This is a genomic window from Lederbergia panacisoli (assembly GCF_024626525.1).
Lineage (GTDB): Bacteria > Bacillota > Bacilli > Bacillales > Bacillaceae_C > Lederbergia > Lederbergia panacisoli.
Genome location: NZ_JANJGU010000001.1, coordinates 403700 through 519042, shown reverse-complemented (window position 1 = coordinate 519042; position 115343 = coordinate 403700). Strand labels below are relative to the sequence as shown.

119 protein-coding genes, 1 other RNA gene, 1 pseudogene and 2 other annotated features (2 of these 123 running past the window's edge) are annotated in these 115343 nt (G+C 37.5%); of the genes and pseudogenes, 106 read left to right on the top strand and 15 right to left on the bottom strand.

Annotated elements, in window-relative coordinates; translation table 11 throughout:
• From mreD to thrR, 12 genes are all read left to right on the top strand, one after another.
• A protein-coding gene (mreD, locus tag NQ185_RS02595) for a rod shape-determining protein MreD (RefSeq protein WP_257579956.1) crosses the window boundary here: on the top strand, positions 1-346 show its 3' portion. 173 nt of this gene lie to the left of the window's left edge; the window shows 346 of its 519 coding nt (coding positions 174-519); its start codon lies off the left edge, out of view; the stop codon is at positions 344-346.
• A gap of 157 nt (positions 347-503) precedes the next feature.
• Positions 504-1193 carry a septum site-determining protein MinC gene (gene minC / locus NQ185_RS02590; RefSeq protein WP_257579955.1) on the top strand — a complete coding sequence of 230 codons (690 nt, stop codon included), beginning with the start codon at positions 504-506 and terminating at the stop codon, positions 1191-1193.
• Positions 1186-1995: a septum site-determining protein MinD gene (gene minD, locus NQ185_RS02585; RefSeq protein ID WP_257579954.1), complete on the top strand. Its 810-nt coding sequence runs from the start codon at positions 1186-1188 to the stop codon at positions 1993-1995. The genes minC and minD overlap by 8 nt, the downstream gene beginning before the upstream one ends.
• A 127-nt stretch (positions 1996-2122) precedes the next feature.
• On the top strand, positions 2123-2881 hold the full coding sequence (locus NQ185_RS02580; protein ID WP_257579953.1) for a M23 family metallopeptidase: 759 nt from the start codon (positions 2123-2125) through the stop codon (positions 2879-2881).
• Positions 2874-3740, top strand: a complete 867-nt coding sequence (locus NQ185_RS02575; RefSeq protein WP_257579952.1) for a M50 family metallopeptidase — start codon at positions 2874-2876, stop codon at positions 3738-3740. The genes NQ185_RS02580 and NQ185_RS02575 overlap by 8 nt, the downstream gene beginning before the upstream one ends.
• A gap of 87 nt (positions 3741-3827) precedes the next feature.
• Positions 3828-5321 (top strand): Rne/Rng family ribonuclease, encoded by a 1494-nt coding sequence (locus NQ185_RS02570; RefSeq protein ID WP_257579951.1) that lies wholly within the window; start codon positions 3828-3830, stop codon positions 5319-5321.
• A gap of 26 nt (positions 5322-5347) precedes the next feature.
• Positions 5348-5453 (top strand) — a sequence feature (ribosomal protein L21 leader region).
• A gap of 14 nt (positions 5454-5467) precedes the next feature.
• A complete protein-coding gene (gene rplU, locus NQ185_RS02565; protein WP_257579950.1) occupies positions 5468-5776 on the top strand; it encodes a 50S ribosomal protein L21 in 309 nt (102 codons plus the stop codon).
• A 12-nt stretch (positions 5777-5788) separates the two neighbouring features.
• Entirely contained in the window at positions 5789-6100 is a 312-nt protein-coding gene (locus NQ185_RS02560; RefSeq protein WP_257579949.1) for a ribosomal-processing cysteine protease Prp, read from the top strand.
• Between the two features lie 18 nt (positions 6101-6118).
• The gene (gene rpmA / locus NQ185_RS02555; RefSeq protein WP_213110444.1) at positions 6119-6403 is read left to right on the top strand and encodes a 50S ribosomal protein L27; all 285 of its coding nucleotides are present in this window, start codon (positions 6119-6121) and stop codon (positions 6401-6403) included.
• Positions 6404-6542: 139 nt separating this feature from the next.
• Positions 6543-7073, top strand: coding sequence for a Spo0B C-terminal domain-containing protein (locus tag NQ185_RS02550; protein WP_257579948.1), 531 nt, complete (start codon positions 6543-6545; stop codon positions 7071-7073).
• A 26-nt stretch (positions 7074-7099) separates the two neighbouring features.
• Positions 7100-8392, top strand: a complete 1293-nt coding sequence (gene obgE, locus NQ185_RS02545) for a GTPase ObgE (RefSeq protein ID WP_257579947.1) — start codon at positions 7100-7102, stop codon at positions 8390-8392.
• Between the two features lie 25 nt (positions 8393-8417).
• A complete protein-coding gene (thrR, locus tag NQ185_RS02540; protein ID WP_257579946.1) occupies positions 8418-8873 on the top strand; it encodes a transcriptional regulator ThrR in 456 nt (151 codons plus the stop codon).
• A 24-nt stretch (positions 8874-8897) separates the two neighbouring features.
• Here the strand turns inward: thrR and NQ185_RS02535 are convergent, their stop codons facing one another.
• On the bottom strand, positions 8898-9449 hold the full coding sequence (locus tag NQ185_RS02535; RefSeq protein WP_373370763.1) for a transcription repressor NadR: 552 nt from the start codon (positions 9447-9449) through the stop codon (positions 8898-8900).
• Positions 9450-9642: 193 nt separating this feature from the next.
• On the opposite strand from NQ185_RS02535, the pseudogene safA reads away from it, so the two are divergent.
• From safA to NQ185_RS02520, 3 genes and pseudogenes are all read left to right on the top strand, one after another.
• Positions 9643-9796 (top strand): annotated as a pseudogene (gene safA / locus NQ185_RS20395) (SafA/ExsA family spore coat assembly protein); the annotation flags it as partial.
• A gap of 852 nt (positions 9797-10648) precedes the next feature.
• Positions 10649-11626, top strand: a complete 978-nt coding sequence (locus NQ185_RS02525; RefSeq protein WP_257579943.1) for a phosphotransferase — start codon at positions 10649-10651, stop codon at positions 11624-11626.
• A gap of 93 nt (positions 11627-11719) precedes the next feature.
• Positions 11720-12295 (top strand): intercompartmental signaling factor BofC, encoded by a 576-nt coding sequence (locus tag NQ185_RS02520; RefSeq protein ID WP_257579942.1) that lies wholly within the window; start codon positions 11720-11722, stop codon positions 12293-12295.
• A gap of 31 nt (positions 12296-12326) precedes the next feature.
• On the opposite strand, the gene NQ185_RS02515 is transcribed toward NQ185_RS02520, so the two are convergent.
• On the bottom strand, positions 12327-12908 hold the full coding sequence (locus NQ185_RS02515; RefSeq protein WP_257579941.1) for a YflT domain-containing protein: 582 nt from the start codon (positions 12906-12908) through the stop codon (positions 12327-12329).
• 195 nt (positions 12909-13103) lie between these two features.
• Here NQ185_RS02515 and ruvA point away from each other — a divergent pair, with 195 nt between their 5' ends.
• The 6 genes from ruvA (at position 13104) to yajC (ending at position 17621) form a co-directional block, all read left to right on the top strand.
• Entirely contained in the window at positions 13104-13721 is a 618-nt protein-coding gene (ruvA, locus tag NQ185_RS02510; protein ID WP_257579940.1) for a Holliday junction branch migration protein RuvA, read from the top strand.
• A gap of 19 nt (positions 13722-13740) precedes the next feature.
• A complete protein-coding gene (ruvB, locus tag NQ185_RS02505) occupies positions 13741-14742 on the top strand; it encodes a Holliday junction branch migration DNA helicase RuvB (protein ID WP_257579938.1) in 1002 nt (333 codons plus the stop codon).
• On the top strand, positions 14739-14948 hold the full coding sequence (locus NQ185_RS02500; protein ID WP_257579937.1) for a DUF2905 domain-containing protein: 210 nt from the start codon (positions 14739-14741) through the stop codon (positions 14946-14948). Before ruvB ends, NQ185_RS02500 begins: the two co-directional genes overlap by 4 nt.
• A complete protein-coding gene (queA, locus tag NQ185_RS02495; protein WP_257579936.1) occupies positions 14948-15973 on the top strand; it encodes a tRNA preQ1(34) S-adenosylmethionine ribosyltransferase-isomerase QueA in 1026 nt (341 codons plus the stop codon). Before NQ185_RS02500 ends, queA begins: the two co-directional genes overlap by 1 nt.
• A gap of 204 nt (positions 15974-16177) precedes the next feature.
• Positions 16178-17317 carry a tRNA guanosine(34) transglycosylase Tgt gene (gene tgt, locus NQ185_RS02490; RefSeq protein ID WP_257579935.1) on the top strand — a complete coding sequence of 380 codons (1140 nt, stop codon included), beginning with the start codon at positions 16178-16180 and terminating at the stop codon, positions 17315-17317.
• A gap of 31 nt (positions 17318-17348) precedes the next feature.
• Entirely contained in the window at positions 17349-17621 is a 273-nt protein-coding gene (gene yajC, locus NQ185_RS02485) for a preprotein translocase subunit YajC (protein WP_257579934.1), read from the top strand.
• A 221-nt stretch (positions 17622-17842) separates the two neighbouring features.
• Here yajC and NQ185_RS02480 read toward each other — a convergent pair whose 3' ends face one another.
• Entirely contained in the window at positions 17843-18202 is a 360-nt protein-coding gene (locus NQ185_RS02480) for a TIGR04086 family membrane protein (protein ID WP_308784463.1), read from the bottom strand.
• A gap of 172 nt (positions 18203-18374) precedes the next feature.
• Between NQ185_RS02480 and NQ185_RS02475 the strand changes: the two genes are divergently transcribed.
• A complete protein-coding gene (locus NQ185_RS02475; RefSeq protein WP_257579933.1) occupies positions 18375-19025 on the top strand; it encodes a DUF421 domain-containing protein in 651 nt (216 codons plus the stop codon).
• On the opposite strand, the gene spoVB is transcribed toward NQ185_RS02475, so the two are convergent.
• Positions 19026-20573, bottom strand: a complete 1548-nt coding sequence (gene spoVB / locus NQ185_RS02470) for a stage V sporulation protein B (protein WP_257579932.1) — start codon at positions 20571-20573, stop codon at positions 19026-19028.
• Between the two features lie 121 nt (positions 20574-20694).
• On the opposite strand from spoVB, the gene NQ185_RS02465 reads away from it, so the two are divergent.
• The 9 genes from NQ185_RS02465 (at position 20695) to NQ185_RS02425 (ending at position 32179) form a co-directional block, all read left to right on the top strand.
• Positions 20695-21003, top strand: coding sequence for a post-transcriptional regulator (locus NQ185_RS02465; protein ID WP_257579931.1), 309 nt, complete (start codon positions 20695-20697; stop codon positions 21001-21003).
• Positions 21004-21115: 112 nt separating this feature from the next.
• Complete coding sequence (gene secDF, locus NQ185_RS02460; RefSeq protein WP_257579930.1) at positions 21116-23383, top strand: protein translocase subunit SecDF; 2268 nt, start codon at positions 21116-21118, stop codon at positions 23381-23383.
• A 359-nt stretch (positions 23384-23742) separates the two neighbouring features.
• Entirely contained in the window at positions 23743-24645 is a 903-nt protein-coding gene (locus NQ185_RS02455) for a cation diffusion facilitator family transporter (protein ID WP_257579929.1), read from the top strand.
• A 46-nt stretch (positions 24646-24691) separates the two neighbouring features.
• Positions 24692-27037, top strand: a complete 2346-nt coding sequence (gene recJ, locus NQ185_RS02450; protein WP_257579928.1) for a single-stranded-DNA-specific exonuclease RecJ — start codon at positions 24692-24694, stop codon at positions 27035-27037.
• Positions 27028-27540, top strand: coding sequence for an adenine phosphoribosyltransferase (locus NQ185_RS02445; RefSeq protein WP_257579927.1), 513 nt, complete (start codon positions 27028-27030; stop codon positions 27538-27540). The genes recJ and NQ185_RS02445 overlap by 10 nt, the downstream gene beginning before the upstream one ends.
• 159 nt (positions 27541-27699) lie before the next feature.
• A complete protein-coding gene (locus NQ185_RS02440) occupies positions 27700-29889 on the top strand; it encodes a RelA/SpoT family protein (protein ID WP_257579926.1) in 2190 nt (729 codons plus the stop codon).
• Between the two features lie 16 nt (positions 29890-29905).
• Positions 29906-30343: a D-aminoacyl-tRNA deacylase gene (dtd, locus tag NQ185_RS02435; RefSeq protein ID WP_257579925.1), complete on the top strand. Its 438-nt coding sequence runs from the start codon at positions 29906-29908 to the stop codon at positions 30341-30343.
• 425 nt (positions 30344-30768) lie between these two features.
• Complete coding sequence (locus NQ185_RS02430; RefSeq protein ID WP_257579924.1) at positions 30769-31311, top strand: RNA polymerase sigma factor; 543 nt, start codon at positions 30769-30771, stop codon at positions 31309-31311.
• Positions 31304-32179: a hypothetical protein gene (locus NQ185_RS02425; RefSeq protein ID WP_257579923.1), complete on the top strand. Its 876-nt coding sequence runs from the start codon at positions 31304-31306 to the stop codon at positions 32177-32179. Before NQ185_RS02430 ends, NQ185_RS02425 begins: the two co-directional genes overlap by 8 nt.
• A gap of 320 nt (positions 32180-32499) precedes the next feature.
• On the opposite strand, the gene NQ185_RS02420 is transcribed toward NQ185_RS02425, so the two are convergent.
• Positions 32500-33771, bottom strand: a complete 1272-nt coding sequence (locus NQ185_RS02420) for an N-acetylmuramoyl-L-alanine amidase family protein (RefSeq protein ID WP_257579922.1) — start codon at positions 33769-33771, stop codon at positions 32500-32502.
• Between the two features lie 678 nt (positions 33772-34449).
• Here NQ185_RS02420 and NQ185_RS02415 point away from each other — a divergent pair.
• The 5 genes from NQ185_RS02415 (at position 34450) to NQ185_RS02395 (ending at position 39237) form a co-directional block, all read left to right on the top strand.
• Positions 34450-34626, top strand: a complete 177-nt coding sequence (locus tag NQ185_RS02415) for a hypothetical protein (RefSeq protein ID WP_257579921.1) — start codon at positions 34450-34452, stop codon at positions 34624-34626.
• An 88-nt stretch (positions 34627-34714) separates the two neighbouring features.
• Positions 34715-34945 (top strand) — a binding site (T-box leader).
• Between the two features lie 63 nt (positions 34946-35008).
• A complete protein-coding gene (gene hisS / locus NQ185_RS02410) occupies positions 35009-36280 on the top strand; it encodes a histidine--tRNA ligase (protein ID WP_257579920.1) in 1272 nt (423 codons plus the stop codon).
• A 12-nt stretch (positions 36281-36292) separates the two neighbouring features.
• Positions 36293-38074, top strand: coding sequence for an aspartate--tRNA ligase (gene aspS / locus NQ185_RS02405; protein ID WP_257579919.1), 1782 nt, complete (start codon positions 36293-36295; stop codon positions 38072-38074).
• A gap of 89 nt (positions 38075-38163) precedes the next feature.
• A non-coding RNA gene (gene ssrS, locus NQ185_RS02400) (6S RNA) lies at positions 38164-38352 on the top strand.
• Positions 38353-38472: 120 nt separating this feature from the next.
• Positions 38473-39237: a tRNA threonylcarbamoyladenosine dehydratase gene (locus tag NQ185_RS02395; protein WP_257579918.1), complete on the top strand. Its 765-nt coding sequence runs from the start codon at positions 38473-38475 to the stop codon at positions 39235-39237.
• Positions 39238-39282: 45 nt separating this feature from the next.
• On the opposite strand, the gene NQ185_RS02390 is transcribed toward NQ185_RS02395, so the two are convergent.
• Positions 39283-40551, bottom strand: coding sequence for a replication-associated recombination protein A (locus NQ185_RS02390; protein ID WP_257579917.1), 1269 nt, complete (start codon positions 40549-40551; stop codon positions 39283-39285).
• Between the two features lie 118 nt (positions 40552-40669).
• Between NQ185_RS02390 and NQ185_RS02385 the strand changes: the two genes are divergently transcribed.
• The 20 genes from NQ185_RS02385 to mtnN all read left to right on the top strand — a co-directional run bounded on the left by NQ185_RS02385 (position 40670) and on the right by mtnN (position 59774).
• Positions 40670-41335: a YczE/YyaS/YitT family protein gene (locus tag NQ185_RS02385; protein ID WP_257579916.1), complete on the top strand. Its 666-nt coding sequence runs from the start codon at positions 40670-40672 to the stop codon at positions 41333-41335.
• Positions 41335-41754 carry a cysteine metabolism transcriptional regulator CymR gene (cymR, locus tag NQ185_RS02380; RefSeq protein ID WP_257579915.1) on the top strand — a complete coding sequence of 140 codons (420 nt, stop codon included), beginning with the start codon at positions 41335-41337 and terminating at the stop codon, positions 41752-41754. Before NQ185_RS02385 ends, cymR begins: the two co-directional genes overlap by 1 nt.
• A gap of 22 nt (positions 41755-41776) precedes the next feature.
• Positions 41777-42919 (top strand): cysteine desulfurase family protein, encoded by a 1143-nt coding sequence (locus tag NQ185_RS02375; RefSeq protein WP_257579914.1) that lies wholly within the window; start codon positions 41777-41779, stop codon positions 42917-42919.
• 14 nt (positions 42920-42933) lie between these two features.
• Positions 42934-44049 carry a tRNA 2-thiouridine(34) synthase MnmA gene (gene mnmA / locus NQ185_RS02370; RefSeq protein WP_257579913.1) on the top strand — a complete coding sequence of 372 codons (1116 nt, stop codon included), beginning with the start codon at positions 42934-42936 and terminating at the stop codon, positions 44047-44049.
• A 74-nt stretch (positions 44050-44123) separates the two neighbouring features.
• Positions 44124-44795 carry a tetratricopeptide repeat protein gene (locus NQ185_RS02365; RefSeq protein WP_257579912.1) on the top strand — a complete coding sequence of 224 codons (672 nt, stop codon included), beginning with the start codon at positions 44124-44126 and terminating at the stop codon, positions 44793-44795.
• A 24-nt stretch (positions 44796-44819) separates the two neighbouring features.
• Entirely contained in the window at positions 44820-47204 is a 2385-nt protein-coding gene (recD2, locus tag NQ185_RS02360) for an SF1B family DNA helicase RecD2 (protein ID WP_257579911.1), read from the top strand.
• Between the two features lie 14 nt (positions 47205-47218).
• Entirely contained in the window at positions 47219-47761 is a 543-nt protein-coding gene (locus NQ185_RS02355) for a PRC-barrel domain-containing protein (protein WP_257579910.1), read from the top strand.
• The gene (locus NQ185_RS02350) at positions 47733-47921 is read left to right on the top strand and encodes a YrzR-like zinc ribbon domain (RefSeq protein WP_244680478.1); all 189 of its coding nucleotides are present in this window, start codon (positions 47733-47735) and stop codon (positions 47919-47921) included. The genes NQ185_RS02355 and NQ185_RS02350 overlap by 29 nt, the downstream gene beginning before the upstream one ends.
• Before the next feature lie 97 nt (positions 47922-48018).
• On the top strand, positions 48019-49089 hold the full coding sequence (locus NQ185_RS02345) for an AI-2E family transporter (RefSeq protein ID WP_257579909.1): 1071 nt from the start codon (positions 48019-48021) through the stop codon (positions 49087-49089).
• A gap of 298 nt (positions 49090-49387) precedes the next feature.
• A complete protein-coding gene (alaS, locus tag NQ185_RS02340) occupies positions 49388-52021 on the top strand; it encodes an alanine--tRNA ligase (RefSeq protein WP_257579908.1) in 2634 nt (877 codons plus the stop codon).
• A gap of 86 nt (positions 52022-52107) precedes the next feature.
• Positions 52108-52374 carry an IreB family regulatory phosphoprotein gene (locus tag NQ185_RS02335; RefSeq protein ID WP_213127601.1) on the top strand — a complete coding sequence of 89 codons (267 nt, stop codon included), beginning with the start codon at positions 52108-52110 and terminating at the stop codon, positions 52372-52374.
• A gap of 3 nt (positions 52375-52377) precedes the next feature.
• Positions 52378-52794 (top strand): Holliday junction resolvase RuvX, encoded by a 417-nt coding sequence (ruvX, locus tag NQ185_RS02330; RefSeq protein WP_257579905.1) that lies wholly within the window; start codon positions 52378-52380, stop codon positions 52792-52794.
• 13 nt (positions 52795-52807) lie between these two features.
• The gene (locus NQ185_RS02325; RefSeq protein WP_257579904.1) at positions 52808-53098 is read left to right on the top strand and encodes a DUF1292 domain-containing protein; all 291 of its coding nucleotides are present in this window, start codon (positions 52808-52810) and stop codon (positions 53096-53098) included.
• A 318-nt stretch (positions 53099-53416) separates the two neighbouring features.
• Positions 53417-54523 (top strand): endolytic transglycosylase MltG, encoded by a 1107-nt coding sequence (mltG, locus tag NQ185_RS02320; RefSeq protein ID WP_257580048.1) that lies wholly within the window; start codon positions 53417-53419, stop codon positions 54521-54523.
• Between the two features lie 19 nt (positions 54524-54542).
• On the top strand, positions 54543-55196 hold the full coding sequence (locus tag NQ185_RS02315; RefSeq protein ID WP_257579903.1) for an O-methyltransferase: 654 nt from the start codon (positions 54543-54545) through the stop codon (positions 55194-55196).
• Position 55197: 1 nt separating this feature from the next.
• A complete protein-coding gene (gene udk / locus NQ185_RS02310) occupies positions 55198-55833 on the top strand; it encodes a uridine kinase (RefSeq protein WP_257579901.1) in 636 nt (211 codons plus the stop codon).
• Positions 55834-55941: 108 nt separating this feature from the next.
• Positions 55942-56418 (top strand): transcription elongation factor GreA, encoded by a 477-nt coding sequence (greA, locus tag NQ185_RS02305; protein ID WP_257579900.1) that lies wholly within the window; start codon positions 55942-55944, stop codon positions 56416-56418.
• Between the two features lie 175 nt (positions 56419-56593).
• On the top strand, positions 56594-58348 hold the full coding sequence (locus NQ185_RS02300; RefSeq protein ID WP_257579899.1) for a peptidoglycan D,D-transpeptidase FtsI family protein: 1755 nt from the start codon (positions 56594-56596) through the stop codon (positions 58346-58348).
• Between the two features lie 64 nt (positions 58349-58412).
• Complete coding sequence (locus NQ185_RS02295; RefSeq protein ID WP_257579898.1) at positions 58413-59054, top strand: YrrS family protein; 642 nt, start codon at positions 58413-58415, stop codon at positions 59052-59054.
• A gap of 27 nt (positions 59055-59081) precedes the next feature.
• Positions 59082-59774: a 5'-methylthioadenosine/S-adenosylhomocysteine nucleosidase gene (gene mtnN, locus NQ185_RS02290; protein ID WP_257579897.1), complete on the top strand. Its 693-nt coding sequence runs from the start codon at positions 59082-59084 to the stop codon at positions 59772-59774.
• Positions 59775-59816: 42 nt separating this feature from the next.
• Here mtnN and NQ185_RS02285 read toward each other — a convergent pair whose 3' ends face one another.
• The gene (locus tag NQ185_RS02285) at positions 59817-61613 is read right to left on the bottom strand and encodes a M3 family oligoendopeptidase (protein WP_257579896.1); all 1797 of its coding nucleotides are present in this window, start codon (positions 61611-61613) and stop codon (positions 59817-59819) included.
• Between the two features lie 462 nt (positions 61614-62075).
• On the opposite strand from NQ185_RS02285, the gene NQ185_RS02280 reads away from it, so the two are divergent.
• Both NQ185_RS02280 and sigK read left to right on the top strand, forming a co-directional pair.
• Positions 62076-62306, top strand: coding sequence for a hypothetical protein (locus NQ185_RS02280; RefSeq protein WP_257579895.1), 231 nt, complete (start codon positions 62076-62078; stop codon positions 62304-62306).
• Between the two features lie 212 nt (positions 62307-62518).
• Positions 62519-63241, top strand: a complete 723-nt coding sequence (sigK, locus tag NQ185_RS02275) for an RNA polymerase sporulation sigma factor SigK (protein ID WP_257579894.1) — start codon at positions 62519-62521, stop codon at positions 63239-63241.
• Between the two features lie 47 nt (positions 63242-63288).
• On the opposite strand, the gene pssA is transcribed toward sigK, so the two are convergent.
• Complete coding sequence (gene pssA, locus NQ185_RS02270; protein WP_257579893.1) at positions 63289-63828, bottom strand: CDP-diacylglycerol--serine O-phosphatidyltransferase; 540 nt, start codon at positions 63826-63828, stop codon at positions 63289-63291.
• Between the two features lie 97 nt (positions 63829-63925).
• On the opposite strand from pssA, the gene NQ185_RS02265 reads away from it, so the two are divergent.
• The gene (locus NQ185_RS02265; protein ID WP_257579892.1) at positions 63926-64708 is read left to right on the top strand and encodes a phosphatidylserine decarboxylase; all 783 of its coding nucleotides are present in this window, start codon (positions 63926-63928) and stop codon (positions 64706-64708) included.
• A 59-nt stretch (positions 64709-64767) separates the two neighbouring features.
• Here the strand turns inward: NQ185_RS02265 and NQ185_RS02260 are convergent, their stop codons facing one another.
• Positions 64768-64899, bottom strand: coding sequence for a sporulation histidine kinase inhibitor Sda (locus NQ185_RS02260; RefSeq protein WP_257579891.1), 132 nt, complete (start codon positions 64897-64899; stop codon positions 64768-64770).
• A gap of 360 nt (positions 64900-65259) precedes the next feature.
• On the opposite strand from NQ185_RS02260, the gene NQ185_RS02255 reads away from it, so the two are divergent.
• From NQ185_RS02255 to NQ185_RS02220, 8 genes are all read left to right on the top strand, one after another.
• The gene (locus tag NQ185_RS02255) at positions 65260-65799 is read left to right on the top strand and encodes a YqeG family HAD IIIA-type phosphatase (RefSeq protein WP_257579890.1); all 540 of its coding nucleotides are present in this window, start codon (positions 65260-65262) and stop codon (positions 65797-65799) included.
• Positions 65796-66902: a ribosome biogenesis GTPase YqeH gene (yqeH, locus tag NQ185_RS02250; RefSeq protein ID WP_257579889.1), complete on the top strand. Its 1107-nt coding sequence runs from the start codon at positions 65796-65798 to the stop codon at positions 66900-66902. Before NQ185_RS02255 ends, yqeH begins: the two co-directional genes overlap by 4 nt.
• A 108-nt stretch (positions 66903-67010) precedes the next feature.
• Positions 67011-67853: a shikimate dehydrogenase gene (gene aroE, locus NQ185_RS02245; protein ID WP_257579888.1), complete on the top strand. Its 843-nt coding sequence runs from the start codon at positions 67011-67013 to the stop codon at positions 67851-67853.
• Positions 67847-68140, top strand: coding sequence for a ribosome assembly RNA-binding protein YhbY (yhbY, locus tag NQ185_RS02240; protein ID WP_257579887.1), 294 nt, complete (start codon positions 67847-67849; stop codon positions 68138-68140). Before aroE ends, yhbY begins: the two co-directional genes overlap by 7 nt.
• An 11-nt stretch (positions 68141-68151) precedes the next feature.
• Positions 68152-68724, top strand: a complete 573-nt coding sequence (locus NQ185_RS02235; protein WP_257579886.1) for a nicotinate-nucleotide adenylyltransferase — start codon at positions 68152-68154, stop codon at positions 68722-68724.
• On the top strand, positions 68714-69289 hold the full coding sequence (gene yqeK / locus NQ185_RS02230; RefSeq protein WP_257579885.1) for a bis(5'-nucleosyl)-tetraphosphatase (symmetrical) YqeK: 576 nt from the start codon (positions 68714-68716) through the stop codon (positions 69287-69289). Before NQ185_RS02235 ends, yqeK begins: the two co-directional genes overlap by 11 nt.
• On the top strand, positions 69286-69642 hold the full coding sequence (gene rsfS, locus NQ185_RS02225; protein WP_257579884.1) for a ribosome silencing factor: 357 nt from the start codon (positions 69286-69288) through the stop codon (positions 69640-69642). The genes yqeK and rsfS overlap by 4 nt, the downstream gene beginning before the upstream one ends.
• Positions 69639-70394 (top strand): class I SAM-dependent DNA methyltransferase, encoded by a 756-nt coding sequence (locus NQ185_RS02220; protein ID WP_257579883.1) that lies wholly within the window; start codon positions 69639-69641, stop codon positions 70392-70394. Before rsfS ends, NQ185_RS02220 begins: the two co-directional genes overlap by 4 nt.
• 78 nt (positions 70395-70472) lie before the next feature.
• Here NQ185_RS02220 and comER read toward each other — a convergent pair whose 3' ends face one another.
• The gene (gene comER / locus NQ185_RS02215) at positions 70473-71294 is read right to left on the bottom strand and encodes a late competence protein ComER (protein ID WP_257579882.1); all 822 of its coding nucleotides are present in this window, start codon (positions 71292-71294) and stop codon (positions 70473-70475) included.
• Positions 71295-71377: 83 nt separating this feature from the next.
• Here comER and NQ185_RS02210 point away from each other — a divergent pair, with 83 nt between their 5' ends.
• The 3 genes from NQ185_RS02210 to NQ185_RS02200 all read left to right on the top strand — a co-directional run bounded on the left by NQ185_RS02210 (position 71378) and on the right by NQ185_RS02200 (position 74890).
• Complete coding sequence (locus NQ185_RS02210) at positions 71378-71986, top strand: helix-hairpin-helix domain-containing protein (protein ID WP_257579881.1); 609 nt, start codon at positions 71378-71380, stop codon at positions 71984-71986.
• Positions 71987-72050: 64 nt separating this feature from the next.
• The gene (locus NQ185_RS02205; RefSeq protein WP_257579880.1) at positions 72051-72506 is read left to right on the top strand and encodes a ComE operon protein 2; all 456 of its coding nucleotides are present in this window, start codon (positions 72051-72053) and stop codon (positions 72504-72506) included.
• A gap of 83 nt (positions 72507-72589) precedes the next feature.
• On the top strand, positions 72590-74890 hold the full coding sequence (locus NQ185_RS02200) for a DNA internalization-related competence protein ComEC/Rec2 (protein WP_257579879.1): 2301 nt from the start codon (positions 72590-72592) through the stop codon (positions 74888-74890).
• Positions 74891-74975: 85 nt separating this feature from the next.
• Here NQ185_RS02200 and NQ185_RS02195 read toward each other — a convergent pair whose 3' ends face one another.
• Complete coding sequence (locus NQ185_RS02195) at positions 74976-75110, bottom strand: YqzM family protein (RefSeq protein ID WP_257579878.1); 135 nt, start codon at positions 75108-75110, stop codon at positions 74976-74978.
• A 329-nt stretch (positions 75111-75439) separates the two neighbouring features.
• Between NQ185_RS02195 and holA the strand changes: the two genes are divergently transcribed.
• Positions 75440-76462, top strand: coding sequence for a DNA polymerase III subunit delta (holA, locus tag NQ185_RS02190; protein ID WP_257579877.1), 1023 nt, complete (start codon positions 75440-75442; stop codon positions 76460-76462).
• Between the two features lie 55 nt (positions 76463-76517).
• Here holA and rpsT read toward each other — a convergent pair whose 3' ends face one another.
• Positions 76518-76778, bottom strand: a complete 261-nt coding sequence (gene rpsT, locus NQ185_RS02185; protein ID WP_257579876.1) for a 30S ribosomal protein S20 — start codon at positions 76776-76778, stop codon at positions 76518-76520.
• Positions 76779-76966: 188 nt separating this feature from the next.
• Between rpsT and gpr the strand changes: the two genes are divergently transcribed.
• The 12 genes from gpr to deoC all read left to right on the top strand — a co-directional run bounded on the left by gpr (position 76967) and on the right by deoC (position 91649).
• Positions 76967-78094: a GPR endopeptidase gene (gpr, locus tag NQ185_RS02180; RefSeq protein WP_257579875.1), complete on the top strand. Its 1128-nt coding sequence runs from the start codon at positions 76967-76969 to the stop codon at positions 78092-78094.
• Between the two features lie 68 nt (positions 78095-78162).
• Entirely contained in the window at positions 78163-78501 is a 339-nt protein-coding gene (locus NQ185_RS02175; protein ID WP_257579873.1) for a DUF3679 domain-containing protein, read from the top strand.
• A gap of 333 nt (positions 78502-78834) precedes the next feature.
• The gene (lepA, locus tag NQ185_RS02170) at positions 78835-80664 is read left to right on the top strand and encodes a translation elongation factor 4 (RefSeq protein ID WP_257579872.1); all 1830 of its coding nucleotides are present in this window, start codon (positions 78835-78837) and stop codon (positions 80662-80664) included.
• 77 nt (positions 80665-80741) lie between these two features.
• Complete coding sequence (gene hemW / locus NQ185_RS02165) at positions 80742-81869, top strand: radical SAM family heme chaperone HemW (RefSeq protein WP_257579871.1); 1128 nt, start codon at positions 80742-80744, stop codon at positions 81867-81869.
• A 113-nt stretch (positions 81870-81982) separates the two neighbouring features.
• Positions 81983-83011, top strand: coding sequence for a heat-inducible transcriptional repressor HrcA (hrcA, locus tag NQ185_RS02160; protein ID WP_257579870.1), 1029 nt, complete (start codon positions 81983-81985; stop codon positions 83009-83011).
• A 29-nt stretch (positions 83012-83040) separates the two neighbouring features.
• Positions 83041-83676 (top strand): nucleotide exchange factor GrpE, encoded by a 636-nt coding sequence (gene grpE, locus NQ185_RS02155; protein ID WP_257579868.1) that lies wholly within the window; start codon positions 83041-83043, stop codon positions 83674-83676.
• A 27-nt stretch (positions 83677-83703) separates the two neighbouring features.
• Positions 83704-85542 (top strand): molecular chaperone DnaK, encoded by a 1839-nt coding sequence (gene dnaK / locus NQ185_RS02150; protein WP_257579867.1) that lies wholly within the window; start codon positions 83704-83706, stop codon positions 85540-85542.
• 144 nt (positions 85543-85686) lie between these two features.
• Complete coding sequence (dnaJ, locus tag NQ185_RS02145; protein ID WP_257579866.1) at positions 85687-86808, top strand: molecular chaperone DnaJ; 1122 nt, start codon at positions 85687-85689, stop codon at positions 86806-86808.
• A 29-nt stretch (positions 86809-86837) separates the two neighbouring features.
• Positions 86838-87776 (top strand): 50S ribosomal protein L11 methyltransferase, encoded by a 939-nt coding sequence (prmA, locus tag NQ185_RS02140; RefSeq protein ID WP_257579865.1) that lies wholly within the window; start codon positions 86838-86840, stop codon positions 87774-87776.
• Positions 87777-87788: 12 nt separating this feature from the next.
• The gene (locus NQ185_RS02135; protein ID WP_257579864.1) at positions 87789-88541 is read left to right on the top strand and encodes a 16S rRNA (uracil(1498)-N(3))-methyltransferase; all 753 of its coding nucleotides are present in this window, start codon (positions 87789-87791) and stop codon (positions 88539-88541) included.
• Between the two features lie 4 nt (positions 88542-88545).
• Entirely contained in the window at positions 88546-89898 is a 1353-nt protein-coding gene (gene mtaB, locus NQ185_RS02130; protein WP_257579863.1) for a tRNA (N(6)-L-threonylcarbamoyladenosine(37)-C(2))-methylthiotransferase MtaB, read from the top strand.
• A 1079-nt stretch (positions 89899-90977) separates the two neighbouring features.
• The gene (deoC, locus tag NQ185_RS02125) at positions 90978-91649 is read left to right on the top strand and encodes a deoxyribose-phosphate aldolase (protein ID WP_257579862.1); all 672 of its coding nucleotides are present in this window, start codon (positions 90978-90980) and stop codon (positions 91647-91649) included.
• On the opposite strand, the gene NQ185_RS02120 is transcribed toward deoC, so the two are convergent.
• Entirely contained in the window at positions 91646-92581 is a 936-nt protein-coding gene (locus tag NQ185_RS02120) for a Na/Pi symporter (protein WP_257579861.1), read from the bottom strand. The two genes, deoC and NQ185_RS02120, sit on opposite strands and share 4 nt — an antisense overlap.
• Before the next feature lie 178 nt (positions 92582-92759).
• On the opposite strand from NQ185_RS02120, the gene rpsU reads away from it, so the two are divergent.
• The 8 genes from rpsU (at position 92760) to NQ185_RS02080 (ending at position 98900) form a co-directional block, all read left to right on the top strand.
• Positions 92760-92933 (top strand): 30S ribosomal protein S21, encoded by a 174-nt coding sequence (rpsU, locus tag NQ185_RS02115; RefSeq protein WP_039238310.1) that lies wholly within the window; start codon positions 92760-92762, stop codon positions 92931-92933.
• A gap of 13 nt (positions 92934-92946) precedes the next feature.
• Entirely contained in the window at positions 92947-93393 is a 447-nt protein-coding gene (locus tag NQ185_RS02110) for a GatB/YqeY domain-containing protein (protein WP_257579860.1), read from the top strand.
• Between the two features lie 147 nt (positions 93394-93540).
• Positions 93541-94842, top strand: coding sequence for an NfeD family protein (locus tag NQ185_RS02105; protein ID WP_257579859.1), 1302 nt, complete (start codon positions 93541-93543; stop codon positions 94840-94842).
• A gap of 33 nt (positions 94843-94875) precedes the next feature.
• Positions 94876-95874, top strand: a complete 999-nt coding sequence (gene floA, locus NQ185_RS02100; protein WP_257579858.1) for a flotillin-like protein FloA — start codon at positions 94876-94878, stop codon at positions 95872-95874.
• 32 nt (positions 95875-95906) lie between these two features.
• Positions 95907-96380, top strand: a complete 474-nt coding sequence (locus NQ185_RS02095; RefSeq protein ID WP_257579857.1) for a YqfB family membrane protein — start codon at positions 95907-95909, stop codon at positions 96378-96380.
• 61 nt (positions 96381-96441) lie between these two features.
• On the top strand, positions 96442-96726 hold the full coding sequence (gene yqfC / locus NQ185_RS02090; protein WP_257579856.1) for a sporulation protein YqfC: 285 nt from the start codon (positions 96442-96444) through the stop codon (positions 96724-96726).
• Positions 96727-96728: 2 nt separating this feature from the next.
• On the top strand, positions 96729-97925 hold the full coding sequence (yqfD, locus tag NQ185_RS02085) for a sporulation protein YqfD (RefSeq protein ID WP_308784458.1): 1197 nt from the start codon (positions 96729-96731) through the stop codon (positions 97923-97925).
• A gap of 3 nt (positions 97926-97928) precedes the next feature.
• Positions 97929-98900, top strand: coding sequence for a PhoH family protein (locus NQ185_RS02080; protein ID WP_257579854.1), 972 nt, complete (start codon positions 97929-97931; stop codon positions 98898-98900).
• Between the two features lie 81 nt (positions 98901-98981).
• On the opposite strand, the gene NQ185_RS02075 is transcribed toward NQ185_RS02080, so the two are convergent.
• Both NQ185_RS02075 and NQ185_RS02070 read right to left on the bottom strand, forming a co-directional pair.
• On the bottom strand, positions 98982-99113 hold the full coding sequence (locus NQ185_RS02075) for a hypothetical protein (RefSeq protein WP_257579853.1): 132 nt from the start codon (positions 99111-99113) through the stop codon (positions 98982-98984).
• 289 nt (positions 99114-99402) lie between these two features.
• Positions 99403-99585, bottom strand: coding sequence for a hypothetical protein (locus NQ185_RS02070; RefSeq protein WP_257579852.1), 183 nt, complete (start codon positions 99583-99585; stop codon positions 99403-99405).
• A gap of 822 nt (positions 99586-100407) precedes the next feature.
• Between NQ185_RS02070 and NQ185_RS02065 the strand changes: the two genes are divergently transcribed.
• The 15 genes from NQ185_RS02065 to NQ185_RS01995 all read left to right on the top strand — a co-directional run.
• Positions 100408-102597, top strand: coding sequence for an HD family phosphohydrolase (locus tag NQ185_RS02065; protein ID WP_257579851.1), 2190 nt, complete (start codon positions 100408-100410; stop codon positions 102595-102597).
• A complete protein-coding gene (ybeY, locus tag NQ185_RS02060; protein WP_257579850.1) occupies positions 102581-103051 on the top strand; it encodes an rRNA maturation RNase YbeY in 471 nt (156 codons plus the stop codon). The genes NQ185_RS02065 and ybeY overlap by 17 nt, the downstream gene beginning before the upstream one ends.
• Positions 103035-103421 (top strand): diacylglycerol kinase family protein, encoded by a 387-nt coding sequence (locus NQ185_RS02055; protein ID WP_257579849.1) that lies wholly within the window; start codon positions 103035-103037, stop codon positions 103419-103421. The genes ybeY and NQ185_RS02055 overlap by 17 nt, the downstream gene beginning before the upstream one ends.
• 200 nt (positions 103422-103621) lie before the next feature.
• Positions 103622-104020 (top strand): cytidine deaminase, encoded by a 399-nt coding sequence (locus NQ185_RS02050; protein WP_257579848.1) that lies wholly within the window; start codon positions 103622-103624, stop codon positions 104018-104020.
• Positions 104013-104936: a GTPase Era gene (era, locus tag NQ185_RS02045; RefSeq protein WP_257579847.1), complete on the top strand. Its 924-nt coding sequence runs from the start codon at positions 104013-104015 to the stop codon at positions 104934-104936. The genes NQ185_RS02050 and era overlap by 8 nt, the downstream gene beginning before the upstream one ends.
• Positions 104937-105041: 105 nt before the next feature.
• Complete coding sequence (locus NQ185_RS02040) at positions 105042-105185, top strand: YqzL family protein (protein WP_257579846.1); 144 nt, start codon at positions 105042-105044, stop codon at positions 105183-105185.
• A 43-nt stretch (positions 105186-105228) separates the two neighbouring features.
• The gene (gene recO / locus NQ185_RS02035) at positions 105229-105981 is read left to right on the top strand and encodes a DNA repair protein RecO (RefSeq protein WP_257579845.1); all 753 of its coding nucleotides are present in this window, start codon (positions 105229-105231) and stop codon (positions 105979-105981) included.
• Positions 105982-106537: 556 nt separating this feature from the next.
• On the top strand, positions 106538-107437 hold the full coding sequence (gene glyQ, locus NQ185_RS02030; RefSeq protein WP_257579844.1) for a glycine--tRNA ligase subunit alpha: 900 nt from the start codon (positions 106538-106540) through the stop codon (positions 107435-107437).
• Positions 107430-109487: a glycine--tRNA ligase subunit beta gene (glyS, locus tag NQ185_RS02025; protein ID WP_257579843.1), complete on the top strand. Its 2058-nt coding sequence runs from the start codon at positions 107430-107432 to the stop codon at positions 109485-109487. Before glyQ ends, glyS begins: the two co-directional genes overlap by 8 nt.
• 50 nt (positions 109488-109537) lie before the next feature.
• On the top strand, positions 109538-110173 hold the full coding sequence (ccpN, locus tag NQ185_RS02020; protein WP_257580047.1) for a transcriptional regulator CcpN: 636 nt from the start codon (positions 109538-109540) through the stop codon (positions 110171-110173).
• A 20-nt stretch (positions 110174-110193) separates the two neighbouring features.
• Complete coding sequence (locus tag NQ185_RS02015) at positions 110194-111000, top strand: pyruvate, water dikinase regulatory protein (RefSeq protein WP_257579842.1); 807 nt, start codon at positions 110194-110196, stop codon at positions 110998-111000.
• Between the two features lie 248 nt (positions 111001-111248).
• Positions 111249-111695 (top strand): YaiI/YqxD family protein, encoded by a 447-nt coding sequence (locus NQ185_RS02010; protein WP_257579841.1) that lies wholly within the window; start codon positions 111249-111251, stop codon positions 111693-111695.
• 53 nt (positions 111696-111748) lie between these two features.
• Positions 111749-113563, top strand: a complete 1815-nt coding sequence (gene dnaG, locus NQ185_RS02005; RefSeq protein ID WP_257579840.1) for a DNA primase — start codon at positions 111749-111751, stop codon at positions 113561-113563.
• Positions 113564-113621: 58 nt separating this feature from the next.
• Complete coding sequence (rpoD, locus tag NQ185_RS02000; RefSeq protein WP_257579839.1) at positions 113622-114755, top strand: RNA polymerase sigma factor RpoD; 1134 nt, start codon at positions 113622-113624, stop codon at positions 114753-114755.
• A gap of 110 nt (positions 114756-114865) precedes the next feature.
• Positions 114866-115343, top strand: the 5' portion of a protein-coding gene (locus NQ185_RS01995; RefSeq protein WP_257579838.1) for a hypothetical protein. 59 nt of this gene lie beyond the right edge of the window; the window shows 478 of its 537 coding nt (coding positions 1-478); its start codon is at positions 114866-114868; its stop codon lies beyond the right edge, outside the window.

The following is a 115343-nucleotide window of genomic DNA, read 5'->3' as shown; positions in this document are numbered from 1 at the left end:
TTATGCCGCAGTCTTCGGATTATTATTTGATATTTATTTTACCGAGATTATCGGTATTTATATGGTTTTGTTTCCGATCGCCGTATATATTTCGGCAAAATTGGCTAAAACCCTTTTTTCAAATGTTTTTACTGCTCTATTTACATCCATATTATGTGTATCCCTAGTTGAAACAATTGTATACGGAATGAATATCCTCGTTTTGCGGAATAGTATGGAGATAAATGAATTTGCTATGATTCGTTTGGTCCCAACTCTCATTCTAAATGCCGTATTTTTCTTAATCGTATATTTTCCATTCAACAGATTTTTACTAAATAGAAAAAAAGAAGAGTTAAGTGAATAATTTTTTTTGGAATAAGAGGAAAATCGATGTAGTTTGTCGAATTCAGCAAGGGATGACGAAATATAAATAATGAGATAAACTAAAGATAAATCGATGCAGTAGTGAAAGGAGATATGAGGGCACTATTCTGCAAGTTGAGTCTCCTTGCCCGTATCACATGAAAAACAGACAAAATGTTATGATTAAAGGAACAAAGAACGGTCTTTCTTTGCAATTGAATGATCGCTGCTCATATGAGGATTTACTTATAGAGCTGGAAGAAAAACTTGCTGATTTACATGGGGTGGACATGGATAGCCCCCTTATTTCGGTGCGTATTCTTTCAGGTAATCGATATCTCAATATAGATCAACAAGAACAATTAAAAGAAATGATTCGTAAAAAGCAAAATTTAATAGTTGAAGAGATTGAAAGTAATATTATCACAAAGACCGAGGCCCAACGTATAATTGATGAACAGGAAGTGACATCCGTCGCTACTGTCGTTAGATCCGGGCAAATATTAGAAGTTCCTGGTGATTTATTGCTCGTTGGAGATGTAAATCCGGGGGGGACAGTTAGAGCGGCTGGCAATATATTTATTATGGGTGCCTTAAAAGGGATCGCTCATGCAGGGTTTACGGGAAGGAACGAAGCGGTTATCGTTGCTTCATTTATGACCCCGTCGCAACTAAGAATTTCAGATTGTATTAGTCGCGCTCCAGATCATTATGATCAAGAGGATCGTCACCATATGGAATGTGCTTACATTGACGGAAGGCATCAAATCGTTATAGATCGATTGCAAGTTTTAAAACATATACGACCAAATATTACTAGATTAAAAGGGGGACAATACAATGGGTGAGGCGATTGTAATAACTTCGGGTAAAGGAGGAGTCGGAAAAACTACAACTTCGGCTAACCTGGGGACGGCTCTTGCCCTTCAGGGGAAAAAGGTATGTCTCATAGATACGGATATTGGTCTAAGAAATCTGGATGTAGTACTTGGTCTCGAAAATCGGATTATATACGATCTAGTAGATGTTGTTCAAGGGAGATGTAAGCTGCACCAGGCGATTGTCAAAGATAAAAGGTTTGAAGATAAGTTGTTTTTACTTCCAGCTGCACAAACAAGTGATAAAACAGCCGTATCTCCAGAGCAAATGAAAAAACTCGTTAATGAAATGAAACACGAGTATGATTACATATTAATTGATTGCCCAGCTGGCATCGAACAAGGATATAAAAATGCCGTAGCAGGGGCTGATAAGGCTATTGTTGTGACAACTCCGGAAATTTCTGCCGTTCGTGATGCAGATCGTATTATTGGATTATTGGAAAAAGAAGAAAATGTAGAGCCGCCGAAATTAATCATCAATCGTATTCGCAGTCAAATGATGAAAGATGGCGATGTGCTGGATGTCGATGAAATTGCCCAGCATTTATCGATAGATTTGATTGGCATCGTCCAAGATGATGTGGATGTGATTAGATCTTCTAACCAAGGCGAGCCCATTGCCCTTGACCCGAACAGCAAGGCGTCTATTGCTTATCGGAATATTGCTAGAAGAATTTTGGGTGAGTCTGTCCCGCTTCAATCTTTGGAAGATGAAAAATCAGGAGTGTTTGCAAGATTGAAAAAGCTATTTGGTGTTGGAGCAAAATAATCCTTTAGTAGTCATGCGTTCATATTAATTGAACGTATGGCTCTTTTTTTTTCTCTTAGTAATAAGAGCATATTTTATTAGGACGAGACATAGTGTAGTAGAAAATAATTAAGGGAGATGGGGGAGAATGAGCAGAAGAGCCGATGAAATTCGGAAACGAATAAGTAAACGGAGAAAGCAATATAGTCCTAACAAGGAGAGATTTGGACCAACTCCTTTTATTGATAATGAATTTGAATCCCCCGTATTTGAATCCGAACCTAAAGATTCTTTTCATCCACTTTGGAATCGTGACCTTTTTTTGTTTAAAATCCTTGCATCCGCTGCACTAGTTCTTGTCCTTGCCATTATGTTTCAATCCACCTCACCTAAACTAGATCAGATAAAATTAGGTGTAAAGAAAACGATGGAAAAAGAATTTCAGTTTGCGGCAGTTGCCAATTGGTATGAGAAGCAATTTGGAAAACCATTGGCACTACTTCCACCATTTGAAAAAGTTGAGGAAGTAGATAAACCCAAGAAGGAATTGTCTTATGCTCAGCCAGTGACGGGAAAAATATTAGAAGACTTTTCGGTGGATGGAAGAGGCATTATTATGGAAACTGGCACAAATGCAGAGGTAGAAGCAATGACTGGCGGTGTAGTTATCTTTGCAGGAAAAAAAGAAGATATCGGTCAAACTGTAATCATTCAACACGCGGATCATTCTGAGACATGGTATGGGATGTTGGATAAAATTACCGTAAAACCTCGGGAAAATGTAGAAGCAGGTAAACATGTTGGTGTTGTGTCACTAAGTAAAGAAGGAGAAACCGGGGAATTTTACTTTGCAATTAAACAAAATGATATGTTTATTGATCCTATCCAGGTGATAAACTTTGAATAAATATGGACTTCTAATTAAAAAAATGCAAATTCATCCGCTTTTTTGGGGGGTAGCTGGAATTGCAATCATCACGGGTTATTTTTGGCAATTGCTTTACTTGTTTGCAATTGTATTTATTCACGAAATCGGACATGCTGCAGCAGCTGCACATTTTGGTTGGAAAATTAAACGGATAATGATTTTGCCTTTCGGTGGTACGTGTGAAGTAGATGAACATGGAAATCGTCGACTTAAAGAGGATCTGATTGTAATCATCGCTGGGCCTTTACAAAATGTTCTGATCGCTGCTTTAATTCCAGTGTTTGTCATGCTTTCGTTTTTGCCGGCTGACGTCGCGAAAGAAATATCCCAATATAATTTAATGATTCTTTTATTTAACCTTATTCCTATCTGGCCATTAGATGGAGGAAAACTCGTTCAACTTTACCTTTCCACACAGCATGCCTATAAAAAAGCTTGTCGATTATCATTGATGAGTTCCTTTATTGTATTGCTCGTATTGCATGTAATGATTCTTCTTTTTAGTCCATTAAATATAAATGTATGGCTTGTATTACTATATTTGGACATTATTTTATGGACTGAATGGAAACAACAACGATATGTTTTTATGAGATTTTTACTGGAAAGACATTATGGCAAAAACTTGAGCTTTTCCCAATTGCAAGCGATTGATGCGAAGGGGGAAGAATATTTGCATGAAGTGTTGGATAAGTTCAAACGTGGTTGTAAACATTTAATCTATGTTGGAGGTAAGAATAATAGTCTCGGAAAGCTTGATGAAAATGAAATTCTCCATGCTTATTTTACAGAGAAGCGAGTCAGTGCACAGTTAAAAGACCTAGTATACAATGATTGACTCCAAATAATTACACCGCTAAAGTAAGAGGTAATAAAACTACTGGCCAATAAGCCAGTTTATTTTTTTCCTAGCGGGTGAGCGAAATTGAATGAGATCTATGTCGATACTAAAACTGCAGAAAAAAGGTTTGCTGTAAAAGAAGCTGGACTTGTTACAAGGCTCTTTGTTGAACAACCGAGTGATGTTTCAGAAGTCGGAAATATTTATTTAGGGAAAGTAGAAAGTGTGAAAAAAGGAATGAACGCTATTTTTGTTGATATCGGTAAAGACAAAAATGGCTTTTTACAAAAGGATCAACTTCTCAGCTATATCCACTCTACTGATCCGCGAAAAAAAGAATTGCCTATTTCCAAATTTGTTACTGAAGGTGAAAAGCTTCTTGTCCAAGTTAAAAAAGATGAAACTGGAATGAAGGGTGTTTTGCTAACTGGGATTATTGAAATTTCTGGTGAAAAATCAATCTATATGCCTGAAGGTAAATATATTGCCGTCTCAAAAAAAGGCGATGAAAGTTTAAGGGATATGTGGAGAGACATTGCGTTAAAGTTTAAAGAAGATAAGGAAGGTTTTATCATACGAACAGAAGCACTTTCGGGGAATAAGGAGGAATGGGAGGAAGAAGCAAATCAGCTTAGACATACTTATAGATCCATTCAGAAAATGATAAATCAAGTGAAAGTGCCGGCAATATTGATGAGAAAGTCATTATTTTTTGAGGAAATCGTGAGGGAAATCATTCGTCATAAATGTGGTGAACTTTATTACAATGACAGGGCAACGTTGGACAAACTAAAGCAATTGCTTCCAAGCTTAGATGAAATGGATTGGGATTTTTATTTTCATCGAGAGAAGTCTGGTTTTTTTTCAATATATGGCCTTGAAAATGAAATGGAAAAAGCATTAAGACCGGTAGTTTGGCTCAATAACGGGGCGTATATTGTCATCAATGAAACAGAGGCTGCAGTTGTAATTGATGTAAATACGGGCAAGTTCACAGGAAAACAAGCTGTTTCTGAGACAGTCGTTCAAACGAATTTAGCTGCTGCGAAAGAAATAGCGAGACAGCTGCGTCTACGAGATTATAGCGGCATGATTTTAATTGACTTCATTGATATGGAGGCTAATGCCGATAAAAGAAAAGTTCAGCAATTGTTAGAAGAGTTGTTTAAGAAGGATCCGAAGCAAACACGTGCTGTTGGCTTCACTCCACTCGGAATATTTGAAGTAACCAGAAAACGGACAAAACAACCTCTTTCTAAAACGATCCAGACTAAATGTCCTGCCTGCCATGGAACAGGAGTAGTAGAAAGTCCCGAAACCATCGCATTTCGCTTGGAGAGAGAATTGTTTGAAACTCCTATGCAGGAGTACGATGCTGTTTTGATTGAAATTGACCATGAAACGATGGAGACTTTTAAAGGAATAGGAAATCGCCATCTTTTAAGAATAGAAAAACTTTTACACATGAAAATCTTTTTTAAAGTAATACATTCAACAAATTTTAAATATCATATACGCCAATTTGGAGCAGTAGACGAGATTAAAGAGAAAGCCGTTGACATACATAACGGCATATGATAGTATTTTGATGTTAGTTTGTAGCACCCGTGCTACAACCGCACAGCTCAGGTACATAAGATTTTGATGTTCTCAAAACGCCTAGTGTTTTGTCATTCAAAACGCCTGAATCTGGCGAGTCTTAGTCTATTAAGGAGGTGCAGTTCATGTACGCAATCATTGAAACTGGTGGAAAGCAATTGAAAGTTGAAGAAGGTCAAGCAATCTACGTTGAAAAATTAGATGTAGTTGAAGGTGAATCTTTCACGTTTGACAAGGTTCTTTTCGTTGGCGGTGAAAATGTAAAAGTAGGAAGTCCTTTTGTTGAAGGAGCTACTGTTACGGCTAAAGTTGAAAAACAAGGCCGCGCTAAGAAAATTGTTGTATTCAAATACAAATCAAAGAAAAACTACCATAAGAAACAAGGTCATCGTCAGCCATATACTAAAGTCGTTGTTGAAAAAATCAACGCTTAAGGCGGCAGTCTTATGATTTTTGTTAACGTTGAAAAAACGCAGGATGGTAAAATCAGCTCCTTTACTATGAAAGGTCATGCTGATTTCGCTGAAAAAGGGCAGGATATCGTTTGTGCCGGTGCATCTGCTGTTGCATTTGGCAGTGTAAATGCCATCATTGCTTTAACTGAAGTTGAACCAGAGATTGAACAATCGGAGAGTGGTTTTTTGAAATGTACATTTCCGACTCATGTCCCTGAAGTCCAACTATTACTGGAAAGCATGATTATTTCACTGCAAACGATTGAAAGAGACTATAAAGATTATATAAAAATTATTCTTTAATAACAGGAGGTGGAACAAATGCTAAGATTAGATCTTCAGTTTTTCGCATCCAAAAAAGGGGTAGGTTCTACTAAAAACGGACGTGACTCAGAAGCTAAACGTCTAGGTGCTAAGCGTGCAGATGGTCAATTTGTTTCTGGCGGATCTATTTTATACCGTCAACGCGGAACAAAAATTCACCCAGGTGAGAACGTTGGCCGCGGCAACGACGACACTCTTTTTGCTAAAATTGACGGAGTTGTACGTTTTGAACGTCTAGGCCGTGACAAGAAAAAAGTAAGTGTTTATCCGAAGGCTCAATAATATAGCTTGACCATGTAAAAAGCTCTAACCTAAATTGGTTAGGGCTTTTTCTAATCCCGCGGATTAAAAATTACTACTTCACTTGGCAATTTCTGTTATACTATAATAACGATTGAAGTTGGACAGAGAGGATATAATGATGAGTGAACAGTTGAATGTTATTGATGTTATTCAAAATACACGGCATGATTGGTTGAACAGAATTCAGTTAATCAAAGCATATATTTCGCTTGGAAAGCTTGATCAAGCAGATCGAGTAATAAACGAAATTATATTGGATACACAAAACGAAGCAAGACTAACAAATATGAAACTTCCTCAATTTTCCGTTTTGCTCCTAACTCATAATTGGGGGAAACATGCATTTCGGATTGAATATGAAATTTTGGATAACTTTCAGTCTGGTTTACTGGACGATACGTTATTGTCAAATTGGACCCGTGACTTTTTTGATGAGCTCGATCGTTGTGCAAACCCTCTTCATGAAAACCAGTTGTATATTACTTTGGAGAAGTTTGAAGATCATATCCATTTTTTGTTTCATTATAATGGATTGCTTGAGAGTCCATCCAAAATTATCGGCTGGTTAACTAATGAAAAAAAATACCCATATGCCACTAACATACAAGAAATAACTGATTCGGAAATGGTTGTAGATGTTTTTTTCTGATGCAAATAGATTGGAGTGTAGGATTTATGTTTGTTGATCAAGTGAAGATATTCGTTAAAGGTGGAGATGGCGGAAATGGGATGGTTGCATTCCGCCGAGAAAAATACGTACCAATGGGAGGGCCTGCAGGGGGAGATGGCGGAAAAGGTGCAAGTGTCATCTTTCAAGTTGACGAGGGCTTGAGAACATTGATGGATTTTAGATACCAACGTCATTTTAAAGCTCCGCGCGGGGAGCATGGGATGTCCAAAAGCCAGCATGGAAAAGGTGCCTCAGATATGATTGTTAAAGTACCCCCTGGAACGGTCGTAACAGATGAAGATACGAAAGAAGTTATCGCTGACTTAGTAAGCCATGGCCAGCAAGCGATTATAGCTAATGGTGGTAGAGGTGGAAGAGGGAATATTCGTTTTGCGACTCCGGCAAATCCGGCACCTGAAGTTGCCGAGAACGGGGAACCGGGACAAGAAAGAAATGTTATCCTTGAATTAAAAGTTTTGGCCGATGTAGGTCTTGTCGGTTTTCCAAGCGTTGGAAAGTCAACTCTCCTTTCAGTTGTTTCAGCTGCAAAACCGAAAATTGCCGAGTATCATTTTACAACAATCGTTCCAAACCTTGGGGTTGTGGAAACAGGTGATGGCAGAAGCTTTGTTATGGCCGATCTGCCGGGTTTGATTGAAGGCGCGCATGAGGGAGTAGGGCTTGGGCATCAATTTTTACGGCATATTGAAAGGACAAGGGTCATTGTTCACGTTATTGACATGTCGGGAATGGAAGGAAGAGACCCTTATGAAGATTATTCTACAATCAATCAAGAGCTTCAAGAATACAATCTTCGTTTATTGGAGAGACCGCAGATCATTGTTGCTAATAAAATGGATATGCCCGAAGCTGAAGCTAATTTAGAAGAATTTAAGCGGAAGCTTAAAGATGATTATCCTGTTTTTCCGATATCAGCCGTTACTAGGGAAGGGCTTAAAGAGTTATTATATGAAATAGCAAATCAACTTGAACATACTCCTGAATTTCCGCTTCATGAAGTAGTGGAGGAAGAAGAAACAATCAACCGAGTTATGTACAAACACGAAAAACCCAAAGAAGAATTTACAATTACACGTGAGCCTGACGGTAGTTTTGTCGTTAGTGGAGGAAAAGTAGAACGTTTATTCAAAATGACTGATTTTTCTCGAGACGAATCAGTTCGACGCTTTGCACGTCAATTAAGAACCATGGGGATAGATGATGCTCTAAGAGAAAGAGGAGCAAAAGATGGTGACACGATTCGTCTGCTAGAATTCGAATTTGAATTTGTCGATTAGATTCACTTGAATAGGGGGGAGTCTATTGGGGAAAAAAGAATACGATCAAAAGTTTTATTTAGTCAGGGAAGATGTACTTCCAGAGGCAATGAAAAAAACGCTGGAAGCAAAAGAACTAATTGAACGGGGAAAATCGGAATCTGTTTGGGACGCTGTCCAACAAGTTGATCTGAGCCGCAGTGCTTTTTATAAGTATAGAGATACGGTTTTTCCTTTTCATTTAGTTGTGAAAGAAAAAATTATTTCATTATTTTTTTTCCTAGAGGATAAACCTGGAGCACTTTCTAAGTTGCTCGGAACTGTAGCGACTAATTCTTGCAATGTACTAACAATCCATCAAACGATTCCTTTGCAAGGGCGTGCTAATGTGACATTATCATTAGATATTACAAATATGTCTGGAGATATAGATGAGTTGCTTGTAAAACTTAGAAGATTAGAATTTGTTGATAAGGTAGATGTTCTAAGTTCCGGAGGATAAAACTGAGAACCCAAAATATGGGCCTCAGTTTTTTTCATTTAGCAAAATCCCCGCCGCCCTTAAAGCATCTTCCGCTTTTTTAATTGCTGCTTCACTCGAAGCTGTCAACGTATGTAGATGAATGCCAGATGTAAGATCCGCCAATAAGGCAGCGTTCGTCTTTTTGATTTTATCAAGGAATGCTTGAACCTCTTGTCTATTCGATACCATAATAGATGCCGTTAGGTCCCCATAAACTGGATGTTCCACTGTCACATCCTTTACTGTTACTCCGTGGTCTACAATAATATTCAATTCTTCTTTCGCTTGTTCGCGAGTATGGATGCAAGCAATTGTTTTTTTCATCATTTGATTGACAGGGCTTATATTCATATACATGTACCCTTGACTAGTAGCAATGATTGGTTCGTTGCGAGCTTTTAATAAAGTAATATCCCCGACAATAACTTGTCTGCTTACATTCGTTATTTCCGCTAGCTTACTTCCGGTTATAGGTGCTGTACTATTTTTCAAAAGGGAAAGCAACATCTCCCTTCTTTCATTCCCATAAATCTTTTTGGATCCTTCCTCCATCATTCTTCCTCCGTTCCGTAATCTATATATTGAATCATAACATATTTTGAAAAAGCATAAGGAAGTGTATTCAGCTTTTTTGAGTGGTGCTTGAGCATAAAATTGAATTAGTTATCATAAGTTTTTGTGAAGATTAATAGCAATTTGCCTATATATTCATACACTATATGGACTTATGCCTGAGGAGGGGAAATGTGTGAAAATCCATATTGCGCAAAAAGGAGAAACTCTTTGGAAAATCGCAAAAAAATATGGCGTGGATTTTGAAGAATTAAAAAAGATGAATGCCCAATTGTCAAACCCAGATATGATAATGCCTGGCATGAAAATAAAGGTGCCAGGAGGCAGTGCAGGAAAAGAGCACCATATGCCACATCATGCACCGAAAGAACACCATATACCGAAACATGTGCCAAAGGAAATGCCTAAAGTAGAACATATAAAGAAGGAGGTTCCGGTTCCCATCGTGCAGCCAAAAGAGATTATTAAAGAGGTTGTGAAAGAGAAACCTTATCCCATTTATCAACCTGTGATGCCCCAGCCACTGCCCGAAATCGATATTAGTAATTACTATATGATGAATATGCAACAATCGCAAACTCAAGTACAATCGCAAAAAGAAGAAGTGGTAGAGGAAGTTCCGGTTCAAATGCCAGTTATGCCTGTCCAGCCCGTCCAGCAGCCAGTGTATAACTATTGCTATCCGGTCATGCCGATTTGTGATCCTTGCTACAACCCATACTCTTACGGATATCAACCACAAATGATGCCCCAGGTCCAAGGGGCAATGATGCAGCCAATGCCAATGGCTATGCAGCCTCAAGCAATGCCAGGAGTACCAGCAACAGGGTATGAAGCTGGAGTCCCTGGGTGGCATGACGAATCGTCAAGTCATCCAGAAATGTATTGGGGTCAGGCGCCTAGTGGGATGCAGCCTTCTGCTCAACAGGCAATGCCTTACCAAGGATATCAAATGCCTTACACTCAAGCCCCAATGATGGAAGCATATCCTGCAATGCCAGGTACAGCTCCTGCCGCGATGCCTTGTGGCTGCGGGGGAAATGCATATGCACCATATCCGTATGCTAGGCAAGCAGTTGCACAGTCAGTTCCATTTAATCCATATCCATTTGGTTCAATTTTGCCGACAAACCATGCAAATGCATATGCAATGCCAGCTCGAAATGATGATGGATTTGAAGATGAATAATCAATTTTACAAGGATCGAGACGGATTGAATGACCGTCTCCTTCTTTTTATGAAAAAAAAATCTGGACTTCCATTTACTCAAATAAAGCAAATTAAACACGGTGTCTGGCTATTACCTTCAATTAATGAGAATTGGGTGCTAAAAGAATATCTTTCTACATTTAAATTATCTGTTCAGATTGATTTTACGAAAGAGTTAAAAAATAGCGGGTTTATGAAAACCTATTCATTTTTTCCTCACATATTTCAAATGGATGGTCGCATTTTCGGGCTAATGCAGTATATTGATTCTGGGAATTTCGGTTCTTTTCATTATGATCATGACGAAAATATCCAATCCGCGCTTGAGCTATTAACGAATTTTCATCAATCAACGGGAATGTTCGTAGATGCATTCAAAGAGCAATTACCATACTTTCAGCAACGATCTAAATGGGAGAAGAGGCTTATCGACTATTATACTTTTATTAATTTACATAAATTTAAACCATTGTACTCACATTTAAACAGGCTCGCGCAATATGGTGTATGGGCATTGCAACAAATGAATGAACATGTTTCATATTTTGTGAAGAAACCACATTGTATTATTCACGGGGATGTAGCAAGTCATAATTTCATTAAAAGTAAAGATGGAATATTGTGTATGATTGATTTTGATTTAATCAGCATCGCGCCATCTCATATAGATTTACTGCAATTTTGCAATAGGATTTTACCTTCTTTGGATTGGGATGCAGATCGATTATTTAGTTACAAGCTTCTAAACAATTTAAAAAGCGTAAGACCGTTTTTAGCAGCACTTGTGTACCCTACTGATATTTTTAGAGAATGGATTTTTTTTTCAACTTCTGATGTTGAACAACAATCTAAAAAATGGAGTTATGTTCAAAGACTTACCTTCCATAAATACAAAGAAAGGTTAGCATTTTATGAAAAAATAAAAGAAAAAGTAGAAAATTGGAAATGAGTCGATTGAATCAAAAATTTTCGGATATCCATGTTAAATTATGGGTACTCTAAGCATTGAAGAAACAATATTCTATGCTTAGAGGTGATCCGGATGAAGTTTATTGCCATGTTAATTATGTTAAGTACAATATTATTTAACGGAGTTGTCCCGTTAAAGAGTACCTTGGGGCAAGTAGTAAAAACAGAAGACGGGTCAAAAACAGAAAATCATGTAAATGAAGTTCGAAGTAACGATGCAGACCCACTAATATTAGATGTGGTATTAAAAAGAAAATATCTGGATGGTGAAGTTAGCGAGGAAACAGTAAAAGAGACCATTTGGGCACTTGAAGATTTTTGGGCTAAATACGAAACATGGCAGCTAGTAGATATGGATGAAGAAAAATTAGTATTTGAAACAAAGGTTGATGATATCTCTCCGATCTTAAAGCTAAACGGATTTTTCGGCCTTACGGAAGATGGAACTTTATCAATTTTTAATGGTTATCCTGATCATGCCGACATTATCCAGTCTTTTTTTCAAATTGACATAAAAAAGTTAGAAGGAAAAAAGCATTTGCAGTTAAAGAAAGGAATTCCAGTAAAAACAAAGGAAATATATACAGAAGTAATAGAAACAATGAAGCAGTATTCTTTGCAAAAGCAAAATGAGAAAAGGCCGAAATAATGGCTTTTTCTCATTTTTATATTACTAACTATTATTGATTATAAAACGGATTTTCTTCTTCTTCATATTCTTTCTTGCGAATCTCTTTGTTTTCTGATGTTAATAGTGAATGACGAAGCGCCTCTTTATCTAAGTCAGTATTTTCTTGGATTGTGTTTCCGGAATCTTGTAAAAGATCATCCTCAGTTGCCATATGGCGTTCTACAGCATGTGTTCTTTCAGAGATATTCTCAGATGTTAAAACACCTGTTCTCCCTTCATCATATTCACTATCTACAAGGACTAGAATTTTTCCACTTTCCACTTCTTTTGCATATTGCTCTACATCATATTGTGTCATTCCTAAACCAAGCAGGTAATCAGAGTAAGCGGAGTATTCACTAGAGTTTCCAGTAAAGAAGGATTTTAATTCATTCCAAAATCCACGATTTTCTTCGTCTGCAATTGATTGGTCTACCGCCACTCCAGCTTTTTCTTCAATCATTCTAGTTTCATAATCATCATGGGCTATGACGTAAATATGGCTTTTGTCAATTCCGTCATCTTTCATCGAATTTATTGTACGTAATGCTTCAAAGCTAGATACAAAGACACCGACAACATTTTTTTTCATGACTGAATTCCTCCTATTAAGAAGTATAGGCCAATATTTGCAGTAAATACGGAACAATTCATAAAGCAATATTCAATGTTGAATTAACAATACCCATACATACATCAAACTAAACACGAATCATGAGTTTTTTAATATAAACGGCAATGAATTTTATGATACAATGATGGATAGCATGAAAGAGGAGAGAAGACATTGTACGAATACATAAAAGGCTCAATAGAGCATACGGGCCCTGAATATATCGTCATTGAAAATAATGGTATTGGTTATCAAGTTTTAACGCCAAATCCATATGTGTTTTCTAACAAACAAGGAATTCAAACAATTATTTATACATATCAACATGTCAGGGAAGATATTATCGCTCTATATGGTTTTGCAACGATGGAAGAGAAGTTGATGTTTAGGAAATTAATCGGAGTGTCTGGAATAGGGCCAAAGGGTGCTTTAGCTATCCTTGCGTATGGCGAACCAACTCAAGTAATCCGTGCCATTGAAAATGAAGATGAGAAATTTTTAGTAAAATTCCCTGGTGTCGGCAAAAAAACGGCTAGACAAATGATCCTTGATCTTAAGGGGAAGTTGCAGGATATAGTATATGACGAGACTCCTAATCTTTTTACAGAAGAAAAAACGAACTCAATATCTGTTAAAAATGAAATGAATGAAGCGCTTGAGGAAGCATTGCTCGCACTTTCTGCCCTCGGATATTCAGATCGTGAATTAAAGAAAATTGCTCCGAAACTAGAAGATAAAGAAATGACAACAGATCAATATATTAAACAAGCATTACAAATGCTAATGACGTAATAGAAGGGATGTAGAAGGAATGGAAGAAAGAGTGCTATCGAGCGAAGCAATGGGTAATGATCTTTCATTCGAGCAAAGTCTCCGCCCGCAAAGGTTATCTCAATATATTGGCCAGGATAAAATTAAAAGCAACTTGGCTGTATTTATTAAAGCAGCGAAGATGAGAAAGGAAACCTTGGATCACGTTCTTTTATACGGACCTCCAGGTCTTGGGAAAACAACTTTAGCTGTTGTCATCGCCAATGAAATGGGTGTAAATGTAAGAACAACTTCGGGACCAGCAATTGAACGTCCTGGCGATCTCGCGGCAATATTAACTTCTTTAGAGCCAGGTGAAGTATTATTTATTGATGAAATTCATCGATTGCCAAGAGCGATTGAAGAAGTGTTATATCCAGCAATGGAGGATTACTGCTTAGATATAGTTATTGGAAAAGGGCCAGAATCAAGATCAGTAAGACTTGATCTTCCCCCATTTACTCTAGTCGGGGCTACTACTCGTGCAGGAGCAGTATCTGCGCCTCTTAGAGATCGTTTTGGTGTGTTGAGCAGGCTTGAATATTATAATGAAGAGCAGCTAACAGATATTGTTGTAAGAACTGCACAAATATTAGAAACAGATATTGATTGGAATGCCGCGGTTGAAATTGCACGCCGTTCGCGGGGAACCCCTAGAATCGCCAATAGACTACTAAGAAGGGTAAGGGATTTTGCACAAGTTAGAGGGGATGGAATTATTACCTTTACTCTAGCAGATGAGGCGCTCGAACTGTTGCAAGTGGATAGGCTCGGTTTGGATAATATTGACCATAAACTTTTGATTGGAATGATTGAAAGATTTAGAGGTGGTCCAGTTGGCATTGACACGATAGCTGCTAGTATAGGAGAAGAAGCGACTACTATTGAGGACGTATATGAACCATATTTATTACAAATAGGTTTTCTGCAAAGGACACCACGAGGCAGAATCGTTACTACTCTTGTATATGAACATTTTAAAATGGAGGTACCTGGTAAATGAGCGGTATGTCCAAGCTGTTGATGGTAATCGGAGCGGCTATTTTTTTAGTGGGCTTTTTCATACAGTTTGTGAAAATCGGAAAATTACCAGGTGATATTATTGTTAAAAAAGGCAATACAACCTTTTACTTTCCAATGATGACTTCCATCATTATTAGTATTATTTTAACAGCAGTTTTGTATGTTGTTGGGAGGCTTGGGAAATAGTGAAAGTTGAAATGTTTAATTTTGAGCTGCCTGAGGAATTAATCGCTCAAGTACCACTCAAAAACCGTGCATCTAGCAGGTTGATGGTACTTGATAAAGAGACAGGTAAAATAAAGCATGATACATTTAATCATATTTTAAATTATTTACAAAAAGGCGATTGTCTTGTATTAAATGATACAAAAGTTTTGCCGGCTAGATTACTCGGCTCAAAGCTTGAAACAGGTGCAAAAATTGAGGTGCTCTTACTTAAGCAAGTGGAAGGTGATAAGTGGGAAACCCTCGTTAAACCGGCAAAAAGAGTGAAAAAGGGAACAACGATTTCATTTGGAGATGGAAAGCTGAATGCAATTTGTATAGAGGAAAAGGAGCATGGAGGAAGGATTCTAGAGTTTCAATACGAGGGTATATTTTATGAAATTCTTGATTCTCTAGGAAAAATGCCTTTACCGCCATATATTAAGGAGCAATTAGAGGATCAGGACAGATATCAAACTGTTTATGCAAAAGAGCGCGGTTCTGCTGCAGCGCCTACAGCGGGGCTTCATTTTACAGAAGAACTTCTGGAGGAAATTCAAGAACAAGGTATTAAAATCGCCTTTATTACGCTCCATGTTGGACTCGGGACTTTTAGACCGGTCAGTGTCGAAAATATCGATGAACACGACATGCACTCGGAATATTATAGTATTTCAGAGGAGACAGCTTCTTTGTTAAACGAGGTAAAGAAACAAGGTGGCCGCATCATTTCAGTTGGGACTACTTCGACAAGAACGTTAGAAACGATTGCAGATCGTGATGGTTATTTTAATCCGGGCAGTGGTTGGACGGATATATTCATTTATCCAGGCTATACCTTTAAGGCAATTAACGGAATGATTACAAATTTTCATTTGCCGATGTCCACATTAATAATGCTTGTCAGTGCTCTAGCTGGACGTGAGCCTGTACTCCATGCATATAACGAAGCTGTTGAAGAGCGATATCGTTTCTTTAGTTTTGGAGATGCAATGTTAATTATATAGTCTGGTCAAAAAGGACCAAGTCGGCTAAAAGCGCTGACGTCCTGTCAGCAACACCGACACTAGCACGTCTTGTACGTCGGAATTTCGAGGCAACGCAGTTTTGACCAGCGGAGAAACAAGCCAACGAAGAAATTCGTAGTGTCATTTTTACCGGACTTTTTGAACATCCTCTTTTATAAGATATGTAGAAAGGAAATGAATTGCTTGACTGCTATTAAATACGAATTGATTAAGACGTGTAAGCAAACAGGGGCACGTCTTGGAATGATTCATACACCACATGGTTCATATGAAACACCGATGTTTATGCCTGTAGGGACATTGGCAACTGTTAAAACGATGGCACCTGAAGAATTAAAGGAAATGGGTGCGGGTATCATCCTTAGCAATACTTATCATCTCTGGCTCCGGCCGGGGGAGCAAATCGTGAAAGATGCAGGTGGCCTCCATTCGTTTATGAATTGGGATCAAGCTATTCTTACCGATTCGGGCGGTTTTCAAGTTTTTTCATTAAGTGAGTTTAGGAAAATAGAAGAAGAGGGTGTCCATTTTCGCAATCACTTAAATGGTGATAAATTATTTTTATCACCGGAAAAAGCAATGGAAATTCAAAATGCGCTTGGTTCAGATATTATGATGGCATTTGATGAATGTCCACCTTTTCCTGCAACTCATGAATATATGAAAAAATCAGTGGAGCGTACTTCCCGGTGGGCGGAAAGATGCTTGAAGGCACATAAACGACCGGAAGATCAAGGGTTGTTTGGGATTGTACAAGGCGGGGAATATGAGGATTTAAGAACACAAAGTGCGAAGGACCTCGTTTCATTAGATTTTCCGGGCTATGCTATTGGTGGATTATCAGTAGGTGAACCAAAAGATGTAATGAATAAAGTGTTGGAATTTACTACCCCGCTCTTACCAAGTGATAAACCAAGATATTTAATGGGGGTCGGTTCTCCGGATTCATTAGTTGATGGTGCGATCCGCGGTGTGGATATGTTTGATTGTGTGTTGCCAACAAGAATTGCGAGAAACGGAACATGTATGACGAGTAACGGTAGATTAGTTATCAAAAATGCTGCCTATGCAAGAGATTTTGGGCCTCTTGATGAAAATTGTGATTGTTATACATGCAGGAATTATTCCCGTGCTTATATTAGACATTTAATAAAATGTGACGAAACGTTCGGAATTAGACTTACGACTTACCATAATTTATATTTTCTGTTAAAATTGATGAAGCAAGTCAGAAATGCGATTAAAGAGGATCGCCTGGGTGACTTCAGAGAAGAATTTTTTGAGCGATATGGATTCAATCTTCCGGACGCGAAAAATTTCTAATAACTTATCGTTTAAAGGAGGGAAACTTAAAATGGAAACTTTATTAGGCTTATCACCGTTTATTTTAATGTTTGTATTGTTTTATTTCTTACTAATAAGACCAAACCAAAAGCGGCAAAAAGCGGTTCAAAACATGCAAAGCAGTTTGCAAAAAGGGGACAAGATCGTCACAATTGGCGGCCTTCATGGTATTGTTGATGCGATTGACGAAGGAAAAATCGTCATTAAATGTGGGGATGGAAGCAGGCTTACATATGATCGTGCTGCTGTTCGCGATGTAACCGAGTCCGTTAGTGGGAATTAAAACGAAAAGCGAAAGCGACTTGCCAATCGACGTATGGATTTCGTATTCCCTGACGAGATAAAGGAAACACAATGAGTCCGAAAGGACAAATTGATGTTGACTTATCGTAGGAAGGGAAGTAGAAATCCACCAGTCGATAGGCGCTGTAGCTAGACAATGATAAAAAACGAAAAGAAGCGAGTCAATGAAATTGACAGCTTCTTTCTTTTTATGGATCTTTTTTAGTTATGAACGGGTCCGGATAATATATTTACGCCTAAAACTCCTCCCATCATAGCTGTTAAAATATAACAAATATGGTATACCAGTTGTTCGAGAGAAAATAATGAGCTATGACCTAAAAACTGGTACATCAATATTAGTAGACTATAAACGAGTCCAGTAGCTCCTCCTATTAACCAGCCTTTTTGTTTTCCTTTTCCCCCACATATAAACCCACCTGCAAACACTGAGAGAAAGGAAATGATTGTGATCAGCAAGTTGATAGACTTTTCCTGGGTCTCAGTAAATTGTAAGATAAGGGAAAATATCAAGCTTGTAACAACACCTAAAAGTAAAATAGCAATGACTCCATAAAGAATAGAAACTCCAAATTTTTTTGCTTCTATATTTATGCACTCCTTCCTTGTTTCCTGACTGACTCATCTCTGTACATGCTTATTCACTTACTTTGTTTTTAGAATGATTTTTCCTCAATTTTTCTCATTTAATAGGGCATACTAAAATGTGCTATGAAGAGGAGGAAAAAAGGATATGGAAAATTTCTTAATCATCATTTTACGTACAATTCTTTTGTATGCAGTAATTCTTGTGATTTTCAGGGTTATGGGTAAACGAGAAATAGGAGAGTTAAGTGTACTGGATCTTGTTGTATTTATTATGCTGGGTGAAATGGCGGTTATCGCTATTGAACAACATAAAGATCCCATTCTTCATACGATAATTCCGATGGCTGTGCTTATGTTAATTCAAATGCTTATGGCTTTTTTATCATTAAAGAGTAGAAAGTTTAGAAAAATCCTTGACGGGAAACCATCATTAATAATAAAAAACGGCAAAATAGATGAGAATATGATGAAAAAGCTACGGTATAATTTTGACGATTTACTGATGCAGCTTAGAACAAAAGATATAACGAATATTGCCGATGTCGAATTCGCCATCCTAGAAACTTCCGGAGAGCTATCAATTATTAAAAAATCAAATAATAAGAAAACGGCAACGTACACCCTTCCAATCATTTTAAATGGAAAAATTCAGCAAGATCATTTGGATGAATTGCAAAAAGATGAAACTTGGCTTAGAAAAGAACTAGATGAACGTGGTCATAATGAAATAGATCAAATATCTTTTTGTAGTTTTCAAGATGGAAAGTTCTTTGTAGATTATATCGATCCAAAATAATTAACGAATGAATCGGTTGATGATAGGAATTCTTAATAAATCGTTTTTGGTTAATAACTTAAACAAAATGGAAAGTAGAATATATGAAAAAGTAATAACCCCGATGCCTATAAGAAGGCGAACTAACTCATGGCTTTCAATTAATGTATTTTTGTAATAAATTGTCCCAGCGATACCGGACAGAACTGTAGCGACTATGAATTTTCCATAGTCCAATAAATAAATCGAAAATTGAATTTTTTTCAAAACCGTGGCAAAATGGAGCATCGTAACTAATACAGTTCCAGCGGCTATTCCAAGGGCAGCACCATTAATTCCGAATTGTGGCTGAGATGCGAGAACGAAAATAACTGCAATTTTAAGAACAGCCCCTATTAGGCTATTAATCATAGCTGCACTGGCCAAATCCAACGCTTGGAGAATAGCCTGCAATGGCCCCTGGTAGTAATAAAAAATAAAGAAAGGGGCAATTAATCTAATAAATTCAAAACCAGTTGGTGCTCCATACATTAAAGTCATGAGTGGTTTGGCAAATACATATAAAACGACAACGGCTAGTCCACCCGTAAGGAGAGCGAATCTTAATGCCTGCTGCAGTCTATGCTCAACTAGTTTATAATTTCGATTTGCATTTGCTTCACTAATGGCCGGAACAAGCGATGTTGAAAGCGAATGGGTAATAAAGGATGGGAGCATAAGTAAAGGCAATGCAAATCCGGTTAACAACCCATATTGCTTCGTTGCAACCCCGGCTGCAATGCCCGCAAGTAGTAAACTATGGGAAACGACAATTGGTTCAAAAAACCAGGCGAGCGATCCAATCATTCTACTTCCTGTCGTAGGTAGAGCTACATCCATTAACTCCTTTAACGTTTTTCCGCCTGCTTTAACTGATTTGAAAAAGTTTTTTCTAATCGGGAACTTCTTCTTTACTTTAAACATCATAAATAAATAGCCTAAAGAGGCTAGTTCACCAAGGACGGAAGCGACCATTGCAGCAGCTGCCGCATATTCGATTCCCAGTGGTAAAAATCTCTTAGCAAAAATTGCGATTAGAGCAATTCGGACAATTTGCTCAATCACTTGAGAAATTGCAGCAGGTTTCATATTTTGCTTGCCTTGGAAGTATCCCCTAATAACAGAAGAGATGGCGACGATCGGAATAATTGGAGCTATTGCAACTAAGGGGTAATATGTTCTTGGGTCCGTAAAAAGTGCTTTTGATAAAAATGGTGCTGCAAAAATTAAGGCTGGTGTAAAAATGAGTGATAAGGTTCCAGTAACAGCCAGTGAGACAGCAAGGATTTTTTTGATTTTCTTTCTATCTCCCCTAGCTTCTGCCTCTGCGACCGCTTTAGAAATCGCTACAGGTAATCCCATTTGCGTTAAGGTAATAACTAGGATAAGTGTCGGGAAGGACATCATAAATAAACCTACGCCCTCAGCCCCAATCATTCTTGCGATGACAATTCTATTGATAAATCCAAGAAGTCTCGTGATTAATCCTGCAGCCATTAATATGATTGTTCCTCTTAGAAACTTAGTCATTTTATTCCCTGCCTTCTCAAATCTCTATCAATCGATTACAATGAAGTATATGCAATGAAGTGGACAAAGCATGACAAGTTGTCGATAACGAAGGATAAAATATTTGGAAGGCGGTTAAATCATGGAGACTTCTCATCATCCTTATGATTCATATTTACATATGTTAGAACCTGCACTTACTAGTAAAGCCGAAGAATTTGCTGTATTAGGGTATGGCAAAGTAAAAACGGAAGACCTTTGGAGTTTTTTAACGAAAAAAAAGTGGAAAAAACATAAGGAAGGAATTCGGATTTACGAATTAGTTTCCGATATTCTATCGATGAAGGTTGGAGAATTTATGAATTTTGCCACAGTTGAGGCTTTTAAATCTCCAGATTGGTTTTCTGATATTGAAAGTGATGAACTTCAGGAACTTTTGCAAGTAAAATAAAAAGAATGTGAAATTGACACTGTAATCTTTATTAGCTTATACTTGTTATGTTTTTAAAATGTACTTGCTGCATACGTTCTATGCTCATCAACGCAAGGGGGAACTATATTTAATGGTTAAACGAGGCAGAATTATCGCATTTTTTCTTATTATCATTTTAATGGCAAGTTTAATTGGTACTACATCAAATCCTATCGTGAAAAAAATTAAGTTAGGGCTTGATCTTCAAGGTGGTTTTGAAGTTTTATATGATGTTACAGCGGTTGACAAGAATCAAAAAATTGATAAGGAAACTCTTGTACATACAACGCAGGCACTTAATAATCGAATCAACGTCATTGGTGTAAGTGAACCAAATATTCAAATTGAAGGTACAGATCGCATAAGGGTGCAGTTGCCTGGTGTAGAGGATCAAAACCAAGCTCGTGAAACATTAGGTACGACAGCAACGCTATCCTTCCGTGATGTCAATGACAACATCATGCTCTCAGGAACAGATCTAAAAGAAGGCGGCGCTAAAGCAACAATTTCATCAAGAAATAATCAACCGATTGTTTCAGTTGAATTAAAAGAAAGAAAAAAATTCAGAGATGTTACAAAGAAAATTGTTGACATGGCACCGAATAACCAGCTTGTCATCTGGCTTGATTTCGAAGAAGGGGTCGATTCTTACAAGGATGCCTTAGTAAATGGCAACCCCAAAATGTTATCAAATCCAAATGTAAATGAAGTATTCAATACAACTGAAGTTACAATAGAGGGAAATTTTACACAGCAAGAAGCTGAAAATTTGGCCAATCTTTTAAATGCCGGAGCTTTACCTGTTAAGTTAACAGAAGTTTATTCTACTTCTGTAGGTGCACAGTTCGGGGAACAGGCACTAAATAAAACAGTAGAGGCAGGAATTTTGGGGATTGCGATTATTTTCCTCTTTATGATAGCTTATTATCGTTTTCCAGGGGTTATTGCAACAATTACCCTTTCGATTTACATCTACTTAATTCTGCTAATTTTTGATTTAATGAATGGTGTATTGACATTGCCAGGTATTGCCGCTTTAATTCTCGGGGTTGGTATGGCAGTCGATGCAAATATATTAACATATGAGCGAATAAAGGAAGAAATAAAAGTAGGAAGATCGATTAAGTCTGCTTTCGACGCGGGGAATAAATCATCGTTCGTTGCCATATTTGATGCAAACATTACCACATTGCTTGCGGGTGCTGTTTTATTCTATTTTGGGACAAGCTCTGTTAAAGGGTTTGCTACAATGCTCATCATCAGTATATTAATGAGCTTTTTGACTGCTGTTTATGGTTCTAGACTTTTGCTCGGATTATGGGTGAACAGTCGTTTCTTAAAGGATAAACCAGGCTGGTTCGGAATAAAGCAATCTCAAATCTATGCCCTTTCAGACAACAAGACGACCCATGATATACCGACACGCTTTGATAAGTTTGATTTTGTAAAGCATCGTAAAAAATTCTATGTATTTTCAACTATTTTAATTGTTAGTGGAATTATTATACTAGGGATTTTTAGATTAAATCTTGGAATTGACTTTTCAAGTGGTACAATGGTTGAAATTAGTACAGGAAAATCATTAACAACTGAAGAAGTCAAAACGGAGTTAACTGAAATCGGATTTCCAACAGAAAATATTGTACTAAAGGGGTCTAACAACGAGATCGGAGTCGCACGATATAAAGATCCTTTGAATAAAGCAGAAATTGCTAAGATGAAAACACATTTCTCGGACAAATATGGTACCGAACCGAATGTAAGTACTGTTTCGCCAACTGTTGGTAAGGAACTAGTGAAGAATGCATTTAAAGCACTAATCATTGCAGCAATTGGGATTATTATTTATGTTTCTCTTAGATTTGAATATGCAATGGGGCTTACATCTGTACTTGGTCTCCTACATGATGCCTTTTTTATCCTTGCTTTCTTTAGTTTAACAAGGCTTGAAGTAGATTTAACGTTTATTGCCGCAGTATTGACGATTGTTGGTTATTCTATAAATGACACAATTGTGACGTTTGACAGGATTCGTGAAAACATGACTGCAAAAAAACGTTTGAAAACAGAACAAGATATTGCTGATGTTGTCAATCAGGGCTTGCGCCAAACCTTGACACGCTCCATCAATACTGTACTTACAGTTATTATTACTGTCGTTGCCTTACTTATACTTGGAAGTGAATCAATCCGCGGTTTTTCACTTGCCCTGCTTGTCGGACTACTAGCAGGAACATATTCTTCCATCTTCATATCCGCCCAGTTGTGGTATGATATGAAAGTGAGAGAATTAAGGAAAAATGGTCCGATCAACACTGTTAAAGAGAAAAAGAAATGGTCTGATGAACCACAAGTCTAAAGAAAAGCGAAAGCGCCTGTCCATCGACGTACAGGCCCACAGGATGTGGGTTCGTCGACGTCGCCACAGGACGTGGCGGTTTTAGTCGACGTTCCTTTTTCGGCCTCTGACTGAGATAAAGGAAACACGGCGAGGGACGAGCTAGTGAAATTGGCACTTCAAATTTCACCTGATGTTGACTTATCGTAGGGAAGAGGACAAGAAGTTTGCTAGTCGATAGGCGCTGTAGCTGGACAAAGAAAAGCAAAAGCGCCGGAACTGGATAATAAAAAAACCCGCAGAAGATTCTGCGGTTTTTTTTGCCAAAAAAGTAGAATACTACATTTATGAATATACAGAACAGAAAAAAGGAGTAAGCAATGAATCAGGATGATCGTTTTAAACAAGCAGCATTTGCCGCATGGTTAGGGATTATTGTTAATATCATCTTAACGATTATAAAAGGTTTCATAGGTTTGAAAGCAAATAGTAAGGCTTTAATCGCTGACGCTGCTCATTCTGCGTCTGATATAGCTGGTTCACTAGCTGTTTATATTGGCCTTAGGGCAGCAAAGAGACCACCCGATGAAGATCATCCGTACGGGCATGGAAAAGCTGAATCCATCGCGGCCATCATCGTTGCTGTTATTCTATTCCTAGCTGGGCTGCAAATTGGAAAATCCTCCATTACCGCCTTATTTACTACAGTTTCAGTACCCGGGAGCATTGCCATATACGCTGTTATTTTTTCCATTATTGTTAAAGAGGCACTTTTTCAATATAAATATCGATTAGGGAAAAAATTAAAAAGCGACGCCTTAATTGTAAATGCATATGAGCATAGGTCGGATGTCTATTCTTCGATTGCTGCCCTTATAGGAATTGGAGCATCAATATTAGGAAGAAAATTCAATATTCATTGGCTAGAGTATGGAGATCCGGTAGCAGGTGTGGCTGTGTCAATACTTGTGTTAAAAATGGCTTGGAAGCTTGGAGCTGATTCTATTCATAATACATTGGATCATGTTCTCCATGAGGAAGATACAACTGTTTTTAGAAAAATAGTAGCTTCTGTACAAGAGGTAAGAGAAATTGGAGAACTTCATGCTAGAGAACATGGATATTATGTTATTATTGATTTGAAAATATCAGTTGATCCCAACATTACCGTAATAGAAGGGCATGAAATTGGTAAAAAGGTGAAATCAAAGCTAATGGAACATCCGGACGTCCATAATGTTTTCGTTCATATTAATCCTGATCATCCAGATGAAAAAAAGTGATATAAAACTTATACTTTATGTTATGTTAGTTTAGAGAGGTGGACCAATGTTATATCCTAAAACGAGGTGGGTTGTTCAAACTACGAATGATCAAACCGTAAAAGCACTCGCAGAACAATTAAATATTTCTCCACTTTTGGCCTCTATGCTTATTAATCGAGGAATAAATGATGTTATCGAAGCAAGAGAATTTATACATTCAGAAAGCGGAGAATTTCATGATCCTTTTTTATTTCCCGATATGGATAGGAGTATAGATAGAATTAAAAGGGCAATTGAAACGTACGAACCAATTTTAATTTTCGGTGATTATGATGCTGATGGTGTAACAAGCACAACTGTAATGATGGACATTCTAACAAAAATGAATGCAAATGTTACATATTATATCCCGAATCGTTTTACAGAAGGATATGGGCCAAATGAAAATGCATTCAGAGAGGCTCATAAACAAGGGATAACATTAATTATTACGGTGGATACAGGAATTTCAGCCATTAATGAAGTAAAACTGGCAAATGAACTTGGCATCGACGTGATTATCACAGATCACCATGAGCCTGGAAACATTCTACCAGAAGCATTTGCAATTATTCATCCAAAACTGCCTCATTCAAATTACCCATTTTCAGAGCTTGCAGGTGTGGGAGTTGCGTTTAAACTTGCACACGCTATAAATGGAGAACTTCCTGAAGAATTGCTTGATTTAGTTGCCATTGGCACTATTGCTGACCTTGTACCATTGCACGGGGAAAATCGTCTTCTTGTAAAGGCAGGTTTGAAGAAATTAACCTATACAACACGTAAAGGTCTTCAAGCTTTATGTAAAATATCCGGAGCTAAGTTATCTGAAATTAATGAGGAAACGGTTGGATTTGTCATTGGGCCAAGGTTGAATGCAGCGGGTCGAATGAATCATGCGGCTCCAGCAGTAGAATTATTAAGAACAAATGATATTGAAGCTGCCGAGCAGCTTGCTGAAGAAATAGATTTTATGAATAAAGAGCGGCAGCAAAATGTTACAGAAATAACAAATGAAGCAGTCGCTATGGTCGAAAATGATTTTCCGCCCAATGAAAATAACATTATTGTTATTGGAAAAGAAGGTTGGAGCGCGGGTGTAATTGGTATCGTAGCCTCTAGATTGGTGGATCGCTTTTATAGGCCAGCTATCGTTTTAAGCTACGACAAAACAACGGGACTTGCTAAAGGATCTGCTCGAAGTATTCACGGTTTTAACTTATATAAAAATCTCTCAGCTCTATCCCATTTACTTCCTCATTTTGGCGGTCATCCAATGGCGGCTGGAATGACCTTAAAGATTGAAGATGTTGATCTTTTACGCCGGAATCTGGACGAAGCTTGTGGAAATCAACTTACAGCTGAAGACTTTATCCCTGTAACAGAATTAGATGCGGCACTTTCCATTGATGAGGTAAATGTTGAAGCGATTGGACAATTAGAGTTGCTTGCACCTTTTGGAATGGGAAACCCCAAACCTAAAGTAATGATCCAAAGTACAATGGCAACCGAAGTAAGAAAAATAGGAGCAAATAAGACGCATTTAAAAATGACTTTAGAAAAGCCAGGGTTTACACTTGATGGAGTTGGTTTTAATATTGGTCATTTAGCGGATGATATATCGGCAAATTCAAAAATATCCGTTATTGGTGAACTTTCAATCAATGAGTGGAATAATATGAGAAAACCACAAATCGTTATGAAGGATTTGGCTATTCGTGAATGGCAGCTTTTTGACGTACGGGGTAATAAGCAAATAGATCTAGATGATCCGACGAAAATGTTGATTATTTTTGCTGAGAAGTATATGAAACAATTTGAGTATAGAAATAATCTCATATTGGTAAAAAATAAGGAAGATGCAAGCGAAATTAATATAAATGAAAAACAAATCATCCTATATGATTTGCCAGAAGATATTGAAATACTAGAAATGCTTATTAAAGGTAAGACCCCAGAGCGCATATATGCGCATTTTTATCATGCTCAGACACAATTTTTTTCTATCATTCCCACAAGGGACCATTTCAAGTGGTATTATGCCTTCCTTTTAAAAAGGCAACGTTTTGATTTGAAGAAATTTGGAGAAGACCTTGCGAAATATAGAGGCTGGTCAGTAGAAACAGTTAAGTTTATGTCGCAAGTGTTTTTTGAATTAAATTTTGTTACAATAAAGGATGGATTCATTACAGTTAATCCAGCTAAGCAGAAAAAAGATCTAGCAGATTCGCAGACGTATCAAAAAAAACAAGAGCAAATTAGTATGGAAAAATTATTGTTATTTTCATCGAATACGGAATTGAAAACATGGTTCGATGAAAGGTTGGCACATAATGTGTCTTATGAGGAGGAAACAAAAGCATGGATTTGAAACAATTTATTACGATTGTCCCTGACTGGCCGAAGGAAGGGATCATTTTTAAGGATATTACAACGTTGATGGATCATGGCGAGGCATACCACTACGCTACTGATCAAATAGTGGATTACGCAAAGGAAAAGAAAATCGACATCGTTGTGGGTCCAGAAGCAAGAGGGTTTATCATCGGATGTCCGGTGGCTTATGCATTAGGTCTTGGGTTTGCTCCTGTGCGTAAAGAAGGAAAGCTTCCTCGTGAAACAATAAAAGCAGATTACGGAAAAGAGTACGGGAAAGATGCACTTACGATACATAAGGATGCAATCAAACCTGGGCAAAGAGTACTTATAACCGATGATTTATTGGCAACTGGTGGCACTATTCAAGCTACAATTGAATTAGTTGAAAAACTCGGTGGTGTCGTTGCGGGAATTGCATTTCTTATTGAACTGTCATACTTAAATGGTAGGGAAAGTTTGGATGGCTATGACATCCTTTCATTAATGACATTCTAATTTTCAATGGCTGTCCCAAAAATTCGCGGATGATTTTTGCGAAGGGGCAGCCTTACTATTTTATTATTTTGTTGAAATTATTGTCAAAACCTTTACAACTGTGTCTCTTTTCTCGATAATAGATATCATATATTCAATTTTCATAAAAAGGTGATCCTCATGGCTAAAGATGAAAAAATACTAGCGGAAGAAGTGATAAATCAAACAAGTAAATACTTGAATGCTGAAAATGTTGCATTAGTGCAAAAAGCGTATGAGTTTGCAAGTGCTGCACATAAAGAACAATTTCGTAAATCAGGGGAGCCTTACATTATCCACCCTATTCAAGTAGCAGGCATACTTGCAGATTTAGAGATGGATCCGGCAACATTAATAGGTGGCTTTCTCCACGATGTCGTTGAAGATACGTCTGTCACTATTGCTGAGATAAAAGAAGCATTTGGCAACGAAGTAGCGATGCTTGTCGATGGGGTTACGAAGTTAGGTAAAATTAAGTATAAATCACATCAAGAACAACAAGCGGAGAATCATCGGAAAATGTTTATCGCTATGGCACAAGATATTAGGGTCATTTTGATAAAATTAGCGGATAGACTTCACAATATGCGCACACTTAAACATTTACCTCCGGAAAAGCAAAGAAGGATTGCAAATGAAACACTAGAAATTTTCGCCCCATTAGCACATCGGCTCGGGATTTCAAAAATCAAATGGGAACTTGAAGATACTGCTCTCCGTTATTTAAATCCTCAGCAGTATTACCGGATTGTCAATTTAATGAAAAGAAAAAGGGAAGAGCGGGAGCAATATCTTGAAGATGTCATGTCCGAAGTGAAGGATCGCCTTGATGAAATGGAAATAAAAGCGGAAGTTTACGGAAGACCGAAGCATATTTATTCCATTTATCGAAAAATGGTTCTCCAGCATAAGCAGTTTAATGAAATATATGATTTGCTTGCGGTTCGGATTATTGTTAATAGTATAAAAGATTGTTATGCAGTATTGGGAATTATTCATACGTGTTGGAAACCTATGCCGGGACGCTTCAAGGATTATATCGCGATGCCGAAGCCAAATATGTACCAATCCCTGCATACCACTGTTATTGGACCGAAAGGCGACCCTCTTGAAGTCCAAATTAGGACAATGGAAATGCATCGTATCTCAGAATTTGGGGTTGCCGCCCATTGGGCATATAAAGAAGGAAAAACAATTACTCCTCAAGCATCTTTCGAGAAAAAACTTTCTTGGTTCAGGGAGATACTAGAGTTCCAAAATGAATCTGAAAATGCAGAAGAATTTATGGAGTCATTAAAAATTGATCTCTTTTCTGATATGGTGTTTGTGTTTACTCCTAAAGGGGATGTTATTGAGCTTCCTGCGGGATCTGTTCCAATTGATTTCGCATATCGAATTCACTCCGAAATAGGAAATAAGACAATTGGAGCAAAAATTAACGGTAAAATCGTTACATTAGACTATAAATTAAAAACTGGGGATATTATTGAAATCCTCACTTCCAAGCATTCATATGGACCTAGCCAGGACTGGTTGAAGCTGGCACAAACTTCGCAAGCAAAAAATAAAATTCGACAATTTTTTAAGAGGCAGCGTAAAGAGGAAAATATCCTTAAAGGTAGAGAATTGGTTGAAAAAGAAATTAAAGAAATGGATTTTGACCTGAAGAAGGTAATGACTGCTGAAAATCTTAAAAAAGTCGCAGACAAATTCAATTTTGGAAATGAAGACGATATGTTTGCAAGCGTCGGATATAACGGCATTTCAGCATTACAAGTGGCAAATCGTCTCACAGAAAAGTTAAGAAAACAACGGGATCAGGAAGAAGCGGAGAGGGAGATTACGGCAGAAGTAAAAACCGATCCCGCTCCAAAACGTCATGATGCCGGAGTAACGGTAAAAGGTGCTGATAATTTACTCATCCGTTTATCAAGGTGCTGCAATCCTGTGCCGGGGGATGAGATCATCGGATTTGTTACGAAAGGGCGAGGTGTTTCAGTTCACCGAGCAGATTGCCCAAATATTGATGCTAGTGAAATGGAAAACCGATTAATTCCAGTAGAATGGGAATCAGATTCAGCGAATCGCAAGGAATATAATGTGGAAATTGAAATATCAGGCTTTGACCGCCGGGGTTTATTAAATGAAGTTCTTCAAACCGTCAGTGGAACAAAAACAAACATTACAGCGGTAACTGGAAGATCGGACCGTAATAAAATGGCAACGATTATGATGTCGATATCCATCCAAAATATCGGTCATCTTCATAAGGTTGTAGATAAAATTAAACAAATTCCAGATATATATGCCGTTAGAAGAATAATGAACTAAGGAGTTTTAATCATTAATGAGAGTAGTATTGCAAAGATGTAAAGAGGCAAGTGTAACAGTAGAAGGTAATATTACAGGTTCGATAGACCAAGGTTTTGTTTTATTAGTAGGAATTACCCATGAAGATTCTGAGCAAGAATGTGAATGGCTAGCAGATAAAATTGTCAATTTACGAATCTTTGAAGATGATGCAGGAAAAATGAACCGCTCTTTGATTGATACGGAAGGAGCAATTTTATCCATTTCACAATTTACTCTTTACGGGGATTGCACTAAAGGAAGAAGGCCAAACTTCATGAATGCCGCAAAACCTGAACATGCCGAAATATTATATCATCGTTTTAATCAGCTATTAAAAGAAAAAGGCATTCAAGTAGAGACGGGTATTTTTGGCGCAATGATGGATGTAAAATTAATTAATGATGGACCGGTTACACTTGTTTTGGAAAGGTAATATATAAGGCAAGTGAGGAAGGTTTCTTAACATGGCTGTTGATTTCCGCTCCAGGTGGCTTCGCTTTCCGCGGGCGGTACGGGGAGCCTCCTCGGCGCAAGCGCCTGTGGGGTCTCCCTTGTTCCGTACTCCCGCGACGGACATGACGTCCTAGTGTCGGCGTTTGCCACATGACGTGGCCGTCTTTAGCCGACCAGGAGTCTTCGCCGCCTTCCGCTCCAATCAACAGGTTCTTATATTAGGATTTATTTTTTTAAAAGGTATAATTCCCCTCGTTAATAAGGGAGTTATACCTTTTTTGCTGAATAATAGTTGAGTCTCAAATACTTTCGTATTGCTAATATTGTGGCATGTTGTTATTTTTTGCGAAATACTAAAACCTTCTGAGCGCCATAATCGTGTTACAAATGAGAGGATGTGAATCGATGATGAAAAGATCCGTGTTACGTGCGGAGTTGGATTGTGCCGATCGTATGTCATCAGATCATATGAACAGTCACATTACCGAAGTATACGATCGTCATGTTGAAATTGTTTATCGAGTTTGCTTTTCGATTTTGGGCAACAGCCAGGATGCTGAGGATGCTGTGCAAACGGTATTTGTGAAATTTATGGAAAGTAAGAAATCTTTTATTGACATCGAACATGAAAAAGCATGGCTAATAGTAACAGCAAAGAATCAGTGCTTCGATTTTCATCGTAAATGGTGGAAAAAAAAGGTTGTTGATTATGATTTAAACACCGTGGGTTGGTTAGGAACAGATTCCTTTGAGTATAGCGATTTGGAGGAAAAATTGAGGAAATTACCTGCTACCCACAGATTAATTCTATACCTTCATTATTATGAGGGATATAAATTAATTGAAATTGCAGATATGTTAGACATGAATATTAATACGGTGAAAACAAGGATCCGGAGTGCTAAGAAGCGATTAAAATTGGAGATTGGAGATGACTATCGTGGATGAGAAAAATTTAATTGGTTATTTCGAAAGCACAACACCGGGAGACGAACAAAAATTACGAATGAGAAAAGCGATCTTGTCCCAAACTCACGAAAAAGTTACTGACTCAAAGAAAAAATGGAGGTGGGATTGGGCGAAAATAACAGCAGCCTCTGTTATATGTGTAGCATTAGCATTTCTATTTTCGATAAATAATCCATTTAATGGTGAGGCATTTGCCTATGCAATCAACATCATAGATCCGGACGGTACTAGAATACAATTAGCAGACAACGAAAATACTCGTGAGGATTTTGGGATTTCTGTAAGCAATGTAAATTCAAGACCGGATTTGGAGTTTTATATTGACGGTGAAGACATAGAAAAAATTGAAATAACTACGAGTAATGAGTATATATATGCCGTGGATTGGACGGAAACACAGCACAGGAAGTATTGGGATGTTGAGTATTATCAGTACTTTGATGAAGAAAAACAGATAGCAGTAGCTGACTTTGATCTTATTTATGATAAACAACTTACCATGACATTCGATGAGAATTTTAGTGATTATGATAAAATTTGGTTTCGCTGGGTTGCTTGGGATCTATATCAATGGGCAGCGGCGGATGATTACGCTCATTTCCTTGGTGAGGGCATCAAAATAGATGATTTGAGTGATGAAGAAAAAACACGTATTGCTACTGGGGGCACAGGCTTAGGAATTGGCCATATTCAATTAGATGGCTACCCCGAGAATTTAAGAGAGGATACCATTACCATAACTATTACAAATAGAGATGGGAAGGAAATAACGAAAGTAATTGGAGTAAAAGTAAGCAATAATGAACTAAGACAAACAGTAGTAACAGCCACTTTGTTAGACAATTAAAATAAAAATAGTTCCTCCTATAAAATGCACGTAATTGATTTTGGAACAATGTTGATTGTAGCGGAAGGTGTGAGACTCCTGGTCGACTAAAGTCGGCCACGTCCTGTGGCCAACGTCGACACTAGGACGTCCTGTCCGTCGCTGGGAATACGGAACTGGGGAGATCCCGCAGGCGCCTTGGCGCCGAGGAAGCTCCCCGTAACGCCCGCGGATAGCGAACACCTGCAGCGGAAATCAACAGTCAAGGTTAACAGACAAATCAATAAAAAAGAGGAGGTGTCTAAAAAGTCATAGTAAGATATTTTAGATCCCTCCCTTTTTTAATTCCCCGAAAAATAATCAATTAGACCTTTTTCAATCGCATTTGTAATTTTATCCATGTACGTATTCGTTTTAATGATTTCCTCTTCGGCAGGGTTGCTTAAATATCCTAGCTCAAGCAATATCGAAGGTTGTTGATTTTCTCTAAGTACATAGTAGTCGCCATATCGGACCCCGCGGTCTGAAATGTTGATGGCGTTAGTAATATGATTGTGCACGGTTTCCGCCAATTTCATTTCGTTGTCGTAATAATAATACGTTGTGTGGCCATGAACTGAACTATCTTCTATACTATCAAAGTGCAGGCTAATGAAAACGTCGGCATTTTCGATATAAGCAATTTCCGCCCGATCTTGTAAACTTACGTATTCATCGTAAGATCTAGTCAATACAACATTAAAGCCAGCAGTTGATAATTTATCACTTAGAAGTAATGCCGCATTCATCGTCAAATCTTTCTCAAGTGTTCCGTTTGCTCCGGCAGCCCCTTCATCACGTCCCCCGTGACCTGGATCAATAACAATGGTTTTTGAAAAAGTTTTCGCCTTTGCCGGAACTTTATTAGTTCTTGAAACAATCCAGCTTGCTATAAACCCTTTTTTTCCTGAACCAAATTCAATCTTTATCCAATCTCCATCTTTTTCTAAAACCCTATAAACATCTTTTGATGAAGCTTGTCCAATTATATTCGATTTTAAGGTTGGTTTTTTTCTAATATTCGTCCCATCATATAATGGGCTAATATAATGTTCTTCCTGACCAGAAATATTACTATTAGTTGGTTGACTTGGTTTTATTGTTTCAATGTAAGCACTGCTTACAAAAGCGCGACCAGATGAAAATTCTATTTCATACCAATCATCTTTATGATCCAAAATAACAACTTCATCACCCATTTGTAGGTTACCTAAAACAGAACCGGAAAGATTCGGCTCTGATCGAATATTTAAATGATCGGCTGTAACCATTCCTGTACTTGTGTTCGATGGAGCTTTTTGCTCCTGGGCCAACCAGTTTGCTATCCACCCTTTTTTACCAGATGGAAGCTTAATTTCATACCAGTCATCTTTTTGATTTTTTACTTCATATGTTTCTCCTTTTCGGATTTGGGTAATGATTGAATAAGTTGTACCTGGTTTTTCTCGAACATTCACTATATCTTCAGTAACAACAATGGTATCAGATTCCGCAAAAATTACTGGAGAAAATCGTACAAAAAGAATAACTAGTAAGAATGGAATGATAATAAATAAGAATAGTTTTTTCCCCAAAAAATGAAACCGCCTTTCTCACTGACCTAAATATCAATTTTACCAATTTTCTTATATTCTAATCAAATTTAATATTCGAGGAAAAGTATAAAAATCCTTTTAAGTTTATTAAATTGGGTAATACTAACTAAGGTAGTGCATGGTTGATTTCATTTAGGTAAGAGAATAAATAGGCGGAGAATTTCCGGTTAATGTATATAGAGGGAGCTTAAGTAGCAGAAATAAACGGAGATATTCCGGTTAACTGCTCTAAATATAACAAAATCCATAGATTTGAATCATATAAACGGAAAATCATCCCTTATTTTTAAGGAAATATGGGTATTTTTCAAAATAAAAGGAATTCTTCCGTTTATTTTTCAAACGTCTTGAAATCAACATTCAGTTATAGTAGAGGGATGAAGAGTCGCCCAACATGAGAAAAGAAAATATTAGTTAATTGGATTGGAGGGCGGCGACTCCTGGTCGGCTAAAAACGGCCACGTCCTGGGGCCAACGCCGACACTAGGACTTCCTGTCCGTCGGGGGATCTGCGTGATAGGTGAGACCCCGCAAGGCGCGAAGCGACTGAGGAGGCTCACCGCACGCCCCCCGGAACTTTTGTCATAAATGTGGAAAACTTGTACCATCTAAATCGGTGAATCCCGAGAGTCTATAAAATAAATAGGAGGCATCAAGTTGAGAGCAAATGAACAAAATCGTATAGCTTCCTTCAGTACATCTCAGCTTTTTTCATTGAATTTTAAACATAGTATTGAAAAAGAGAATTATACGGTTATGGAGGAGCATAGTTCAGAATACGGACTTTCTTTGGCAGATATTAAAGGGTTTAAAAAAAGAATGGGTAGGTCTTAGCTTTAAAAACGGAATAAAACAATTATGGTATGTATTGACAAAGTTTTATGATATTCGTATGATAAATGAATAATTATAAACATGAACATAGTAGCCAATGAGGGAAAAAGTAATTAAGATCCGTATGGAAAGAGAGGAAATGCCATGGCTGGAAGCATTTCTCCAAATCGACTTAATGAAGCACATTCCGTAGGCTTTCGTTTCGAAAGGGTAAATCTTAGTAGGAATGAACGTAATCAGGCGATAACTGTTTGAGTGGGAGCTGGATTTTCAGCTTCAAAAAGGGTGGCACCGCGGGAATATACCTCTCGTCCCTTGTTTTTCGAAACAAGAGACGAGGGGTTTTTATTTTTAATCCGTTTTTGTTAAAGGAGGAATCGTTATGACCATACAAATACCGAGAGGGACGCAAGACATCCTTCCTGGAGTGGTTGAAAAGTGGCAATTCATTGAGGGAAAAGCGAAAGAAATTTGCAATAAATATCAATATCGGGAAATCCGAACTCCTATTTTTGAAAATACTGAACTTTTTTTACGAGGAGTTGGGGATACGACTGACATTGTACAAAAGGAAATGTACTCCTTTCATGATCGAGGTGGAAGGAACATCACACTTCGGCCGGAAGGAACCGCTTCAGTCGTTCGATCTTTTGCAGAAAATAAAATGTTTGGAAATCCCACACAACCGGTAAAGCTTTATTATTTAGGGCCGATGTTCCGTTACGAGCGTCCACAAGCAGGAAGATACCGCCAATTTGTTCAGTTTGGGGTAGAAGCATTAGGAAGTATGGATCCAGCTATTGATGCCGAAGTGATTTCGCTTGCAATGGATTTATACAAATCTCTCGGTTTAAAGAAGCTGCGCCTTGTCATTAATAGTCTTGGAGACAATGAGAGCAGGAATGCTCATAGAACGGCCCTGATTAATCACTTCGAACCAAGAATTGATGAATTTTGTGGAGATTGCCAAAAACGGCTCGAAAAAAATCCATTAAGAATACTTGATTGTAAGAAAGACCGTGATCATGAGTTAATGAAATCAGCACCTTCGATTCTTGAGTTTTTAAATGAAGATTCGAAGCAATATTTTGAAAAGGTAAAACAATACTTATCAGAAATGGATATTGATTTCATCGTGGATCCAACTTTAGTTAGAGGATTGGATTACTATAACCACACAGCATTTGAAATCATGAGTGAAGCAGAAGGCTTTGGAGCGATTACAACTCTTTGCGGCGGCGGTAGATATAATGGACTTGTAGAAGAGATGGGTGGTCCTGATACGCCCGGAATCGGTTTTGCATTAAGTATGGAAAGATTGATAAGTGCTCTGGAGGCAGAAGGAATAAATATTGATTCCAAATACGCTGCTGACTGCTATATTATTGCACTTGGAGATGAAGCGAGAGACTATTCTGTTTCTTTATTGCAAAAATTACGTCAAGCAGGGTTTTCTTCTGATCGTGATTATTTAAATCGAAAACTAAAAGCGCAATTTAAAGCTGCTGAGCGTCTAGGTGCTAAATTCGCAATTATTTTAGGCGATGAAGAGTTGCAAACTGGCAAAATAACTGTAAAAAATTTAGATAATGGTGAACAAAGCGTAATGTCGCTGCACAATTTTATAGATGAATTTAGTAAGCAATGCCGATGAGGAGGATTTTGTATGTTTGGTAGAACACATTATTGTGGAGAGATTACGGATAAGTCGATTGGAGAGTCCGTTATTTTAAAGGGATGGGTGCAAAGACGTCGTGATTTAGGAGGATTGATATTCATTGATCTTCGTGACAGAACGGGTATTGTACAAATTGTCTTTAATCCTGAAATATCTAGGCAAGCACTAGCAATTGCCGAAAAAGTCAGAAACGAATACGTAGTGGATGTTCGTGGGACCGTTGTGGCAAGAGATATAGGAACGATAAATGAAAATTTGAAAACAGGTAAAATAGAAATAGTCGTATCTGAAGTAAACATTATCAACGAATCGAAGACTCCTCCATTTATGATTGAAAACAATTCCGAAGCGGCTGAAGACATCCGCTTGAAATATAGATATTTGGATCTTCGCAGAACGGAAATGTACGATGTTTTTAAAATGCGCTCGACAGTAACGAGAACGATTCGTAACTTTTTGGATGAAGAGGGATATCTTGATATCGAAACGCCAATTCTTACGAAGAGTACTCCGGAAGGGGCAAGGGATTATTTAGTCCCAAGCCGTGTTCATCCAGGAGAGTTTTTTGCTTTGCCGCAATCACCGCAAATATTTAAGCAATTATTGATGGTTAGTGGATTTGATAAATATTATCAAATTGCCAGATGTTTTCGTGATGAGGATTTGCGGGCTGACCGTCAGCCGGAATTTACACAAATTGATATTGAAGTAAGCTTCATGAGTCAAGAAGACATTAGGGAAATGGTTGAGCGGATGATGAAGCAAGTAATGTTAGCTACGAAAGGACTTGAAATCCAGACTCCTTTCCCTATCATGCCATATGACGAAGCAATGGAAAAGTATGGATCAGATAAACCGGATACACGATTTGGAATGGAATTACAAGATATTTCAAAGTTAGTCGAAAACTCCAGCTTTAAAGTATTTTCAAATGCCATTTCAACTGGCGGCCGAGTGAAAGCTCTCGTCGTAAAAGAACGTGCTGATCAATTTTCTAGAAAAGATATTGACGGTTTAGGTGAATTTGCTGCTCGTTACGGAGCTAAAGGTCTAGCCTGGCTCAAAGTTGATGCTGATGGATTAAAAGGTCCAATCGCAAAATTCTTCGCTGAAACTGAACAAACAGAGCTTTGTGGATTCCTTTCAGCTGAACAAGGAGACTTAATACTGTTTGCAGCTGATTCCAAAAAAGTTGTGGCAGATTCATTAGGTGCATTACGCTTGAAGCTTGGTAAAGCTTTAGGATTGATCAATGAAAATCAATACAATTTCCTCTGGGTTACAGAGTGGCCATTACTGGAATATGATGAAGAAGAAAATCGCTATTATGCAGCACATCATCCTTTTACAATGCCTCGGCGCGAAGATTTGGATAAGCTTGAATCAGATCCGAGTGAGGTGAAAGCACAAGCGTATGACCTAGTATTAAATGGCTATGAATTAGGTGGAGGTTCATTGCGAATATATGAACGTGACATTCAAGAAAAGATGTTTAAGGTACTCGGATTTTCCGCGGAAGAAGCGAAAGAGCAATTTGGATTTTTGCTTGAAGCTTTTGAATATGGAACCCCTCCCCATGGTGGTATTGCCTTAGGACTAGATCGAATTGTCATGCTCTTAGCCGGCAGAAATAGCCTTCGTGATACGATTGCTTTCCCGAAAACGGCAAGTGCGAGTGATTTGTTAATGAAGGCGCCTGATGAGGTGAGTGAATCTCAACTAAAAGAATTGCATCTTGCTGTAGATGTCAAGGCTGAAAAGGTTTTGTAATGGATTTGTAATAGGTAAATTGGGGATAATTTCCCATGCAATTACGTTTGAAAAAAGCATTTTCCTATGTTAATATTTAATCAACAAGAAAAGTCCTGATGTGTTCGTCTATACACCTTTTCGTTTTGACCGACATCTCATACCTACGGGAGTTTGGCGTTTCCAGACTAAATGCAAGCCTCCACGAGAGGACACGTAAGGCCTGGAGCAGGACACCCACCTGCCAAGAGCGGGTTCAAAACAAAGGATTTTTAACAGACGGCATAATTGGGACTTTTCCTAATTTCTAACAAAGCAGCCTTTTATTGAAAGGCTGTTTTTATTTTGTTGTAAAATAGTACTTTTTCATTTATTCTAATTCAGAGTAAAAAGACTTAACATACTTGGAGCTGATATACATGTTGCATCAATTTTCTAGAAACGAATTGGCGATTGGAAAGGAAGGACTAACATTATTAAAAAACAGCACAGTTGCCATTCTTGGAGTAGGTGGAGTAGGTACATTTGCAGCGGAGGCATTGGCGCGAAGCGGTATTGGAAAATTAATTCTTGTTGATAAAGATGATGTAGATATAACAAATGTGAACAGACAACTCATTGCCCTACTGTCAACAGTTGGACAGCCCAAAGTTGATTTAATGAAAAAAAGAATTGAGGATATAAATCCTGAATGTGAAGTGGTTGCTTTAAAAATGTTTTATACAGAGGAGACATATGAAACTTTTTTTGAACATAAACCGGATTTTGTTGTTGATGCTTCAGACACCATATCTTTTAAAATTCATTTAATCAAAGAATGCTTAAAGCGTGATATCGCGATTATTTCATCAATGGGTGCTGCCAATAAAATGGATCCAACACGATTAATGATTAAGGATATTTTTAAAACGCATACGGACCCGATTGCGAAAGTAATTAGAACGAGACTTAGAAAAGAAGGCATTAAAAAAGGAATTCCTGTTGTTTTCTCTGATGAGAGTCCTATTGTTATTCGTGAAGATGTACGGAAAACGGTCGGGAAGGATGACTCGGAGATTAGAAAGGCGCAAATGCCGCCTTCTTCTAATGCATTTGTTCCTTCGACAGTTGGCTTGATTATGGCGAGTTACGTCGTTCGCGAAATCTTGAAGGACATTCGTATCTATAGAGTAAACGATGAGTAAAATAGTGAAAGGCAGTTAAGAAGTGATTCTTAACTGCCTTATTGATTAACTTTTATTGATTTTTTCATATATCGATGCAAGTGCTTGTTCGAATTTTCCAGTTTGTTTTGGTTTATAGTACTGCTTATTCTTCAATTTATCAGGGAGATATTGCTGCTTGACCCAACCGTTTTCATAATCATGAGGGTATTTATAATCAATCCCTCTTCCAAGCGCTTTTGCTCCTTTATAATGGGCGTCTTTTAAATGGAGGGGAACTTCTCCACTTAATCCTGCTTGGATGTCAGCAAGTGCTTCATCAATGGCACTGATAGCGGAATTGGATTTCGGTGATAAACATAATTCTATAACCGCATTTGCAAGTGGGATTCTTGCTTCCGGGAATCCAATTTTTTCAGCAGTTTGGATCGCGGCCAAAGTCCGTGGTCCCGCTTGCGGATTGGCAAGACCTATATCTTCATATGCGATCACGAGTAGTCTCCTTGAAATGCTTGGTAGGTCACCGGCTTCAATTAAACGACCTAAATAATGAAGGGCTGCATTCGCATCGCTTCCTCTAATAGACTTTTGAAAGCCGCTTAATACATCATAATGAGCATCTCCATCTTTATCATGTGCCAAGCTTTTCTTTTGAAGGCACTCTTCAGCAATCGCTTCAGTAATTTGAATCACGCCATCTTCACTTGGTTCAGTCGATAATACAGCAAGTTCCAATGCATTTAAAGAACTTCTAGCATCTCCATTACTCGATCTTGCTAGATGATTTAAAGCTTTTTCATCAAGAGAAATGGAATAAGAACCGAGTCCCCTAACAGGGTCTTCCAATGCTCTAAGCAACGTTTCTTTTATTTCAGTTTCCGTTAATGGAAATAACTCAAAGATTTGACAGCGGCTTCTAATGGCGGGATTTATAGCGTGATACGGATTACTCGTTGTTGCTCCTATTAAAATTATCATTCCATTTTCTAAATATGGCAGTAAAAAATCTTGTTTTCCCTTATCAAGTCTATGGACCTCATCCAATAATAGTATGACTTTCCCACTCATCTTTCCTTCTGCAGCAACAATTTCCATATCTTTTTTATTATTTGTTACGGCATTTAGTGTTCTGAAGGCATATTTTGTACTGCCCGCAATTGCACTTGCAATAGATGTTTTTCCGATTCCCGGAGGACCATATAATATCATTGAAGACAGCTGTTTTGCTTTAACCATTCTTGCAATGATTTTCCCTTCTCCAACTAAATGCTGCTGCCCGGCAATCTCTTCTATTGATTGGGGGCGCATTCTAAAGGCTAAAGGTTGATTTTTCAATGTAATCTCTCCAAACCTACGTTCTATACTATTCATTCTATCATAACAAATCAGCAGTAGGTATGCATTTAAGAATATGTATGTGCTATAATTGAGCAATGCAAAGGAGTACACACGTATGCAAAAACATAGAAAAAATTTTTGTAGGCATATTATTTTTACGATCGGTTTACTAATTATGTCTCTAGGGATTGTTTTAATGATTATTTCAGACTTCGGGGTTTCACCTTGGGATGTATTGCATGTTGGCCTTTATTATCAATTAGGGTTATCGATTGGCACATGGTCCATTCTCGTCGGAATTACAATATTGGGAAGTTCAGCAGTACTGATGAAGAGATGGCCACAATATGGTGCGTATTTAAATATGATTCTGATTGGTATTTTTATAGATATGTTCATGCTTCTTCCGTTTTTGAATGAACCTGATTCTTTATTAGGGAAAATAGTTATGTTTTTAATTGGGATGATACTTTACTCATATGGAATGGGTATTTATTTATCGGCTAAGCTCGGAGCCGGTCCGAGGGACAGTTTCATGCTGGCTATGCAGGAGAAAACTGGCTGGAAAGTGTCGACAGTTCGTAGAATAATGGAAATAGCCGTTCTTTTTATTGGATGGCTATTAGGTGGGCCCGTTTTTGTCGGCACACTTATATTCAGTGTCGCCATTGGAACGTTTATCGGGTTTGCCTTACCGCAATGTCAACTATTAACGGATAAAATATTGGACAAAAAGATAGATAATCACATTGAGAAAGAACTAGAACGAGGTGTAAGCTAATGAAAATTTCAACAAAAGGTAGATATGGATTAACGATAATGATTGAGCTGGCAAAAAGACATGGTGAGGGACCTATATCCTTAAAGTCAATTGCCCAAACCCATGATCTCTCAGAGCATTATTTAGAGCAATTGGCAGGCCCACTGCGCAATGCTGGTCTTGTTAGAAGTATAAGGGGAGCTTACGGTGGTTATGTTTTAGCTGATGAACCTGCAAAAATTACAGCGGGAGATATCATTCGTGTATTGGAGGGTCCGATCAGTCCTGTTGAAGGGATTGAAGATGAAGAGCCTGCTAAACGTAAATTATGGATGAGGATTCGAGATGCAGTGAAAGATGTTTTGGATAATACAACGGTAGAGGATCTGGCTAATCATTCGGACGATGATACGCCTGATTCTTATATGTTCTATATCTAATTTTTAGAAACAGGTGAAAAACATGGATAGAATATATCTAGATCATGCGGCGACGACTCCCATTCATCCGCTCGTTGCGGAAAAAATTGCAGAAACGATGTCTTATACATTTGGAAATCCATCCAGTATCCATTCATTTGGGCGTGAGTCAAGAAAGGTATTGGATGAGTCGCGAACGATATTGGCAAACAGTCTAAACGCCCTTTTCTCTGAAATAGTTTTTACTAGCGGTGGTACTGAGGCGGATAATTTAGCGATTATCGGAGCGGCACGAGCGAATAAACATAAAGGCAAACACATCATCACGACTAATATCGAACACCATGCTGTTCTCCATACATGTCAGTTTCTTGAAAAGGAAGGGTTTGAAGTTACATACCTTGCTCCAAATCAAGATGGTCTCATAAGTGTGGAAACAGTAAAAAATCAAATAAGGTCTGACACGATTCTTGTTTCAATTATGTATGGTAATAATGAAGTAGGAGTCATCCAGCCTATTCAAGAAATCGGCGAGCTTTTAAGTTCACATCAAGCAGTCTTCCATACGGATGCGGTTCAAGCTTATGGAACAATTCTATTAGATGTTAAAAAATTAAATGTAGACTTGCTGTCTGTATCTGCCCATAAAATAAATGGTCCAAAAGGAATTGGCTTTTTATATATAAAGTCAGGAACTAAACTTAATCCGAGTTCTTTTGGCGGAGAACAAGAATTAAAAAGGCGGGCAGGTACTGAAAGTGTTCCTTTAATTGCCGGTTTTGCTAAAGCATCAGCTATAGCAATGGAAAGTATTGAAGAAAAACAAAATGAATATAAGAAAATAAAAAATACCTTTATAAAAACTTTGAAATCAGAACAAGTTGATTTTATTGTAAATGGCTCTAGTGAGAGTTCTCTCCCACATATCGTAAATATCAGTTTCCCCAGAACGGATGTGGAGGCAATGCTAGTTAATTTAGATATGGCGGGAATATCTGCTTCAAGCGGATCTGCTTGTACAGCTGGTTCAATCGAGCCTTCCCATGTACTTGTAGCGATGTACGGATCAAATTCTGAACGAACTAGAAATTCCATTCGCTTCAGCTTTGGACTTGGGAATGAATTAGATCAAGTAGTAGAGGCCGCAAGAGAGACAGCAAGAATTGTTCATAGGCTACAAAATTGAAAGGAAGATGAAAGATGATTAAAGCGCCAAAAGATACGCGTGTCGTAGTTGGTATGTCTGGCGGTGTTGATTCATCAGTAGCTGCTTTATTGTTAAAAGAGCAAGGATATGATGTAATTGGCATTTTCATGAAAAATTGGGATGATACAGACGAAAATGGGGTTTGTACCGCAACGGAGGATTATAACGATGTTATCCAAGTGTGCAACCAAATCGGCATTCCGTATTATGCAGTTAATTTTGAAAAACAATATTGGGATAAAGTGTTTACGTATTTTCTTGATGAATATAAAGCAGGACGGACTCCGAACCCCGATGTAATGTGTAATAAGGAAATAAAGTTTAAAGCATTTCTGGAGCATGCAATGAAACTTGGCGCCGATTATTTGGCAACTGGACATTATGCACAAGTTGAAATGCACGACGAGAAAGTAAAAATGCTCCGTGGTGTAGATTCAAATAAAGATCAAACGTATTTTTTGAATCAATTAGGTCAGGATCAACTTCAAAAAGTCATGTTTCCAATTGGTTCAATTGATAAAAAGCGAGTAAGAGAAATTGCAAAAGAAGCAGGACTTGCGACAGCATCCAAAAAAGATAGCACAGGTATATGCTTCATCGGTGAGAGAAATTTCAAGGAATTTCTAAGCGGTTATTTACCTGCTCAAAAAGGGGAAATGGAGACACTCGATGGGAAAAAAGTTGGCAAGCATGATGGACTAATGTATTATACAATTGGTCAACGTCACGGGCTTGGAATTGGTGGTGCAGGAGAACCTTGGTTCGTCGTTGGAAAAGATTTAGAACGGAATGTTCTTTATGTGGAACAAGGCTTTGACCATCCTTCTCTATATTCTGATTCAATTCATGCAGTAAACGTAAATTGGGTATCGAATCAACAAAAGCCGCAAGAATTTACTTGTACCGCAAAGTTTCGTTATCGTCAACCAGATGAAGAAGTGACCGTGCAGATTCAGGAAAATGGTGACGTAAATGTGATATTTGCAAAACCTGTTCGAGCCGTTACCCCAGGACAAGCAGTTGTGTTTTATAATGAGGAAGAATGTCTAGGCGGCGGTACGATTGATACGATTTATAAAAATAATCATAAACTTGATTATGTCGGCTAACTGCTTATCATTATTATGATAAGCAGTTTTTTATATGTTATAATCCAATTAATTGAAGTTTCGGAGTGAATAAAATGGATAAAAATTTGCAAGGAATTGAGTTTTTACAAAAAGGAAATGTTGAAAAAGCAATTCAAATGTTTACAGAAGCGATAGAAGAAAATCCGCACGATGCTGTTGGATATGTTAATTTCGCTAACGTTCTTATTTCTGTAGGAGAGCTAGAGAGAGCTGAACAATTTTTAAAAAGAGCGATAGATATTGATGAGAAAGCATCGGCAGCTTTTTACAGCTATGGTAACTTATTTTTCAATAAAGAGCGCTATGATAAAGCGGCAGGGATGTTCGAGAAGGCTCTCGCAATCGGGCCGGAAACGAACGATCTCCAATATATGCTAGGAATGTGTTTTGTGAATCTTGGAAGAAATGAATTATCACTTCCTTATTTACAAAGAAGTGTGGAGCTTAATGGTCAAGATGTAGAAGCTAGATTTCAATATGCCCTTTCGCTGGCACGAAGCGAAGTATACGACGAGGCGATAAAGCAATTGGAGAACGTAGTCAAGGCGAATTCCAATCATGCGGATGCCTATTATAATTTGGGTGTTGCTTATTTAGCCCATCATGAAGATGTAGAAAAGGCTCTTCATTGTTTTAATAAAGCTTTGGAAATTCAACCAAATCATGCACTTGCGGCAAATGGTAAGAAACTAGTGGAAAACTTGTTGGAAGAAGAAGGGCAATAAGCCACTAGGATGGGGGAATCAAATATGACTGCTCAGGATTCTCTTGATTTATTTCAAGATAACGAAATGTATATAAAAGGTCGCCATCTCGTGACAATCTTTCATAATGAACAAAACTTTTATTCTGTCATCCGGGTTAGAGTAGTTGGAACGAATGTTGATCACAAGGAAAAAGAGGCAGTTGTCACCGGGTTTTTTCCTAAGCTTCATGAGCAGGAAACATATATTTTTTATGGGCAATTTAAAGATCACCCTAAATTTGGGCTACAATTTAATGCCGATCATTTTAAAAAAGAAATGCCCCAAACGAAGCAAGGTGTTGTAACGTATTTATCAAGTGATTTATTTAAAGGGATCGGAAAAAAAACAGCTGAACGAATTGTTGATTCACTTGGTGAAAATGCCATATCTAGAATACTGGGACAGCCTTCACTACTTGATCAAGTTCCTAAGCTTGCTCCTGAAACGGCAAAGCAACTATACGATTCACTACTTGAGCATCAGGGGCTTGAACAAGTAATGATTGCTCTAAATCAATACGGTTTTGGTCCTCAAATTTCCATGAAGATTTACCAAGTGTATAAAGATGAGACGTTGAAGGTATTGCAAAATAATCCATATCAATTGATTGAGGATGTGGAAGGAATTGGTTTTGTAAGGGCAGATGAACTAGGGAGTCAGCTCGGAATTACTGGAAGTCATCCCGATCGAATTAAAGCTGGTTGTTTATTCGTTTTAGAGCAAGAATGTTTAAAAAATGGACATGTATATTTAGATAGCGCGGAGATTCTTGAAAAAGTAAAAGTTTTACTGGAAGAAAGCCAGAGAATTGACGTTCCTTTTCAGGATATTGCAACACAATTAATTATGCTGGAAGAGGAAGGGAAAATTGTAGGCGAAAATAAGCGTGTATATATGCCTTCCTTGTATTTTTCTGAAAAAGGAATTGTTACAAATATTGAGCGAATTATGGAACAAACCGAGTATGCAGAACAATTTCCTGAATCGGAATTTTTACTTTCACTAGGTAATTTAGAGGAACGATTACACGTTGATTATGCTCCTTCGCAACGAGATGCAATAAAAACAGCCTTATCGAGCCCGATGATGATATTGACTGGTGGACCGGGGACGGGTAAAACAACCGTCATAAAAGGGATTGTCGAGTTATATGCGGAATTACACGGATTATCACTTGAACCGCATGCTTATAAAAAGGAAGAACCCTTCCCTATTCTATTAACGGCTCCGACGGGTAGAGCTGCTAAAAGAATGGCTGAATCGACTGGTCTGCCTGCAATGACCATTCACAGACTTTTAGGAATGACGGGACAGGAACAGCTTGATTCCGATGAAGTGCGGGAAATTGAAGGCAGGCTTGTCATCGTGGATGAAATGTCGATGGTGGATACATGGCTTGCTCATCAATTATTAAAAGCATTGCCACAATCAATTCAAGTCATTTTTGTAGGGGATGAAGACCAACTGCCATCTGTTGGACCCGGTCAAGTACTTAAGGATTTAATTGACTCCAATAGTATCCCAACTGTTCAATTAACGGACATATATCGTCAAGAGGAAGGATCCTCTATCATTAATCTTGCACACGAAATTAAAAATGGCAGAACACCAGTTGATCTCGTCAAGCAGCAGAAAGATCGCTCCTTTTTTCAATGCCAAACAGGACAAATAAGCGAAGTCATAAAAAAAGTTGTCCTAAACGCTAAACAAAAAGGTTATACAGCAAAAGATGTTCAAGTTCTGGCACCAATGTACCGAGGACCGGCGGGGATTGATAATTTAAATAAAATACTTCAGGAAATTTTTAACCCTAATCATGATAAGAATAGAAAAGAAATCGTTTTTGGAGATGTTACATTTAGAATCGGCGACAAAGTGCTACAGTTAGTAAATCAACCCGAACAACATGTATTTAATGGCGATATGGGAGAAATTATTTCTATTTTATATGCTAAGGAAAATACAGAAAATCAAGATATGGTGATTGTCTCTTTTGAAGGAACAGAAGTAACCTACACTAGAGGAGACTTAAACCAAATCACTCACGCTTTCTGCTGCTCCATCCATAAGTCCCAAGGAAGTGAATTTCCTATTGTCATCCTTCCTGTCGTCCGCAGCTATTATAGAATGTTAAGACGGAATTTACTCTATACTGCGATTACGAGAAGTAAACAATTTCTTATATTATGCGGTGAAGAAAGTGCCTTTCGCATGGGAGTGGAACGCAAGGATGATTTAATTAGAAAAACATCGTTATATGAAAGATTAATTTCAGATTCAAATTCGCCTCCAATTCAACAACAGGAAGTTTTGACGGAAGAAACCATCCCACTTATCGATCCAATGATCGGCATGGAAAATGTTTCGCCTTATGATTTTTTGGATTGAGGAGGAAAATAAAAATGTTCGGAAAGGCGGGGGATTCTTTGCGGACATTTTCTCTTTTAAAAGGGATGCCTGTTTATGAAAAAAATGGAGATTTGCTTGGTGAAGTGTGTGACATTATCATTCAAGAAAGCGGAAAAGTATCCCACCTTTTACTACAATGTAAAGGCTTGATTGGCAATAGGCACAAAGTTCCAATACAGAATATCATTTCATTTGGTAAAGATGGGATCTTGCTTGAAAGTAAGGAGCTTCTTACTAAATATAAAGGGAAGTCTTCTGAATTTACGATGCATCATGACAAGCCACTTACAAAGAAACATACATTATCGCAAATAGGAGAGCAGCTTGGTCTATTAGATGATGTATATTTTCTGGAAGAAATGGGCACAATCGTAGGGTATGAACTGACGGATGGTTTCTTTTCTGATATAACTCAAGGAAAACGAGTGATCAGAACTCCCCACCCACCTAAGATTGGAAAAGATGCCATTATCGTGTCGGTAACTAAGCTGCGAGGTGGCAAATCCCATGATGAAATGTCCCAATTGCCAAAGTAAAGATCTTGGTAAAATAGGCATCAATCAATATTACTGTTGGAACTGTTTTATTGAACTGTCGGTCGGTAATCGTTTAATACACACACATCAAGTGGAAGAAGATGGATCTTTAAGTTCATTGGATGACTTGTTTAATGAACAGGAACGAAAACTGAGCTAATCGACTAAAGAAACTGTCCTATTTTAGGGCAGTTTCTTTACATTCAGAGGATAAAACCGTTCTCGTTTCGGAAAACTAACTAGGAGGGGGAATTATTTTGAAGCAGCACCATCTCCGAGTTATTTACCGATTAATAATCACATTGCTTATTTTTATTATTATTTATTGCTTTTTATTATTAAAGCCGCTTTGGAAGCCCATTTTAACAACTATAATGATTGGTCTTCTTCCATTTTTTTTGAGTGGGCTGATTGCGTATTTATTACATCCGTTGGTTGAGAAGATAGAAAGCTTAGGAATGAAAAGATATCTCGCTATTTTAATTATTTATCTCCTCTTTTTTGGTGGAACTGGATTTGCCATATATTTAGGAATTCCAATGATGATCAAACAGATGAAGGAGTTTTCCGAACAACTCCCTATTTTTATTGGCCATTATCGGGATTGGATACACCAAGTTGAAACCTCGACAGCAAGTTTCCCGGAAGGCATCCAAATTCAAGTTGATGAAAGAATTAATGATGTTGAACAATGGTTTAACAAGTTAATTGAAAAAACGACGAAAGCAATTATGAATATTTTTGATTTTTTACTTATATTATTAGTTGTACCATTCCTTTCTTTTTATATGCTCAAGGATTTAGATGCAATCAAAAAAGCATGTTGGTATATAACACCGAAGAAGTGGCGACGAAATGGAGTCCAATTTTTGGATGCCGTCAATGAATCTTTAGGCGGTTATATACGTGGACAAATTCTTGTATGTGTCATAATAGGAGTGGCGGCAGCAATCGCTTTTGGAATTATTGGGGTACAGTATCCTATTCTTTTGGGTATCATCATTGCTCTAACAAACGTCATCCCTTATTTTGGTCCACTTATCGGTGCAATTCCCGTTATAATGATCGCGTTAATGTCTTCCGTTAAATTGGCAATTATAGCTGGTGTAATAGTATTCATACTTCAGTTTACAGAAGGAAATATATTATCGCCGTATATTGCAGGAAAATCCTTGCATATGCATCCTTTATTTATCATTGCGGCCCTGATCATAGGGGGAGAGGCACTTGGAATCATTGGGATGATTATTTCAGTTCCAATTTTGGCTGTTATTAAAATCGCTATTATTCACTCTAGGGATCATTTAATTAAAATGAGGCAGACTTAGCATTGACAAAGAATCCCAAGTTCTCTATAATTTCAAGTATAAATTCTATAATGTGTAAATTGAAGAAGGATCTAAATGTTATAGCCCATCTTAAGAGAGGAATTTCCTAGGCTGAAAGAAATTCCAGATGAAGAATGACAGATGCCAATCCTGAGAGTAGCTAATCACTAACGTTAACCGCGTTAAGGTACTGAGATAAAAGCGTAGAAATATGCTTTTGAATCAGGGTGGTACCGCGTTAACAAGCTTCGCCCCTGTTTAGGGGAGGGGCTTTTTATTTTTTTAGGAGGAAATGATAATGAAAAAACTTACTGGCGCACAAATCAGACAAATGTTCTTAGACTTTTTCGGGGAAAAGGGCCACAGAGTAGAGCCTAGTGCATCCCTCGTTCCGCATGATGATCCAACATTGTTATGGATTAATAGTGGAGTAGCTACATTAAAAAAATATTTTGATGGTCGGGTTATTCCGGAAAATCCACGTATCGTGAATGCGCAAAAATCCATTCGTACAAACGATATTGAAAATGTAGGGAAAACGGCAAGACATCATACATTTTTTGAGATGCTCGGAAACTTTTCAATAGGTGATTATTTTAAAGAAGAAGCGATTGAATGGGCTTGGGAATTTTTAACGAATCCTAAATGGATTGGCTTCGATGCGGATAAATTATCTGTAACGATTCATCCGGAAGATGATGAAGCTTTCGAACTTTGGAATAAAAAGATTGGTCTTCCAGAGGAGAGAATCATTCGCCTAGAAGGTAACTTTTGGGACATCGGAGAGGGGCCAAGCGGTCCGAATACAGAAATATTTTATGACAGAGGTCCTGAATTTGGAGACAATCCTGAAGATCCGGAACTTTATCCTGGTGGAGAAAATGAACGGTATTTAGAAATTTGGAATCTCGTATTTTCCCAATTTAATCATAACCCTGATGGCTCTTATACGCCGCTTCCAAAGAAAAACATTGATACAGGTATGGGTCTAGAACGGATGGCATCAGTTATCCAGAACGTACCAACAAATTTTGATACTGATTTGTTCTTACCTATTATTCGTGAAACAGAAAAAATATCTGGCACAACTTATGGATCAAATTTTGAAAATGATACTGCCTTTAAAGTGATTGCGGATCATATTCGTACTGTAGCGTTTGCGATTGCTGATGGAGCATTGCCTTCCAATGAAGGTCGGGGCTATGTGTTGCGCAGACTTTTAAGAAGAGCGGTAAGGTATGCGAAACATATTAACATCGATAAGCCTTTTATGTTCAAACTTGTCCCTGTTGTAGGCGAAATTATGAGAGACTATTACCCAAATGTCGTGGAGAAAACTGATTTCGTTCAAAAAGTAATTAAAAATGAAGAGGAACGTTTTCATGAAACTTTGAATGATGGGTTGGAAATCCTTTCATCGATCATTCAAAAAGCTAAGCAAGAAGGTAAAAACATCATTAGTGGTTCAGATGTGTTTAAACTATACGACACATATGGATTCCCTATTGAACTGACAGAAGAATATGCTGAAGAAGAAAAGATGACGGTTGATCATGAAGGTTTTGACATCGCAATGGAGGAACAGCGGGAACGGGCTCGATCAGCACGTCAAGATACTGAATCGATGCATGTCCAAGGCGGAATTCTCGGTGATTTACATGTGAGCAGCACATTTATTGGCTATGAAAAGTTGCAAGCCGATACGATTGTTCAGGCGATTGTCAAAAATGGTGAACTCGTCCAAGATGCTCGCGCGGGAGAAAAAATCGAATTAATCCTTGAGAAGACACCTTTTTATGCCGAAAGTGGAGGGCAGATTGCTGATAAAGGTTTAATAACTGCTTCTGGATTGACTGTAAACGTAATGGACGTCCAAAAAGCACCAAATGGACAAAATCTTCATTCCGCTGAAGTTGTTTCTGGGGAAATAAATCAGGGAATGAACGTACATGCACAAGTAAATGAAAGTAATCGCAGAAAAATAGAGAAAAATCATACAGCGACACACTTGCTTCACCAAGCATTAAAAGATGTCCTCGGGTTTCATGTTAACCAAGCTGGTTCATATGTAGGTCCTGAAAGATTACGATTTGACTTTTCCCATTTTGGTCAAGTAAAACCAGAAGAACTAGAAAAAATTGAACAAATTGTGAACGAGAAAATTTGGGATAGTATTTCAGTTTCCATCTCGAATAAAAGTTTAGAGGAAGCAAAGGCGATGGGGGCAATGGCTTTATTCGGAGAAAAATATGGAGATGTCGTTCGTGTCGTGTCTGTAGATGAGTATAGCTTAGAATTGTGCGGAGGATGCCATGTTTCTAATAGTTCGTCTATTGGTTTATTTAAAATTGTTTCAGAAAGTGGAATCGGTGCAGGAACGCGGAGAATTGAGGCTGTAACCGGTGAAGGCGCCTATCTCGTAATGAATGATGAAATTATGAGATTCCATCAAGCTGCTGATATTTTAAAAACAAAACCAAAAGATATGGTACATCGAGCAGAGGTATTGCTTTCTGAAATGAAGGAGCTCCAACGCGAAAATGAATCTTTGTCCTCAAAACTTGCAAATATTGAAGCAGGGAGTATGCTTAAATATGTAGAGGAAATAGATGGAATAAAAGTGTTGTCACAAAAAGTTCAGGCATCAGATATGAATACACTTCGCAACATGGCAGATGATCTAAAGCAAAAAATAGGGTCGGGAATCATCGTTTTAGGATCTAATCAACATGATAAAGTAAATATTATTGCAGCAGTAACGAAGGATTTAATTAACCAAGGCTATCACGCTGGAAAACTCGTTAAGGAAATTGCTGGACGCTGTGGCGGCGGCGGTGGTGGACGCCCTGATATGGCTCAAGCGGGTGGGAAAAATCCAGATCAGCTAGATTCCGCACTAGACTTTGTAACGGAATGGGTAAAATCCGTTTGATTCCGAGAAGAAATCATGTACAATAAAGATACTATGTGACAATCTGGCCTATCTGTAAATGGTATGTCTTAAGAGAGGTGTTGTAAATGAGCTCTTTTGATAAAACGATGCGTTTTGATTATCAAGAAGACCCGATGGAGCAAGATGTGAAAGAAGTGTTGCTTCATGTGTACGGTGCCCTTCAGGAAAAAGGTTATCATCCAATTAACCAAATTGTTGGCTATCTGCTTTCAGGGGATCCTGCATATATTCCAAGGCATCATGACGCACGCAATATCATGAGAAAGCTGGAACGCGACGAAATCATTGAAGAATTGGTGAAATCGTATTTAAAACAACATCGTGAGGGATAATAAATGAGAGTTATGGGCCTTGATGTTGGATCTAAAACAGTCGGAGTGGCTATTAGTGATGAAATGGGCTGGACCGCACAAGCAATCGAAACGATAGCCATTGATGAAAACATAAAAAGGTTTGGATTCGAGAGAATAGGAGAAATTATTAAGGAATATGATGTAAAGGAAGTTATTGTTGGTCTGCCGAAAAATATGAATAATACGATTGGTCCACGAGGTGAGGCTTCGCAATATTATGCTGGGAAGTTGGAATCACTTTTTGAAATTCCTGTTAAACTTTGGGACGAGCGCCTAAGTACAATGGCGGCAGAGCGGATTTTATTGGAAGCAGATGTCAGCAGAAAAAAACGGAAAAAAGTAATCGATAAAATGGCGGCCGCGATGATTTTACAAGGTTATCTTGACAGCCAACAATAATGAGGTGAAGAAAATGGAAAACGGGGAAAAACACATTACCGTAATTGATGAAAATGGAAATGAACAGCTATTTGAAGTATTATTCACATTTGATTCTGATGAATTTAATAAATCATATGTATTATACTTCCCTGTAGGTGCTGAAGAAGACGAAAACGAAGAAATTGAAATTCATGCCTCAGCTTATACTCCTAATGAAGAAGGGCAAGAAGGCAATCTTCAACCGATTGAAACGGATGAAGAGTGGGAAATGATTGAAGAAATGCTCAACACCTTTTTGGATGAGGAAGAAGAGGAAGAATAAACTTTATGAAAGCCAATCCTACGGGGTTGGCTTTTTTCCAGTTTAAGCATTGTTCTTTTCTTTTGCGTTAGGAGGCAAGACTCCTCCCTCGTCTGTTTCTTTATCGCAAGTGCTGAGCCAAAGAAGTTTGTACTTTGATGGCCGAGACATTTGCGCTCTTCTAACAATTCTTCATTTTTCGAGTGAAAATATTACAATTTGTAGTATAATGTACAAAGTATAATAGAGAAACTCTATCCAGCTGTGTTTAGAAGGGGGATTGCCAAAGTGGCAGATAAAGAAAGCCGTGGCACTAATAAGCTTGACTTAAAAACTAAAATGAGAAATAACTTAATAGAGAGGCGAAACGAGGCGAAAATCATAAGAAGAATCGTAGCAATTATTACTTTAATTGCACTGCTTGTTGCAGGTGGTGTTGGATTTATCGGCTATAATTACATTAAATCCGCTTTAGAGCCCGTTGATCCGGACAATAATAAACAAACGGAAGTAGATATTCCAATCGGCTCCTCGACGACATCAATCGGTAAACTTCTACAGAAAAAAGGCATAATAAAAAACGGGACCATATTTAAATATTATGTTAAGTTAAATAACATATCGGGATTTCAGGCAGGTAATTATAAATTTACTCCATCAATGACTCTCGAGGAAATAGCTGCAACATTACAAACAGGTAAGCTTGTTAGAGAAGCATTATTTAAAATGACAATCCCTGAGGGACTTCAACTTGATCAGATTGCTAAAATAATCGCAAAACATATTGGCATGTCTTCCGAAGAAATCGCAAAAAAACTAGATGATCCAGAAATGATAAAGCAACTCATGAAAAAATATCCCGAAATCTTGACGGATGATATTTTAAATGAAAATGTTAAACATCCGTTGGAAGGATATTTATTTCCAGCTACATATTCTTTTTATGAAGAAAAACCATCATTAGAATCTGTCATTGGTGAAATGCTGTCGCAAACGAAGAAAATAGTTATAAAATATTCTGAAACGATGGAAGAGAAAGAAATGGATGTCCATAAGCTTCTGACGATGGCATCATTAATTGAAAAAGAGGCAACTGCAAAAGCTGATAGACATAATATCTCAAGTGTTTTTTATAATCGCATAAAGAAAAATATGCCTTTACAAACCGATCCAACCATATTGTATGCACTCGGAAAACATAAAGATAGAACATTATATGAGGATTTAAAAGTGGATTCACCTTATAATACGTATAAGCATGAAGGACTTCCTCCGGGGCCAATCGCTAACGCTGGCGAAACATCGATAGAAGCAGCTTTAAATCCTGCAGATACGGAGTTTTTATATTTCCTTGCTGAATATGGAACAGGTGAGGTTCATTACTCAAAATCGTTAGAAGAACATAACGCGTTAAAGGATAAATACATTACGAATAAAAGGGATTAAGCTATAGGAGGTCCATTTCTTGAACGATTCCATCAAGAGTTATCTCGAATCATATGTACCAAAGAGAAGCTTATTTTTTAAAGAGTTGGAACAGTTTGCGATAGAGCATCGTGTACCGATAATGGAGCCAACTGGTATTGAAACGATGCTGCAAATTATGAGAATCCAAAATCCAAAATGCATACTGGAAATAGGCACAGCGATCGGTTATTCTGCTTTAAGAATGGCAGATGCGCTTCAAAATGCACAGATTGTAACGATGGAGATGGATGAAGAAAGAATAGGGCAAGCGTTGGCGAATATCAAAAAAGCTAATATGGAAAATCGCATTACAGTCATAGAAGGAAATGCATTGGACTTATATGAAAAAGCAACTTCTCATGGACCTTATGATGCTATTTTCATCGATGCAGCCAAAGGACAATATGGGAACTTTTTCAATATGTATAAAGAACTTTTAACTGAACATGGCTGTATTTATACGGACAATGTCCTTTTTAAAGGATTGGTAGCAGAGGAAAATCAAACTGAAAATAAACGATTAGCCGGAGTTGCTGCGAAAATAAAAGATTTTAATCACTGGCTTTTTGATCAAAAGGATTTTACAACAGTTATCATTCCTGTAGGTGATGGACTGGCAATCAGTAAAAAAATTGATGTTGGGGGTCTATAGGATGGACCATAAACCAGTAATCATTGGTGTGGCAGGAGGATCAGGCTCTGGGAAAACGAGTGTAACAAATTCAATTTATGAAACTTTTAAGGGACACTCCATTTTGGTCATTGAACAGGATTTTTATTATAAAGATCAAGGGCATCTTCCTATGGAAGAGAGGCTGAAAACAAATTATGATCACCCTCTTGCTTTTGACCATGACCTTCTGATTAACCATCTCGAAAAACTTTTATGCTATGAATCGATTGAAAAACCAGTGTATGACTACAAGCAGCATACTAGATCAAATGAAACGATTCATGTCGAACCTAAAGAAGTTATAATAATTGAAGGAATTTTAGTATTAGAAGACGAAAGATTGCGCAATTTAATGGATATAAAAATATTTGTTGATACAGATGCTGATTTACGAATAATCCGGCGATTAGTAAGGGATATGGAAGATCGCGGAAGATCTTTCAATTCGGTGATATCTCAATATTTGAATGTTGTGAGGCCAATGCACAACCAGTTCATTGAACCGACGAAACGATATGCTGATGTCATTATTCCAGAAGGTGGTCACAACCATGTCGCCATCGATTTAGTAGCAACAAAGATTAAAACAATTCTTGAACAAAAGTCATTTTTGTAATACGATAGCATAGATACTATTATATGTACTATGACGCGCCTAGGACGGGCGCGTCATCATGTATTACATACACAAAATTGGATTGTATACGATAAGGAGTGAAGGGATTTGGCTACGGAAAAGGTATTTCCTATGACGGAAGCTGGAAAAGAAAAGCTTGAACAAGAGCTTGAATATTTAAAATCAGTTAGAAGAAAAGAAGTGGTAGAACGCATAAAAATTGCCCGCAGCTTTGGCGATTTATCGGAGAACTCCGAATATGATTCTGCTAAAGAAGAGCAGGCATTTGTAGAGGGACGAATCACTACAATTGAAAATATGGTGCGCAACGCAAAAATCATACAAGATGATGAATTAAATTCTGATATTGTCACACTTGGAAAAACAGTAACATTTGTTGAATTGCCAGACGGCGATGAAGAAACATACACAATCGTAGGAAGCGCTGAGGCTGATCCATTTGAAGGGAAAATCTCAAATGACTCCCCAATCGCGAAAAGCCTACTCGGCCATAAAGTCGACCAAGAAGTAACCGTCCAAACACCTGGAGGAGAAATGAAAGTTCGACTCGTTTCCATTAAATAAGATTTGAACACGATTCCATTCCACAATAATGGGATCGTGTTTTGTTTTTGTAATTATTTGAATTGTTCGAGATTTGTTTGAGTGCCTGGCACTCAAACAAATCCCAGACAATTCTTTTTGTTCATGGTTATTCATCTTGAAAATCAGGGCAACAATGGTTTTTGAGGTGGTTTTTATGCGAAGAAGGCGAATTCGTTTTTTGTCTGCGGTTATTATTGTTTTGATGTTGGTTTTGTTTATTAGGTTGATGGAAGTGCAGTTGTTTTTTACGGAAAATTATTCGAAGCATCGTGTCAATCTTTTGAATGAGAGTGTGAAGCAACGAACTCAGGAAGTTTTAATTGATGATGGGCGTGGGCATTTTTTAGATAATGAGGGCTATCCACTTTCTTATGACGAAAAAACGGTCCTCGTATTATTTCCTTTTCTAAAAAATATCCAGTGGGACAAAAATCAGCTTGCTACAATTATGAATATCCGAAAAGAAGAGATAGATCGAATATTAAATAATGTAAAAAAGCCGTTAATATATGGAGAAATTTCACCAATACAAGCTAAGGAAATAACAAAATTGAATATACCGGGCCTGTATGCCATTCAGAAAAAATACCCACCTGCAAATAATATTGCAAGTCAACTCATTGGGGTTATCGGTGAGAACAGTGAAGAATTTTGGAAAAGATACCCTGATAAAAAAAGTATGGGCTCTCTAAAAATAGGCGTTACAGGTATGCAGAAAAGCTTTGATGAGTTTTTAATTGCCGACAATCCCTCCAAACTTATTTTTCATGTTGATGGCGTTGGGGCACCATTATTTGGAATTGATGTCAAATATTCAGGACAAAGCAATCCCTATTATCCATTAATGGTAAAAACCACAATTGATAGTCCATTCCAAGATGGTATTGAATCCTTATTGGATAAACATAAAATCATAAAGGGCGGAGCTTTGCTTCTTGATATTGAGACAGGAAATATTTTAGCATCCGCTTCCAGACCGTTGCTTAACCGAGACAATCCATTTTCAGATGATGGAGCAGCAAATATGATGTTAGAACAACATATTCCGGGTTCAGTATTTAAGACAGTCGTAGCCGCTGCAGCACTTGATGAAGGATTGGTGGATAATGATGAACAATTTAATTGTTCTCTTACGATTCGAGATGAACTAGCTGAAAGGGATTTGGGCATGCTTCCTTTAGATGAAAGTTTCTCTAGAAGCTGTAATAAAACCTTTGCTGAATTGGCTGTAAGGTCAATGGAGAAAAGCCCCAATCTATTGGAGAAGTATGCTGAACAGCTTGGCTTAACCGGTTTTTCAGGGTGGCAAGATGATGTATTTTATGTGAAAAATTTTAAGCAGTTTACACAAGCAACCGGAAGAATATTTACATCAGATGAGAGTAGAAAAGATCAAAATTACGTAGGACAAACAGGAATCGGTCAGCATGAAGTTCGTGTCTCGCCACTTAGTGTGGCAAATATGATGGCCACAATTGCGAGAGGCGGTCAAAAGAAAGCAATCCGTGCGGCAACCGAAATTCAGTACGCTGATGGGGGAGTCCTCTTTCAATTTCCAGAACAAAAAAGTAGGGGAGATCATATTTCGACTTCCACTGCGATGAAGCTTCAATCTCTGCTTCGAAAAGTTGTAACTGATGATGAGGGAACAGGGAGGTTTTTTCAGAATTTACCTTATGAGATTGCTGGAAAAAGCGGTACAGCGGAAACTGGTGTAGAGAAAGACGGAGTTCAGCTTCACAATAAATGGTTTGCAGGCTATTTTCCTTTCCAACAACCCAAATATGCTCTTGTCGTAGTAAATTTAGATGTCCCCGGTGATCAAGGAGGCATTAACCCCCTATTTGCAGATATTGTTACGATGGTTTTTGAAAAGACGAATCATGCATTGAACCATACAGAAGAATAGTTTTTTATTCACGTTTTCCTTCATCCATGTTATGATAATGTCAATCGAAATGGGGGTTGATTCTGTGCCTATTGATTTTAATAATTCGGGTTCGCGTTCTGAAAAGCGGGCCAAACGCAGGAAAACTAATATTATTTTAAATACATTGATTGCTATTGTCATTATTTTAATCATTTTTGTCGGTAAAAATATATTCTTTAGTGACAATAAAGTAGATCCACAACAAACGAGCGGACAGGAAATACCTAAAACTGAAGATAAAAGTAAGGATAACGAAGAACAAGTTGCTGATGAAAATTCAAAGGAACAAACTGAAGATGAAGAGAAAGAAAATAATGAAGAAGAATCCAGTAATACTGGTGATATCGAACAAGAGAGCAATGAGCCCAATGTAGAAAAAGTAATAGTAAATCCTGATTGGAAACCAATTGGAACAGAACAAACTGGACATCAGCCATCATATGACATGGGTTCAGTGGATTGGAAGGAAAAAGAATTGGCGGCAGCTTATGCCATCAATACACAAATAGAAAATATGACAACATGGTGGCTTAGACGTGGGGATGATCCAGACAACCAATCGATTTTGACGGTTTCCGCTAAAGGCAGCCAAGATACATATGAAGTGTATGTCGAGTGGGTGGATGGTCAAGGTTGGAAACCAACTGAGGTTAAGAAATTGATTGAAAACGATCGAAGACAATAGAACAGATTTTGAAAAGAGGTAATCATCTTGAAAATTGCCATCATTGGCGCAATGGAAGAAGAAGTATCTCTCCTGCGTAATAATATAACAGACAAACAAATTAATGAGGTAGCCGGCTGTGAGTTCACCTCAGGATATATTGGTGAAAAAGAAGTCATTTTACTTAAATCAGGAATTGGTAAAGTAAATGCAGCAATGTCCACTACCATTTTATTGGAGAAGTATAAGCCGGATTTGATCATCAATACTGGTTCAGCAGGGGGCTATAATCCTAATTTAAATATTGGAGATTTGGTTATTTCTACTGAGGTTCGCCATCATGATGTAGATGTGACAATCTTCGATTATGAATATGGGCAGGTCCCACAAATGCCGCCTGCGTTTCTTGCAGATCCTTCCTTAATTGAAACGGCTTTAAAAGCTGTAAAAAACATTGAAGGTATACAAGCAGTAACAGGATTGATCGCAACTGGAGATTCTTTTATGAATGATCGAGAAAGAGTTGAGTTTGTTCGTAATAAGTTTCCAGATTTGCAAGCTGTTGAAATGGAGGCTGCTGCCATTGCACAAGTGGCCTATCAATTTCATGTTCCTTTCGTTATAATTCGTTCTTTATCTGATATAGCTGGGCAAGAATCCAACATATCATTTGATGAATTTTTAGAGACAGCTGCTGTGAACTCCGCAAATTTAGTATTGGGAATCGCAAAATCATTATAATAATAAGGACTCTCCGAGGTAATTTGGAGAGTCCTATTGTTCTTATTTATTCTTAGTCATTTCCATAAATTCTTCAACATCTTTAATACAAAGCTTTACTCCCTCTTCCCAGAACTCTCGCTTCGTCAAATCAACCCCAAGATGTTTCATTGCAAGGTCTTCAACCATCATCGAACCTGTATCTTCAAGCATAGCCATGTATTTTTTCTCATAGCCTTTTCCTTCTTTTACAGCTTGTGCGTATATTCCAAGCGAGAATAAAAAGCCAAATGTGTATGGGAAATTATAAAATGGTACACCTGTTATAAAGAAATGAAGTTTTGATCCCCAGAATAGTGGATGATATTCTTTAAGAGAACCTAGATATGCCTCTTTCTGTGCTTCCTCCATTAATTCATTTAAACGTTTTTTGCTGACGATGCCATTTTTACGTTCTTCGTAAAAGCGAGTTTCAAAAAGAAATCTAGCATGAATATTCATCAGCAGGGCAACTGAACGTTGAATTTTATCCTCTAGCAATGCAAGTTTTACATCATCGTTTTCCGCATTATTTACAGCTGCATCTGACACGATCATTTCAGCAAAGGTAGAAGCTGTCTCTGCGACATTCATCGCATATCCTCTATTTAATGGATGTGTATCTTTTAATGCGTATGAATGAAATGCATGCCCTAGTTCATGGGCAAGAGTAGACACATTAGATGGAGTTCCTGAGTATGTCATGAATATTCTTGATTGTTCGTCTACTGGGAACGATGTGCAAAATCCACCTGGGCGTTTTCCAGGTCGGTCTTCTGCTTCAATCCAGCGGTTTTCAAATGCTTTTCCAGTGAATGTTGTTAGTTCATCACCAAAATCTTGGAAGTGTTTCAAAATGAATTCTGCGCCTTCTTGGTAGCTATAAGTTGTATTCACTTCTCCGACTGGGGCATCTAGGTCATACCAGCTCAATTTATCCACACCAAGAAGTTCTGCCTTCCTTTGTAAAAAGTCAGCAAATGGTTGTTTAAGATCGGAAATGACTTCCCACATTACATCCAATGTTTCACTTTTCATTCTGTTGTATGTTAATGCTTCTTTTAAAATATGATCCCAACCTCTTTGCTTATAAACAGAAAGACGGAAGCCTGATAAGTGGTTTAATGTGCCTGCCAAAAGATCAGCTTGTTTATCCCATGCCTTTTCCCATTCTTCAAAAATTTGCTTTCTTACATTAGGATCAGAACTTGAAAATTTATTGGCTGCTTGTCCGACAGATAATTCAACTTTTTTCCCGTTTTCTTCAAAAGGAATTTTTACATGCTTGACGATCGTATCATACATTTCTCCCCAACCATGGTATCCATCAATACTTAATGCGTTTATTAACGCTTCTTGTTCTTTCGGCAATTTTTCTGCTGCTTTCGTGCGTCTTTCATTAAGAACAAACGATAATTCTTTAAGTGAATTTTGCTTTAGTAATCCATTCCAAGTATCTGAGCCTATACTTGATAATTTTTCATCAAAATTCGTTAAAATCGTGCTAAATCTTGAACTTAAGGTTGTAACCATTCCTCTAAGTTCATTCGCTCTAGTATCGTTCGTATTCTGGGCTTGAAGACAACTTACGAATGCCCCGGCCTGCCTTATATTTTGGGATACTACTTGAAACTTTTCAAGTAGGTTTATTAACGAGCTATCATTTGCATCTGTAGGTATAGTCCAAGAATCAACTGCTTCCTCAAAGCTTTGTAAGTCTGTTTTTAGTTTTTCCAAATGTTCAATAAATTGAGGGGAGGCACTCCCTCCGTTAAAAAAGACATCTAAATCCCAAGTTAACTCATATGTAGTTGTTGTCAAAAAGAATCTCCTCCTTTGTTCATCTCTTTTATTATAGGCTCTTTTCTTAAATTTTGTTTGTTTTTTATCCCGAAGGCTTCAATTTTTCTTTTCCAATCTTAAAAAAGAATAATGAGTTAAGGCATGTTTTTTGTGGGTTAAAATTCAGAAGATTGTAACAGGTCAATGTAAGGGCCTTCTCTTTTTAGAATATAATTACAAGGGAGGAGATATATTTGAGAAAACAAATACTAGGAACATCTTTCGCTTTATTGTTATTTGTTATAAGTTGTTCTGAAAAACCATGAACAATCCAACTACGAAAATAGATGTAGAAAGTGTTCCGGATATCACTTCCGATGAGGAATATTACCCAAAGATAAAATTGCGGGCAAAGTTTTAGGATACAAATAAACTCCATTTTCATGGACATATAGTGACTAATGATTATAAGAATAAGCACAAAGTACACAGGGGATATCTATGAAAAAACTTTCTATTCCATTACTTGTTTTAGGAGCATTCATAACGATTATCGGAGTTTTACCATATATCTTTTCTTATCCATATAGTGATGGTCCAAATTCTGGACCATCTAACAACTGGGAACTTATTTTGATTATTTCGTATGAAAAACAGTTCTGGTGCTTACTAATAGGGATTGCTTTATTGCTTTTTTCGTTTTTTCCCTTATTAAAACAACAAAAGGTTTAACTTTTGTATGTTGTTCTAAGTCCTTTCTTATACCAAGCTAACAATATAAATATTTTTATAAACATCATAAGAATATATAGTATTTTCTACTGAAGTTTTAAATACCTTGAGCAAACAATTCGAAAAGTCGTTTTTTCTTAAAGACAAGCAAATGTTACCCAATTTTCACATATACATGGATACATAGGATCAATCTTGTTGGAGGTGAGGAATTGTCCGGTATCCTTACGGCGATTGGCTATGTAATAAAAGAGTTAGTTTTTCTTGTATCATATGTTAAGAATAACGCTTTTCCACATCCATTATCCCAGGAAGAAGAGCAATTGAATTTAAAGAAAATGGCTGATGGAGACGAACAAGCCCGTAATCTCCTCATCGAGCATAACTTACGGCTTGTAGCCCATATCGTTAAAAAGTTTGAAAATACTGGAGAGGATGCAGAGGACTTAATCTCTATTGGAACGATCGGTCTAATAAAGGCGATTGAAAGCTATTCATTCGGAAAAGGTACGAAGCTTGCAACATATGCGGCTCGCTGTATAGAAAATGAAATATTGATGCATTTACGCGCCTTAAAAAAGACGAAAAAAGATGTTTCTCTCCATGATCCAATCGGCCATGATAAAGAAGGAAATGAAATCTCGCTAATTGATGTACTAAAATCCGAAGCAGAAGATATATTTGATACCATTCAGTTAAATATGGAATTGGAAAGAGTGAAGGAATATATAGATGTATTAGATGAAAGAGAAAAAGAGGTGATCATTGGTCGGTTTGGACTGAATTTGGAAAAAGAAAGGACACAGCGGGAAATTGCTAAAGAACTCGGCATTTCTAGAAGCTATGTTTCAAGGATTGAGAAAAGGGCATTGATGAAAATGTTTCACGAATTTTATCGTGCTGAAAAGGAAAAGCTGAAAAAATCAAAGGAATGATAAACAAACAGCCATCTTCGTGATAAAAAGCGAAGATGGCTGTTTCGTTAAACTTTTTTAAAAGTAAATGTACTAATCATCAAAATGGATAAAATTAGAGAAATAAATAAGAATGAGTTCGGTGGAAAGTATGGGATAGCTAAATAACTAAGTGTTAATAAACAACCTGCTGATGTAATTGGAAGCCCCATAAAGTAGCCATTATTTTCTGTGATATTAAACCTAGCAAGACGGAATGCGCCGCAGCCTATAAAAAAAACAGTAAGAAATATTCCGGGAAAACCAAACAAATTTAAGATTCCTTGGTATAATAACAAGGCGGGGGCCACTCCGAATGAGATAATGTCGCTCATTGAGTCGAGCTGTTTTCCCATTTCTGATTCAATTTGCATCTTACGTGCAACAATTCCATCGAAGCGATCCGCAAGTGCAGCAATAAAAATGAGTAACAAACTTAGATGCAACTGGCCATTGATTCCTACGAGAATAGCGCATCCGCCTAACCCAAGATTGGCCAATGTAAGGACGTTAGCCGTTTGCGCTTTTAATTTTCTAATTGTTTGATCAAAGGCATCGACTAGGAACATTTTTTTTCCTCCTTCCTTCATCTTGTATCTAATCATACTAAATTATATTCCTTTTAGACATAAAAGTTAAGATATTTTTAGCCAGGGGGTCAATGGTTTGAAGCAAAAGATTTACCGTACTTTAATTGAATTGACAAATGGACCATATTCAGCAAATCTAGTGAGAATATTTACACATTCAAAGTTCAGTAGGCGTATTATTAAAGCATACGCAAAATTTTATCAAATTAATTTGGATGAAATGCAGGAAGACATACATAGTTATGAAAATTTACACTTATTTTTTACAAGAAAACTAAAGGGAAATGTGCGCGCAATTGATCAACATCCAGATTCGATTATAAGTCCAGTGGACGGTGTTTTGGAGGATGTCGGTACGATTCATGCAAATAACTTCATACATGTAAAAAATAAAAGCTACTCTATAAGGGAGATGCTTGGGGGACATGATCATGCAGCTAAATATGCTGAAGGAACATATATGATTCTTTATTTAAGTCCTGCACATTATCATCGCATTCATAGTCCTGTCGATGCAAAAATAAAAAATCGATATTCACTGGGGACTAAATCGTATCCAGTCAATCGATTGGGTTTAAAATATGGAGATGCGACTTTAAGCAAAAATTTCCGAACGATCACGGAATTAGAGTTTGCTGGAAAATCAATTGCCATGGTTAAAGTTGGAGCGATGTTTATCAATTCGGTAGAAATTCTAAATCAAAATAATGAGTGGAAAAAGGGAGAAGAAGTAGCTTATTTTTCGTTTGGCTCTACCGTTGTTCTTCTATTCCAGAAAAATTCTTTCCAAATCGATAATGACATATCTATACCAAGCGAAGTGAGAGTGGGACAAGCATTGGGAAGTATGAATAGGTAACATAAGAAAAGCGCCTAAGGAACAGGCGCTATTTTATTTCCATTATGTCATTTTTTTAATCATAAAGGCTTTTTAACTAAAGATCGCCGGTGAAGTTCCGATTCAATAAGCTGAATAAAATCAGAGCCTAGGTTAAGATTCTTAGCCTTATAATATGATTCAAGCAAAAGTTCATCAGATAACTTTTTCATCAGCTTCACCTCCAACAACAATCAAAATTTTGTTCTAAAAAGGATTGTTATACAATAAATTATTATGTTATCCCTTTTATTACCCCCACTCTACCAGAATAAACTCTGTGGAACAAGCGTTCCTTTATCCACAGGAGGAAGTGGATAACTTGTGGGTAGAATGTTGGTAATTATTTATAAGGTTGTCATAATCGCTCTGTTTATGTGCATAAACTTATCCACAGATTTTGAAATAGTAGATTATTGTCGAAAACTCTTTTGAATATTGTCCAAAAATCATAAAGACACAAACTTTAGAAAGAAAAAAGATGCGTATACGTTAAAAATTAGTTAAGATGAGTTTATCTGACAGAACAGGCAATGAGGTGTAGAAAATTGTTGAAAAGGTTTTTGCCAAGTGAGTATGTTAAAAGTATTTATCATATTAAGGCTGAAGATTTAAAAGCTAAAGGGATAAAAGGCATCATCACAGATTTAGATAATACACTTGTTGAATGGGATCGTCCTAATGCCACTCCAAAGCTAATTAATTGGTTAGAAGAATTGAAGCTGAATGACATTAAAGTGACCATTGTGTCAAATAATAATGAGCAAAGAGTAAGAATCTTCTCGGATCCTTTACGTATCCCATTTATTCATAAAGCTAGAAAGCCTCTTGGTCGTGCGTTTAGAAAAGCAATTAAACTGATGGGAACGACGAAGGAAGAAACGGTTATTATCGGAGATCAATTATTAACTGACGTGCTGGGAGGAAATCGTGCAGGTTTTTATACGATACTTGTCATCCCAGTCGCTAAGTCAGACGGATTTTTTACTCGTTTTAATCGCAAGATCGAACGAGGGATCATGGCAAACTTCAAACGTAAAGGATTAATTGATTGGGAGGATGAACAGCAGTGAGTAAACATGACATCAACTGTATTGGCTGTGGCGTAACAATACAGACGGATCATCCCGAAGAAATTGGTTATGCCCCATCTTCATCATTAGAAAAGGAAGAAGTGATTTGTCAAAGATGCTTTCGATTGAAGCATTATAATGAAGTGCAGGATGTATCATTGACTGATCAAGATTTTTTAAATATATTAAACAAACTAAGAGATACAGATAGCTTAATTGTTAAAATCATTGATATTTTTGATTTTAATGGCAGTTGGCTTCCGGGGCTTCATCGATTTGTCGGTCATAACCCGATATTGCTTATTGGAAATAAAGTAGATTTGCTTCCGAAATCAGCTAAAAGAAATAAGCTGATCGGGTGGATGAAAAGCGAAGCAAAAGAGCTTGGATTAAAGCCCATAGATGTTCTTCTTGTAAGTGCAACAACGGGAAATCAAATTAAAGAAGCCCTTGCGCAAATTGAGTATTATCGACAAGGTAAAGATGTTTATATAGTAGGATGTACGAATGTAGGGAAATCAACTTTTATCAATCGAATCATTAAAGAGGTAGCTGGCGGACAAGATGTAATCACGACTTCACATTTTCCAGGTACCACATTGGACATGATTGAAATTCCACTCGATGATGGAAGAGCGCTTATCGATACACCAGGAATCATCAATCATCATCAAATGGCACATTTCGTTGATAAAGGTGATTTAAAAATCATTACACCCAAAAAAGAAATTAAGCCGAAGGTCTTTCAGTTGAATGAAGAGCAAACATTATTTTTTGGGGGCTTAGCAAGGTTTGATTATTTAAAAGGTGGACGTAGATCCTTTACATGCTATTTATCAAATGAATTACATATTCATCGTACAAAACTGGATAATGCCGACAGCTTATATAAAAACCACTTAGGAGAAATGCTGCAGCCACCAAGAAAGAATGAACTGGATACTTTTCCTGAACTCGTAAGACATGAATTCATGATTAAAGAGGGGAAAACAGACGTAGTCTTCTCTGGTCTAGGTTGGGTGACAATTAACGAGCCAGGGGCAAAAATTGCGGCCCATGTTCCCAAAGGTGTAAGTGTGATGTTGAGGAAATCACTTATATAAGAGGATGTTCAAAAAGTCCGGTAAAAATGACACTTCGAATTTCTTGGTCCTTTTTATCCTCCTTTTTGAACATAATTTATAAATAGAAGAATCATTGGGGGAATTTGCTTGATTAAATTATACGGTGTTATTGGTGATCCGATTGTTCAATCTATGTCGCCAGTTATGCAAAGTCAGGAATTTAACCAATTGGGAATTGAAGCGCACTATCATCCATTTCATATTGTAGATAAAGATTTAAAAGATGCCGTTAAGGGAATGAAAGCAATAGGTATTGCGGGATTCAATGTCACAAGCCCACACAAAACGACAATCATGCCTTTTCTAGATTATATTGATCCTCTTGCTAAAGCGATAGGGGCTGTAAATACAGTCGTTCGTGTCAATGATGAATTTCATGGCTATAATACTGACGGAATGGGCTTTATAAAAGCGCTGCAGGCAGATTGGAAAGAAAGTTTCTACCATGACAACGCCTTAATTATCGGAGCTGGCGGTGCTGCCAAGGCGATTTATTATACTTTATTATCTACAGGCATGAAAAATATTGATATTTCAAATCGCTCCGTTGATAAAGCGAAACAATTAATCATGGATTGTCCGTTTGAAGGCAATTCCAAAGCAATGTCACTAAAAGAAGCTGAAACTAGTTTGGACCAATACCAGCTTATTATCCAGACTACCTCTATTGGGATGTATCCTCATTTATCGGATAGTCCGCTGTCTCTTGCGAAATTAAATCAAGATGCATTCGTATCGGACATCATCTATAATCCCTTTGAGACTGCCCTTTTAAAAGAGGCGAAGGAAAGAGGAGCAAAAATACAAAATGGTGTAGGGATGTTTGTATATCAAGGTGCGTTAGCATTTGAAAAATGGACTAGCATAGTACCAGATGTAGAGCGAATGAAGAAAATTGTCATAAAACATTTAGGAGGAAATCCATGCTGACCGGAAAACAAAAAAGATATTTACGATCAAAGGCACATCATTTAACGCCTATTTTTCAAGTAGGTAAAGGCGGAGTAAATGAAAATATGATAAAGCAAATCGATGAGGCGCTGGAAAAAAGAGAATTGCTAAAAGTTAGTATTCTTCAAAATTGTGATGTGGAGAGGGAAACAGTTTCGGCTGAACTCGTTGAGGGAACAAAAGCGGAGCTTGTACAAAATATAGGTAATATAATTATTCTTTATAAAGAGTCTAAAGAGAATAAAGAAATAATTTTGCCCGTATAAATGGTGAGCATATGAAGAAAAAAGTTGGCATCTTGGGTGGAACATTCGATCCCCCTCATCTTGGACATTTAATTATCGCTAATGAAGTATTACATCGTTTACAATTGGATGAAATACAGTTTATGCCCAATCAAGAGCCTCCGCATAAAGAAAGAGAAAGTCATACGACGAATAGGGATCGGATTAGAATGCTTGAACTAGCTATTCAAGGAAATCCTTTTTTCTCGATTGAAAAAATAGAGTTGGAAAGAAAAGGAAGATCCTATACGTATGATACGATAAAAATGCTGGTTGAACAGAACCCTGATGATGAATATTATTTTATCATTGGTGCAGATATGGTTGAGTATTTACCATACTGGAAAGAGATAGATGAGTTGATGAAGATGATTAATTTTGTTGGAGTCAACCGGCCAAATTATCAGCTTGAAACTCCTTATCCTATTATTCAAATTGAAGTGCCATTTATAGAAATCTCTTCATCAATGATTAGAAAGAGAAATAAGAATGGTGAAACGATCAATTATTTATTGCCTTATGGGGTAATTCATTATATTGAGGAGAATCAATTGTATGAATCGTGATCGAGCACTTGAAATCGTTAAAAAAAAATTAAAAGGTCCGAGGTTTCAGCATACACTAGGAGTAGTTGAAACGGCAATAAATCTTGCTGAAAAATATGGTGGTAATAAAGAACAGGCTGAAATCGCTGCAATTTTTCACGATTATGCTAAGCTTCTGCCCATTTATGAATTGAAAAAAATCCTTATTGAAGCAGGAGAAGATGATCGTTTATTATTGTACCATCCCGAACTTTGGCACGGTCCTGCTGCTTCGGCTTTATTGAAGAAAGAATTTTCAATAGACAATGAAGACATCTTGAATGCTATACGTTATCATACGACAGGTAGGGCCAATATGACCCACCTGGAAAAAATCATTTACTTGGCCGATTATATTGAACCGGGGCGTAGTTTCCCTGGTGTTGAAGAGACGAGGGAACTAGCTGAAATTGATATAGATCAAGCGGTTCTTAAAGCAATCAGTAATACCATTTCTTTTCTTGTAAGTAAGAATGCGGCGATTTTTCCCGATACATTGGATGCTTACAATAGTTTTGTTTTAAATAAAGGAGGCAACACAATTTGAGTACAAAAGAATTATTAAAAACAGTTGTTAAAGCAGCTGACGATAAAAGAGCGGAAGATATAGTAGTACTTAATATGCAGGGGATTTCATTTATAGCGGATTATTTTCTTATTTGCCATGGAAATTCAGAAAAGCAGGTTCAGGCAATCGCAAGGGAGATTAAAGATGAAGCGAATAAGGTAGGGATAGGTGTAAATAAGATGGAAGGCTTTGATGAAGCAAAATGGGTGTTGATCGATATGGGCAATATCATAGCGCATGTATTCCATCGTGATGACCGCAGCTATTACAATTTGGAAAGGCTGTGGGGAGATGCTCCAATCGAAGATGTTTTAGGAGAACTTGAGCAGTGACATATGAACGATTAGCATACGTGTATGATTTTTTAATGAAGGACGTACCCTACTATAACTGGTTAGACTTTTTAAGCGCTGAAAGGAAAAGATATTCAGTTGAAGGAAATCGTGTTCTCGATTTGGCCTGTGGGACTGGTGAATTATCTGTATTATTGGCTGAAGAAGGTTTTGATGTTACTGGAGTTGATCTTTCTGGTGATATGTTAATGGTTGCGAGAGAAAAAGCTGAGCAAAAAAGGCTTCAGGTTCATTTATTCGAGCAGGACATGAGTCTTTTAGAAGGGCTTGGCACCTTTGATATCATCACTATATTTTGTGATTCTTTAAATTATTTACAAAGACCGGAAGAAGTGCAAAAAACATTTAGCAATGTTTTTACACATTTAAACGAAGACGGTTTATTTTTATTTGATGTTCACTCACCGTATAAAATCAACGAATTTATAAATGAAACATATTCATTTGCGGAGGATGAAGTTTCTTATATATGGACAAGTTTTCCAGGTGAGCATTCCCTTTCAATAGAGCATGAATTAACTTTTTTTGTTTTAGATGAAAAAACAGGAAAATATGATCGATTTGACGAGCTTCATAAACAGCGTACATATTCAACAGATCAATATAGTGATTGGCTTACTAAGGCGAATTTTATTATAAAGTCCATTACTGCAGATTTTTCGAATCAAGCGCCGACCAACATGTCGGAGAGATTATTTTTCACATGTAAAAAAAATAAGGCATTGTCTTAAATAATGCGAGTTAGGACGGCGAGTTGAATCGCCGTCCTTTTAATCACTTGCACTTTATAGTGAAACAAGTATAATAGATTAAACCGTAAAATTTTTTTTCAAAATTTCCACTTCTTCGTTAAATTTTGCATGGGTTGCTTGAAGGACTTTTTCAAAAACCCCATCAAGTTCTTTTTCCAATACCTTTATTCCTTCCCCGGTTATTCCGCCTTTAACACAAACTTTTTCTTCTAATGTAGGTAGAGAATAAAATCCTTTATTCAATAATTCTCCAAGACCGATTAACATTTCCTCAGCAAGTTTTGTAGCGGTATCCCTGTCGATCAATGTTTCCGTAACGGCTGCTTCAATAAATCTCCTAGTTATATAACTAAAAAAAGCCGGACCACAACTAACGATATCAGAAGAAATCCGGGTAATTTCCTCCTTAATTTGAATCGGAACTGAAATATGTGAAAACATGTCTAACAACTGATTCTGCCATTTTTGGTTTCTTAATTTTCCAAATGTAAAGAGAGTAACACCAGCTAATGCCCGATTCGTTATACTTGGTATAATTCTAACGCATGAGCAAGGTAATACTTTTTCCAACCAAGTCGTTTGGATCGGACTCGTAATTGATACGAGGCACTGGTCTTTTTTAAAAAATTGTTGATTTTCCTGAATAAGCGAGTAAAATTCATTTGGTTTAACACAAAGAAAAATAAGGTTTGCATTTTTTACGACCTCACTAATACTATCAGCTACTATAATTTCCTCATATTTATGTTTAAGCATTTCAGCTTTAGCTTTCGTCCTATTTACAACTATAACTTCTGAAGGAGTTATTGCATTACCATCAATCAATGCCTCAGAAAGTATTGTACCCATATTACCTGTCCCAATTACTCCGATCTTCATTCATGTCCCTCCTTCGCCTATCTCTTCCTAACAAATGTATGCCAGCAAAAATAAAATATTCATTTCAAGTGAGGTGGTTTAAATTGATATGGCTTGAAAAATATAAATCTGTTTTGGTGGGAGCTATTGTAATTGGACTAGCATTCTTTTTGTTTATTAGTCAGCCAAAGGATAATCAGGTAGTCGTAAATGCTAATCTCCCTCTAGGAGAGGCAGAAATGCCCGGAGAGATAGAGGAGAAAGAACCGGATCCAATTTCCTTAAAGATTTTTATCGATGTTAAGGGAGCTGTGAAACTCCCTGGACTTTATGAAGCAATAGAAACCGATCGAGTTTTTGATATTATCGAGAAGGCAGGGGGCTTGCTGGATAAAGCAGACGAGGGTCAAGTTAATTTTGCTCAGAAGGTTCATGATGAAATGGTGATCTATATACCAAAAATTGGTGAAGAAGTTGAAAATCCTTTCGTAAACGATTCATCTCCATCTAAACAAAATGATAAAGTCAATTTAAATAAGGCGAGCTCGGTTGAACTTGAAACATTACCTGGAATAGGTCCCGCCAAAGCTGCGGCCATTATAGAATTTAGGGAAGCAAATGGGGCTTTTAAACAAATAGAAGATCTCCAAAAAATATCGGGCATCGGTGCAAAAACATTTGAAAGATTGCAGGATTTAATTACAGTTAAATGATTCAATGATTGACTATCTTCTACAAAAGTCGATAAACTGAAGAAAACAGAAAAGGGAGACTTGTATGGAAAGGATATCTTGGAATCAATATTTTATGGCGCAAAGCCATCTTCTTTCATATAGAAGTACTTGTACAAGACTTACAGTTGGGGCGACGATTGTAAGGGATAAACGAATTATTGCAGGAGGTTATAACGGCTCGATTGCAGGGGGTGTCCATTGTATTGATGAAGGTTGTTACGTTATTGATAATCATTGCGTAAGGACAATCCACGCTGAAATGAATGCTATATTGCAATGCGCAAAATTCGGAGTGCCTACAGAAAATGCTGAAATATACGTAACTCATTTTCCTTGCTTACAATGCTGTAAGGCCATAATACAGGCTGGGATAAAAACTGTTTATTATGCTGAAGATTATAAAAATCATCCTCATGCCATTGAATTATTTGAACAATCGGGAATCACAGTTGAACAGGTTCCCTTTAATAAAGAAATATTTTTAACGTTTGCAGAGTGATAAAGCGGAAGACGCCAGGGTTAGACACAAGTATAGGGAGTGGCTGTTTTACAGCCCTCCAGTCTTTCTAGAAAGGAGTTCTGATGGCGACAGGAAATTGGTTTTATGCAGCAATTGCAGCGGTCTCTGGTGTTATGTTCATCTTCGAGTTTCGCATATTAACTCTCATACTTATTTTTCTCGGAGTAATAAGAATCGTTTTGGAAAAGCAAAGCAAGTTATTTTTATTTTATATGGCGTTTCTTATTTTATTTCTTTGTACAGCCTCTTTAAATGAAAAAAGTAATATATCCATTTTGGTTCAAGGGAAAACGAATATGTATGTCACCTTCAACGAAGTGCCTCAAATAGACGGAAATCGATTAAAAGCGATTGTGATTTCCAATCAAGAAAAGCTTTTCCTCTCCTATTTAATCCAAGATGAATTAGAAAAAATGAATTTGGAAAACACTATTGGCGCGGGAACAATCTGTCATATCTCCGGTGAATTGATTCAACCAGAAAATAACCGCAACGAACATACATTTAACTATAAACAATATTTATATAGACAAAATATCCATTGGTTACTTGAAACGAATACGCTTGTATGGAATGAATGTTTCGCAGCAAAACCATCTTTTAAGAATTACTTGCAAAACCTTCGTTCCAAAGGGATTAAGGCAGTAGAAAAGAACTTCCCGTATCAGTTAATTCCTTATGCAAATGCTCTTATATTTGGTGATCGATCATCGTTTTCCGAGAGTGCATACCGTTCCTATCAGCAAATAGGGGTCGTTCATTTATTGGCAATATCCGGTCTTCACATCGCTTTTCTTGTTGGATTAATTTTTGTAATCTTCCTTAGGCTTGGTATTTCGAAAGAAACTATTTATTGGATCCTCGTGGTGCTCCTGCCCATTTATACTGTTATAAGCGGCACAAATCCTCCGGTCATTAGGGCTGTATTGATGACTTTGATATTAATGACTTCAAAAAAATGGAGGCTCCCAATCACGACTCTTGATGCTTTATCAATCAGTTTTATTATTTTTCTTTTTTATGACCCTTTTTTAATCTATAACGCTGGATTTCAACTTTCTTATTGTGTTACTTTTTGTTTGATTGTTTCTTCACAAATCATTTTCGACCCAAATCATTCCTACCTTAGAAAGATGGTAGACATCTCCATCATTTCTACTTTTGCCTCTTTTCCCATTCTCGCTTTCCATTTCTTTGAATTCTCTTTAATTGGCGTCTTTGCCAATATTGTGTTTGTTCCTTTTTATACTGCTATAATATTGCCTTCGATGCTTGGCTTATTTGCACTTAAGTTTTTTAATCAGAATCTTTTTTCCTTATTGGCTGAATTAATGGCCTCATTGGTCTTTTATTCGGAAAAACTAGCGAATCTTACAAGCTCGTTGAAATTCTCTACCGTCGTAACTGGGAAACCGAATGTAATCAGTTTAATTTTTATGATTGCTGGTGCATATTTGTATGTATTTTTAACTGAAAAAAGGAAACCTAGAACGATTGCCGTTTTGCCAATAACAATCATTTTACTCACACATATTGCCATAATCCAATATTCACCTAAAGGAGAAGTAATCTTTATTGATATTGGACAAGGTGATAGTACATTAATTAAATTACCATATAATCGAGGAACATATTTAATTGATACAGGAGGTCAGCTCGATTTTCCTGTTCTAGATTGGCAGGAACGTAAAAAGCCTTTTCAAGTTTCAACTCATATATTAATGCCAGTATTAAAAAGTAAAGGAATTAGCAAATTAAATAAACTGATACTTACACATAGCGATACGGATCATATTGGAGCAGCAAAAGAATTATTTGGTGAAATGTTAATTAATGAAATTATAATTTCCCCCAATTCTTGGCAGAACCCTTTAATGGCAAATATTTTGAATGCTGCCAAGGAGCGTGGAATTCCTATATTTGATGCAAAGGTTGGAACGAAATGGGAAAATAATTCAGGGAAATTCCAATTCATCTTTCCGTTTGACGACCATTATGAAGGAAATAATGATTCACTCGTATTATTTGCTGAGTTTGGAGAGTTAACTTGGCTTTTTATGGGTGATGTGGAAAAGGAAGGGGAACAAGAAATTATCGAGACATATAGGAAGTTGAAAATTCATGTATTAAAAGTTGGACATCATGGCAGTAAAACGTCTTCAACTTCGGATTTTATCACATTTGTTCAACCAGACTATGCTGTTATTTCTGCAGGATATAATAATCGTTACGGTCATCCACATAATGAAGTGCTTGACGTACTTAAAGAAAACAAGGTTCGAATATTTCGGACCGATGAACAAGGTGCTATTCATTATGTATTTACGAAAAGAGGTGGAACCTTTCATACTATAATGCAATAAGATAAACCATATAAGCACTGATTAGAGGAAATAAAAAAAGAAGTTTGATTAACAAACTTCCTTTTCTGAGGTGTAAGCCTTGTTCTTATTTTCCAAGAAGTTCAATGACTGTACCAATCACGAAAATGGCTGTAAAGAAAACAAAAGAAACTACAAAACCAACGCCTGAATCTATTGCATCATTTCGTTTTGATTGAGAATTTTGTTCGAAATTATTCACGACTACCCCTCCTATTTCCACTATAGTATAGACGAAGAATAAAAAAAAATCCACAATTCCATTACCACTGCTGACAAGAGTTGACACCCATACTTTTAATGAAGAAGGCTACACTACAAATACAAGTTTCTTCTTTCGAAACTTCCGACTCCGGAGGCCAATAACATTATATCCGCTTCGATTTAAGTATCCTAGGCCTTAATTTGAAGCGTTCATCATAGATCGGGGGCAACTTTCACAAATTGGTGGATTGTCCCCTTTGCCTCTTGTCAAATGAGCCTAGCTTTCATACCATATAAGTAAGATCTAGAATAAGGCAGGGCAAAGACATGAAACTTTGGGATAAAATAGAAAAGAAACAGTTTTCACCACTTTATTTATTATATGGAACAGAAAGCTTTTTAATCAATGAGACAAAACAGAAATTAGTGACAAATGTGTTAACAGAAGAAGAAATGGATTTTAATTTATCCATTTATGATATGGAAGAAACGACAGTAGAAGAAGCACTTGAAGATGTGGAAACATTTCCTTTTTTTGGAGAAAGGAAAATTGTATTTTTAAATAACCCAATATTTTTAACTTCTGAAAAATCAAAGGATAAAGTTGAACATAATATTAAAAAGCTGGAATCTTATATTGAATCACCTGCACCATACTCGATATTAGTTTTGGCAGGCAATTATGAAAAACTAGATGAACGAAAAAAAATAACGAAATTATTGAAAAAAAACGCAGAAATCATTGAAGCTAAAAAGTTATCTGAACGAGAATTACATACGTGGATTCAAAGACAAATAGAAGAAAAAGGACAGCAAATCGACGAAAATGCAATTGATTTACTGTTAGCTTTAGTTGGTCCGGATTTAATGAATCTTCATTCCGAATTGGAGAAATTGTCTTTATATGTGAAGGATTCAAAAATCATTAAAGTTGAAATTGTTGAAAAACTTACATCTAGGTCTTTGGAGCAAAATATATTTGATTTAGTTGATAAGGTAGTACAAAGAAAAATGGAAGAAGTTTTTAGGATTTATTATGATTTAAGAAAACAAAATGAAGAACCGATAAAAATATTAGCACTTCTGGCAAGTCAATTTCGTTTAATCTATCAAGTGAAGGAACTAATGAAACGAGGATATGGGCAGCAGCAAATCGCGAGTACACTTAAGACCCATCCTTTCCGAGTCAAGCTAGCATCTGGACAAGCTCGTTCCTTCAAAGATAAAGAACTTGGAGAGATTATACATTTTCTAGCACAAACGGATGAACAGTTAAAAACAGGTGGATCAGGTCGAGAAGTATCACTTGAATTATTCTTATTTAAATTAGGCAGCTTAAAAATATCATAAAAATAAAAAACGTCCCTTTTTATAAGGGGCGTTTTATTTTGGATATTACATTTTATTAAGCCATTTTACTTAATTTTTTTGCTAGACGAGCTTTTTGACGATTAGCTGTATTTTTATGGATCAAGCCTTTTGTAGCAGCTTTATCAAGATGCTTTACGGCATTTTTAAAAAGATCTTTTGCATTATCTTCATTTAATTCAACAGCAGATTCAAATTTCTTAACTGCAGTACGCATTGCAGATTTAGTAGCGGAGTTTTGAGCGTTCTTTTCTTCGTTGATTGCTACTCGTTTAATTGCAGATTTAATGTTTGGCATTCCATTCACCTCCTGACAATGATCGAGGTTCTATGTCACTCGACTTTCACTAATATACCATTATTCATTAACAATAATAACAAGAGATATTTTATCAAACGAATAATAGGATTGCAATACTTCTGAATGAAAAATGGTATGAAAGGAAAGGATGGGAAGTAAAGTTCCCTTTTTAGGAGGATATTTTGATGAAGAATGATGAACTTGATTTAAGCCGTTATGCAATTAGAACCGACTTGGCTAAAGAAGCGTTTGAAATGGCTTTAGCACAGTTGACTGGTAATAAGAAAAACAAAGTAGAACAAAAAGAAATAAATGGGGTCGTCATTAAAGAGAAGATGGACGGCGAAATTAAAATATCTTTAGCTACCATTACCCCAGAGGGAGCAGAAAAACTAGGGAAAAAGGCAGGGCATTATTTAACCCTTGAAGTTCAAGGAATTAGATCTCAAGATTCTGTTTTACAGCAACAGGTCGAAGAAACATTTGCAAGAGAATTCAGTGGGTTTTTAGACATGTTGAACATTCCCAAAACCGCAAGTTGTTTAGTTGTTGGACTGGGAAATTGGAATGTAACCCCAGATGCATTAGGGCCTGAAGTTTGTGAACATCTAATCATTACAAGGCATTTATTTCAACTAGAATCTCATGAGGTTGAGCAGGGCTACCGACCAGTAAGTGCTATTGCCCCAGGTGTGATGGGACTGACAGGAATTGAGACAAGTGACATTATTTTTGGTGTTTCTGAAAAATCAAAACCTGATTTTATAATAGCAATTGATGCCCTGGCATCCCGTTCAATCGAAAGGGTTAATGCCACCATCCAAATTTCAGATACAGGCATCCATCCTGGGTCTGGAGTGGGCAATAAACGCAAAGAATTGAGCAGGGAAACATTGGGAGTTCCCGTCATTTCTATCGGGGTGCCGACCGTGGTCGATGCAGTGACGATTACAAGTGACACAATAGATTTTTTACTTAAGCATTTTGGAAAAGAGTTAAAAGAATCAGCTAGACCATCAAGATCACTAGCCCCAGCAGGATTAACATTTGGTGAAAAAAGAAAACTAAGCGAAGAGGATCTGCCAGAAGAAAGACAGAGGCAGACATTTTTGGGAATGGTAGGAACGCTTGAAGAAGATGAAAAAAGAAAGCTGATACACGAGGTATTAGCCCCCCTTGGACATAATTTAATGGTTACGCCTAAAGAAGTAGATGTATTTATTGAAGATATGGCAAATCTGATAGCTTCAGGGTTGAATGCAGCGCTTCATACAGCAGTTGATCAAACAGATGCAGGTTTTAAAACGAGGTAAAAAAGGGTTCTATCATTTCTATATTGTACATATCATTTAATAGAGGCAATGATAGAGGAGGTGCTTGGATGATGAGAAACTTTATATTTAAATGCATGATACTTGTTGGCGTCTTATTTATAGGTGTTTTAATTGGAATGAACAAAGCTAATGAAGGAATGCTAAATATGAAAGGCTATTCTGATCATTCATTCCAGACCCCTGTTACCGTCCAACAGAATGATAATGGAGAGGTAGAAACAACTTTTATGGGCAAGAATCTTCCTTCTTTCAATTTGGAAGAGAGAAAAGAGAAATTAGAAGAAGCAAAAGCCTATAATTTATTTTCTGAAACCGGAAAATTTTTGGCTGATATCGTTACAAGTACAACACAAAAGGTTTTCGGATTCTTGTCCAGTTTATTATAAGAGGGAGGCTGCTTATTTTTATAAGTGGCCTTCCTCATTATTTTGCGTCTAGCACAAGCGCCTATCGACTAGCAAACTTCTTGTCCTTCTCGTTTGCTTAAGGAAGCCAGAGTCGCCCTTTGGGGCTCATCGTGTATCCTTTATCTCCGCCTGCTCCAAAAAAGGAACGTCGACTAAAACCGCCACGTCCTGGGCTAAAGTCGACGGACCCACATCCTGTGGACCTGTACGTCGATGACCAAGCGTTTCTGATTTAAATTTATTTGCTCATTGAATGTACTGCTGTTATAATTTACGCTAGCATACTTGCGTCGATTAACAGGAGTGAACACGATGAACATAGAGGAAAGAAAAAAAAGACAAGAGAAAATACGTAACTTTTCAATCATAGCCCATATCGACCATGGCAAATCTACCTTGGCCGACCGTATTCTTGAACAAACGAAATCTCTCGCATCCAGAGAAATGAAAAATCAATTGCTAGATTCGATGGATTTAGAGAGAGAGCGGGGCATTACGATAAAATTAAATGCAGTTCAACTGAAATACCACGCTAAAAATGGGGAAGATTATATATTCCATCTTATCGATACACCAGGTCACGTCGACTTCACATATGAGGTGTCAAGAAGTCTTGCCGCTTGTGAAGGGGCTGTTTTAGTCGTTGATGCAGCCCAAGGAATTGAGGCGCAAACCTTGGCCAATGTATATTTGGCGTTGGATAATAATCTTGAAATTTTACCTGTCATTAATAAAATTGATCTACCCGCGGCTGATCCGGAAAGGGTAAGACAAGAAATTGAAGATGTGATAGGACTTGATGCTTCTGAGGCGGTCTTAGCCTCCGCAAAGGCAGGAATAGGAATAGAAGATATACTGGAACAGATCGTAGAAAAGGTTCCTGCACCTGCTGGCGACCCTGAAGGACCATTAAAGGCACTGATTTTTGATTCATTATATGATGCTTATCGCGGCGTCATTGCCTCCATACGTGTAATGGAAGGAACCGTTAAAGCTGGAGATAAAATTCGGATGATGGCTACCGGCAAAGAGTTTGAAGTGATGGAAGTAGGGGTTCATGCTCCAAAACCGATGTTAGTGGATGAGCTTACAGTTGGGGATGTTGGCTTTTTAACAGCCTCCATTAAAAATGTGGGCGACACACGAGTTGGGGATACAATCACTAGCGTAAAAAATCCTGCTTCAGAACCGCTGCCAGGGTATCGGAAATTAAATCCAATGGTGTTTTGTGGTCTCTACCCAATCGATTCCGCGAAGTTCAATGATCTAAGAGAGGCATTGGAGAAATTGGAATTGAATGATTCTGCGCTTCAGTTTGAACCTGAATCCTCGCAAGCACTTGGATTTGGATTCCGTTGTGGGTTTTTAGGATTGCTTCATATGGAAATCATTCAAGAACGGATTGAAAGAGAATTTAATATTGATTTAATTACAACGGCACCAAGTGTTATTTATAAAGTGTATATGACGGATGGAACAGAATTGACAGTTGATAATCCGTCTAATATGCCGGATCCGCAAAAAATAGATCATGTAGAAGAGCCTTACGTAAAAGCTTCCATGATGGTTCCGAATGATTATGTTGGAGCTGTAATGGAGTTATCACAACAGAAACGCGGGCATTTTGTAGATATGCAATACTTGGATGACATTAGAGTAAGCGTCGTTTATGAAATTCCTCTCTCGGAAATTGTTTATGACTTTTTTGATCAATTAAAATCTAGTACAAAAGGCTATGCTTCATTTGACTATGAAATGATTGGATATCAGCCTTCAAAATTAGTGAAAATGGATATTTTACTGAATAATGAAAAAGTAGATGCACTTAGCTTCATCGTCCATCGCGATTTTGCTTATGATCGAGGAAAAGTGATTGTGGAAAAATTGAAGGAACTAATCCCGAGGCAACAATTTGAAGTTCCTGTTCAAGCTGCTATTGGGCAAAAAATCGTGGCTCGTTCAACGATAAAATCGATGGGTAAAAACGTTTTGGCTAAATGTTATGGCGGCGATATTTCTAGAAAACGTAAATTATTGGAGAAACAAAAAGAAGGAAAGAAGCGGATGAAACAAGTTGGTTCCGTTGAGGTTCCTCAAGAGGCATTTATGGCAGTATTAAAAAGAGATGAACAAGGAAAGTAAATAATACATGATGGTGGGGAAGGGAAAGCATGGCTTGTCATGCTACACTTCCCTTTCATTTTTAAAGAGGGTAAAAAATGAAAGCAGCGTATATTCATATTCCGTTTTGTGAACATATTTGTCATTACTGTGATTTTAATAAAGTATTTTTAAAAGGTCAGCCAGTCGATGAGTACGTTCAGTCGCTCATAAAAGAATTTGAAATAGTAAATAATGAAACACCTATACAACCATTAGAAAGTATTTTTGTTGGAGGGGGGACTCCAACTTCTCTAAATGAAGAGCAACTGGAAACACTTTGCAAAGGAATAAGGAAATATTTGCCTTTTTCTGATGGCGAGTTTACATTTGAAGCAAACCCTGGGGATTTATCGATAGACAAATTAAAAATTTTGGCTGAGTACGGAGTAAACCGAATTAGTTTTGGCGTCCAATCTTTTAATAATGACCTGCTAGCTAAAATTGGTCGTACCCATCGAGTAGAAGATGTTTATTCATCATTGGATAAAGCATTTACATGCGGATTTTCAAACATTAGCATCGATTTGATATATGCATTGCCGGGACAAACAACGAGTGACTTTCAAGCAACTTTAAAAGAAGCAATAGCTCTTAAACTCCCCCATTATTCAAGTTATTCATTAATTGTTGAGCCCAAAACCGTATTCTATAACTTAATGAGAAAAGGCAAGCTGCGGCTGCCTGGTGAAGACGTAGAAGCTGAAATGTATAAAATATTAATGGGCGAAATGGAGAAAAGTGGGCTAAGACAATATGAAATTAGCAACTTTTCAAGGCCAGGGTACGAAAGTAAACATAATTTGGTGTACTGGAACAATGAAGAGTATTTTGGCTTCGGTGCAGGGGCACATGGTTATATCAATAATATTCGCTATTCCAACGCAGGTCCCTTAAAAAAATATATGCAACCGTTAAGTGAAGGAAGAAGACCTCTTTTTGACGAAAACAAAATAAGTAAAAAAGAAAAAATGGAAGAAGAAATGTTCCTTGGATTACGAAAGATGAGAGGGGTGCAAATAAGTCTTTTTCAAAAAAAATATGATGAAAATGTAATGGAAATATTTAAGGAGCCTATAGATGAGATGATTGATCGTGGGCTATTAACGAAAAATGATGATTTTTTATATTTAACAAACAAGGGAAAACTTTTAGGCAATGAAGTTTTTCAAGCATTTCTACTTTGATTTTCTTTGTGAATATCATAAGTGTAAAATCGTTGACATCAACAAAGCATTTTGATACTTTTATTATAGATTTAGCACTCGTTTGAATAGAGTGCTAACAGAGGTGATAAATGTTGCTAACAGATCGTCAGCTGCTTATCTTACAAGTGATTATTGATGATTTTATTCGATCTGCACAACCTGTCGGCTCACGAAGTCTTTCTAAGAAAATTAATATTCCACTTAGTTCTGCAACAATCAGAAATGAGATGGCCGATTTGGAAGAATGGGGATTTATAGAAAAGACACATACATCTTCCGGAAGAGTACCTTCGGAAAAAGGGTATCGGTATTATGTAGATCATCTGCTTGCACCGCAAGTTTTACATGCAAATGATATTCAAAAACTCCATTCTATTTTTGCTGAACGAATATATGAATTGGAAAATGTCGCGCAAAAATCGGCGATCATTCTTTCTGAATTAACGAATTATACCGCGATATTACTAGGTCCGGCTGTAAAGGAAAATAAATTAAGGAAACTGCAGATTGTTCCGTTAAATAAAGAGACTGCAGTTGCCATTATTATTACTGATACAGGACATGTGGAGAATCGATTATTTACTCTTCCGGAAAATATGTCTCCTGAAGAGATAGAAAAACTCGTTAACATCTTGAACGATAAGCTAATAGGTGTTTCTATTGCTGATCTAAGGGAAACAATTTATAAAGAAGTTGCGGCCCTGCTGCAAAGAAATATTCAACGTTATGATTTATTATTGAACTCAATCTTGGCTACAATTGACATTCCTGCAACTGAAAGATTGTTTTTTGGCGGAAAAATGAATATGTTAAATCAACCAGAATTCAAAAATATTGAAAAAATCCGTTCCATAATGGATATGATTGAACAGGAACGCGGATTATACGAATTGTTCAAGCATACACCTCGTGGGATTAACGTCAAAATAGGCAGAGAAAATGAAAACATACAAATGGAAGATTGCAGTCTTATCACTGCGACTTATTCTATTGGTAAAGATGATGTTGGAGCTATTGCCATTTTGGGGCCAACTAGAATGGAATACTCGCGTGTCATCAGCTTGTTGGATTTTTTGAGTAAAGATTTGAGTGTAGTTTTAACAAAATTGTATCATCATTAATGATAAAAGTTTAAGGAGGTGAAGTTGTTATGGACAATCAAACGAAAGAAACATCAGATCAAGAGAGAGAACAAACAAATGGAGTAGTAGATGAAACGGAATCCGTTGATTCTTTACATGAAGAAAACAGTAATGAAGCAGAAGCTGTTGGACAAGCCGAAACTCTAGAGAGTGAAGAAATTACTAATAATGAAGAGGAAGTTGTCGATGAGACCGCTTTGAGGATTTCAGAACTAGAGAAAAAGGTGGAAGAATCTGAAAACCGATACTTACGATTGTACGCTGATTTCGAAAATTTCCGCAGGCGTTCCCAGCTTGAAAGGGAAGCAAGCGAAAAATATAGATCGCAAAGCTTGATTACGAACTTGTTGTCAGCAATTGACAATTTTGAAAGAGCAATGCAAATTGAAACGAATGATGAACAGGCAAAGGCATTACTTGATGGTGTACAAATGGTTTATCGGAACATTATCGATGTGTTAAAGCAAGAAGGTGCTGAACAGATTGAAGCGGTAGGTCAAGAGTTTGACCCTAATTTTCATCAAGCTGTCATGCAATCGAATGATCCTGAAATGGGTTCAAATATTGTTGTTGAAGAATTTCAAAAAGGCTACAAGCTCAAAGACCGCGTAATCAGACCATCAATGGTTAAAGTGAATCAATAGCATCTACATATTTTGGGAGGTAGAAATATGAGTAAAATAATTGGTATTGACTTAGGAACCACAAACTCATGTGTGGCAGTACTTGAAGGTGGAGAACCAAAAGTAATTCCAAATCCTGAAGGAAATCGAACAACTCCATCAGTTATCGCTTTTAAAAATGGTGAGCGCCAAGTGGGTGAAGTGGCAAAGCGCCAAGCGATTACGAATCCAAATACGGTTATGTCTATTAAACGACATATGGGAACACAGCATAAGCAAGAAATCGAAGGAAAAGAATTTACACCACAAGAACTTTCTGCTGCTATTCTTCAATATTTAAAATCTTATGCGGAAGATTATCTTGGAGAAAAAGTAGAAAAAGCTGTTATTACAGTTCCTGCTTATTTTAATGATGCCGAGCGTCAAGCAACAAAAGATGCTGGTACAATTGCTGGCCTTGAAGTTGAAAGGATTATAAATGAGCCTACAGCAGCCGCACTGGCATACGGTCTCGATAAAACAGACGAAGATCAAACAATCCTCGTATATGACCTTGGTGGTGGAACATTTGACGTTTCCATTATGGAGCTGGGAGACGGAGTATTTGAAGTGTTGGCTACAGCAGGGGACAACCGTCTTGGCGGAGATGATTTCGACCAAGTTGTCATCGACTATCTTGTACAGGAATTCCGTAAAGAAAATGGAATTGATTTGTCAAAAGATAAAATGGCTGTGCAACGATTGAAAGATGCCGCTGAGAAAGCGAAAAAGGATCTTTCTGGAGTATCATCCACTCAAATTTCCTTACCGTTTATTACAGCTGGTGAAGCCGGCCCATTGCATATGGAAATTACACTTACTCGTGCCAAATTTGATGAATTAACTTCATTCTTGGTAGAAAAAACAATGGGACCAACTCGCCAAGCTCTAAGAGATGCCGGTAAATCTCCATCAGAAATTGATAAAGTTATTCTTGTCGGAGGTTCCACAAGAATTCCGGCAGTACAAGATGCAATTCGCAAAGAAACAGGTAAAGATCCACATAGAGGAGTTAACCCTGATGAAGTAGTAGCAATGGGTGCAGCTATTCAAGGTGGTGTGTTGACTGGAGATGTGAAGGATGTAGTTCTTCTTGACGTAACACCACTTTCACTTGGAATTGAAACAATGGGCAGCGTATTTACAAAACTAATTGATCGAAATACAACGATTCCTACTTCAAAGGCACAAGTATTTTCAACAGCTGCAGATAACCAAACTGCGGTGGATATTCATGTGCTTCAAGGTGAACGTCCGATGGCAGCGGATAATAAAACGCTTGGACGTTTCCAATTATCTGATATTCCACCAGCGCCACGCGGAATTCCACAAATCGAAGTAAAATTCGATATTGATAAAAATGGAATTGTGAATGTTAGTGCGAAAGATTTAGGAACAGGTAAAGAACAAAATATTACAATTAAATCCTCTTCTGGTCTTTCTGAAGAAGAAGTAGACCGTATGGTACGCGAGGCGGAAGAAAATGCTGAAGCGGATAAACAACGTAAAGAAGAGGTTGAACTTCGAAACGAAGCGGACCAGTTGATTTTTACAACTGAAAAGACGCTAAAAGATCTTGAAGGTAAAGTGGATGCAGCTGAAGTTCAAAAAGCAGAAGAGGCAAAAGATGCGCTTAAAGCAGCTGTTGAGAAAAATGAATTAAGCGAAATTCGCGAAAAGAAAGATGCTTTACAGGAAATCGTACAAAATCTTTCCATGAAGTTATATGAGGAAGCGGCAAAGCAAGCACAAGCGGGGCAAGGGGCGGACGGAAGCCAAGGTGCTAGCGGCGACGATAATATAGTCGATGCTGAATTTGAAGAAGTGAAAGATGACGAGAACAAATAATAACAGCAATAAAAGGCCAAAGCCAATTCAAACGGCTTTGGCTTTTCCAATCTGTTAACCTAATGTTCGAATTCTTCCTTTTAATCACTGTACGATTTGTGTTAAAATATACTTTATGTGAAAAGGACGCGGGAGTGTGTTTTTATGAGTAAAAGGGACTATTACGAGGTGCTTGGAGTATCGAAAAGCGCCACGAAAGATGAGATAAAAAAAGCATATAGACGCTTATCCAAACAATATCATCCGGATATTAATAAAGAAGCTGGGGCGGATGAGAAATTTAAGGAAATAACGGAAGCCTATGAAATATTGAATGATGACCAAAAACGTGCACAGTATGACCAATTTGGCCACGAAGGACCACAAGGATTTGGCGGTGGCGGCTTCGGCGGATCCGACTTTGGCGGTTTTGGCGGATTTGAAGATATTTTTAATACCTTCTTTGGCGGTGGAGGTCGTAGAGATCCTAATGCACCAAGACAAGGTTCAGACCTTCAGTATACGCTTGACTTGACCTTCGAAGAGGCTGTATTTGGTAAAGAAACAATTATAGAAATACCACGAGAAGAAACATGTGATACGTGCAAAGGAAGCGGAGCAAAACCGGGCACAACGCCAGACACATGTCATCATTGTCACGGAAGTGGTCAGCTAAACGTAGAACAAAATACGCCATTTGGTCGAATCGTCAATCGTCGTGTTTGTAATCATTGTAACGGCACAGGTAAATTGATTAAAGAAAAATGCCGGACATGCGGCGGCGATGGCAAGGTGAAAAAACGCAGAAAAATTAATGTTAAAATCCCACAAGGTATTGATGATGGGCAGCAAATGCGCGTTTCAGGTGAAGGAGAACCAGGTATAAATGGTGGACCTCCCGGGGATCTATACGTTGTTTTTCATGTGAGGTCCCATGAATTCTTTGAGCGTGAAGGTGACGATATTTATTGTGAAATGCCGATTACATTCGCGCAAGCAGCTCTTGGCGATGAAATCGAAGTACCGACTTTACATGGGAAAGTAAAACTAAAAATTCCTGCAGGTACACAAACAGGTACTCGTTTCCGATTACGTGGCAAAGGTGTACAAAACGTAAGAGGATATGGCACAGGGGATCAGCATATCCACGTAAAGGTCATTACACCTACCAAACTTTCAGAACATCAAAAGCAACTCCTTCGTGATTTTGCTGATGTAAGTGGAGACACATCTGATGAACAGCATGAAAGTTTTTTTGAAAAGGTAAAACGTGCTTTTAAGAGTTGATGAATTGAATTGGATTGGAGCGGTTTTTAATGAAGTGGAGCGAGATCAGTATCCATACGACTAATGAAGCGATAGAACCTATTTCCAACATTCTTCATGAGGCGGGGGCAAGTGGCGTTGTAATTGAAGATCCAGCTGAATTGACGAAGGAAAGAGAAGATTGGTTCGGTGAAATATATGATTTAAATCCTGGGGATTACCCTGAAGAAGGAGTCATCATCAAAGCTTATTTGCCGGTAAATAGCTTTATTAGTGAAACCATTGATTCAATTAAACAAGAAATCACTGATCTCATAAAGTACGATATTGATATTGGTAAGAATATAGTTACAACTACTGAGGTAAAAGAAGAGGATTGGGCGACAGCTTGGAAAAAATATTACCACCCTGTGAAAATATCCGAAACTTTTACTATCGTACCTACTTGGGAAGAGTATGAGCGTGTTAATAGCGATGAACTGATTATTGAGCTTGACCCAGGAATGGCCTTTGGTACGGGGACACATCCTACTACGGTAATGTGTATTCAAGCATTAGAACGAACCGTTCAAAAAGGCAGTAATGTGATAGATGTCGGGACTGGTTCCGGTGTTTTAAGTATCGCTGCTGCCTTATTAGGTGCGAAGAAAGTTCTTGCTTTAGATTTAGATGAGGTGGCCATTGAATCTGCTAAGCAAAATATTGAATTAAATCATGTGTCGGATATGATTGATGTGCAACAAGGTAATTTGCTTGAAGGGATAGAGACCCAGTCTGATATTGTTGTAGCCAATATATTAGCTGATGTCATTATACGTTTTACAGACGATGCAGCATCAATTGTGAAACAAGGCGGTTATTTCATTACGTCAGGAATCATTCAACCGAAGAAATCTGAAGTAAAAGATGCTATTATATCAGCAGGTTTTTCTATTGAAGAAACGTTAGTAATGGAAGATTGGGTAGCTTTCATTGCAAGGCGTTCATAATGAGGTGGCAATATGCAGCGCTATTTCTTAAATGAACATTATCATGGGCAAAAGTCCGTCAACATTTCAGGTGAAGATTTTCATCACATTACTCGTGTAATGAGGATGAATGAAGGTGATCATTTTTATATTGTGTTTGAAAATGCAAAAGCAGCTTCAGTAAAAATCAACCAAATTTCTGATTCATTTGTTGAAGTGGATATCGTCGATCTTGAAAGTGAAGAGAAGGAGCTTCCTGTATATATTGCCATCGCGAGCGGTTTGCCAAAAGGGGATAAACTTGAATGGATCATCCAAAAAGGGACAGAACTAGGTGCATCAGAGTTTATCCCTTTTATTGCAAGTCGCTCAGTAGTAAAATGGGAAAGTAGAAAAGAAGCGAAAAGATTAGAAAGATGGAATAAAATTGCCAAAGAAGCGGCGGAGCAGTCACATCGTCAAGCCTTGCCCGTCATTCAAAGACCTTACACCCTAAAAGAACTTATCCAATACAGCGACAACTTTGATTGGAAAATTGTTGCATACGAAGAAGCAGCAAAAGAAGGCGAGAAAAGCAATTTAGTAAGAATCATCCAATCAGCAAAACCTAAAGATAAAATTCTTATTGTCTTTGGCCCAGAAGGTGGTATTACAGTTTCAGAAAAAAACGAACTAGTAACGAGTGGTTTTGAAATATGCGGTTTAGGACCTAGAATATTACGAACAGAAACTGCACCACTATACGCATTAACCGCCCTATCCTATCAATTTGAATTAATGAGGTGATCATATGTCTCTTGTAGCATTCCATACACTGGGCTGTAAAGTAAACCATTATGAAACGGAAGCCATTTGGCAATTATTTAAAAATCAAGGCTATGAACGTGTTGATTTTGAAAGCAACGCCGACGTATACGTGATCAATACTTGTACAGTTACAAATACAGGGGATAAAAAGAGTCGTCAAGTCATCCGTAGAGCCATTAGGCAAAACCCTGATGCTGTTATATGTGTGACTGGATGCTATGCTCAAACATCTCCCGCAGAAATTATGGCGATACCTGGAGTTGACGTCGTTGTCGGAACACAGGATCGTGTAAAAATGCTTGATTATATAAAAGAGTACAAAGAAGAACGACAGCCAATTAACGGTGTCGGTAATATTATGAAAAATCGTGTATATGAAGAACTTGATGTACCAGCCTTTACGGATCGGACACGTGCTTCATTAAAAATCCAAGAAGGCTGCAATAATTTTTGTACCTTCTGTATTATACCTTGGGCTCGTGGCTTAATGCGTTCACGTGATCCGAAAGAAGTCATTCGTCAAGCACAGCAGCTCGTTGACGCAGGATACAAGGAGATTGTCTTAACTGGAATCCATACAGGCGGCTACGGTGAAGATATGAAAGATTATAATCTTGCTGCCTTACTACGCGATTTGGAGTCCCAAGTTAAAGGCTTAAAACGAATTCGAATTTCTTCAATTGAAGCAAGTCAACTTACAGATGAAGTCATCGCTACAATTGATAAATCGAAATTGGTCGTAAGGCATTTGCATATTCCAATTCAGTCTGGCTCAAATACCGTTTTAAAGAGAATGCGCAGGAAATATACAATGGAATTTTTCGCAGAACGGATAGAATTGCTTAAAAAGGCGCTGCCGGGACTAGCTATCACATCTGATGTAATTGTTGGGTTCCCTGGCGAGACTGAAGAAGAATTTATGGAAACATATGATTTTATTAAAAAACATAAGTTCTCTGAATTACATGTTTTCCCATATTCTAAACGTACTGGAACTCCAGCTGCTAGAATGCCGGATCAAATCGATGAAAATATAAAAAATGATCGTGTTCATAGATTGATTACTCTCTCAGACCAACTGGCAAAAGAATACTCCTCAAGGTTTGAAAATGAAGTGTTAGAAGTCATTCCTGAAGAACGTTTTAAAGAAAATCCTGAAAGTGGATTATACGAAGGTTACTCAGATAATTATTTGAAAGTTGTCTTCCCAGCATCGGAGGAAATGATTGGAAAACTCGTTAAAGTAAAAATTACAAAGGCAGGCTATCCATATAACGAAGGTCAATTCGTACGAGTAATGGATGACGTGGCTGAAGAAAATTCAATGGCAATCTAAAAAAGGCTATCCCAATTATTTTGGGATAGCTTTTATTAATGGTAAGATAAATAAAAATAGACTCTAGGGATCTCGAGACTAAAATCTGCAGAGCTTCCAAAAACCAACATTAAATTATGCTTTATTGAATATTCGGCATTCGTTTTCAAAACCTTTTCAAAAAAAGACATGCCAAAAGGCTGTTCTTTACCAAGGTTGAGTTTGGTTGATTTCCGCTACAGTTGCTCGCGGACCTTAGGGGCGGGCGGTTTGTCTAGCTGCAGCGCCTAGCCCCTCGAGGTCATAAGTCATATTACTACGTGGCTAAAAGGCAAGCCACTACGTAATCTGACTTATGCTTGTCGGGGCTGCTCAAGGCGCTTACGCATTTCCAGGAGCCTCCTCGACGTAAACGCCTGTGGGTTCTCACCTGTCCCGCTGATCCCGCGACGGACAGGACGTCCTAGTGTCGGCGTTGGCCACAGGACGTGGCCGTATTTAGCCGACCAGGAATCTCGCACTTTCGCTCCAATCAACCTTCTAAAGATTTTGTATTTAAAAGCAACAATTCCTTTGGAAAAGAATCTTAAGACCTTTTTAAGACTCTTCTTCTTCTTTTTGGCGCTTTGGTTTGATATAGGATTTTATATTAAACATCTTACCTTCTCTATAGACGGTAAAGAAGTCGCAGAAACTCCTTATACCAAGAATAATCTTGAGGTACAAAGCTACCTGCTTGCAATTATTATGGTGTTTTCAAATAACTTCCGACAAAAACAGCAACAAAACTTCTATTTATAAATAATATCTTAAATCTTTCATGGAACCCGCCTGAAGATTGAAGAACAGGGTATGAACGCTCGTCTTACCATGTGCGAAAAAATATCCCAGTTGATTTCCGTTCCAGGCGGCTCACCGCACGCCCCCTGGAACGGAAATCAACGGTAGCAGAAAACGTTTCACTTAAATTATTTATGCATTCAATACAGAGTTGGTAATACTACTTAATATAAGATATGAAAAAAATGGCACTAGAAAATCTTGTACCATCTGACTCGGTGAATTCCGAGAGTTAATCAAAAGCAAAGGAGATAATAAAAATGGCAGAAAATATTGCAAAATACATTGATCACACACTTTTAAAAGCCGATGCGACAAAGGAGAGCATTAAAACGCTGTGTGAAGAAGCAAAAGAATATCATTTTGCGTCTGTATGTGTAAATCCTACATGGGTTAAATACGCTTCAAGTTTATTAAAATCGACAGATGTAAAGGTTTGTACGGTGATTGGCTTCCCTTTAGGGGCAACTACCACTGAAACAAAAGCATTTGAAACAAAAAACGCCATTGAAAACGGAGCACATGAAATAGATATGGTGGTAAATATTGGTGCTTTAAAAGATGAAAATTTGGAACTAGTAGAAGAAGATATTGCAGCGGTTTGTGCAGCTGCAAAAGGAAAAGCATTAGTAAAAGTTATTATAGAAACCTCACTTTTGACGAATACGGAGAAAGAAAATGCTTGTAATATTGCAAAACGGGCAGGTGCTGATTTTGTTAAAACGTCGACTGGTTTTTCAACGGGTGGTGCCACGGCAGAAGATGTTAAGCTTATGAGAAAAGTTGTTGGTTCAGAACTTGGTGTAAAAGCTTCTGGAGGAGTTCGCTCGATTGAAGATGTTCAAAAGATGATAAATGCAGGTGCTACAAGAATTGGCGCAAGCTCCGGGGTTGCTATAATGAAAGGTTTATCCGGAGATACAAGTTATTAACTTTTGTTTTTGTTCTTGCCATGCACTTTGATAATAAAGTTTCCGAATTCCTTTGCAAAGGGCAACACCAAAAGTGAGCAGACAACATTGTAAATAACACTTGCATGTGCAAGTTGAGTATTAGGATCTTCAGCAAGTAGACGGCTGAAATTTGCTAAAACTGAAATGAGTGGAAAAAAAACAAGTGCACCGCCAAGATTTAGCCAAATATGAGCAAATGCCGTCTGTCTTGCTTCTCGTCCCGCCCCAATCGATGCGAATAAAGCTGTTGCACAAGTACCTATATTAGCTCCTATCATAATGGCAATCCCAGTTTCAAGAGGAAATGTGCCTACTGATAAGAAGCTCATAGCTATTCCAGTCATGACAGTGCTCGATTGTATGATGGCTGTAAGCAAAGTTCCTATGAGAAAAGAAATAACAGAATGATCCTTCATAACATATATTAAGTTATCTATGTATTCAATGTTGGCAAGTGGCCCTGATAGCCATTCAAAGCCATGCATGGAAGCAAAAATCGTGCCGATGCCAAGTAAGATAAAACTACTGCTTTTTACTTTAATATTTTTAAAAAATTGCATCACCGCTCCAATAACAAGAAGCGGAATAATTATTTTCGACAAATCAAAGGTGAAAAACTCCAAAGTAATCGTTGTACCAATATTAGTGCCTAAAATAATTCCAATCGTTTGTGGAAAAGATAGGATGCGAGCGGATACGAGTCCTACAGCAATAACTGTTACAGCAGAGCTGCTTTGTAGGATTACTGTCATCCCGATTCCTGCGAGAAACCCCATATAAGGAGTTTTTGTCATTTTTTGCAGCCAATTTTCCATTGCACTTCCCGATAAATTAAATAAGCCGATCCTCATCATTGTCATTCCAAGTAAAAAGCAACCAGCTAGAACGATAAATAAAAGAATATAGAGCATGTCCTTCACCTCTCAAATAAATATATGACTTATATTTTTAGACATGCTCAAATACTTGAATCTACCATTTGGAAATAAAGATTGTTGACCTGTCAAAAAGCTTATATTATAATTGCAAAGTACATGGATTTTCATGTATGAACATGTTATTGCTATGTTCGGAGGGAGGGAAAGAGAGATGTCAAAAACAGTTGTTCGTAAAAACGAATCGCTTGAAGATGCTCTTCGCCGCTTCAAACGTACAGTTTCTAAAACGGGGACTTTACAAGAATACAGAAAGCGCGAATTTTATGAAAAGCCAAGCGTAAAACGTAAGAAAAAATCAGAAGCTGCCAGAAAGCGCAAGTTCTAAAGAGGGTGTAAAAATGAGTCTTCTTGAGCGTTTAAATGAAGATATGAAACAAGCGATGAAGAATAAAGAAAAAGAAAAACTCTCCGTCATCCGAATGCTGAAAGCAGCCTTGCAAAATGAAGCCATTAAGCTTGGCCACCAATCATTATCGGAAGAAGAAGAATTGACAGTCCTTTCTCGCGAAGTAAAGCAACGCAAAGACTCCCTCCATGAATTTCAAAAAGCGAATCGTAATGATCTCGCCGATAAAGTTCAAAATGAACTTGCTTTTGTGGACATATATATGCCGGAGCAACTGACTGATGAAGAAGTTGAAGCACTTGTCAAAGAGGCGATCTCAATGTCAGGTGCATCTTCAAAAGTTGATATGGGCAAAGTAATGGGTATCCTTATGCCGAAAGTAAAAGGCAAGGCAGATGGGGCGCTCGTTAGCAAACTTGTCCAAAGGCATTTATCCTAATATGGAATCTAAAAGTCGATGAGCAAAAACGCTTATCGGCTTTTTTACTTTTTTCAGGTATAATAGTAAGAGAACCCAAATTATTTTTGAATCTTTATTAATCTTTATTCGTATTACAGTTATGAACGCTTCGGAAGGGGGGATTGGATGAGAAGAGTGTTAATAGTTATTTGCATGTTGGCAGCTGTTATCCTATCTGTACTGCCGGCACAAGCAGATGGCAAAGGGGCGAACGTTTATGTAATACCGATTAATGGTGAAGTAGAAAAAGGATTACATGCGTATTTAAAAAGGGCAATTACGAGTGCAGAGGAAAATAAGGCTGATCTTATTATTTTTGATATGAACACTCCTGGAGGCGAAGTTATCGCTGCTCGGGATATAGGGAATTTAATCTTAAATACGAAAATAAGGACTGCTACATTTGTAAATTCGTGGGCAATTTCCGCAGGATCATACATTGCACTTAATACGGAAGAAATTTATATGACACCTAATGCAACAATGGGTGCTTCGGCAGTTATTGATCAAAATGGAAATACGGCTGGAGAAAAAGCGGAGAGTATGTGGATTGCTGCTATGACCGGGGCTGCTGAAGAACATGGTCGTGATCCTGAAATTGCAAAGGCCATGGTGACGCCAACGGTTGATCTCCCAAAGTTAAAAGCAAATGGAAAATTATTAACGCTTACTGCAGAACAAGCCTTACAAGTTGGGTACTCCAAAGGAACTGTAAAAAATATTGATGCACTTCTAGCGGAACTGGGGTATGAAGATGCTAATGTTCATACAGTTAAATCTACCTTTGCCGAGTCACTTGCGAGATTTATCACGAATCCAGTGGTAGTTCCTATCCTTCTATCTATTGCAAGTCTTGGACTTGTTCTTGAACTATACTCACCTGGCTTTGGGTTGCCGGGAGGGATGGGCATAAGTGCGTTGCTGCTTTTCTTCTACGGACACTATGTTGCAGGACTTGCGGGCTATGAATCCCTAATTTTGTTCGTATTGGGAATCATCCTGATTGCAGCAGAATTTTTTCTGGCGGGTGGAATTGCCGGGCTGCTGGGGACGGTAGCTGTAATCGGCAGTATCATATTGGCTGGTGGGAATTTCGTTAATATGGCGATCTCAATTATTATAGCTTTATTCCTATCAGTTTTGCTAACTATCATAATGTTAAAGGTGTTTGGTAAACGGATGAATATTTTTAAAAAGCTTATCCTAACTGATTCTACAAACACAGAAAGTGGCTATGTTTCGAATGTGAATCGTCTTGAACTTATTGGTCGTGTTGGGGTAACGATTACTCCGCTTAGACCTTCAGGCACGGTGAAAATGGAAGATGAACGTCTTGATGTCGTTGCAGAAGGAAGTTTTATTGAAAATAATACGAAGGTTAAAGTCGTTAAAGTGGAAGGTTCACGCATCGTTGTAAGGGAAATGTAAACGACTTTTATTTGAAAAACAGGAGGTAATCAAATGCCAGTCGCTCCAGAAGTCATTTTTTTAATCGTAGCAATTGTTATTGGAATTATTGTTCTATCGGTATTATTTACATTCGTGCCAATCGGGCTGTGGATTTCCGCCCTTGCGGCAGGAGTAAAAATAGGGATATTTACATTAATTGGGATGAGACTGAGAAGGGTTATTCCAGGAAGAGTTGTAAATCCGTTGATTAAAGCGCATAAAGCGGGAATTGACGTAGGTACGAATCAGCTTGAGAGCCATTATCTAGCAGGAGGTAACGTGGATAGGGTCGTCAATGCGTTAATTGCAGCTCAACGTGCAAATATTGAATTGACGTTTGAACGTGCTGCAGCAATCGATCTTGCAGGCCGTAACGTGTTAGAAGCGGTTCAAATGAGTGTAAACCCTAAAGTAATTGAAACACCTTTTATTGCAGGTGTAGCGATGGATGGTATTGAAGTCAAAGCTAAAGCTCGTATTACAGTTCGTGCGAATATCGAACGCCTTGTTGGGGGTGCTGGGGAAGATACAGTTATCGCCCGTGTTGGTGAAGGTGTTGTTTCCACAATTGGTTCTAGTGATAATCATAAGAAGGTTCTTGAAAATCCTGATATGATTTCGCGTACAGTTCTAGCAAAAGGTTTGGATTCCGGCACAGCTTTTGAAATTTTATCTATTGATATTGCTGACGTTGATATCGGTAAAAATATCGGAGCGCAGCTGCAAACTGACCAAGCTGAAGCCGATAAGAAAATTGCACAGGCAAAAGCGGAAGAAAGAAGAGCAATGGCTGTTGCAAATGAGCAAGAGATGAAAGCGCGCGTAGAAGAAATGCGAGCGAAGGTTGTCGAAGCCGAAGCTGAAGTACCTCAAGCAATGGCAGAAGCATTGAAATCAGGAAACCTTGGGGTTATGGATTATTTTTCACTGAAAAATATTGATGCCGACACTGACATGCGCGACTCTATCGGTAAAATGACAAAACCAGTTGATAGAAATAAACCAGAATAAATGAGCCAGCTAATTGAAAGGGGGTAACTCCTTTGGAAAATTTATTATTTTTGCTAATTATTGCTGCTATCAGTTTTATTTTCAAACGGAAAACAGGTGCAAACAATGAGCAACGAGAGGAGCGTATGCCTCCTCCAGTTGCACGGCCTATACAAACTTACCGTGAAAAGGCAGAGGAAACAGTAAGGCCGATGCAGCAAGCTTTTCCCGAACTTACGAAAGCTCGTACTTTGAAAGAGGCTGCCGATATTCTTATTGCCAACGCTCAACCAGCTATTGAGGAGAAGCAAAATGAATTAAAGAATAAGTTGGAGAAGTTAAAGATAGAAGAAGAAAGCCACCGTATAAAAGCAGGTAAAATTAAACAGTTTGAACAAAAAATAGTACAAGAACAATCAGTTGACTTACAATTTCAAGCCAATGATATTTTAAAAGGGATTGTCATGTCAGAGGTACTCGGACCTCCTCGCTCTTTAAGACCTTACCAAAGGTCAAATCGTTCATAATAAAAATTGTGATGAAACCCGCTTTCCAATCATACTATGAGAGGAAAGGGGGTTCTTTTTTATGGCCAAAAAATGGACCAACAATTTACGAAGATGGATGGCATTCAAAATGGAACTTCCTCCTGACGTCATGATGGACCTGCCAAGAGTAACGATTGTCGGCCAGTTGCACATTTATATTGAAAATCATAAAGGGCTTCTCGTTTTCACGGATAAGGAATTGCGACTCTTGCTAAAACAAGGTCAACTGCTTATAAAGGGAAAATCATTCGTAATAAAGACTATTTTGCCAGATGAACTATTACTTGAAGGAAAAATAGAAGAAGTTCATTATCTAGATGGATAGGAGTGGCATTGTTGAAAAATCAGTGGCTGACGTTCATTACTGGAAGAGTGTTGGTAAAGGCGGAAGGCAAAGGGATTGAGCGGTTGATAAATCGACTCGCTCAATCAGGACTCATTATGTGGAAGGTGAAAAAAAGAAAAAATGGTTCCGTTCTTTTTTTCATCGCACTTCCAGATTTACATAAATTTCGAACTGCTGCGCGAAAAGCGGACTGTTCTATTACTTTTATACGTGGTGAAGGTTTGCCATTTATTTGGAAAAGAGCGATAAAACATAGTGGATTTCTCGTAGGAATCATATTATTTTTCTTAATTGCGTTTATTCTTTCAAATATTACATGGGGAATCGAGATAAAAGGAGCAGATCCTGAAACTGAACATAAAATGAGAAAAGAATTGACGCAATTAGGCATAAAGGTTGGTTCCTTCCATTTGTTTAGCGATAAACCAGATGTCATTCAGCAAAAATTAACTAAAAGAATTGATAATATTACATGGATAGGTGTGGAATTAAACGGGACAACCTTTCACTTCAACGTAGTTCAAAAAAATGAACCTAAAAAACCACAGCTGAAAAGTCCCCGCCATTTAGTTGCTAAGAAGAAAGCAGTAATATCTAATATGTTTGTTGAAAAAGGAAAATCAGTAGTGAAAATTAATCAATACGTTGAGAAAGGACAACTCCTTGTTTCAGGGATGATTGGCAGTGAAGAAAAACCGAAGCTTGTTTCCGCAACCGGGGAAGTTTGGGGGATTACTTGGTATAACACTAAAGTCGAATTTCCTTTAAACTCTAATTTTCAAGTATATAGTGGTGAGGAAATTAGAAGGCATTATATTGTTGCAGGAAAATTGTACATGCCCTTTTGGGGCTTTAAAAGAGTGGCTTTTAAACAATATGAGACAGAAACAATGGATCATGACTTGTATTTTTTAGGATGGAAGCTTCCAATTATGTATTCCGAAAAGACAATAAGGGAAAATGAAAACATGGCGCGAACTTTGACAAAAGAAGAAGCAATTGAAACAGCAAAAGAATTAGCCAGAAGGGATGTGGCGAATACTATTCCTGCCAACGCACGCTTAGATGGGGAATATATTTTGCAACAAGAAGTTGACAATGGTAAAGTAAAACTATCCATAAATTTTCAAGTGATTGAGAATATTGCTGAGGAAAGACCAATCATTCAAGGAGACTAGCGAATGTCAGAAGAAATATCTACAGTAAAAATTGAAATAGAAAACCCTGATGAAGCTTTAGTACTATTTGGCAATGCAGATATCAATTTAAAATTACTCGAAGAGCAATTTAATGTAACGATTGTAACAAGAGGAGAAACGTTAAATTTATCAGGAGAACCATCTTCAGTGGAGATGGCAGGGGAAACCATTAAACAGCTCCTTAACGTCATTCGTAGAGGCATTCATATCAGTGAGAGAGATGTCGCTTACGCTTCAAAAATGGCTAAACAAAACCGCATTGAATATTTCTCCGAATTATTTGAGGAAGAAATTGCCCGTAATACGAAGGGGAAAGCAATACGCGTGAAAACGTTGGGACAGCGTCAGTATATTGATGCCATCCGCAAGCTGGACCTTGTATTTGGCATTGGTCCTGCCGGGACGGGTAAAACGTATCTAGCTGTAGTTATGGCAGTAAACGCTTTGAAAAATAATAAAGTAAATAAAATTATACTTACGCGTCCAGCCATTGAGGCAGGAGAAAGCCTTGGTTTTTTGCCTGGAGATTTAAAAGAGAAAGTGGATCCATACTTACGCCCACTGTATGATTCATTGCATGATGTTTTAGGTGCGGAGCATACACAGAGGCTAATAGATCGAGAAACAATTGAGATTGCACCGCTTGCCTATATGAGAGGTCGGACATTGGATGATGCTTTCGTTATTTTGGATGAAGCCCAAAATACGACACAGGCACAAATGAAGATGTTTTTGACTAGACTGGGATTCGGGTCGAAAATGGTTATTACAGGCGACTCAACCCAAGTGGACTTGCCTAAAGGGGCAAAGTCAGGTCTAATGGCTGCCGAAATTATTTTAAATGGAGTGAAGGGAATATCTTTTATTCACCTTAACCAAAGTGATGTAGTGAGGCATCCTCTTGTGGGGCGCATAATTGAAGCATTTGAGGGGCATGATTCTTTACCTGGGTAATAAGTTTTTCAAATGGATTAAATAATAGCATCAAAAAAGACGACCCAATATCCTAAAAAGTAGATATTTTGGGTCGTCTTTTTATCCTAGAATATGTCCAATATATCCTTGGATTGTATGAACACTGTTGATTTCCGCTTCAGGCGGACGCTTTCCGGGGGGCGTGCGGTGAGCTTCCTCGTCGCTACGCTCCTGCGGGATCTCACTTGTCACGCTAATCCCCCAACGGACAGGACGTCCTAGTGTCGGCGTTGGCCACAGGATGTGGCCGTCTTTAGCCGACCGGGAGTCGCCGCCTTCCGCTCCAATCAACGGCAACTGCTTAAAAACTTTGATGGAACAGTTTCAGGGGGTAGCAACAATAATATCTGGACAATTATCTATACTGGTTACGTTGGCTTTAATTGAGCAAAAAAATAGCATTTGATGAATGAATCCATCAAATGCTTATTTCAGCATGTCAAAAGTCTAATTTTACAACTGTTATCGATTTAGGGGCTAGTTAAATTAAATTCATTACAAACAAATTAACAACAACCACTATCCCAAAGGAAACAAATCCAACAATTTTTACGGGGTGACTGTTTTTATATTCATTAAATGGAGTTACTCTTTTTACAATTTCCCAAAATAATGCAGTTCCTAAAAGAATAATAATTCCTCCGAAAATTAAAACGTTGTCCATTGAATTAGCAATCCCAATAATATGGTTAATAAAAAGTATCCATAAATAGCCTAAGTACGCATTCAAAATTACAGACAGAAAAAAATCCTTGTTTTTTATTGCTACCCCCCCCCATTTGAATATTCTCAATATAGTGATATTATATCGTTCTATCTTTATTTTTGAAATGCGTATGAAATTCTTTTAAAGAAGGCAAAATTTACGAAAACAGCTTAAATATAATACTACAGTTAACAATCGAAAAGAGTCGATGGCATTTCGATCGTTATCATGACTAAAAGCCATTGTTTATTAATTTTGAAGCATTGCACACACCCGTTTAAAATTGATACTCCACTATACAGCAAAGAGCTATATAATTCCTTTTGAATACGAGGGATTATATTTTTTTGTGTTGGCTGTATTAAAGGTGGATGCAAATTTTTATACTATGTTGATTGGAGCGGAAGGCGCGAAGACTCCTGGTCAGCTAAAGACGGCCACGTCCTGTGGCCAACGCCGACACTAGGACATCGTGTCCGTCGCGGGAGTACGGAACAGGGGAGACCCCACAGGCGCTTGCGCCGAGGAGGCTCCTCGTACCGCCCGCGGAAAGCGAAGCGCCTGGAGCGCAAATCAACAACTAAGCTTAAAGGGTGGGAGTAGCGGGGGTTTTTAACTTTTTAGGGAACTTTTTTAAAATAATTTCGTCTTATTCAGTATAGGGTTAAATGCTTCTTTTAGTAGTTATTACAAAATTCAAGTGTTTTCGTTTTAGAAAACTGTTATTATTTAAATATAATGCTGAAATGAGTCAGCAATAAACGGGGTATGGAGGATTTTATGGACTTTCAAGCGTATATTAGCAAAATCCGAACGTTCCTAAGCTATAAAGTGTTTACAAGTCTTATATATTGCATCCTTGGATTATCATTATTTGCCATTCTGTACCATAATGTGAAGCCGGAAACGTATGATATTGAACTTTTTTCCGTAGCAGATAAAACGATTCGATCTACGAAAACGGTGGAGGATGAAATAAAGACAGCAGAAGCGAGGGAAAATGCCGCTGATCAAGTTGACAAAGTATATGTATTTAAACAAGAAATGGCTCAAAATCGAGTTTCTTTAATTACTTCCATTTTTGATTTTGTAAAGGATACGAATTACGAATCCAACAAAGTAGTGGAAGAGAATGCCTCAGAGATAAAAAAGGAAGAAGTATCGGCAATCTCATTGCAATCGAGGTTAAAACAACTTAAAACAAAGCTAACTGAAAATGTTTCAGAAGACATTACAAATACGATATCAGACCCCATTTTCGTTACATTATTACAAACGGATGTTTCTGAATTGCAAAGAACAAGAGATATTGTTGAACAATATGTGGAATCTGCCATGAATGAAAAAATTCGTGAAGATGGCACTGAAGCAGCACGGAAAGTCGTAGCAGATCATATAAAGAATGCGGGATTACCAAATGACTTGGAAACAGCCGCAATTGAATTAGGTAAATATGCCATTGTTCCCAATGATTTATACGACCCATTGCTGACGGAAGCAAGAAAGAAGCAAGCAAAGGATGATGTAGAGCCTGTAAAAATATTGCAAGGGCAAATAATCGTCCAAGAAGGGCATTTAATTGACAGAGAAACATACAGACAATTAGAAATGCTCGGTTTGCTAAAAAATAATCCTACCATAAAACCAATCATTGGATTAGGGATTTTTGTAATTTTGGCCATTGGTTCGCTTTATATTTATTTTTCGCGACTGTCCACATCCGAGGAGAAAAAGCAAAGCTATTTGCTCCTTTCTAGTTTGATTTTTATTTGTTCAGTCATTATTATGAAAATCATTGGATTAATGGAAGGGGATAATTTGAATAAACTTGCCTATCTTTTTCCTGCCGCAATGGCTCCAATGCTAATAAAGACCATGATTAATGAAAGACTCGCTCTCATTATTACAATTATTTTAGCATCATGTGGCAGCATTGTTTTCCATGATGGGATATCGGATACAATAGATATTGAAATAGCTATTTATATACTATTTAGCGGTTTGGCTGGGGTGTTATTTGTATCGGAAAAAAATGAAAGAACCCACATACTACGGGCGGGTTTATTAGTATCGTGTATCAATCTGCTTCTCATCTTTTTCCTATTGCTAGTCGGAGGTGGGCAGTACACACTTACTGAATATTTCTATTTTGGATTATTTTCAATCGTATCAGGGATTCTATCCTCTGTGCTTACAATTGGACTTTTGCCTTTTTTTGAAGCAGGGTTTGGAATATTGTCTACCATGAGGTTAATCGAGTTATCCAATCCGAATCATCCTTTACTAAAAAAGCTTCTAACCGAAACACCCGGGACGTATCATCATAGTGTCATGGTTGCGAACCTAGCAGAAGCTGCTTGTGAAGCAATCGGGGCAAATGGTTTATTAGCTAGAGTGGGCTGTTATTATCATGATGTCGGCAAGACTAAACGTCCGCCATTTTTTATAGAAAACCAAATGAATATAGAAAATCCACATGATCGTCTTCCAGCCGAAACAAGTAAGGATATTATTATTTCTCATGCCGCTGATGGGGCAAAGGAATTGAGAAAACATAAATTACCAAAGGAGATTGTCGATATTGCCGAACAGCATCACGGCACAAGTCTGCTTAAGTATTTTTATTTCAAAGCAAAGAAAATAAATGAAGATACTCCTGAAACGGAATATCGTTATCCTGGACCGAAGCCACAAACAAGGGAAGCGGCTGTTATTAGTCTTGCTGATAGTGTGGAGGCGGCCGTTCGCTCTATGGCAAATCCAACTCCTAGTGAGATTCGATCGCTTGTTCATCATATTTCACAAGATAAAATCCTAGATGGGCAATTTAATGAATGTGATCTTACTTTAAAAGAAATTGAACTTGTAAAAATAAGATTTTGTGAAACATTAAATGGCATTTTCCATTCACGAATTGAGTATCCTGACTTAAAACAACAGAAGGTGATTGGCAGTGACACTGCAAATTGATTTAATTGACGTGACTAAAGAATTGTCAGATTCTGATATTGAGCTTATGGAAAGCTTATTAAACTATGCTGCTGAAAAAGAACATATAGAGGACGGTACTGAATTATCAGTTATGATTGTTTCCAACGATGAAATTAAAAAAATCAATAAGGAATATCGGGGAAAGAATTATGCCACAGATGTCATTTCTTTCGCCATGGAAGAATTAGGTGACGACGAGCTGGAAATTAAAGGTTCCAATATGCCCCGCATACTTGGTGACATCATCATATCTATAGATAAAGCACAGGAACAAGCAAAAGAATATGGCCATTCCTTTATGAGGGAACTTGGATTTTTAACCATTCATGGCTTTCTACACTTGCTCGGATATGATCATATCGAGGAAGAAGATGAAAAAAAGATGTTTTCAAGACAAAATGATCTTCTTGAAGGTTATGGCCTTGAAAGGTAAAGGGAGATTTTCAATTATTCGTATTGCGTGTGCCTTTAAATATGCAATTCAAGGAATCTTCTATGCAACAAAAGTAGAAAAAAACTTTCAAATTCATATTACATGTGGCGTAGTTGTGGGTGTGCTATCATTTTTATTGAAAATAAATAAAACAGAATGGCTATTCATCATTATTTCCATATTCGGCGTATTGGCACTTGAGCTCGTAAATTCTGCTCTTGAACGTACAGTAGATATTGCGACAAAGGAAATCAAACCGTTGGCAAAGCAGGCGAAGGATCTTGCTGCTGCGGCGGTACTTGTATACGCGATCATGTCCGTTATAATAGGAATACTTATTTTGGGACCAAAACTGATAATGCTTTTTTGATTGAGAGCTGCCTTTTTAACGGCGGCTTTTTCTTTTTTATGGTCAACAATTTGAACTTGTTCTTTCAGTAAGTTAAAATATTGGCACGGCCAATATTACAAAACGATTAAAAATTCAAATTTTGAAAAAATTAACGATGAACTTCACTTTTTTATGGGAAAATGTAGTAAAATATATGTATGAAAGTCGGGGAGAACAAAATGAATCAAGAGCAACTAGTGCAAGAAGCCGCAAAAGCGAAAGAGAATGCCTATGTCCCTTATTCACATTTTCCAGTTGGTGCTGCATTGCTTACAAACGATGGGAAAGTATATCACGGGTGTAACATAGAAAACGCTGCTTACAGTGTTGTAAATTGTGCTGAGAGGACTGCAATTTTTAAGGCTGTATCTGAAGGCGATAAAGATTTTGTAATGCTGGCAGTAATTGCAGATACTGAAAGACCAGTCCCACCATGTGGTGCATGCCGTCAAGTAATTGCTGAATTGTGCCCAAAAAACATGAAAGTGGTTTTAGCAAACAAAAAAGGGGATATTAAAGAACTAACCGTAGAAGAATTATTACCCTTTGCTTTTTCACCGGAGGATTTACATGAATAATCAGTTGCAAACAAATAATCAGTACAAATCAGGTTTTATTTCCATTATCGGCAGGCCCAATGTTGGAAAATCCACTTTTTTAAATCATGTTATTGGGCAAAAAATTGCCATTATGAGTGATAAACCACAAACGACAAGAAATAAAGTGCAAGGCGTATTATCTACAAATGATTCCCAAATGATCTTTATTGATACTCCAGGCATTCATAAGCCAAAGCATAAATTAGGCGATTTTATGATGAAGATTGCCATTAATACCTTAAAGGAAGTTGATCTGATTTTATGTATGATCAATGCAGATGAAGGCTTTGGCAGAGGCGATGAATTTATCATTGAAAAGTTGAAAGGTGTTCGTACACCCGTATTTTTAGTTATTAATAAAATTGACCTTGTTCAACCTGATAAACTTTTAACTATTATGGATCAATATAGAGAAATGTATGATTTTAAAGAGATAGTACCTATTTCAGCACTAGAAGGAAATAATATTAATACACTTTTAACGCAGATTAAACATTATTTACCAGAAGGTCCTCAATATTATCCGGAAGACCAAGTGACAGATCATCCTGAAAGATTCATCGTCTCGGAATTAATTAGAGAGAAAGCGCTTCATTTAACGAGAGAAGAGGTGCCTCATTCAACTGCAGTTCTTATAGATAAGATGGAGCATAAACAAAATCAGAACATCATCCATATTATGGCAACCATAATAGTGGAGCGGGATTCCCAAAAAGGAATTGTCATTGGGAAGCAAGGGAAAATGTTAAAAGAAATAGGGCAAAGAGCTCGAATAGATATTGAAAATCTACTTGGGTCTAAAGTTTTTTTGGAGCTGTGGGTAAAGGTTCAAAAGGATTGGCGAAATAAAGCATTCCACCTTAGAGACTATGGTTTCAAGGAAGATGAATATTAATTCCAAAATATTACTTGGTTACTTTAACAAATTTTATTTAGTATTACCTCTTGTTTTAGTGAAAAAATATGAGTAAGCTTTACTACTTTGAAAGGCGGGATTAAAATGTATGAGTTCACGTGGAAAGTTTTTAAAGAGACAGGTAATGTTGATACGTACTTGCTTCTAAAGGAACTTGAAAAAGAAGAGCATATGAGTATTCTGCCGTATATGGAAAATTCAGACGAAATAGATTACCCGGTAACATAAGAAATTGTATTTCTTCCCCGGAATTGAAAGGGGACATTTATAGATGGTGGGAAAATACGAAGGAATCGTTATTAGATCTACGGACTATGGTGAATCAAATAAAATAATTACGATTTATACAAGAGAAGCTGGGAAAATCGCTGGAATGGCAAGGGGCGCAAAAAAAACGAATAGCCGCCTTGCCAGCCCTACCCAGCTTTTTACATATGGATATTTTATGATTCAAGGAAACCGTGGTCTCGGAACAATGCAACAGGCTGAATTAATTTCTTCCCTGAGAGGTATTCGGGAGGATATTTTTAAAACAGCGTACGCTACTTATATTGTGGATTTAATGGATAAGGGGACAGGGGAGAAAGAGCGTAATCCATTTTTATTTGAATTATTGCTGCAAACACTGCAATATATTAACGAAGATCATGACCCTGATATTGTAACAAATATTTTCGAGATGAAAATGTTAAACGTCATGGGCTTATATCCTGAAATGAATCGATGTACAATATGTGGCAGTTCGGAAGCTCAATTCGGCTTCTCGATAAAGGAAAATGGACTCATTTGTCATGAGTGCTTTGATAGAGATCCTCACTTCTTTCCTTTATCACAAAATGCCGTCAAGCTGCTCCGATTATTTTACTTTTTTGATATCCATCGGCTTGGCTCCATATCCGTGAAGCCTGAAACAAAAAAAGAATTGAAGGATGCCATTGCACTATACTACGATGAATATTCCGGATTACACTTAAAGTCAAAACGTTTTCTTGATCAGCTTGATAAGTTAAAAGGACAGATGTAATAAGAAAAAAGAAAGCGCCTTGCCCATCGACGTACAAACTTCAGGGGCTAAGACTTGCGATAAAGGAAACACAGCGAGGAACGAGCTAGTGAAATTGGCACTTCAAATTTCACCTGATGTTGACTACGCAAGCGAAAAGGGCAAGAAGTTTGCTAGTCGATAGGCGCTGGAGCTAGATTATGAAAAGATATTTGACATTTTGACTAATATCAGCTATTTTTTGTATATGATTAAATGAATAAGCTGTTGCAACGAAAGAAAGAAGTAGCTAATAGTAATCCTTAGTTTAGCGAATCCGGGATAGTGGGAGCCGGGTTATGGACATTAGTGAAGGCATTCTGGAGCAACTTTATTGAAAGATGGTCGTTTTTACGGCAAATAGGGTGGAACCGCGGGTTAACTCTCGTCCCTATGCTTTATGATAAGCATAGGGACGAGAGTTTTTTATTTTAGCTAGTTTGTTGTTTTGGCAAAGGCCAAAGTGTCGGCTTTCAGGCCTAATAAGGAAGTTATTATGCTAATAGCCTTTATTTTTTAATTAGAAAGGAAGATAAATGTGAATATTCAGGAAATGATTTTAGCTTTGCAAAAGCATTGGTCTGACTACGGTTGTATATTAATGCAGGCATATGATGTTGAAAAGGGAGCAGGTACAATGAGCCCGTATACTTTTTTAAGAGCAATTGGGCCAGAACCATGGAATGTAGCCTATGTCGAGCCATCTAGACGGCCAGCTGATGGGCGCTACGGTGAAAATCCAAATCGCTTATATCAACATCACCAATTTCAAGTGATCATGAAGCCTTCGCCGGACAATATTCAAGAATTGTATTTAGATTCGTTAAAGGCTCTTGGCATTAATCCTTTAGAACACGATATTCGTTTCGTTGAAGATAACTGGGAAAATCCATCGCTTGGTTGTGCAGGTCTTGGCTGGGAAGTTTGGCTGGATGGCATGGAAGTGACACAATTTACATATTTTCAACAAGTTGGGGGTCTTGAGTGTAAACCCGTCTCTGTTGAATTGACTTATGGAATTGAAAGACTGGCTTCTTATATACAGGAAAAAGAAAATGTGTTTGATTTGGAATGGACAAATGGATTTACGGTAAGGGATATCTTTTATCAGCCTGAATATGAACATTCCAAGTACGCATTTGAAACCTCTAATCAAGATATGTTATTTAATCTGTTTCATACATATGAAACAGAAGCTAAGAAACAAATGGAGTCAGGACTTGTTCACCCTGCCTATGATTATATCTTAAAATGCTCACACGTATTTAATCTTTTAGATGCAAAAGGAGCGATATCGGTAACTGAGCGTACAGCTTATATTGGGAGAATGCGGAGTATGGCTAGGCAAGTAGCTAAAACATTTTACGAAGAACGGGAAAAGCTAGGCTTCCCTATATTAAATCATTCAAAAGAGGAGGAGGCCGCAGGAAATGAGTAAACGAGATTTATTATTAGAAATCGGCATAGAAGAGATGCCAGCACGATTTATTAATAAGGCAATTCGTGAATTAGGACAAAAAATAGAAGATTGGTTTCGGGAAAATAAGATTGCTTTTCATGAAGTCAACTTATTTTCCACCCCAAGAAGATTGGCAGTATTAGTGAAAGAAGTAGCAGAATTTCAAAATGATACTGAAGAAGAGATAAAGGGACCAGCCAAAAAGATACTTTTTGATAAGGAAGGCAATTGGTCAAAAGCTGCAATTGGATTTACAAAATCAAATGGGCTATCAGTAGATGATCTTTATTTTAAAGAAATTAAAGGTGTGGAATATGCACACGCAAATAAATTCATAAAAGGTGAAGAAACAATCAATTTGCTGCCACAGCTTGGTAACTTAATTGCTTCATTGCATTTTCCTAATAGCATGCGCTGGGGCAGCCAAAATGTACGATTTGTGCGCCCGATTAGATGGCTTATTGCATTATTTGGAAATGAAACTGTTTCAATTGAAATTGCTGGTGTAAAAGCAAGCAATATTACACATGGCCATCGATTCCTAGGTGAAGTAATCCCGCTTATAGCCCCAGTTGATTACGAAAGAGTGTTGCTAGGTCAATACGTGCTCGCTGATTATGAAGAAAGAAAAGAAGCAATCGTGGAGCAGATTAAAAGACTGGAGGAAGAACAAAATTGGGGCATCCCTGTAGATGAGGATCTTTTGGAAGAAGTAACAAACCTAGTTGAATACCCAACAGTCTTTTTTGGAGCATTTAATCAAGAGTTTTTAAATCTTCCAGAAGAAGTGTTAATTACATCTATGAAATCTCATCAACGTTATTTTCCAGTTAAGAATAAAAACGGTGACTTACTTCCATATTTTGTTGCAGTAAGGAATGGAGATCATCGTCACATTGAAACTGTTGCTAAAGGGAATGAAAAAGTCCTAAGGGCCAGGCTATCCGATGCAGATTTCTTTTACCAAGAAGATCAGAAAGTTCCGATAGAACAAAATTTAATAAAATTAGAGTCGATTATTTATCATGAGAAAATTGGGACATTGGCTGAAAAAGTGAATAGAATTCGCAAAATTACGGGTGAAATTGGCGGAATATTGTCCTTGACCGATCAGGAATTGAAAGTGGCAGACCGTGCAGCAGAAATTTGTAAATTTGATCTCGTTAGTAATATGGTTAATGAATTTCCTGAATTACAGGGAGTAATGGGAGAGAAATACGCCCTTTTGCAAGGAGAATTTCCTGGTGTTGCAAAAGCAATATACGAACATTATAAGCCAAGACATGCTGAAGATAGCGTACCTTCAACAACAATTGGCTCGATTGTCAGCATGGCTGATAAATTAGACTCTATCGTCTCATCATTTGCTATTGGATTAATCCCAACTGGTTCTCAGGATCCTTATGCACTTAGAAGGCAAGCAGCAGGGGTCATTCAAATTTTATTTGAAAAGGAATGGAGCATATCGTTAAGTGATTTATTGAAAACGGTGATTGTCATTGAAAAAGGCAATGATAATGATGAGCTATATCAGCAGCTGAAGGCCTTCTTCAAGCTTAGAATTCAACACTTACTAGAAGAAAAAGGGATTCGCTATGACCTTATTGAGGCAGTGCTTGCAGGTGAATTTAATAGTGTGAAAGAAATTGTTGATCGCGCTGAAACATTACATGCAAGTAAAGAGCAAGTGGCTTTTAAAGGGATTATTGAATCGCTTTCCCGAGTATTAAATATAGCCGCAAAAGCTGAATTAGGCATCGAAATTAATCCAGAGTTATTTGAAAATGAATATGAAGAAAAATTATATGAGCAGTGGAAACAATTAGAAGCTATTTTTGAATCAAAAATAGCAAGCAAAGATCTTTTTGAAGCAATATCTGAACTTGAACCAGCCATCTCTGCTTATTTTGATCATACGATGGTGATGGCTGACCAAGAAGAAATAAAACAAAATCGCCTTGCACAAATGCGAAAACTAGCTGAGCTTATTGGAAATTATGCTTCCGTGAATGTGATTGTTGTGAAATAATTTTAAAGGGACTTGCGCTTAATAAACGCAAGTCCGGTTATATATTGGTGGTGAGTACAATCGAATTGAGTAATAGACAAAAGAAAATATTGCAAATTGTCAAAACTTCCGGTCCTATTACCGGTGAAGGCATTGCTGAAAAGCTGTGTTTGACGCGTGCTACACTTAGACCCGATTTGGCTATATTAACAATGACTGGCTTCCTAGATGCAAGACCTAGGGTTGGTTATTTTTACACAGGAAAAACGAGTAACCATTTGCTTGCCGAAAAGCTGAAAAAAATGCAAATCGATGGCTTTGTATCAACGCCAGTTGTCATTAATGAAAATATGTCAGTTTATGATGCAATTGTCACTGTTTTTTCGGAAGATGTTGGAACACTCTTTGTTACTGACGCCAATACTAATCTTGTAGGAGTATTATCAAGAAAAGATTTACTAAGGGCAAGTATCGGGCAACAGAAGCTAACAACACTTCCTGTTAATATCATCATGACACGAATGCCGAATATAACGATGTGTCAAAAAGATGATTTACTTATAGATGTAGCTAAAAAGTTAATAAGCTCGCAAATAGATGCCATTCCCGTCGTAAATAAAACGGCAAGTGGATACGAAGTAATCGGGAGATTTACGAAGACAAATATAACAAGAGTTCTTGTTGAACTTGCCGAGAAAGATGTATAACTTTTAGAAAGGAAATCGTGATGGCACAACCTATTATTTATGTTGTATCTGATTCCGTTGGGGAGACCGCCGAACTTGTAACGAAAGCAGCCATTAGTCAATTTAATGGATCTAATGCCATAATAAAACGTATTCCATATGTAGAAGAGCGGAGCCATATTGACGAAATCATATCGTTAGCGAAGAAAGATAACGGGATGATTGTCTACACGTTAGTTAAGCCGGAAATTAGGGGATATATGAAAACGATGACGGAGTTGCAAAAAGTAAACGGCATTGACATCATGGGTCCCCTTATGGATATGTTTGAAAAGACATTTGAAAATGCACCTCTTAATGAACCAGGATTAGTAAGAAAATTAGATGAGGATTATTTTAAGAGGGTTGAAGCAATAGAATTTGCGGTTAAATACGATGATGGCCGGGATCCAAGAGGTCTATTAAGGGCTGATATTATTTTGGTTGGTGTTTCTCGCACCTCGAAGACCCCTTTATCCCAATATCTTGCCTTAAAAAGCTATAAAGTTGCGAATGTACCAGTAGTTCCGGAAATCGATCCACCTGAAGAATTATATAAGGTAGATCCTAAACGATGCATCGGACTAAAAATTAGCCCTGAAAAATTAAATCATATTAGAAGGGAAAGATTAATATCTCTTGGTTTAGATGACACAGCAAGCTACGCCAATATTGAAAGAATTAAACGTGAAATTGAATATTTTGATAAGATTTCCAGCCGATTAAAATGTACAGTTATTGACGTAACGAATAAGGCAGTAGAGGAAACAGCAAATATTATTATTAATTACATGCAGAAGAAAAGATAAGGGCACAACTTTTGTTGTGTTTTTCCTATTTATTAATGGCAAAAAGCCTAAAGATAAGCTATAATAAAAAATTGTGTGTGAAAATATAAAAAAAGGTTTAGACTTGGTATTTCAGGAATAAACTAATTATTGTGTTCAACATATAAATTGATAACGAGAAAAAACGACATGATTCCTTAAAGACTTTTCAAAGTAAGAAGGAATCACAGGAGTGATGTAGAATTATTAATAATAACCGCAGAACTTCCATGATATATGTAGATGCGGATGCATGTCCTGTTAAATCCGATATCGGATTAATTTCGAAAGAATTCATGATTCACGTGCGTTACATCGCTTCTTATGACCACATACGAAAAAGCGTGGAGGAAAGCGGTGAATGGATCTTTGTTGATCCAGGAAAGGATTCTGCAGATCTCTATATCCTAAATAAAATTAGACAAGGCGATATACTCATAACACAAGATATCGGTCTTGCTAGTCTCGCCTTAGCTAAAGGTGTTTATGCACTTTCCGCTAGGGGAACGGAATATGAGGAAGAATCCATTCAGACTGCGCTAGACTTTCGTTATCTTGCCGCCAAGGAAAGGGAACGCGGAAATTATGGTAAAGGGCCGAAACCATTTACTATACAGGATCGCCAAAACTTTCAAAAAAGTTTGCGCAGATTATTGTCGAAAATTGAAGGAGTTTAAGAATTGATGTCGAATAAGATATAAGTTAGATTATAAAAATGGGGATGTTTTTTTTGGCAATAAGAATTCCTGAGGAGAAAATCAATGAAATCAGGCAATCAATTGATATCGTTGAAGTCGTAAGTGACTACGTCCAATTAAAAAAACAAGGACGGAATTACTTTGGTCTCTGCCCCTTTCATGGAGAGAACACACCGTCGTTTTCTGTATCTGCTGAAAAACAAATCTTTCATTGTTTCGGATGCGGTGCTGGGGGAAATGTTTTTACCTTTATTACGGAAATTGAAGGAGTTTCTTTTCAGGAAGCAGCTGAGAAAATTGCAAAAAGAGGTAATATTGCACTTGATATCGAAATTAATAATGACAAAACTGAACAACGTATTCCAAAAGAACACTCCTTGATAATAGAAGCCCATGAAATACTCGCTAAATTTTATCATCACCTACTTTTAAATACGAATGAAGGTGCGCTAGCTCTTGATTATTTATTAAAAAGGGGATTCACTACTGAAAGTATTCAAAAGTTTAAAGTAGGTTATTCTTTACCTGAATGGGATGTTGCCGTTAAATTTTTGGAAAACCGCGGCTTCTCACATGATTTAATGGAAAAAGCTGGATTATTGAGTGTGCGCGAAAAAGACGGTTCTTATTTTGACCGTTTTCGAGATAGATTAATGTTTCCACTTCATGATTCAAAAGGCAGAATTGTAGCATTTTCTGCTCGTGCGTTGACGGAAGAGAATCAACCGAAGTATTTAAATACTCCTGAAACAATTCTTTTTAATAAAAGTTCAATATTATATAACTACTACGACGCTAGAAGTCATATTCGGAAACAAGGAAATGTCATATTATTTGAAGGATTTGCTGATGTTATTTCAGCCGATTCCGCTAATGTGAAAAATAGTGTTGCCGTCATGGGTACTGCTTTAACAGAAAAACATGTTCAGTTATTGAATAGGTTGACCAGTTCAGTCACTCTTTGCTTCGATTCAGATTCAGCAGGTGTTGAAGCAGCGTACCGATCTGGTTTAATGCTTAAGAGTCATAAGCTCGATATAAACGTTGCTATAATGCCAGATGAACTTGATCCTGATGACTACATTCGTAAATACGGCCCTGAGAAATTCCGTGAACATGTAATAGGGAATGCGCAAACTTGGATGGCATTTAAACTTCTTTATTTTCGTAAAGGGAAAAACCTTCAAAATGAAGGAGAAAAGCTAAGGTTTATCGAAGAAGCATTAAAAGAAATAAGTGGGCTTTCAAATGCAGTCGAACGTGACTTATATTTACGACAGCTGTCGGAAGAATTTTCTTTGTCACTTGAAGCTCTTGTTGAGCAGCAAACACTGCTGGATGCAAATAGAGTAAAAAGACAACAGAGTAAAACCGATCAAAGAAACATACCTCAACAACCGCCTAAGAAGATTACCCGTAATCTTTTAACAGCTCCAGTGGCAGCAGAGAGACAATTAATAGCCAGAATGCTTCGTGAAGAAGATCTCGCATATCGAGTAATTGAGATGTTAGGTGATACCACCTTCCATATAGATGAGCATCAAGCAATATTAACATATTTATTTGGGTATTATGAAGAAGGCAACAAACCTGATCCAAGCCTGTTTTTAAATTATTTGCCTGATAAAAAACTTCGGACCATTGTTTCTGAAATTGAAATGTTGGCAATGAACCATGAATATAGTGAAAAAGAAGTAAGAGATTACGTTAGTCATGTGTTGAAACAGCCTAAGTTGTTAATGATAAAGGAAAAGCAAGCTGAACAAAAGGCAGCAGAACGAAAAAATGATTTCGCAAAAGCTTTTGAAATTGCTAAAGAAATAATTGAACTGCGCAGATCCCTGTAATAACAAATATTTACTAAAGATCAATGTATGTGTGCAAATGTCGGAAGGAGGAGGACGCATGGCTGAAAAATCAGCACGGTCCAATGATACAGAACTTGAACTAACCCTAGATCAGTCTAAAGATCAATTAATTGAACAAGGAAAAAAACGCGGTACCTTAACATATGAAAGAATTGCAGGAAAGTTATCTCATTTTGACTTGGATTCTCATCAAATGGATGAGTTTTATGAGCAATTAACTGATCAGGGAATCGAACTACTTGAAGAAGCAGATGAAGATGGTGATGATCCAACTCCAAATCCATCTCAAAAAGAGAGTGAAGAAGAATTCGATTTAAATGATTTAAGCGTACCTCCAGGTGTGAAAATAAATGATCCTGTTCGTATGTATTTAAAAGAGATTGGGCGAGTGGATCTATTATCGGCAGAAGAAGAAATTGAACTGGCAAAGCGGATTGAAAAAGGTGACGAAGAAGCCAAAAAGAGGCTTGCTGAGGCGAATCTAAGGCTTGTTGTCAGCATCGCAAAACGATATGTTGGTCGAGGAATGTTATTTTTAGACTTAATTCAAGAAGGAAATATGGGGTTAATTAAAGCCGTTGAAAAATTTGACTATGATAAAGGCTTTAAATTTAGCACATATGCGACTTGGTGGATACGTCAGGCTATTACACGCGCTATAGCAGATCAAGCCCGTACTATTCGGATTCCTGTTCATATGGTAGAGACGATAAACAAATTAATTAGGGTTCAACGTCAATTGCTTCAAGATTTAGGTCGTGAACCATCACCAGAGGAAATAGCGGAAGAAATGGATTTAACTCCGGAAAAAGTCCGCGAAATATTAAAAATTGCGCAAGAACCTGTATCATTGGAAACGCCAATCGGGGAAGAAGATGATTCCCATTTAGGCGATTTCATTGAAGATCAAGAAGCCACTTCACCATCCGAGCATGCAGCATATGAGCTGTTAAAAGAACAGCTTGAAGATGTGCTCGATACATTGACGGACAGAGAAGAAAATGTACTTCGACTTCGCTTTGGACTAGATGATGGACGTACTCGCACCCTTGAAGAGGTAGGCAAAGTTTTCGGTGTGACAAGAGAAAGAATTAGGCAAATTGAAGCAAAAGCCTTAAGAAAACTCAGGCATCCAAGTAGAAGCAAGCGACTAAAAGACTTTTTAGAATAAGACATTACAACTTCAAAAATGTAGAAAGCATAACGGTTTACTTCTGTTTTTGGAAGTAAACTTTTTTCTTATATTTTTCATCCCTACATAAAATAGAAAGTGTGTTGACTATGAATGATAAAAGGAAAAAAATCATATTAAATGAAATTTCTTTTTGGAAACAAAACAAAATGCTGCCTGAACATTATTGTAATTATTTAATTGCTCTATACACAGAAGGTGAGGAACAATTACAAGCAAAAGTTGAGAAAAGAAACATTCATTTTAAAATGGAAACCTTTTTCAGTTTGCTATTTTTAGTAATCATTGGAACAATGATTGTAATTACATATATTACAGATGTTTCGTTCGGAATGCAAACGCTTTTTTTGGCAATTTTCATATTTATCTTGGTTATTTCTTATTTTATTTTTCAGAGAAAAGGGAAAAATTGCCTGCTTATTTTTATAACTGGCGCATTTTTATTACTACTTTTTACGATTCAAATCAATGATGCTTATTTTTCCTCAAGCAAAAAAAGTCTGCATATTCTACTGTTAGTAAATTGTTTATTGTGGCTTTTAGGAGGAATTTGGCGGAAACAGCTTT

Coding starts and splice junctions, on each gene's coding strand:
- grpE (WP_257579868.1), top strand. CDS start 83,041: ATGGACAATCAAACGAAAGAAACATCAGATCAAGAGAGAGAACAAACA.
- recO (WP_257579845.1), top strand. CDS start 105,229: ATGGTGGGAAAATACGAAGGAATCGTTATTAGATCTACGGACTATGGT.
- NQ185_RS02440 (WP_257579926.1), top strand. CDS start 27,700: ATGGCTAAAGATGAAAAAATACTAGCGGAAGAAGTGATAAATCAAACA.
- NQ185_RS02515 (WP_257579941.1), bottom strand. CDS start 12,908: ATGAAAAAAAATGTTGTCGGTGTCTTTGTATCTAGCTTTGAAGCATTA.
- NQ185_RS02120 (WP_257579861.1), bottom strand. CDS start 92,581: ATGCTCTATATTCTTTTATTTATCGTTCTAGCTGGTTGCTTTTTACTT.
- NQ185_RS02395 (WP_257579918.1), top strand. CDS start 38,473: ATGTTGCATCAATTTTCTAGAAACGAATTGGCGATTGGAAAGGAAGGA.
- deoC (WP_257579862.1), top strand. CDS start 90,978: ATGGCAGAAAATATTGCAAAATACATTGATCACACACTTTTAAAAGCC.
- NQ185_RS02015 (WP_257579842.1), top strand. CDS start 110,194: ATGGCACAACCTATTATTTATGTTGTATCTGATTCCGTTGGGGAGACC.
- rpmA (WP_213110444.1), top strand. CDS start 6,119: ATGCTAAGATTAGATCTTCAGTTTTTCGCATCCAAAAAAGGGGTAGGT.
- mtaB (WP_257579863.1), top strand. CDS start 88,546: ATGTCTCTTGTAGCATTCCATACACTGGGCTGTAAAGTAAACCATTAT.
- NQ185_RS02455 (WP_257579929.1), top strand. CDS start 23,743: ATGAATCAGGATGATCGTTTTAAACAAGCAGCATTTGCCGCATGGTTA.
- dnaJ (WP_257579866.1), top strand. CDS start 85,687: ATGAGTAAAAGGGACTATTACGAGGTGCTTGGAGTATCGAAAAGCGCC.
- yqfC (WP_257579856.1), top strand. CDS start 96,442: ATGGCCAAAAAATGGACCAACAATTTACGAAGATGGATGGCATTCAAA.
- aspS (WP_257579919.1), top strand. CDS start 36,293: ATGTTTGGTAGAACACATTATTGTGGAGAGATTACGGATAAGTCGATT.
- recJ (WP_257579928.1), top strand. CDS start 24,692: ATGTTATATCCTAAAACGAGGTGGGTTGTTCAAACTACGAATGATCAA.
- NQ185_RS02105 (WP_257579859.1), top strand. CDS start 93,541: ATGAGAAGAGTGTTAATAGTTATTTGCATGTTGGCAGCTGTTATCCTA.
- NQ185_RS02430 (WP_257579924.1), top strand. CDS start 30,769: ATGATGAAAAGATCCGTGTTACGTGCGGAGTTGGATTGTGCCGATCGT.
- NQ185_RS02535 (WP_373370763.1), bottom strand. CDS start 9,449: ATGATGGAGGAAGGATCCAAAAAGATTTATGGGAATGAAAGAAGGGAG.
- NQ185_RS02525 (WP_257579943.1), top strand. CDS start 10,649: ATGAATAATCAATTTTACAAGGATCGAGACGGATTGAATGACCGTCTC.
- NQ185_RS02475 (WP_257579933.1), top strand. CDS start 18,375: ATGGAAAATTTCTTAATCATCATTTTACGTACAATTCTTTTGTATGCA.
- NQ185_RS02500 (WP_257579937.1), top strand. CDS start 14,739: ATGAGCGGTATGTCCAAGCTGTTGATGGTAATCGGAGCGGCTATTTTT.
- NQ185_RS02070 (WP_257579852.1), bottom strand. CDS start 99,585: ATGGACAACGTTTTAATTTTCGGAGGAATTATTATTCTTTTAGGAACT.
- NQ185_RS02200 (WP_257579879.1), top strand. CDS start 72,590: ATGGCGACAGGAAATTGGTTTTATGCAGCAATTGCAGCGGTCTCTGGT.
- glyS (WP_257579843.1), top strand. CDS start 107,430: ATGAGTAAACGAGATTTATTATTAGAAATCGGCATAGAAGAGATGCCA.
- mltG (WP_257580048.1), top strand. CDS start 53,417: ATGAGAAATAACTTAATAGAGAGGCGAAACGAGGCGAAAATCATAAGA.
- NQ185_RS02300 (WP_257579899.1), top strand. CDS start 56,594: ATGCGAAGAAGGCGAATTCGTTTTTTGTCTGCGGTTATTATTGTTTTG.
- NQ185_RS02445 (WP_257579927.1), top strand. CDS start 27,028: ATGGATTTGAAACAATTTATTACGATTGTCCCTGACTGGCCGAAGGAA.
- spoVB (WP_257579932.1), bottom strand. CDS start 20,573: ATGACTAAGTTTCTAAGAGGAACAATCATATTAATGGCTGCAGGATTA.
- yajC (WP_257579934.1), top strand. CDS start 17,349: ATGGAAACTTTATTAGGCTTATCACCGTTTATTTTAATGTTTGTATTG.
- alaS (WP_257579908.1), top strand. CDS start 49,388: ATGAAAAAACTTACTGGCGCACAAATCAGACAAATGTTCTTAGACTTT.
- NQ185_RS02385 (WP_257579916.1), top strand. CDS start 40,670: ATGCAAAAACATAGAAAAAATTTTTGTAGGCATATTATTTTTACGATC.
- cymR (WP_257579915.1), top strand. CDS start 41,335: ATGAAAATTTCAACAAAAGGTAGATATGGATTAACGATAATGATTGAG.
- ruvB (WP_257579938.1), top strand. CDS start 13,741: ATGGAAGAAAGAGTGCTATCGAGCGAAGCAATGGGTAATGATCTTTCA.
- NQ185_RS02335 (WP_213127601.1), top strand. CDS start 52,108: ATGAGCTCTTTTGATAAAACGATGCGTTTTGATTATCAAGAAGACCCG.
- NQ185_RS02235 (WP_257579886.1), top strand. CDS start 68,152: ATGAAGAAAAAAGTTGGCATCTTGGGTGGAACATTCGATCCCCCTCAT.
- lepA (WP_257579872.1), top strand. CDS start 78,835: ATGAACATAGAGGAAAGAAAAAAAAGACAAGAGAAAATACGTAACTTT.
- NQ185_RS02110 (WP_257579860.1), top strand. CDS start 92,947: ATGAGTCTTCTTGAGCGTTTAAATGAAGATATGAAACAAGCGATGAAG.
- NQ185_RS02325 (WP_257579904.1), top strand. CDS start 52,808: ATGGAAAACGGGGAAAAACACATTACCGTAATTGATGAAAATGGAAAT.
- NQ185_RS02580 (WP_257579953.1), top strand. CDS start 2,123: ATGAGCAGAAGAGCCGATGAAATTCGGAAACGAATAAGTAAACGGAGA.
- mnmA (WP_257579913.1), top strand. CDS start 42,934: ATGATTAAAGCGCCAAAAGATACGCGTGTCGTAGTTGGTATGTCTGGC.
- rplU (WP_257579950.1), top strand. CDS start 5,468: ATGTACGCAATCATTGAAACTGGTGGAAAGCAATTGAAAGTTGAAGAA.
- NQ185_RS02520 (WP_257579942.1), top strand. CDS start 11,720: ATGAAGTTTATTGCCATGTTAATTATGTTAAGTACAATATTATTTAAC.
- NQ185_RS02010 (WP_257579841.1), top strand. CDS start 111,249: ATGATATATGTAGATGCGGATGCATGTCCTGTTAAATCCGATATCGGA.
- NQ185_RS02055 (WP_257579849.1), top strand. CDS start 103,035: ATGGCCTTGAAAGGTAAAGGGAGATTTTCAATTATTCGTATTGCGTGT.
- era (WP_257579847.1), top strand. CDS start 104,013: ATGAATAATCAGTTGCAAACAAATAATCAGTACAAATCAGGTTTTATT.
- minD (WP_257579954.1), top strand. CDS start 1,186: ATGGGTGAGGCGATTGTAATAACTTCGGGTAAAGGAGGAGTCGGAAAA.
- minC (WP_257579955.1), top strand. CDS start 504: ATGAAAAACAGACAAAATGTTATGATTAAAGGAACAAAGAACGGTCTT.
- NQ185_RS02550 (WP_257579948.1), top strand. CDS start 6,543: ATGAGTGAACAGTTGAATGTTATTGATGTTATTCAAAATACACGGCAT.
- NQ185_RS02465 (WP_257579931.1), top strand. CDS start 20,695: ATGGAGACTTCTCATCATCCTTATGATTCATATTTACATATGTTAGAA.
- rpoD (WP_257579839.1), top strand. CDS start 113,622: ATGGCTGAAAAATCAGCACGGTCCAATGATACAGAACTTGAACTAACC.
- rpsU (WP_039238310.1), top strand. CDS start 92,760: ATGTCAAAAACAGTTGTTCGTAAAAACGAATCGCTTGAAGATGCTCTT.
- hisS (WP_257579920.1), top strand. CDS start 35,009: ATGACCATACAAATACCGAGAGGGACGCAAGACATCCTTCCTGGAGTG.
- udk (WP_257579901.1), top strand. CDS start 55,198: ATGGACCATAAACCAGTAATCATTGGTGTGGCAGGAGGATCAGGCTCT.
- NQ185_RS02065 (WP_257579851.1), top strand. CDS start 100,408: ATGGACTTTCAAGCGTATATTAGCAAAATCCGAACGTTCCTAAGCTAT.
- NQ185_RS02355 (WP_257579910.1), top strand. CDS start 47,219: ATGTTCGGAAAGGCGGGGGATTCTTTGCGGACATTTTCTCTTTTAAAA.
- dtd (WP_257579925.1), top strand. CDS start 29,906: ATGAGAGTAGTATTGCAAAGATGTAAAGAGGCAAGTGTAACAGTAGAA.
- yqeK (WP_257579885.1), top strand. CDS start 68,714: ATGAATCGTGATCGAGCACTTGAAATCGTTAAAAAAAAATTAAAAGGT.
- prmA (WP_257579865.1), top strand. CDS start 86,838: ATGAAGTGGAGCGAGATCAGTATCCATACGACTAATGAAGCGATAGAA.
- floA (WP_257579858.1), top strand. CDS start 94,876: ATGCCAGTCGCTCCAGAAGTCATTTTTTTAATCGTAGCAATTGTTATT.
- recD2 (WP_257579911.1), top strand. CDS start 44,820: ATGACTGCTCAGGATTCTCTTGATTTATTTCAAGATAACGAAATGTAT.
- hemW (WP_257579871.1), top strand. CDS start 80,742: ATGAAAGCAGCGTATATTCATATTCCGTTTTGTGAACATATTTGTCAT.
- NQ185_RS02050 (WP_257579848.1), top strand. CDS start 103,622: ATGAATCAAGAGCAACTAGTGCAAGAAGCCGCAAAAGCGAAAGAGAAT.
- NQ185_RS02080 (WP_257579854.1), top strand. CDS start 97,929: ATGTCAGAAGAAATATCTACAGTAAAAATTGAAATAGAAAACCCTGAT.
- NQ185_RS02135 (WP_257579864.1), top strand. CDS start 87,789: ATGCAGCGCTATTTCTTAAATGAACATTATCATGGGCAAAAGTCCGTC.
- NQ185_RS02560 (WP_257579949.1), top strand. CDS start 5,789: ATGATTTTTGTTAACGTTGAAAAAACGCAGGATGGTAAAATCAGCTCC.
- NQ185_RS02375 (WP_257579914.1), top strand. CDS start 41,777: ATGGATAGAATATATCTAGATCATGCGGCGACGACTCCCATTCATCCG.
- NQ185_RS02280 (WP_257579895.1), top strand. CDS start 62,076: ATGAAAAAACTTTCTATTCCATTACTTGTTTTAGGAGCATTCATAACG.
- yhbY (WP_257579887.1), top strand. CDS start 67,847: ATGCTGACCGGAAAACAAAAAAGATATTTACGATCAAAGGCACATCAT.
- secDF (WP_257579930.1), top strand. CDS start 21,116: ATGGTTAAACGAGGCAGAATTATCGCATTTTTTCTTATTATCATTTTA.
- pssA (WP_257579893.1), bottom strand. CDS start 63,828: ATGTTCCTAGTCGATGCCTTTGATCAAACAATTAGAAAATTAAAAGCG.
- NQ185_RS02260 (WP_257579891.1), bottom strand. CDS start 64,899: ATGAAAAAGTTATCTGATGAACTTTTGCTTGAATCATATTATAAGGCT.
- rpsT (WP_257579876.1), bottom strand. CDS start 76,778: ATGCCAAACATTAAATCTGCAATTAAACGAGTAGCAATCAACGAAGAA.
- NQ185_RS02350 (WP_244680478.1), top strand. CDS start 47,733: ATGATGAAATGTCCCAATTGCCAAAGTAAAGATCTTGGTAAAATAGGC.
- NQ185_RS02205 (WP_257579880.1), top strand. CDS start 72,051: ATGGAAAGGATATCTTGGAATCAATATTTTATGGCGCAAAGCCATCTT.
- holA (WP_257579877.1), top strand. CDS start 75,440: ATGAAACTTTGGGATAAAATAGAAAAGAAACAGTTTTCACCACTTTAT.
- gpr (WP_257579875.1), top strand. CDS start 76,967: ATGAAGAATGATGAACTTGATTTAAGCCGTTATGCAATTAGAACCGAC.
- ruvX (WP_257579905.1), top strand. CDS start 52,378: ATGAGAGTTATGGGCCTTGATGTTGGATCTAAAACAGTCGGAGTGGCT.
- NQ185_RS02040 (WP_257579846.1), top strand. CDS start 105,042: ATGTATGAGTTCACGTGGAAAGTTTTTAAAGAGACAGGTAATGTTGAT.
- dnaK (WP_257579867.1), top strand. CDS start 83,704: ATGAGTAAAATAATTGGTATTGACTTAGGAACCACAAACTCATGTGTG.
- obgE (WP_257579947.1), top strand. CDS start 7,100: ATGTTTGTTGATCAAGTGAAGATATTCGTTAAAGGTGGAGATGGCGGA.
- comER (WP_257579882.1), bottom strand. CDS start 71,294: ATGAAGATCGGAGTAATTGGGACAGGTAATATGGGTACAATACTTTCT.
- NQ185_RS02365 (WP_257579912.1), top strand. CDS start 44,124: ATGGATAAAAATTTGCAAGGAATTGAGTTTTTACAAAAAGGAAATGTT.
- NQ185_RS02255 (WP_257579890.1), top strand. CDS start 65,260: ATGAGGTGTAGAAAATTGTTGAAAAGGTTTTTGCCAAGTGAGTATGTT.
- NQ185_RS02175 (WP_257579873.1), top strand. CDS start 78,163: ATGATGAGAAACTTTATATTTAAATGCATGATACTTGTTGGCGTCTTA.